101 protein-coding genes and 3 pseudogenes (2 of these 104 only partly in view) are annotated in these 113,490 nt (G+C 71.7%); 74 read left to right on the forward strand and 30 right to left on the reverse strand.

The features are described 5' to 3' along the window. The 5 genes from OOJ98_RS09005 to OOJ98_RS09025 form a co-directional block, all read right to left on the reverse strand. Nucleotides 1-384, reverse strand: the 5' portion of a protein-coding gene (locus OOJ98_RS09005) for a FadR/GntR family transcriptional regulator (RefSeq protein ID WP_267054097.1). 288 nt of this gene lie to the left of the window's left edge; only the first 384 of its 672 coding nucleotides appear in the window; the start codon lies at nt 382-384; the stop codon falls past the left edge of the window. Between the two features lie 154 nt (nt 385-538). Continuing rightward, entirely contained in the window at nt 539-2,167 is a 1,629-nt protein-coding gene (locus OOJ98_RS09010) for a glycerol-3-phosphate dehydrogenase/oxidase (RefSeq protein ID WP_267054098.1), read from the reverse strand. A 5-nt stretch (nt 2,168-2,172) separates the two neighbouring features. Beyond that, nucleotides 2,173-3,699, reverse strand: coding sequence for a glycerol kinase GlpK (gene glpK, locus OOJ98_RS09015; RefSeq protein WP_267054099.1), 1,527 nt, complete (start codon nt 3,697-3,699; stop codon nt 2,173-2,175). A 41-nt stretch (nt 3,700-3,740) separates the two neighbouring features. Beyond that, complete coding sequence (locus tag OOJ98_RS09020) at nt 3,741-4,517, reverse strand: MIP/aquaporin family protein (RefSeq protein ID WP_267054100.1); 777 nt, start codon at nt 4,515-4,517, stop codon at nt 3,741-3,743. Nucleotides 4,518-4,821: 304 nt separating this feature from the next. After that, on the reverse strand, nt 4,822-5,586 hold the full coding sequence (locus OOJ98_RS09025; RefSeq protein WP_267054101.1) for an IclR family transcriptional regulator: 765 nt from the start codon (nt 5,584-5,586) through the stop codon (nt 4,822-4,824). A 290-nt stretch (nt 5,587-5,876) separates the two neighbouring features. On the opposite strand from OOJ98_RS09025, the gene metH reads away from it, so the two are divergent. The 4 genes from metH to OOJ98_RS09045 all read left to right on the forward strand — a co-directional run bounded on the left by metH (nt 5,877) and on the right by OOJ98_RS09045 (nt 13,977). Next, a complete protein-coding gene (gene metH / locus OOJ98_RS09030; RefSeq protein ID WP_267054102.1) occupies nt 5,877-9,386 on the forward strand; it encodes a methionine synthase in 3,510 nt (1,169 codons plus the stop codon). 130 nt (nt 9,387-9,516) lie between these two features. Beyond that, nucleotides 9,517-10,218 (forward strand): HAD family phosphatase, encoded by a 702-nt coding sequence (locus OOJ98_RS09035; RefSeq protein ID WP_267054103.1) that lies wholly within the window; start codon nt 9,517-9,519, stop codon nt 10,216-10,218. A 490-nt stretch (nt 10,219-10,708) separates the two neighbouring features. Then, on the forward strand, nt 10,709-12,310 hold the full coding sequence (locus tag OOJ98_RS09040; RefSeq protein ID WP_267054104.1) for an ABC transporter substrate-binding protein: 1,602 nt from the start codon (nt 10,709-10,711) through the stop codon (nt 12,308-12,310). A 77-nt stretch (nt 12,311-12,387) separates the two neighbouring features. Then, nucleotides 12,388-13,977, forward strand: a complete 1,590-nt coding sequence (locus OOJ98_RS09045) for an ABC transporter substrate-binding protein (RefSeq protein WP_267054105.1) — start codon at nt 12,388-12,390, stop codon at nt 13,975-13,977. A gap of 544 nt (nt 13,978-14,521) precedes the next feature. Here the strand turns inward: OOJ98_RS09045 and OOJ98_RS09050 are convergent. Both OOJ98_RS09050 and OOJ98_RS09055 read right to left on the reverse strand, forming a co-directional pair. Then, nucleotides 14,522-15,193 carry a response regulator transcription factor gene (locus tag OOJ98_RS09050; protein WP_267054106.1) on the reverse strand — a complete coding sequence of 224 codons (672 nt, stop codon included), beginning with the start codon at nt 15,191-15,193 and terminating at the stop codon, nt 14,522-14,524. Nucleotides 15,194-15,332: 139 nt separating this feature from the next. Next, nucleotides 15,333-16,190, reverse strand: coding sequence for a RecB family exonuclease (locus OOJ98_RS09055; protein WP_267054107.1), 858 nt, complete (start codon nt 16,188-16,190; stop codon nt 15,333-15,335). Nucleotides 16,191-16,367: 177 nt separating this feature from the next. Between OOJ98_RS09055 and OOJ98_RS09060 the strand changes: the two genes are divergently transcribed. From OOJ98_RS09060 to OOJ98_RS09070, 3 genes are all read left to right on the forward strand, one after another. Next, nucleotides 16,368-17,624, forward strand: a complete 1,257-nt coding sequence (locus tag OOJ98_RS09060; RefSeq protein ID WP_267054108.1) for a site-2 protease family protein — start codon at nt 16,368-16,370, stop codon at nt 17,622-17,624. Nucleotides 17,625-17,682: 58 nt separating this feature from the next. Continuing rightward, nucleotides 17,683-18,570, forward strand: a complete 888-nt coding sequence (locus tag OOJ98_RS09065; RefSeq protein ID WP_053723500.1) for a tRNA (adenine-N1)-methyltransferase — start codon at nt 17,683-17,685, stop codon at nt 18,568-18,570. A gap of 188 nt (nt 18,571-18,758) precedes the next feature. Then, nucleotides 18,759-19,343, forward strand: a complete 585-nt coding sequence (locus OOJ98_RS09070; protein ID WP_267054109.1) for a hypothetical protein — start codon at nt 18,759-18,761, stop codon at nt 19,341-19,343. A gap of 51 nt (nt 19,344-19,394) precedes the next feature. Here OOJ98_RS09070 and OOJ98_RS09075 read toward each other — a convergent pair whose 3' ends face one another. Further along, on the reverse strand, nt 19,395-19,673 hold the full coding sequence (locus OOJ98_RS09075) for a ferredoxin (protein ID WP_267054110.1): 279 nt from the start codon (nt 19,671-19,673) through the stop codon (nt 19,395-19,397). Between the two features lie 240 nt (nt 19,674-19,913). Between OOJ98_RS09075 and arc the strand changes: the two genes are divergently transcribed. The 6 genes and pseudogenes from arc (at nt 19,914) to prcA (ending at nt 25,672) form a co-directional block, all read left to right on the forward strand. Next, on the forward strand, nt 19,914-21,680 hold the full coding sequence (gene arc, locus OOJ98_RS09080; RefSeq protein ID WP_267054111.1) for a proteasome ATPase: 1,767 nt from the start codon (nt 19,914-19,916) through the stop codon (nt 21,678-21,680). Between the two features lie 234 nt (nt 21,681-21,914). Continuing rightward, on the forward strand, nt 21,915-23,426 hold the full coding sequence (dop, locus tag OOJ98_RS09085) for a depupylase/deamidase Dop (protein WP_267054112.1): 1,512 nt from the start codon (nt 21,915-21,917) through the stop codon (nt 23,424-23,426). A gap of 121 nt (nt 23,427-23,547) precedes the next feature. Then, on the forward strand, nt 23,548-23,766 hold the full coding sequence (locus OOJ98_RS09090; protein WP_016325855.1) for a ubiquitin-like protein Pup: 219 nt from the start codon (nt 23,548-23,550) through the stop codon (nt 23,764-23,766). Between the two features lie 103 nt (nt 23,767-23,869). Further along, nucleotides 23,870-24,061, forward strand: a pseudogene (locus OOJ98_RS09095) (endonuclease domain-containing protein); the annotation flags it as partial. After that, nucleotides 24,013-24,858 (forward strand): proteasome subunit beta, encoded by an 846-nt coding sequence (gene prcB, locus OOJ98_RS09100; RefSeq protein WP_267054113.1) that lies wholly within the window; start codon nt 24,013-24,015, stop codon nt 24,856-24,858. The pseudogene OOJ98_RS09095 and the gene prcB, both read left to right, overlap by 49 nt. Nucleotides 24,859-24,913: 55 nt before the next feature. After that, a complete protein-coding gene (prcA, locus tag OOJ98_RS09105) occupies nt 24,914-25,672 on the forward strand; it encodes a proteasome subunit alpha (RefSeq protein WP_267054114.1) in 759 nt (252 codons plus the stop codon). A gap of 51 nt (nt 25,673-25,723) precedes the next feature. Here the strand turns inward: prcA and OOJ98_RS09110 are convergent, their stop codons facing one another. Beyond that, entirely contained in the window at nt 25,724-26,746 is a 1,023-nt protein-coding gene (locus tag OOJ98_RS09110; protein ID WP_267055571.1) for a LacI family DNA-binding transcriptional regulator, read from the reverse strand. A 190-nt stretch (nt 26,747-26,936) separates the two neighbouring features. Between OOJ98_RS09110 and OOJ98_RS09115 the strand changes: the two genes are divergently transcribed. From OOJ98_RS09115 to OOJ98_RS09175, 13 genes are all read left to right on the forward strand, one after another. Continuing rightward, a complete protein-coding gene (locus tag OOJ98_RS09115) occupies nt 26,937-28,196 on the forward strand; it encodes an MFS transporter (RefSeq protein WP_267054115.1) in 1,260 nt (419 codons plus the stop codon). A gap of 9 nt (nt 28,197-28,205) precedes the next feature. Then, entirely contained in the window at nt 28,206-29,567 is a 1,362-nt protein-coding gene (gene pafA / locus OOJ98_RS09120) for a Pup--protein ligase (protein ID WP_267054116.1), read from the forward strand. 138 nt (nt 29,568-29,705) lie between these two features. Then, the gene (locus OOJ98_RS09125) at nt 29,706-30,719 is read left to right on the forward strand and encodes an FKBP-type peptidyl-prolyl cis-trans isomerase (RefSeq protein ID WP_267054117.1); all 1,014 of its coding nucleotides are present in this window, start codon (nt 29,706-29,708) and stop codon (nt 30,717-30,719) included. 40 nt (nt 30,720-30,759) lie between these two features. Next, nucleotides 30,760-31,131, forward strand: a complete 372-nt coding sequence (locus OOJ98_RS09130) for an FKBP-type peptidyl-prolyl cis-trans isomerase (RefSeq protein WP_267054118.1) — start codon at nt 30,760-30,762, stop codon at nt 31,129-31,131. A gap of 146 nt (nt 31,132-31,277) precedes the next feature. Further along, nucleotides 31,278-32,228: a YafY family protein gene (locus OOJ98_RS09135; RefSeq protein WP_267054119.1), complete on the forward strand. Its 951-nt coding sequence runs from the start codon at nt 31,278-31,280 to the stop codon at nt 32,226-32,228. 16 nt (nt 32,229-32,244) lie between these two features. Further along, a complete protein-coding gene (locus OOJ98_RS09140) occupies nt 32,245-33,219 on the forward strand; it encodes a YafY family protein (RefSeq protein ID WP_267054120.1) in 975 nt (324 codons plus the stop codon). 14 nt (nt 33,220-33,233) lie between these two features. Further along, nucleotides 33,234-33,488 carry a hypothetical protein gene (locus OOJ98_RS09145; RefSeq protein WP_267054121.1) on the forward strand — a complete coding sequence of 85 codons (255 nt, stop codon included), beginning with the start codon at nt 33,234-33,236 and terminating at the stop codon, nt 33,486-33,488. Nucleotides 33,489-33,507: 19 nt separating this feature from the next. Beyond that, complete coding sequence (locus OOJ98_RS09150) at nt 33,508-33,705, forward strand: hypothetical protein (protein ID WP_267054122.1); 198 nt, start codon at nt 33,508-33,510, stop codon at nt 33,703-33,705. 208 nt (nt 33,706-33,913) lie between these two features. Next, the gene (gene tatA, locus OOJ98_RS09155) at nt 33,914-34,192 is read left to right on the forward strand and encodes a Sec-independent protein translocase subunit TatA (protein ID WP_267054123.1); all 279 of its coding nucleotides are present in this window, start codon (nt 33,914-33,916) and stop codon (nt 34,190-34,192) included. Between the two features lie 73 nt (nt 34,193-34,265). Next, nucleotides 34,266-35,222, forward strand: a complete 957-nt coding sequence (gene tatC, locus OOJ98_RS09160; protein WP_267054124.1) for a twin-arginine translocase subunit TatC — start codon at nt 34,266-34,268, stop codon at nt 35,220-35,222. A gap of 38 nt (nt 35,223-35,260) precedes the next feature. Further along, nucleotides 35,261-36,193 (forward strand): diacylglycerol kinase, encoded by a 933-nt coding sequence (locus tag OOJ98_RS09165; protein ID WP_267054125.1) that lies wholly within the window; start codon nt 35,261-35,263, stop codon nt 36,191-36,193. 45 nt (nt 36,194-36,238) lie between these two features. After that, nucleotides 36,239-39,067: an RNA helicase gene (locus OOJ98_RS09170; RefSeq protein ID WP_267054126.1), complete on the forward strand. Its 2,829-nt coding sequence runs from the start codon at nt 36,239-36,241 to the stop codon at nt 39,065-39,067. Between the two features lie 159 nt (nt 39,068-39,226). Next, on the forward strand, nt 39,227-39,856 hold the full coding sequence (locus OOJ98_RS09175; protein WP_267054127.1) for a TetR/AcrR family transcriptional regulator: 630 nt from the start codon (nt 39,227-39,229) through the stop codon (nt 39,854-39,856). A 59-nt stretch (nt 39,857-39,915) separates the two neighbouring features. Here OOJ98_RS09175 and OOJ98_RS09180 read toward each other — a convergent pair whose 3' ends face one another. The 3 genes from OOJ98_RS09180 to OOJ98_RS09190 all read right to left on the reverse strand — a co-directional run bounded on the left by OOJ98_RS09180 (nt 39,916) and on the right by OOJ98_RS09190 (nt 42,889). Continuing rightward, nucleotides 39,916-40,767 carry an aldo/keto reductase gene (locus tag OOJ98_RS09180; protein ID WP_267054128.1) on the reverse strand — a complete coding sequence of 284 codons (852 nt, stop codon included), beginning with the start codon at nt 40,765-40,767 and terminating at the stop codon, nt 39,916-39,918. A 318-nt stretch (nt 40,768-41,085) separates the two neighbouring features. Beyond that, complete coding sequence (locus OOJ98_RS09185; protein WP_267054129.1) at nt 41,086-41,931, reverse strand: siderophore-interacting protein; 846 nt, start codon at nt 41,929-41,931, stop codon at nt 41,086-41,088. Between the two features lie 49 nt (nt 41,932-41,980). Further along, nucleotides 41,981-42,889 carry a 5'-3' exonuclease gene (locus OOJ98_RS09190; RefSeq protein ID WP_267055572.1) on the reverse strand — a complete coding sequence of 303 codons (909 nt, stop codon included), beginning with the start codon at nt 42,887-42,889 and terminating at the stop codon, nt 41,981-41,983. Between the two features lie 234 nt (nt 42,890-43,123). Here OOJ98_RS09190 and OOJ98_RS09195 point away from each other — a divergent pair, with 234 nt between their 5' ends. The 4 genes from OOJ98_RS09195 (at nt 43,124) to OOJ98_RS09210 (ending at nt 47,512) form a co-directional block, all read left to right on the forward strand. After that, nucleotides 43,124-44,230 (forward strand): glycine betaine/L-proline ABC transporter ATP-binding protein, encoded by a 1,107-nt coding sequence (locus tag OOJ98_RS09195; RefSeq protein ID WP_267055573.1) that lies wholly within the window; start codon nt 43,124-43,126, stop codon nt 44,228-44,230. Further along, a complete protein-coding gene (locus tag OOJ98_RS09200; RefSeq protein ID WP_267054130.1) occupies nt 44,223-46,025 on the forward strand; it encodes an ABC transporter permease/substrate binding protein in 1,803 nt (600 codons plus the stop codon). The genes OOJ98_RS09195 and OOJ98_RS09200 overlap by 8 nt, the downstream gene beginning before the upstream one ends. Before the next feature lie 219 nt (nt 46,026-46,244). Then, nucleotides 46,245-46,799, forward strand: coding sequence for a helix-turn-helix domain-containing protein (locus OOJ98_RS09205; protein ID WP_267054131.1), 555 nt, complete (start codon nt 46,245-46,247; stop codon nt 46,797-46,799). Then, complete coding sequence (locus OOJ98_RS09210) at nt 46,799-47,512, forward strand: helical backbone metal receptor (protein ID WP_267054132.1); 714 nt, start codon at nt 46,799-46,801, stop codon at nt 47,510-47,512. The genes OOJ98_RS09205 and OOJ98_RS09210 overlap by 1 nt, the downstream gene beginning before the upstream one ends. Nucleotides 47,513-47,533: 21 nt before the next feature. Here the strand turns inward: OOJ98_RS09210 and OOJ98_RS09215 are convergent, their stop codons facing one another. Then, nucleotides 47,534-48,649: a TDT family transporter gene (locus OOJ98_RS09215; protein WP_267054133.1), complete on the reverse strand. Its 1,116-nt coding sequence runs from the start codon at nt 48,647-48,649 to the stop codon at nt 47,534-47,536. 70 nt (nt 48,650-48,719) lie between these two features. Between OOJ98_RS09215 and OOJ98_RS09220 the strand changes: the two genes are divergently transcribed. After that, nucleotides 48,720-49,664 (forward strand): LysR family transcriptional regulator, encoded by a 945-nt coding sequence (locus OOJ98_RS09220; protein WP_267054134.1) that lies wholly within the window; start codon nt 48,720-48,722, stop codon nt 49,662-49,664. Between the two features lie 876 nt (nt 49,665-50,540). Here OOJ98_RS09220 and OOJ98_RS09225 read toward each other — a convergent pair. From OOJ98_RS09225 to OOJ98_RS09235, 3 genes and pseudogenes are all read right to left on the reverse strand, one after another. Then, a pseudogene (locus tag OOJ98_RS09225) lies at nt 50,541-51,218 on the reverse strand (gamma-glutamyl-gamma-aminobutyrate hydrolase family protein); the annotation flags it as partial. A gap of 37 nt (nt 51,219-51,255) precedes the next feature. Continuing rightward, nucleotides 51,256-52,707, reverse strand: coding sequence for an ethanolamine permease (eat, locus tag OOJ98_RS09230; protein ID WP_267054135.1), 1,452 nt, complete (start codon nt 52,705-52,707; stop codon nt 51,256-51,258). Nucleotides 52,708-52,866: 159 nt separating this feature from the next. Continuing rightward, nucleotides 52,867-53,607 carry a FadR/GntR family transcriptional regulator gene (locus tag OOJ98_RS09235; RefSeq protein ID WP_267055574.1) on the reverse strand — a complete coding sequence of 247 codons (741 nt, stop codon included), beginning with the start codon at nt 53,605-53,607 and terminating at the stop codon, nt 52,867-52,869. Nucleotides 53,608-53,696: 89 nt separating this feature from the next. On the opposite strand from OOJ98_RS09235, the gene OOJ98_RS09240 reads away from it, so the two are divergent. The 5 genes from OOJ98_RS09240 to OOJ98_RS09260 all read left to right on the forward strand — a co-directional run bounded on the left by OOJ98_RS09240 (nt 53,697) and on the right by OOJ98_RS09260 (nt 59,578). Beyond that, nucleotides 53,697-55,061, forward strand: coding sequence for a glutamine synthetase family protein (locus OOJ98_RS09240; RefSeq protein WP_267054136.1), 1,365 nt, complete (start codon nt 53,697-53,699; stop codon nt 55,059-55,061). A gap of 8 nt (nt 55,062-55,069) precedes the next feature. Then, nucleotides 55,070-56,440 (forward strand): aldehyde dehydrogenase, encoded by a 1,371-nt coding sequence (locus tag OOJ98_RS09245; RefSeq protein ID WP_267054137.1) that lies wholly within the window; start codon nt 55,070-55,072, stop codon nt 56,438-56,440. 6 nt (nt 56,441-56,446) lie between these two features. Next, entirely contained in the window at nt 56,447-57,229 is a 783-nt protein-coding gene (locus OOJ98_RS09250; protein ID WP_267054138.1) for a 3-oxoacyl-ACP reductase, read from the forward strand. A 125-nt stretch (nt 57,230-57,354) separates the two neighbouring features. Next, nucleotides 57,355-58,632 carry a haloacid dehalogenase-like hydrolase gene (locus OOJ98_RS09255; RefSeq protein ID WP_267055575.1) on the forward strand — a complete coding sequence of 426 codons (1,278 nt, stop codon included), beginning with the start codon at nt 57,355-57,357 and terminating at the stop codon, nt 58,630-58,632. 22 nt (nt 58,633-58,654) lie between these two features. Continuing rightward, on the forward strand, nt 58,655-59,578 hold the full coding sequence (locus OOJ98_RS09260; RefSeq protein ID WP_267054139.1) for a DUF2510 domain-containing protein: 924 nt from the start codon (nt 58,655-58,657) through the stop codon (nt 59,576-59,578). Nucleotides 59,579-59,593: 15 nt separating this feature from the next. On the opposite strand, the gene OOJ98_RS09265 is transcribed toward OOJ98_RS09260, so the two are convergent. Then, complete coding sequence (locus OOJ98_RS09265) at nt 59,594-60,796, reverse strand: amino acid deaminase/aldolase (protein WP_267054140.1); 1,203 nt, start codon at nt 60,794-60,796, stop codon at nt 59,594-59,596. Nucleotides 60,797-60,980: 184 nt separating this feature from the next. Here OOJ98_RS09265 and OOJ98_RS09270 point away from each other — a divergent pair, with 184 nt between their 5' ends. From OOJ98_RS09270 to OOJ98_RS09280, 3 genes are read left to right on the forward strand one after another with little or no spacing between them, the layout of a single operon-like run. Beyond that, a complete protein-coding gene (locus OOJ98_RS09270) occupies nt 60,981-62,117 on the forward strand; it encodes a hypothetical protein (RefSeq protein ID WP_267054141.1) in 1,137 nt (378 codons plus the stop codon). Further along, on the forward strand, nt 62,114-63,331 hold the full coding sequence (gene mycP / locus OOJ98_RS09275) for a type VII secretion-associated serine protease mycosin (protein ID WP_267054142.1): 1,218 nt from the start codon (nt 62,114-62,116) through the stop codon (nt 63,329-63,331). The genes OOJ98_RS09270 and mycP overlap by 4 nt, the downstream gene beginning before the upstream one ends. Before the next feature lie 54 nt (nt 63,332-63,385). Next, entirely contained in the window at nt 63,386-64,114 is a 729-nt protein-coding gene (locus OOJ98_RS09280; RefSeq protein WP_267054143.1) for an SseB family protein, read from the forward strand. A 41-nt stretch (nt 64,115-64,155) separates the two neighbouring features. Here the strand turns inward: OOJ98_RS09280 and OOJ98_RS09285 are convergent, their stop codons facing one another. Further along, nucleotides 64,156-64,515: a DUF1844 domain-containing protein gene (locus OOJ98_RS09285; protein ID WP_267054144.1), complete on the reverse strand. Its 360-nt coding sequence runs from the start codon at nt 64,513-64,515 to the stop codon at nt 64,156-64,158. Between the two features lie 387 nt (nt 64,516-64,902). Here OOJ98_RS09285 and infC point away from each other — a divergent pair, with 387 nt between their 5' ends. From infC to OOJ98_RS09335, 10 genes are all read left to right on the forward strand, one after another. Then, nucleotides 64,903-65,571, forward strand: a complete 669-nt coding sequence (infC, locus tag OOJ98_RS09290) for a translation initiation factor IF-3 (RefSeq protein WP_267055576.1) — start codon at nt 64,903-64,905, stop codon at nt 65,569-65,571. Between the two features lie 104 nt (nt 65,572-65,675). Continuing rightward, entirely contained in the window at nt 65,676-65,870 is a 195-nt protein-coding gene (gene rpmI, locus OOJ98_RS09295) for a 50S ribosomal protein L35 (RefSeq protein ID WP_053723558.1), read from the forward strand. Between the two features lie 104 nt (nt 65,871-65,974). Beyond that, nucleotides 65,975-66,358, forward strand: coding sequence for a 50S ribosomal protein L20 (gene rplT / locus OOJ98_RS09300; protein ID WP_003970214.1), 384 nt, complete (start codon nt 65,975-65,977; stop codon nt 66,356-66,358). A gap of 201 nt (nt 66,359-66,559) precedes the next feature. After that, nucleotides 66,560-67,414 (forward strand): RNA methyltransferase, encoded by an 855-nt coding sequence (locus OOJ98_RS09305; RefSeq protein ID WP_267054145.1) that lies wholly within the window; start codon nt 66,560-66,562, stop codon nt 67,412-67,414. A 66-nt stretch (nt 67,415-67,480) separates the two neighbouring features. Next, nucleotides 67,481-68,593, forward strand: coding sequence for an ATP-binding protein (locus tag OOJ98_RS09310; RefSeq protein WP_267054146.1), 1,113 nt, complete (start codon nt 67,481-67,483; stop codon nt 68,591-68,593). Nucleotides 68,594-68,765: 172 nt separating this feature from the next. After that, the gene (gene pheS / locus OOJ98_RS09315) at nt 68,766-69,887 is read left to right on the forward strand and encodes a phenylalanine--tRNA ligase subunit alpha (protein WP_267054147.1); all 1,122 of its coding nucleotides are present in this window, start codon (nt 68,766-68,768) and stop codon (nt 69,885-69,887) included. Beyond that, nucleotides 69,887-72,415: a phenylalanine--tRNA ligase subunit beta gene (pheT, locus tag OOJ98_RS09320; RefSeq protein ID WP_267054148.1), complete on the forward strand. Its 2,529-nt coding sequence runs from the start codon at nt 69,887-69,889 to the stop codon at nt 72,413-72,415. The genes pheS and pheT overlap by 1 nt, the downstream gene beginning before the upstream one ends. Before the next feature lie 216 nt (nt 72,416-72,631). Further along, on the forward strand, nt 72,632-73,705 hold the full coding sequence (locus tag OOJ98_RS09325; protein WP_267054149.1) for a PP2C family protein-serine/threonine phosphatase: 1,074 nt from the start codon (nt 72,632-72,634) through the stop codon (nt 73,703-73,705). Nucleotides 73,706-73,951: 246 nt separating this feature from the next. Next, nucleotides 73,952-75,292: a transcriptional regulator gene (locus tag OOJ98_RS09330; protein ID WP_267054150.1), complete on the forward strand. Its 1,341-nt coding sequence runs from the start codon at nt 73,952-73,954 to the stop codon at nt 75,290-75,292. 51 nt (nt 75,293-75,343) lie between these two features. Next, a complete protein-coding gene (locus OOJ98_RS09335; protein WP_267054151.1) occupies nt 75,344-75,880 on the forward strand; it encodes an NUDIX domain-containing protein in 537 nt (178 codons plus the stop codon). Nucleotides 75,881-75,901: 21 nt separating this feature from the next. Here the strand turns inward: OOJ98_RS09335 and OOJ98_RS09340 are convergent, their stop codons facing one another. Beyond that, nucleotides 75,902-76,159, reverse strand: a complete 258-nt coding sequence (locus OOJ98_RS09340) for a hypothetical protein (RefSeq protein ID WP_267054152.1) — start codon at nt 76,157-76,159, stop codon at nt 75,902-75,904. Between the two features lie 191 nt (nt 76,160-76,350). Beyond that, nucleotides 76,351-77,211 (reverse strand): 3-hydroxybutyryl-CoA dehydrogenase, encoded by an 861-nt coding sequence (locus tag OOJ98_RS09345; RefSeq protein ID WP_267054153.1) that lies wholly within the window; start codon nt 77,209-77,211, stop codon nt 76,351-76,353. 139 nt (nt 77,212-77,350) lie between these two features. On the opposite strand from OOJ98_RS09345, the gene OOJ98_RS09350 reads away from it, so the two are divergent. Next, nucleotides 77,351-78,676: a glycoside hydrolase family 10 protein gene (locus tag OOJ98_RS09350; protein ID WP_267054154.1), complete on the forward strand. Its 1,326-nt coding sequence runs from the start codon at nt 77,351-77,353 to the stop codon at nt 78,674-78,676. 16 nt (nt 78,677-78,692) lie between these two features. On the opposite strand, the gene OOJ98_RS09355 is transcribed toward OOJ98_RS09350, so the two are convergent. Both OOJ98_RS09355 and OOJ98_RS09360 read right to left on the reverse strand, forming a co-directional pair. Next, nucleotides 78,693-79,421: a TetR/AcrR family transcriptional regulator gene (locus OOJ98_RS09355; protein ID WP_267054155.1), complete on the reverse strand. Its 729-nt coding sequence runs from the start codon at nt 79,419-79,421 to the stop codon at nt 78,693-78,695. An 81-nt stretch (nt 79,422-79,502) separates the two neighbouring features. Continuing rightward, the gene (locus tag OOJ98_RS09360) at nt 79,503-80,426 is read right to left on the reverse strand and encodes a DMT family transporter (RefSeq protein ID WP_267054156.1); all 924 of its coding nucleotides are present in this window, start codon (nt 80,424-80,426) and stop codon (nt 79,503-79,505) included. Here OOJ98_RS09360 and OOJ98_RS09365 point away from each other — a divergent pair. Together OOJ98_RS09365 and OOJ98_RS09370 are read left to right on the forward strand one after the other, a co-directional pair. After that, nucleotides 80,425-81,861: a PLP-dependent aminotransferase family protein gene (locus OOJ98_RS09365; protein ID WP_267054157.1), complete on the forward strand. Its 1,437-nt coding sequence runs from the start codon at nt 80,425-80,427 to the stop codon at nt 81,859-81,861. The two genes, OOJ98_RS09360 and OOJ98_RS09365, sit on opposite strands and share 2 nt — an antisense overlap. 145 nt (nt 81,862-82,006) lie before the next feature. Further along, nucleotides 82,007-82,438 carry a GNAT family N-acetyltransferase gene (locus OOJ98_RS09370; RefSeq protein ID WP_267054158.1) on the forward strand — a complete coding sequence of 144 codons (432 nt, stop codon included), beginning with the start codon at nt 82,007-82,009 and terminating at the stop codon, nt 82,436-82,438. A 69-nt stretch (nt 82,439-82,507) separates the two neighbouring features. On the opposite strand, the gene OOJ98_RS09375 is transcribed toward OOJ98_RS09370, so the two are convergent. Further along, the gene (locus tag OOJ98_RS09375; protein WP_267054159.1) at nt 82,508-83,002 is read right to left on the reverse strand and encodes an Rrf2 family transcriptional regulator; all 495 of its coding nucleotides are present in this window, start codon (nt 83,000-83,002) and stop codon (nt 82,508-82,510) included. A 116-nt stretch (nt 83,003-83,118) separates the two neighbouring features. On the opposite strand from OOJ98_RS09375, the gene OOJ98_RS09380 reads away from it, so the two are divergent. Then, the gene (locus tag OOJ98_RS09380; RefSeq protein ID WP_267054160.1) at nt 83,119-83,862 is read left to right on the forward strand and encodes an SDR family oxidoreductase; all 744 of its coding nucleotides are present in this window, start codon (nt 83,119-83,121) and stop codon (nt 83,860-83,862) included. A 424-nt stretch (nt 83,863-84,286) separates the two neighbouring features. Here OOJ98_RS09380 and OOJ98_RS09385 read toward each other — a convergent pair whose 3' ends face one another. After that, nucleotides 84,287-84,574, reverse strand: a complete 288-nt coding sequence (locus OOJ98_RS09385) for a hypothetical protein (RefSeq protein ID WP_267054161.1) — start codon at nt 84,572-84,574, stop codon at nt 84,287-84,289. A gap of 128 nt (nt 84,575-84,702) precedes the next feature. On the opposite strand from OOJ98_RS09385, the gene OOJ98_RS09390 reads away from it, so the two are divergent. After that, complete coding sequence (locus OOJ98_RS09390) at nt 84,703-85,818, forward strand: serine hydrolase (protein ID WP_267054162.1); 1,116 nt, start codon at nt 84,703-84,705, stop codon at nt 85,816-85,818. Beyond that, a complete protein-coding gene (locus OOJ98_RS09395; RefSeq protein ID WP_267054163.1) occupies nt 85,815-86,591 on the forward strand; it encodes a MerR family transcriptional regulator in 777 nt (258 codons plus the stop codon). The genes OOJ98_RS09390 and OOJ98_RS09395 overlap by 4 nt, the downstream gene beginning before the upstream one ends. Before the next feature lie 40 nt (nt 86,592-86,631). Here the strand turns inward: OOJ98_RS09395 and OOJ98_RS09400 are convergent, their stop codons facing one another. Further along, nucleotides 86,632-87,417, reverse strand: a complete 786-nt coding sequence (locus OOJ98_RS09400) for a helix-turn-helix domain-containing protein (protein ID WP_267054164.1) — start codon at nt 87,415-87,417, stop codon at nt 86,632-86,634. A gap of 63 nt (nt 87,418-87,480) precedes the next feature. Between OOJ98_RS09400 and OOJ98_RS09405 the strand changes: the two genes are divergently transcribed. Continuing rightward, nucleotides 87,481-88,287: an SDR family oxidoreductase gene (locus OOJ98_RS09405; protein WP_267054165.1), complete on the forward strand. Its 807-nt coding sequence runs from the start codon at nt 87,481-87,483 to the stop codon at nt 88,285-88,287. A 63-nt stretch (nt 88,288-88,350) separates the two neighbouring features. Here OOJ98_RS09405 and OOJ98_RS09410 read toward each other — a convergent pair whose 3' ends face one another. After that, nucleotides 88,351-88,923: a pYEATS domain-containing protein gene (locus OOJ98_RS09410; RefSeq protein ID WP_267054166.1), complete on the reverse strand. Its 573-nt coding sequence runs from the start codon at nt 88,921-88,923 to the stop codon at nt 88,351-88,353. 214 nt (nt 88,924-89,137) lie between these two features. Here OOJ98_RS09410 and argC point away from each other — a divergent pair, with 214 nt between their 5' ends. Genes argC through OOJ98_RS09435 form a run of 5 tightly spaced genes read left to right on the forward strand, consistent with a single transcriptional unit; the run spans nt 89,138 to nt 93,983 of the window. Beyond that, nucleotides 89,138-90,169, forward strand: a complete 1,032-nt coding sequence (argC, locus tag OOJ98_RS09415; protein ID WP_267054167.1) for an N-acetyl-gamma-glutamyl-phosphate reductase — start codon at nt 89,138-89,140, stop codon at nt 90,167-90,169. After that, nucleotides 90,166-91,323 (forward strand): bifunctional glutamate N-acetyltransferase/amino-acid acetyltransferase ArgJ, encoded by a 1,158-nt coding sequence (gene argJ / locus OOJ98_RS09420; protein ID WP_267054168.1) that lies wholly within the window; start codon nt 90,166-90,168, stop codon nt 91,321-91,323. Before argC ends, argJ begins: the two co-directional genes overlap by 4 nt. Further along, complete coding sequence (gene argB / locus OOJ98_RS09425) at nt 91,320-92,240, forward strand: acetylglutamate kinase (RefSeq protein ID WP_267054169.1); 921 nt, start codon at nt 91,320-91,322, stop codon at nt 92,238-92,240. Before argJ ends, argB begins: the two co-directional genes overlap by 4 nt. Nucleotides 92,241-92,275: 35 nt before the next feature. Further along, the gene (locus tag OOJ98_RS09430; protein ID WP_267055577.1) at nt 92,276-93,433 is read left to right on the forward strand and encodes an acetylornithine transaminase; all 1,158 of its coding nucleotides are present in this window, start codon (nt 92,276-92,278) and stop codon (nt 93,431-93,433) included. Nucleotides 93,434-93,440: 7 nt separating this feature from the next. Next, nucleotides 93,441-93,983 carry an arginine repressor gene (locus OOJ98_RS09435; RefSeq protein WP_267054170.1) on the forward strand — a complete coding sequence of 181 codons (543 nt, stop codon included), beginning with the start codon at nt 93,441-93,443 and terminating at the stop codon, nt 93,981-93,983. Nucleotides 93,984-94,030: 47 nt separating this feature from the next. Here the strand turns inward: OOJ98_RS09435 and OOJ98_RS09440 are convergent, their stop codons facing one another. Beyond that, a complete protein-coding gene (locus tag OOJ98_RS09440; protein ID WP_267054171.1) occupies nt 94,031-94,735 on the reverse strand; it encodes a L,D-transpeptidase in 705 nt (234 codons plus the stop codon). 276 nt (nt 94,736-95,011) lie between these two features. Here OOJ98_RS09440 and argH point away from each other — a divergent pair, with 276 nt between their 5' ends. From argH to OOJ98_RS09455, 3 genes are all read left to right on the forward strand, one after another. Next, nucleotides 95,012-96,439, forward strand: a complete 1,428-nt coding sequence (gene argH, locus OOJ98_RS09445; RefSeq protein ID WP_267054172.1) for an argininosuccinate lyase — start codon at nt 95,012-95,014, stop codon at nt 96,437-96,439. A gap of 68 nt (nt 96,440-96,507) precedes the next feature. Then, nucleotides 96,508-97,059, forward strand: a complete 552-nt coding sequence (locus OOJ98_RS09450) for a TetR/AcrR family transcriptional regulator (RefSeq protein ID WP_267054173.1) — start codon at nt 96,508-96,510, stop codon at nt 97,057-97,059. A 38-nt stretch (nt 97,060-97,097) separates the two neighbouring features. Further along, entirely contained in the window at nt 97,098-98,591 is a 1,494-nt protein-coding gene (locus tag OOJ98_RS09455; RefSeq protein WP_267055578.1) for an MFS transporter, read from the forward strand. A 426-nt stretch (nt 98,592-99,017) separates the two neighbouring features. Here OOJ98_RS09455 and OOJ98_RS09460 read toward each other — a convergent pair. Beyond that, nucleotides 99,018-99,772, reverse strand: a pseudogene (locus tag OOJ98_RS09460) (lysophospholipid acyltransferase family protein). Between the two features lie 150 nt (nt 99,773-99,922). Here OOJ98_RS09460 and OOJ98_RS09465 point away from each other — a divergent pair. The 3 genes from OOJ98_RS09465 to OOJ98_RS09475 all read left to right on the forward strand — a co-directional run bounded on the left by OOJ98_RS09465 (nt 99,923) and on the right by OOJ98_RS09475 (nt 102,231). Next, entirely contained in the window at nt 99,923-101,098 is a 1,176-nt protein-coding gene (locus OOJ98_RS09465; RefSeq protein ID WP_267054175.1) for a glycerophosphodiester phosphodiesterase, read from the forward strand. Nucleotides 101,099-101,187: 89 nt separating this feature from the next. Further along, complete coding sequence (locus tag OOJ98_RS09470; RefSeq protein WP_267055579.1) at nt 101,188-101,691, forward strand: sigma-70 family RNA polymerase sigma factor; 504 nt, start codon at nt 101,188-101,190, stop codon at nt 101,689-101,691. Between the two features lie 36 nt (nt 101,692-101,727). After that, entirely contained in the window at nt 101,728-102,231 is a 504-nt protein-coding gene (locus OOJ98_RS09475; protein ID WP_267055580.1) for a GNAT family N-acetyltransferase, read from the forward strand. Between the two features lie 6 nt (nt 102,232-102,237). Here the strand turns inward: OOJ98_RS09475 and OOJ98_RS09480 are convergent, their stop codons facing one another. Together OOJ98_RS09480 and OOJ98_RS09485 are read right to left on the reverse strand one after the other, a co-directional pair. After that, nucleotides 102,238-102,654 carry a hypothetical protein gene (locus OOJ98_RS09480; protein WP_267054176.1) on the reverse strand — a complete coding sequence of 139 codons (417 nt, stop codon included), beginning with the start codon at nt 102,652-102,654 and terminating at the stop codon, nt 102,238-102,240. Nucleotides 102,655-102,656: 2 nt separating this feature from the next. Continuing rightward, the gene (locus tag OOJ98_RS09485) at nt 102,657-103,016 is read right to left on the reverse strand and encodes a hypothetical protein (protein WP_267054177.1); all 360 of its coding nucleotides are present in this window, start codon (nt 103,014-103,016) and stop codon (nt 102,657-102,659) included. Between the two features lie 548 nt (nt 103,017-103,564). Here OOJ98_RS09485 and OOJ98_RS09490 point away from each other — a divergent pair. From OOJ98_RS09490 to cobA, 7 genes are all read left to right on the forward strand, one after another. After that, the gene (locus OOJ98_RS09490) at nt 103,565-104,620 is read left to right on the forward strand and encodes a methionine ABC transporter ATP-binding protein (RefSeq protein ID WP_267054178.1); all 1,056 of its coding nucleotides are present in this window, start codon (nt 103,565-103,567) and stop codon (nt 104,618-104,620) included. Continuing rightward, entirely contained in the window at nt 104,617-105,285 is a 669-nt protein-coding gene (locus OOJ98_RS09495) for a methionine ABC transporter permease (RefSeq protein WP_267054179.1), read from the forward strand. The genes OOJ98_RS09490 and OOJ98_RS09495 overlap by 4 nt, the downstream gene beginning before the upstream one ends. A gap of 71 nt (nt 105,286-105,356) precedes the next feature. Next, entirely contained in the window at nt 105,357-106,205 is an 849-nt protein-coding gene (locus OOJ98_RS09500; RefSeq protein WP_267054180.1) for a MetQ/NlpA family ABC transporter substrate-binding protein, read from the forward strand. 194 nt (nt 106,206-106,399) lie between these two features. Further along, on the forward strand, nt 106,400-107,056 hold the full coding sequence (locus OOJ98_RS09505; protein WP_267054181.1) for a GNAT family N-acetyltransferase: 657 nt from the start codon (nt 106,400-106,402) through the stop codon (nt 107,054-107,056). Nucleotides 107,057-107,176: 120 nt separating this feature from the next. After that, nucleotides 107,177-108,391, forward strand: a complete 1,215-nt coding sequence (cbiE, locus tag OOJ98_RS09510) for a precorrin-6y C5,15-methyltransferase (decarboxylating) subunit CbiE (RefSeq protein ID WP_267054182.1) — start codon at nt 107,177-107,179, stop codon at nt 108,389-108,391. 340 nt (nt 108,392-108,731) lie between these two features. Then, the gene (gene cobT / locus OOJ98_RS09515; RefSeq protein WP_267054183.1) at nt 108,732-112,274 is read left to right on the forward strand and encodes a nicotinate-nucleotide--dimethylbenzimidazole phosphoribosyltransferase; all 3,543 of its coding nucleotides are present in this window, start codon (nt 108,732-108,734) and stop codon (nt 112,272-112,274) included. A gap of 170 nt (nt 112,275-112,444) precedes the next feature. After that, nucleotides 112,445-113,490, forward strand: partial view of a uroporphyrinogen-III C-methyltransferase gene (cobA, locus tag OOJ98_RS09520; protein WP_267054184.1) — the 5' portion only. Its footprint extends 175 nt past the window's final position; the window shows 1,046 of its 1,221 coding nt (coding positions 1-1,046); its start codon is at nt 112,445-112,447; the stop codon falls past the right edge of the window.

Consider the following 113,490-nt stretch of genomic DNA (forward strand, 5'->3'; position numbering starts at 1 on the left):
TGTCAGCCCCTCCAACCCCGAGGCCAGGGCGTCGAGTTGGGGCCCGGTGATGCGGGCCGCCGCCATCGCCGTGGCGGCCGGCTCCAGGACGCGGCGTACCGCGAGGAACTCCAGGGCCGTGTCGTCGCGGTGGATGTCGACGACGAAGCTCATCGCCTCCAGGAGGAGCTGGGGGTCGAGGCTGGTGACGTACGTGCCGTCGCCCTGGCGGACGTCGAGGACGCGGATCAGGGACAGCGCGCGGACCGCCTCCCGCAACGAGTTGCGGGACAGGCCGAGCTCCGCGGCGAGTTCGCTCTCCTTGGGAAGCCGGTCGCCCGGACGCAGCGCACCGGAGAGGATCATTTCCTTGATCTTCTCGATGGCCTCGTCGGTGACAGCCATGGGCGACCTCCGTGCAAGGGGATGTATCGGCCCCATTGTGCGCGTTCCGTGCCGCCCGGACGTGCGCGTTGCGCGGGCCCGGTCATGCGGCGGGGGCGGCCCCCGGTGTACGGGAACCGCCCCTGCCCCTGCCGCGCTCAGTTCTGACGGATCGTCAGTCCTTCGCCTTCAGCAGGTCGTCGACCTTGCCGCGGATCTCGTCCGTGGCCAGACCCCGGATCGTCAGGGTCGTACGGCGGCGCAGCACGTCGTCGGCGGTCTCGGCCCACTCGTGGTCCCGGGCGTAGGCGACCTGGGCCCAGATCTCCGGGGCGTCCGGGTGGATGCGCTCGGCGAGCGACGCGTCCTCGTTGGCCAGGCGCGCGATGTCGAAGGAGAGCGAGCCGTAGTGCGTGGCCAGGTGCTTGGCGGTGTCGACCGCCATCTGGGCGCCGGGCGCCTGGCCGTCCACCATCAGACGGTGGGCGACGGCGCGCGGGTTGGCGATGCCGGGCAGCGGCATCTTGCCGGGGAGCTCGGAGATGGGCTCGAAGTCGTTGCCGAGCGGGTGGCCGGGCAGCTGCTCCAGCTTCTTCATCACCGTACGGCCGATGTGGCGGAAGGTCGTCCACTTGCCGCCGGCCACCGACAGCATGCCGCCGCGGCCCTCGGTGACGACCGTCTCGCGCTTGGCCTTCGAGGTGTCGCCGGGACCACCGGGCAGCACCCGCAGACCGGCGAAGGAGTACGTGATCAGATCGCGGGACAGCTGCTGGTCGCGGATGGAGAACGCGGCCTCGTCCAGGATCTGCGCGGTGTCCGCCTCGGTGACGCGGACGTCCGCCGGGTCGCCCTCGAACTCCTCGTCGGTGGTGCCGAGCAGGAGCATGTCCTCCCACGGCAGCGCGAACGTGATGCGGTACTTGTCGATGGGGGTCGCCAGCGCGGCCTTCCAGGGGGCGGTGCGCTTGAGGACCAGGTGCGCGCCCTTCGACAGACGTATGGAGGGCGCCGAGGCCGGGTCCTCCATCTTGCGCAGGTGGTCGACCCAGGGGCCGGTCGCGTTGAGGACGAGCCGCGCGTCGACGCCGAACTCCTCGCCGTCCATGCGGTCCTTGAGGTCGGCGCCGGTGACCCGGCCCTTGGTGAAGCGCAGTCCGGTGACCTCGGCGTGGTTGAGCACGACCGCGCCGGCCTCGACGGCGGCGCGCACCGTCATCAGGGCCATGCGCGCGTCGTTCATCTGGTCGTCGCCGTACACGGCGACGGCCTTCAGGTTGTCCGTCCGCAGCTCGGGCACGTCGGCCGCGGCCTTCGTGGGGGAGAGCAGGTGGCCGACGCCGTCGCCGAAGGCGGAGAGCGCCGAGTAGGCGAAGACACCGGCACCCAGCTTGGCGGCGCCGTGCGGGCCGCCCTTGTAGACGGGGAGGTAGAAGGTGAGCGGGTTGGCGAGGTGCGGGGCCACCTGACGGGACACCGCACGCCGCTCGAAGTGGTTCTCCGCGACCAGCTTCACCGCGCCGGTCTGCAGGTAGCGCAGACCGCCGTGGAGGAGCTTGGAGGAGGCGGAGGAGGTGGCGCCGGCGAAGTCGCCGGCGTCCACCAGGGCCACCCGCAGACCGGACTGCGCGGCGTGCCAGGCGGTGGAGATGCCCAGGATGCCGCCGCCGATGACCAGGAGGTCGTACGTCGCCTTGGACAACTGCTCCCGGGTCTCGGCGCGGCTCACGGCCTTGAAGGAAGACACGGTGGAGCCGGGGGCCGGGTGCGTCCCTACGGCAGGGACGCTCTGCAGGGTGGTCATGTCGATTACTCCTCGTCCTCGATCCAGCCCATGGTCCGCTCGACGGCCTTGAGCCAGTTCTTGTACTCGCTGTCACGCTGGTCGGCGTCCATGCGAGGGGTCCATTCCGCCGCCCGGCGCCAGTTGGCGCGCAGCGCGTCGGTGTCCGGCCAGAAGCCGACGGCGAGGCCGGCGGCGTAGGCGGCGCCGAGGCAGGTCGTCTCGGCGACCATGGGGCGCACGACCGGCGCGTCCAGGAAGTCCGAGAGGGTCTGCATCAGCAAGTTGTTGGAGGTCATGCCGCCGTCGACCTTGAGCGCGGTCAGCTCGACGCCCGAGTCCTTCGTCATGGCGTCGCTGATCTCGCGGGTCTGCCAGGCGGTGGCCTCAAGGACGGCGCGCGCGATGTGCGCCTTGGTGACGTACCGGGTGAGGCCGGCGATCACACCGCGGGCGTCGGGGCGCCAGTACGGGGCGAACAGGCCGGAGAAGGCCGGCACGAAGTAGGCGCCGCCGTTGTCCTCGACCGAGGACGCGAGCGTCTCGATCTCGGCCGCGGTCTTGATCATGCCCATCTGGTCGCGCATCCACTGGACCAGTGAGCCCGTGACGGCGATGGAGCCTTCGAGGGCGTAGACCGGCTTCTGGTCGCCGATCTGGTAGCCCACGGTGGTGAGCAGGCCGTTGTAGGAGTTGACGGGCTTGTCACCGGTGTTCATCAGCATGAAGGTGCCGGTGCCGTAGGTGGACTTGGCCTCGCCCTCCGAGAAACAGGTCTGGCCGAACAGGGCCGCCTGCTGGTCGCCGAGCGCGGACGCGACGGGGATGCCGTCCAGGACGCCGCCCTTGGCGTGCCCGTAGACCTCGGCGGAGGAGCGGATCTCGGGCAGCACGGCCGCCGGGATGTCCATGGACTGCAGGATCTTGTCGTCCCACGCCATGTCGTGCAGGTTCATCAGGAGGGTGCGCGAGGCGTTGGTGACGTCGGTGACGTGGACGCCGCCCTCGGTGCCGCCGGTCAGGTTCCAGATGACCCAGGAGTCCATGGTGCCGAAGAGGATGTCGCCGCGCTCGGCGCGCTCGCGCAGCCCCTCGACGTTGTCGAGCAGCCAGCGCACCTTCGGGCCCGCGAAGTAGGAGGCGAGCGGAAGGCCGGTCTGGCGGCGGAAGCGGTCCTGGCCGACGTTGCGGCCGAGCTCGCGGCAGAGCGCGTCGGTGCGGGTGTCCTGCCAGACGAGCGCGTTGTGCACGGGCTCGCCGGTGTTCTTGTCCCACATCAGCGTGGTCTCACGCTGGTTGGTGATGCCGATCGCCTTGACGTCGGCGGCGGTGATGCCCGCCTTCCCGACGGCCCCGGCCACGACCTCCTGGACGTTGGCCCAGATCTCGTTGGCGTCGTGCTCGACCCAGCCCGGCTTCGGGAAGATCTGCTCGTGTTCCTTCTGCTCGACCGAGACGATCCGGCCGTCCTTGTCGAAGACGATGCAGCGGCTGGAGGTGGTGCCCTGGTCGATGGCGGCGATGAAGGGGCCGGTGGAGTGGATCTCGCTCATGGGTGCTCCTGGAAGTCCGAAGGGGTTCTCGACGAGTCTCGTCAGGCGAAGGCGATGTTGTAGATACCGCCGGCGATGGCGCCGCCGATCAGCGGTCCGACGACCGGGATCCACGCGTAGCTCCAGTCCGAGCCGCCCTTGTTGGGCAGCGGGAGCAGGGAGTGCACGATGCGCGGGCCGAGGTCGCGGACCGGGTTGATGGCGTAGCCCGTCGGGCCACCGATCGAGAGGCCGATGCCGACCACGACGAGCGCGGTGATCAGGACACCGATGACGCCGAGACCCTTGCCGTCGCCGTTCAGGCCCTGGGTCAGGATGGCCAGGACCAGCACGATGGTGGCGATGACTTCCGTGACCACATTCTGGACCACGTTGCGGATCTCGGGGCCGGTGGAGAAGACGCCGAGCACCGGTCCGGCCTCGCTCTCGCGGGCCTCGACGGCCTTGCCGTCACCGACGATCTCGGGGTCGGTCAGATGGGCGTGGAACTGGCCGTAGTAGGCCAGCCACACCAGCACCGCGCCGATCATGGCGCCGAGGATCTGTCCGCCGAGGTACACGGGGACGTCGCTCCACTTGGTGCCGCCCTCGATCGCGAGACCGAGGGTCACCGCGGGGTTGAGGTGGGCGCCCGAGAGCGGGGCCGAGATGTAGGCGCCGGTCAGTACCGCGAAGCCCCACCCGAAGGTGATCGCGAGCCAGCCGGCGTTACGGGCCTTCGAACGCTTCAGTGTGACGGCGGCGCACACGCCACCGCCCAGCAGGATGAGCACGGCGGTACCGATGGTCTCGCCGATGAAGATGTCGTGGCTGGACACCCGCGACTCCTTTGTCCTTCGTCCAGGGGGAATCCCCAACAGGCGCAACACCGGGTCTCTCCGGTGCTCCGCGCCCTCATGGCTGAGGGCTGCCGGCCCATGGCGTTGTCACACTCTAACTCGTATTGCCGGTAGGTGTTCGACAATGCCGACCGTTGAACGGCAGTTTTGCCCTCGGGTTAACTGCGCGTCAAGAGTTCTGTGACGGGAATCCCTGATCGTTACCAGGTGGTACGAACCGCCAAACATGGCCCCGGCCGCAAGGCCAAGATCATGCGGTGCTATGGACCCCCGGGAGAGCTGGCTAGAAGCGCCCGGCGCCCAGGTCCCGCGAGACCGCGCGGGCGCAGTCCCGTACCGCCGCCACCAGCTCGGGGCGCACCTCGCCGTCCTTGCAGACCCGCTCCACGGCGCCCGTGACGCCCACCGCGCCGACCGGCATCCTGCGCCGGTCGTGGATGGGAGCCGCGACCGACGCCACGCCGTCCCAGGTCTCCTCGACGTCCGCGCCCCAGCCGCGGGCGCGGGTCACGTCGAGCAGGCCCTCGAACGCCTCCGCCCCGGTCACCGTGTGCGGCGTGAACCCCTCCCGCGGGTTGTCCACGGCCTCGCCGTGCGCCACCGGGTCGTACGCGGAGAGCACCTTGCCCAGCGCCGTCGAGTGCAGCGGCTGCATGGCGCCCACTTCGAGCACCTGGCGGCTGTCGTCGGGCCGGAAGACGTGGTGCATGATCAGCACGCCCTGCTGGTGGAGCACCCCCACGTACACGCTCTCGCCGCTGGAGCGCGCCAGGTCGTCGGTCCACACCAGGGCGCGGGCCCGTAGCTCGTGGACGTCGAGGTAGCTGTTGCCCAGGCGCAGCAGCTCCGCGCCCAGCTGGTAGCGGCCGGACGCCGGGTCCTGCTCCACGAAGCCCTCCGCCTGCAGGGTGCGCAGGATGCCGTGCGCGGTGCCCTTCGCCAGGCCGAGCGTGGACGCCACCTCGGACAGGCCGAGCCGACGCTCGCCCCCCGCGAGCAGCCGCAGCATGGCGGCCGCCCGTTCGAGCGACTGGATGTTGCGCGCCATCGCGCTCCCTCCCTTTCGGGCACTGCCGAGCCGTCTGTCGCCGCTGACACGGCCGGCTCTGAAATCAACTAGTTCGACAATGCTGAACAGTATCGGCCGTTGTCGACCCCCTGTCACCGTGACCACTGCCCCGCGTGACCCTTCCGGACACCGCTCGGCGGGGCCGCGCCGGGCGTCCGCCCGCTGATACACCCGCGCGCCGCCCGGGGCCGCCCGGTTACGCTGGCGGCGTGCGCCCTCCCACCGGACGGCGCAAAGCCGACAGCCGTCGCACTCCAGGGAGAACATCCATGGCCTCGTTGCCGACCCCTTCCGCTGACAGCCGGACCCGTATCGACGCCCTCCGTGAGGCACTCGCCACCCGGGTGGTGGTGGCCGACGGCGCGATGGGAACCATGCTGCAGGCGCAGGATCCCACCCTGGAGGACTTCCAGGACCTCGAAGGATGCAACGAGGTCCTCAACGTCACCCGGCCCGACATCGTGCGCTCGGTGCACGAGGCGTACTTCGCGGTCGGTGTGGACTGCGTGGAGACCAACACCTTCGGCGCCAACCACACCGCGATGAGCGAGTACGACATCCCCGAGCGGGTCTTCGAACTGTCGGAGTCCGGCGCGCGGATCGCCCGCGAGGTCGCCGACGAGTTCACCGCCTCCAGCGGACAGCAGCGCTGGGTCCTCGGCTCCATCGGCCCCGGCACCAAGCTGCCGACGCTCGGCCACATCGACTACGCCACGCTGCGCGACGGCTTCCAGGCCAACGCCGAGGGCCTCATCGCGGGCGGCGCCGACGCCCTGATCGTCGAGACCACCCAGGACCTCCTCCAGACCAAGTCCGCGATCCTCGGCGCCCGCCGCGCCATGGCGGCGGCCGGCGCCGACCTGCCCCTGGTGGTCTCGCTCGCCTTCGAGACGACCGGCACCATGCTGCTGGGCTCCGAGATCGGCGCCGCGCTGACCGCGCTCGAACCGCTCGGTGTCGACATGATCGGTCTGAACTGCTCGACGGGGCCCGCCGAGATGAGCGAGCACCTGCGCTATCTGACCCGGCACTCCCGCATCCCGCTGCTGTGCATGCCGAACGCGGGCCTGCCCGTCCTGACCAAGGACGGCGCCCACTTCCCGCTCGGCCCCGAGGGCCTCGCGGACGCCCAGGAGAACTTCGTACGCGACTACGGGCTCTCCCTGGTGGGCGGCTGCTGCGGTACGACGCCCGAGCACCTGCGCCAGGTCGTGGAGCGGGTGCGCGGCACCGCGCCCGGCCAGCGCTCGCCCCGCCCCGAGCCCGGCGCCGCCTCGCTCTACCAGACCGTGCCGTTCCGCCAGGACACCGCGTACATGGCGATCGGCGAGCGGACCAACGCCAACGGGTCGAAGAAGTTCCGCGAGGCCATGCTGGAGGGCCGCTGGGACGACTGTGTGGAGATGGCGCGCGACCAGATCCGCGAGGGCGCCCACATGCTCGACCTGTGCGTGGACTACGTCGGCCGGGACGGCGTGGCCGACATGGCCGAGCTTGCGGGCCGCTTCGCGACCGCCTCCACCCTGCCCATCGTCCTGGACTCCACCGAACTCCCGGTGCTCCGGGCCGGGTTGGAGAAGCTGGGCGGCCGCGCGGTCATCAACTCCGTCAACTACGAGGACGGCGACGGGCCCGAGTCGCGCTTCGTGAAGGTCACCCAGCTGGCCGCCGAGCACGGGGCGGCGCTGATCGCGCTCACCATCGACGAGGAGGGCCAGGCCCGCACCGTCGAGACCAAGGTCGCCATCGCCGAGCGCCTCATCGCGGACCTGACCGGCAACTGGGGGGTGCACGAGGCGGACATCCTCATCGACACCCTCACCTTCACCATCTGCACCGGCCAGGAGGAGTCCCGCAAGGACGGCGTCGCCACCATCGAGGCGATCCGCGAACTCAAGCGCCGCCACCCGGACGTCCAGACCACGCTCGGCCTGTCCAACATCTCCTTCGGCCTCAACCCGGCCGCCCGTGTCGTCCTCAACTCCGTCTTCCTCGACGAGTGCGTCAAGGCCGGCCTTGACTCGGCGATCGTGCACGCCTCCAAGATCCTCCCGATCGCGCGCCTGGAGGAGGAGCAGGTCAAGGTCGCCCTCGACCTGATCTACGACCGGCGCGCCGAGGGCTACGACCCCCTCCAGCGGCTCATGGAGCTGTTCGAGGGCGTCAACATGAAGTCGATGAAGGCGGGCAAGGCCGAGGAACTCCTCGCGCTGCCCCTGGACGAGCGGCTCCAGCGCCGCATCGTCGACGGCGAGAAGAACGGCCTGGAGGCCGACCTCGACGAGGCCCTCCAGTCCACCCCCGCCCTGGACATCGTGAACAACACCCTGCTCGCCGGCATGAAGGTGGTCGGCGAACTGTTCGGCTCCGGCCAGATGCAGCTGCCGTTCGTGCTCCAGTCCGCCGAGGTCATGAAGACGGCGGTGGCCCACCTGGAGCCGCACATGGAGAAGTCCGACGCGGACGGCAAGGGCACGATCGTGCTCGCCACCGTGCGCGGCGACGTCCACGACATCGGCAAGAACCTCGTCGACATCATCCTGTCCAACAACGGCTACAACGTCGTCAACCTGGGCATCAAGCAGCCGGTCTCCGCGATCCTGGAAGCCGCCGAGGAGCACCGCGCCGACGTCATCGGCATGTCGGGCCTCCTGGTCAAGTCCACCGTGATCATGAAGGAGAACCTGGAGGAGCTGAACCAGCGCAAGCTGGCGGCCGAATACCCGGTCATCCTCGGCGGCGCGGCCCTGACCCGGGCCTACGTCGAGCAGGACCTGCACGAGATCTACGAGGGCGAGGTCCGCTACGCCCGCGACGCCTTCGAGGGCCTGCGCCTCATGGACGCCCTGATCGGCGTCAAGCGGGGCGTGCCCGGCGCCGTCCTGCCCGAGCTGAAGCAGCGCCGCGTCCCCAAGCGGGACACTCCGGTCGCCGAGGCCGAGGAGCCGGAGGGCTCGGTGCGCTCGGACGTCGCCACCGACAACCCGGTGCCGACGCCGCCGTTCTGGGGAACGCGCGTCGTCAAGGGCATCCCGCTCAAGGAGTACGCGTCCTGGCTCGACGAGGGCGCCCTGTTCAAGGGCCAGTGGGGCCTGAAGGAGGCCCGCAAGGGCGGGCCCACCTACGAGGAGCTGGTGGAGACCGAGGGCCGCCCGCACCTGCGCGGCTGGCTCGACAAGCTGCACACCGAGGGCCTCCTGGAGGCGGCCGTCGTGCACGGCTACTTCCCCTGCGTCTCCAAGGGCGACGACCTGATCCTGCTCAACGATGACGGCAGCGAGCGCACCCGCTTCACCTTCCCGCGCCAGCGCCGCGGCCGGCGGCTCTGCCTGGCGGACTTCTTCCGCCCGGAGGAGTCCGGCGAGGTGGACGTGGTCGGCCTCCAGGTCGTCACCGTCGGCTCCCGGATCGGCGAGGAGACCGCCAAGCTCTTCGAGGCCAACGCCTACCGCGACTACCTCGAACTGCACGGCCTGTCCGTGCAGTTGGCGGAGGCGCTCGCCGAGTACTGGCACGCCCGGGTCCGCTCCGAACTCGGCTTCGCCGGCGAGGACCCGTCCGAGGTGGAGGACATGTTCGCCCTGAAGTACCGCGGCGCGCGCTTCTCGCTCGGCTACGGCGCCTGCCCCGACCTGGAGGACCGCGCCAAAATCGCCGAGCTGCTCGAACCGGAGCGGATCGGCGTCCACCTGTCCGAGGAGTTCCAGCTCCACCCGGAGCAGTCCACCGACGCCATCGTCATCCACCACCCCGAAGCCAAGTACTTCAACGCCCGATGACCAGGCGCCCCGGTTAATTCAGCGCACGTTCAGCGGACCGGACGTACACTGGTCGGCCCAGTAAAAAGGCCGGTCGCTTTTCCCCGCTGGGGAGAGCGACCGGCCTTTGTGTCCCCCAGGAGGTGTGCCGATGACCAGTACGGTCCCCACAGCCATGACCCGGACGGCCGAGGGCTCCGCCCTTCAGGCCGTCCTGCTCGACATGGACGGCACGCTCGTCGACACGGAGGGGTTCTGGTGGGACGCCGAGCGCGAGGCCTTCGCCGCGCTCGGCCACGTCCTCGACGAGGCGTGGCGTGACGTGGTGGTCGGCGGGCCCATGACGCGCAGCGCCGCGTTCCTCATCGAGGCCACCGGCGCCGACATCACCGTGCCCGAGCTGACCGTGCTGCTCAACGACCACTTCGAGGCGCGGATCTCCCGGGGAGTGCCGCTGATGCCGGGCGCCGCGCGGCTGCTCGCCGAGCTCGCCGCCCACCGCATCCCCACCGCCCTGGTCTCCGCCTCGCACCGCCGCATCATCGACAGGATCGTGCACTCGCTCGGCCCCGAGCACTTCGCGCTGACCGTCGCGGGCGACGAGGTGGCCCGTACCAAGCCCTACCCCGACCCGTATCTGATCGCGGCCCGCGGGCTCGGCGCGGAGCCCTCCCGATGCGCCGTGGTGGAGGACACCGCGACCGGTGTCGCCGCGGCGGAGGCGGCGGGCTGCCGGGTCGTCGTGGTGCCGTCCGTGGCCCCCATCGAGGCCGCGGCCAACCGGGTCGTGGTCGGCTCGCTGGAAGAGGTCGACCTGGCGTTCCTGCGCACGCTGGTCACACATGTGAACTAGCCGGCCCGGCCGGACGCCCTCCCGGCCCCGGCGGACGGGAACGCCCCGCAGTCGCGCGTGTGTGGTCCGTGACGTTTTCTCGCGCGCGTCACCTGCGGTCAAAGGGCGCCACTGGTGACGTTCGTCACCCCTTGCGGGGTCGACAGCGGCCCGATCCGGGCCCCACGGGACCGTCCGGCGTGCCCTTGTGTCCCGTTTGGTCAACCCGTGTACGAAACATTCCGGCGTTCCTCGTCGGGGCCCCGGCAGGTGGGCGGACCCTTCGATTCCCTGCGCGCGAAAGCCAGTTCCAGCTTTGCGCGCGGCGCGCACTAATCTCGTCGCGAGAACTTCGCCGCACCCTTATCTGTCCCGCCGCACACCCCGCGGACGGGAGCGCAGGTCCGATCGCACAAACCCGGCCCGATCGCCCCGCCCCGAACGGGCGGACGCGGCGAGTGTCCCGTACACAGCTCCACCCCAAAGTGCCGGACAAGGGAGATCGTCCAGGATGAACCGCAAGACTTTGGTGCTGCCGGCCGTAGTGGGCCTGCTCGCCCCCGTACTCGCCGCCTGCGGCGGATCGGCGAGCGGGGGAGACGGCGGCAAGACCATCGTCGTGGGAACCACGGACCAGTTCGTGGCCACCAAGGACGCCCCCGCCCCCTTCGATCCGGCGCACGCGTACGAGACGGGCATCTGGAACGTGATGATGCAGACGACTCAGTCGCTGGTCCACGTTCCGCGCGGCGGCGGTCTGCCCGTCCCCGACGCGGCCTCCTCGTGCGGTTTCACCGACAAGGAGAACGAGAGCTACCGCTGCACCCTGCGCGACGGCCTGGAGTTCTCCGACGGCACCAAGGTGACCGCCGATGACGTGAAGTACTCCATCCAGCGCGTCATCGACATCAAGGACGACAACGGCCCCTCCGGTCTGCTCGACAACATCGACACGATGGAGACCAAGGGCGGCACCGAGATCGTCTTCCACCTGAAGACGCCCGACGCCACGTTCCCGTACAAGCTGGCGACGCCCGCGGCCGGCATCGTGCCGAAGGACAAGTACGAGCCGAAGAAGCTCCACGACGGCTTCGACATGGTCGGCTCCGGCCCGTACACGATGAAGGCCGACGTCAAGGGCGACCAGGCGGTGAAGTTCACCTTCACCAAGAACCCGAACTACAAGGGCGACGTGAAGTTCGCCAACGACAAGGTCGAGCTGCGCTCCTTCCCGTCCGCCGAGGCCATGGGCACGGCGCTCGACAAGGGCGACATCGACCTGATGGCGCGCGCCATGTCGCCCGGTCAGATCCAGCAGATGCAGGTCAGCCCGGACAAGGACGTCAACCTGGTCGAGATGCCCGGTCTTGAGATCCGCTACCTGGCCTTCAACACCGAGGACCCGGCGGTCAAGAACAAGGCCGTGCGCCAGGCGATGGCCCAGTCCATCGACCGCAGCTCCCTGGTGAGCAAGGTGTACGGGCAGTCCGCCGAGCCGCTGTACTCGCTGATCCCCACCTCGATCGCCGGGCACACCAACTCGTTCTTCAACAAGTACGGCGAGGCCAGCAAGGCCAAGGCGGCGCAGATCCTCAAGTCCGCCAACATACAGACGCCGGTCAAGCTGACGCTCAACTACACCAAGGACCACTACGGTTCGATCACCGCGGACGAGTTCAAGAACCTCTCCGCGCAGCTGAACGCGACCGGTCTGTTCAACACCACCGTGCAGGGCACCGAGTGGTCGAAGTTCCGCCCGGCGCAGAAGAAGGGCGAGTACGCGGTCTACGGCCTCGGCTGGTTCCCCGACTTCCCGGACCCGGACAACTTCATCGCACCGTTCTTCGGCAAGGACAACTTCCTCAACACGCCGTACGTCAGCAACGACATCCGCAACACGCTCATCCCCGAGTCGCGGGTGGCGGCCGACCGCAACCAGGCGTCGAAGTCGTTCGAGCAGATCCAGGACATCGTCGCCAACGACGTCCCGGTCCTCCCGCTGTGGCAGGGCAAGCAGTACGTCGCCGCCCGCACGGACATCACCGGCACCGAATGGGCCATCGACTCCTCGTCCAACCTCCGGCTCTGGGAGCTGGGCCGGGGCAAGGCCTGACGCACGACCCGGCCGCGTCCCCCCACGCGACGCGGCCGGCCACTCCCCCCGCACGCAGCACTGTGAGGCACGCGCACGTGAAGATACGCAACCGATGGCTGACGGCCCCCCTCGCGGCGGGAGTGGCCGCCGGCGCCCTCTCGGGATGCGGCACGCAGGAGGGCGGGACCCCCGCCAGTGACGGCGGGTCGATCGTCATGGGGATGTCCGACGACATCCTGGCCACCGACCCGGCCTCCGGGTACGACCCCGGTTCGTGGCTGCTGTTCAACAACGTGTTCCAGTCGCTGCTCAGCTTCCCCAAGGGCAGCGCGACGCCGCAGCCCGAGGCCGCGCAGGCGTGCAGCTTCGACAAGGGCGGCTCCACCGTCTACCGCTGCACCCTGCGCCCGGGGCTCACCTTCAGCAACGGCGACAAGCTGACCTCCGAGGACGTCAAGTACTCCTTCGAGCGCATCCTGAAGATCAAGGACGACAACGGCCCCGCGCCGATGCTCGCCACGCTCGGCAAGGTCGACACCCCGGACGCGGCGACCGTGGTCTTCCACCTCAAGGTCCCGGACGCGACCTTCCCCAGCAAGATCGCCTCCGGTGCCGGCTCGATCGTCGACCACAAGGAGTACCCGGCCGACCGGCTCCGCACCGACGGCAAGGCGGTCGGCTCCGGCGTCTACAAGCTGGACTCCTTCGGTGAGAAGCAGGCCGTCTTCTCGGCCAACTCCTCCTACAAGGGCACCGTCGCGGCGAAGAACTCCGGCCTGACCCTGAAGCTCTTCCACGGCGACCAGAAGGCGCTGGCCGCCGCGTTCGACAACGGCGACGTCGACGTCGCCTACCGAGGGCTCACCGCCAAGGACACCGCCGCGCTCCAGGCGTCGTCGACCTCGGGCAAGAAGGGCATCGACGTCGTCGAGGGCACCAGCGCCGAGGTGCAGGACCTGGTCTTCAACATGAAGGACCCGGTCGCGGGCAAGCTCGGCGTGCGCAAGGCGATCGCCTGCCTCGTCGACCGCGAGGCCCTGGTGCGCGACGTCTACTCGTCCACCGCGAGCCCGCTGTACTCGGTCGTCCCGAGCGGCATCACCGCCCACAACACCGCGTTCTTCGACACGTACGGGGGCAGCCCCCAGCCCGACAGGGCGAAGGCGGCGCTGCACTCGGCGGGCATCAGCGGCAAGGTGAAGCTGACGCTGTGGTCGACGCCCAGCCGCTACGGACCCTCCACCGACGAGGAGTTGAGGACCATCGCGGCCCAGCTCAACGCGAGCGGGCTGTTCGACGCGGAGGTCAAGTCGGTCGAGTTCAAGCAGTACGAGAAGGACATCGAGGCCGGGAAGTACGGCGTCTACGTCAAGGGCTGGGTGCCCGACTATCCGGACCCGGACAACTTCACCCTGCCGTTCTTCGGCAAGGGCAACGTGCTGTCCAACAACTACACGAACAAGCAGATCACCGACGAGATCCTCCCGGAGACCGCGGCCACCGCGGACCGGGGCGCCACGGAGACCGACTTCGGCCGCCTCCAGGACATCGTGGCGGACGACGTCCCCGTCCTGCCCCTGTGGCAGGGCAAGCAGTACGCGGTGGCCCGCACGGGAATCACCGGCCTGGAATGGACCCTGGACCCGTCGACGGTCTTCCGCTTCTGGGAAATCAAAAAGGGCTGACCTGCCCCATCAGGGCCGCGAAGAACGACGCGAGCAACCACGCACGACGGTCAGCCGAGGGCGGGGTCGGGGAGGCCCTCCCTCGTTCGTCCTCCCGGGCATGGGCTTGGTCAGGGGCGCGGGGAACGGCGCGAGCAACCATGCGCGACGGTGAGGCGAGGGCGGGGTCTTGTCGGGGCCGCCGGGGGAGGCCCTCGTTCGCCCTCCTGGGCATGGGCTTGGTCAGGGGCGCGGGGAACGGCGCGAGCAACCATGCGCGACGGTGAGGCGAGGGCGGGGTCTTGTCGGGGCCGCCGGGGGAGGCCCTCGTTCGCCCTCCTGGGCATGGGCTTGGTCAGGGGCGCGGGGAACGGCGCGAGCAACCATGCGCGACGGTCAGCCGAGGGCGGGGTCTTGTCGGGGGCGCGGGGAACTGCGCGAGCAGCCCAGAACGACCGGCACGCACCATGGCCCCCGATGCCCTCCATGCCCCCATCAGCCCCTCCGGCGCTTGAGGAGCGGGGCCCGGGGGCGGAGCCCCGGTGGTCAAGGGAGCCACCCAGCCCTACTGAGCACCCGGCCGCACCAGCCCACTCTCATACGCATAGACCGCCGCCTGCACCCGATCCCGCAGCCCCAACTTCGTCAGCACATGCCCCACATGCGTCTTGACGGTCGTCTCGCTCACGAACAGGTCCGCCGCGATCTCCGCGTTGGAAAGCCCCCGCGCCACCAGCTTCAGCACCTCGACCTCACGGTCGGTCAGCGTGTGCAGCGTGTCCGGCACCGGGTCCTCGCCCGACGGCAGGTGATCGGCGTACTTGTCGAGCAGCCGCCGCGTGATCGACGGCGCCAGCATCGCCTCGCCGGCCGCGACCACCCGGATCGCCTGCACCAGCTCCGTGGCGGGCGCGTCCTTCAGGAGGAAGCCGCTGGCCCCCGCCTTGAGCGCCTCCACCACGTACTCGTCGAGATCGAACGTGGTCAGGACGAGCACCTTCGCCGGCCCGTCCTTGCCGGGCCCGCTGATCTGCCGGGTGGCCTCCACCCCGTCCATCCGCGGCATCCGGATGTCCATGAGGACCACATCGGGCTGGAGCGCCCGCACCTGATCGAGGGCCTGCAGACCGTCACCGGCCTCGCCGACCACCGCGATGTCCTGCTCGGCCTCCAGGATCATGCGGAAGCCGGTGCGCAGCAGCGGCTGGTCGTCGACCAGTAGGACGCGGATCGCCACGGGTACTCCTCATCAGATTGCTGGACCCGGCCCATTCTGCCCTGCTCACCCCGGGCCGGTCCGTCCGGGCACGGTGCCGGCGGCGCATGCCCCGGGGCACCCGGGGAAGCGGACCGGCGACGCCCGGAAGCGGCTGGACTCAGCCTGCCGAATCGGTGACCGCGACGATGGACAGCGGGTATACCGGGGGAGTCCCGCCGAATTCGGGGCAGACCGCCTGGTGGTCGCACCAGCCGCACAGCTTGGTCGGCCGCGGCCGCCAGTCGCCCGTCTCCGTCGCGAGGCGGATCGCCTCCCACAGCGCGAGCAGCTTCCGCTCCACCTGCACCAGATCCGCCTCGACCGGGTCGTACGTCAGCACGTCACCGCTGCCGAGGTAGACCAGCTGGAGCCGGCGCGGCACCACCTGCTTCAGGCGCCACACCACCAGGGCGTAGAACTTCATCTGGAAGAGCGCGCCCTCCGCGTACTGCGGGCGGGGCGCCTTGCCCGTCTTGTAGTCGACGATCCGCACCTCGCCGGTGGGCGCCACGTCGACCCGGTCGATGACCCCGCGCAGGCGCAGCCCCGAGTCCAGCTCCGTCTCGACGAAGAACTCCCGCTCCACCGGCTCGAGGCGGGTGGGGTCCTCCAGTGAGAACCAGCGCTCGACGAGCCGCTCGGCCTCGCCCAGCCACTTCGCGAGCCGCTCGCCCTCGGTGTCCTCGGCGAACAACTCGGTCAGCTCGGGCTTCGCCTCCAGCAGCCGGTCCCACTGCCCGGGGATCATCGACTTGGCGCGCGGCGCGGTGCGCTCGGCCGCGGGATCGTCGAAGAGCCGCTCCAGGACCGCGTGCACCAGGGTGCCCCGGGTGGCGGCCTCGCTCGGCTTCTCCGGCAGCCGGTCGATCACCCGGAACCGGTACAGCAGCGGGCACTGCATGAAATCGTTCGCCCGCGACGGCGACAGCGATGTGGGCTGCTGGGCCGCCGCGGCCCCACCCGTGCTCGTACTCATGACTCAGACCCTACGACCCGCCACTGACAGCGAGCGGAATACCATCGACGACAGGTGCCCTCACCCTGCATGATCGTGGTATCGCACCATGCGGCGAACACGCGGCGGACGAAGAGAGTCCGGCCGGTGCCCCGGGGCACATTCCCAGGGCAGACATCGTACCGACGAAGGGAACCCGTGGAAGACAGCGGCGAAAGCGGCAAGCGCGGACGGCCGCGGTCCGGCGCGGAGGACGGCAAACCCGGCACGGGCTCCAACAAGGGCAAGCAGCCGCGCCCCGGCCCCGGCGGCGGTCTCCTGATGGGCCGTCCCTTCGGCGTGCCCGTCTATGTCGCCCCCAGCTGGTTCCTGGTCGCCGCCCTCATCACCTGGGTCTTCGGCGGCCAGCTCGACCGCGTCCTGCCCGAACTGGGCGCGGCCCGCTACCTCGTCTCCCTCTTCTTCGCCGTGGCGTTCTACGCGTCGGTCCTGGTCCACGAGCTCGCCCACACCGTCGCCGCGCTCCGCTTCAGGCTGCCGGTGCGCCGCATCCAGCTCCAGTTCTTCGGCGGCGTCTCCGAGATCGAGAAGGAGACCGAGACACCCGGCCGCGAATTCGTCCTCGCCTTCGTCGGCCCGCTGCTCTCGCTCGTCCTGTCCGGCCTCTTCTACCTCGGCATGAAGGCCGTCGAACCCGGCACCGTCCCCGGCGTGCTCCTCGCCGGACTGATGGTCTCCAACCTCATCGTCGCCGGCTTCAACCTCCTGCCCGGTCTGCCCCTCGACGGCGGCCGGATGCTCCGCGCCGTCGTCTGGAAGATCACCGGCAGGCCCATGAGCGGCACCGTCGCCGCCGCCTGGGTCGGCCGCGCCCTCGCCGTCACCGTCCTCATCGGCCTGCCGCTGCTCACCCAGACCGGAGCGCTCGGCAATTCGCCCGACCAGGTCAGCGGCATGGACACCGTCACCGACGCGCTGCTCGCCGCCATCCTCGCCGCGATCATCTGGACCGGCGCCGGCAACAGCCTGCGCATGGCCCGGCTGCGCGAACACCTGCCGGAGCTGCGCGCCCGCACCCTGACCCGCCGCGCGGTCCCCGTCGAATCCACCACGCCGCTCTCCGAGGCGCTGCGCCGCGCCAACGAATCGGGCGCCCGCGCCCTGGTCGTCGTCGACGGACACGGCGACCCCACCGGCCTGGTCCGCGAGGCCGCCATCGTCGGCGTGCCCGAGCACCGCCGCCCCTGGGTCGCCGTCAGCGGCCTCGCCCAGGAGCTCACCGACGGCATGCGCGTCCCCGCCGAGCTCGCGGGGGAGCCGCTGCTCGACCTGCTCCGGGCCACGCCCGCCACCGAGTACCTCGTGATCGAGGAGACCGGCGAGATCTACGGAGTGCTCTCCGCGGCCGACGTCGAGAAGGCCTTCGTGGCCGCCATGGCGCGGCCCGGCTCCTGACCCCCGGGCCGCCGCGGACGTGGCGTTCGAGACCTGGAACGGCCGGTACTCTGGTCGTATGTCCGAACCGACCGGTGCCGCCCGCCGTCGCGGGCCCTTCAAGGTCGGGGACCAGGTCCAGCTCACCGACCCCAAGGGACGCCACTACACGTTCACGCTCGAAGCCGGGAAGAATTTCCACACCCACAAGGGTTCCTTCCCGCACGACGAGCTGATCGGTGCTCCCGAGGGCAGTGTTGTCCGTACCACGGGAAACGTCGCCTACCTCGCGCTGCGCCCCCTGCTCCCCGACTTCGTCCTGTCCATGCCCCGCGGTGCCGCCGTGGTCTACCCCAAGGACGCGGGGCAGATCCTGGCCTTCGCCGACATCTTCGCCGGCGCCCGCGTCGTCGAGGCCGGGGTCGGCTCCGGCTCCCTCAGCGCCTTCCTGCTGCGCGCCATCGGCGACCACGGCATGCTGCACTCCTACGAGCGCCGCGAGGACTTCGCCGAGATCGCCACGCAGAACGTGGAGCGCTACTTCGGCGGCCCGCACCCCGCCTGGCAGCTCACCGTGGGCGACCTCCAGGACAACCTGTCGGACACCGACGTCGACCGTGTGATCCTCGACATGCTCGCCCCCTGGGAGTGCCTGGACGCCGTCTCCAAGGCGCTCGTGCCCGGCGGCATCCTGTGCTGCTACGTGGCGACCACCACCCAGCTGTCGCGCACCGTCGAGTCCATCCGCGAGATCGGCTGCTTCGCCGAGCCCCAGCCGTGGGAATCGATGATCCGCAACTGGCACGTCGAGGGCCTGGCCGTCCGCCCGGACCACCGGATGATCGGCCACACCGGCTTCCTCGTCACCGCCCGCCGCCTCGCGGACGGTGTGGAGCCGCCCATGCGCCGCCGCCGCCCCGCCAAGGGCGCCTACGGCGACGACTACGAGGGCCCCAACAAGGACTGACCCAGTTCTGAGGCTGGGCCTCGTACAACGAACCGGCGCCGCCGCCGAGTTCCCGGACCGACACGGGAACTCGGCGGCGGCGCCTTCGCGTTGAGCCTGTAGCCCTGGTATTCCGCCCACATGTGACGTGTGGCACGATGCTGGCCACCCCCCACCGCCCGCACCGCCCTCCACAGGAGACCTCCCGCGTGCAGAATGCCGCCGTCCCTGAGCTCGCGCACACCCACGCCCGCCCCGTGCACTGGGTCGCCACCGCCACCGCGATGGCCGCCGTGGTCGCCCTCGCCGGGTTTCTGACGCCGGATCCGGCCAAGGCGTCCCAGACGTCCGGCGGGCACGGCGCCCCGCTCACCACCGTGGCCGCCCCCGCCCCCGACCCCGCGAGCGTCACCTTCCCGCTCGACTGCGGGAACCTCGGCACCGTGGTGGAGAAGAAGGCCTCGGGCGACCTCGACGGCGACGGCGTCCCGGAAACCGTCGCGATCGTGCACTGCAACGCCGGCGGCGGCACCCCGCCCAGCGGGGTCTACGTCCTGACCCGGCCGGCTGTGAAGGGAGCCCCGCCGCGCGTGGTGGCGACCCTGGTGAACCCCGAGGACAGGCAGAGCGTCACCGACTTCGCGGTGCGTGACGGCGCGGTCGCGGCGACGCTGCTCGGCTACTCGTCGGACGACGTGCCGCGCTACGCGCCGGACGTGCGCCAAGAGGTCAAATGGCGCTGGCGAGCGGGGAAGTTCGTCCGCTCCACCGGCGCCGAGGCCATCGGCGCCTGAACCCGGGCGGGCCCGGAAGCCCGGCCCGCCCGGCGTCCGCGCGCCCCGCGCCTACTCGGCGTCGGGCCCGTACACCTCGACGCTGTCCGAAACCCGGCGCACGTGGATGCAGTCGCCGGGGCACTCCTTCGCGGAGTCCACGACGTCCTGGAGCAGCGGCAGCGGCACCGGCGTCGTGGCCTTCGGCGTCTGCAGCAACTCGTCGTCGGAGCTCTTCACATACGCAAGCCCGTCGATGTCCAGCTCGAAGACCTCGGGGGCGTACTGGACACAGATGCCGTCGCCGGTGCACAGGTCCTGGTCGATCCAGACTTCGAGAGCCTCGTTCATGTGCCTGCCGTTCCTGCGCGAATGAATCAATCGATGCCAGCCCTGACGGGTGTTGACTCCATCGACGATAACAACCGCCGGCTTTCCGATGTTGATGGGTGGGTATTCCCCTGACGTGAGGGAGAGCGCAAGGGTGAAGATCAGACACACCTCAGAGTCTTTGTGATCTAGGGGTTTCAATCACCACCAGCCCAGGTAGGGTCAGGAAGCGTCCAGCTCCCCTTGGAGGAGGTGAGGACCGTGGCAGCCCACGACGACGACAACAACCGCGGCATCCGGCCCGCGCGGGGGTCTGAGGACCCAGCCGGCCAGGTTGCCTATCTAGAGCAGGAAATCGCCGTCCTGCGACGCAAGCTCGCCGACTCGCCGCGTCATACGAGGATTCTCGAAGAGCGGATCGTCGAGCTGCAGACCAGTCTGGCGGGCGTGTCCGCACAGAACGAGCGGCTCGCCAACACCCTCCGTGAGGCCCGCGACCAGATCGTGGCCCTCAAGGAGGAGGTCGACCGGCTCGCGCAGCCGCCGGCCGGCTTCGGAGTCTTCCTGCAGTCCAACGAGGACGGCACCGTCGACATCTTCACCGGGGGCCGCAAGCTCCGGGTGAACGTCAGCCCCAGCGTCGAACCCGACGAACTGAGGCGCGGCCAGGAAGTCATGCTCAACGAAGCGCTCAACGTGGTCGAGGCCATGGAGTTCGAGCGCGCCGGGGACATCGTCACCCTCAAGGAGATCCTTGAGGACGGCGAGCGCGCCCTGGTGGTCGGGCACACCGACGAGGAACGGGTGGTGAGGCTCGCCGAGCCGCTCCTGGACATCACCATCCGCCCCGGCGATGCGCTCCTGCTGGAACCCAGGTCCGGCTACGTCTACGAAGTGGTCCCCAAGAGCGAGGTCGAGGAGCTCGTCCTCGAAGAGGTTCCGGACGTCGACTACGACAAGATCGGCGGCCTGGGCAACCAGATCGAGCTGATCCGCGACGCGGTCGAACTTCCCTACCTCTACCCGGACCTCTTCAAGGAGCACGAACTGCGGCCGCCGAAGGGCATCCTGCTCTACGGTCCGCCGGGATGCGGCAAGACACTGATCGCGAAGGCGGTCGCCAACTCCCTTGCCAAGAAGGTCGCCGAGGTGACCGGCCAGCCCGCGGGGAAGAGCTACTTCCTCAACATCAAGGGCCCCGAGCTCCTCAACAAGTACGTCGGTGAGACCGAGCGGCACATCCGCCTGGTCTTCCAGCGAGCCAGGGAGAAGGCGAGCGAGGGCACCCCCGTCATCGTCTTCTTCGACGAGATGGAATCCCTCTTCCGCACCCGCGGATCCGGTGTCAGTTCGGACGTGGAGAACACCATCGTCCCGCAGCTGCTCGCCGAGATCGACGGCGTGGAAGGCCTGGAGAACGTCATCGTCATCGGTGCCTCCAACCGCGAGGACATGATCGACCCCGCGATCCTGCGGCCCGGCCGGCTCGATGTGAAGATCAAGATCGAGCGTCCGGACGCGGAGGCGGCGAAGGACATCTTCGCCAAGTACCTCAGGTCCTCGCTGCCCCTGCACGCCGACGACCTCGCCGAACACGGCGGGGACTCGGACGGCACCACCCACGCGATGATCCAGTCCGTGGTGGAGCAGATGTACGCGGAGTCCGAGGAGAACCGCTTCCTGGAAGTCACGTACGCCAACGGCGACAAGGAAGTCCTGTACTTCAAGGACTTCAACTCCGGCGCCATGATCCAGAACATCGTGGACCGGGCCAAGAAGATGGCCATCAAGGCCTTCCTCGACCAGAACCAGAAGGGTATTCGGATCTCCCACCTCCTCCAGGCCTGTGTGGACGAGTTCAAGGAGAACGAGGACCTGCCGAACACCACCAACCCGGACGACTGGGCCAGGATTTCCGGAAAGAAGGGCGAACGGATCGTATTCATCCGCACGCTCGTCACCGGAAAGCAGGGCGCGGACACCGGGCGTTCCATCGACACGGTGGCCAACACCGGTCAATACCTGTAAAAGGCAGGCCGGCTGCGGGTGCCCGGGGCGGGCACCCGCAGCCGACTGTTTTTCAGGCCACGAACAGCGCACGAGCAATGACGCAATTGATCTCCCCACCAGCGCAAAGGCGTTCTAGGCTCTTCGGTACCGCCTAGTCGCGCAGTGCGGGGACGGGCACCGCACACGCACCGGAGAACCAGCGGTACTTGAGCGCCGCTCCCGCGGGGAGCGCCGCCGGGCAAGGAGGGCCGCATGACCGTACGGCGAGTAATGGGCATCGAGACGGAGTACGGGATCTCCGTCCCCGGCCATCCCAACGCCAATGCCATGCTCACCTCGTCCCAGATCGTCAACGCCTACGCGGCGGCGATGCACCGGGCGCGCCGCGCCCGCTGGGACTTCGAGGAGGAGAACCCGCTGCGGGACGCCCGAGGCTTCGACCTCACCCGCGAGGCCGCCGATTCGAGCCAGCTCACCGACGAGGACATCGGCCTCGCCAACGTCATCCTCACCAACGGGGCACGGCTCTACGTCGACCACGCGCACCCCGAGTACAGCTCGCCGGAGGTCACCAATCCCCGGGACGCCGTGCTGTGGGACAAGGCCGGCGAACGCATCATGGCCGAGGCCGCCGAGCGCGCCGCCCAGCTCCCGGGCGCCCAGCCGATCCACCTGTACAAGAACAACACCGACAACAAGGGCGCCTCGTACGGCACGCACGAGAACTACCTGATGAAGCGGGAGACCGCCTTCTCGGACATCGTGCGCCACCTGACGCCCTTCTTCGTCTCGCGCCAGGTCATCACCGGCGCCGGCCGGGTCGGCATCGGTCAGGACGGCCACGAGCACGGCTTCCAGATCAGCCAGCGCGCCGACTACTTCGAGGTCGAGGTCGGCCTGGAGACCACCCTCAAGCGGCCCATCATCAACACGCGGGACGAACCGCACGCCGACGCGGAGAAGTACCGCCGCCTGCACGTGATCATCGGCGACGCCAACCTCTCGGAGATCTCGACCTACCTCAAGCTGGGCACCACCTCTCTGGTCCTGTCCATGATCGAGGAAGGGTTCATCAACGTCGACCTGGCCGTTGACCAGCCGGTCCGCACCCTCCACCAGGTCTCGCACGACCCCGGTCTGCGACAGCTCGTCACGCTGCGCAGCGGCCGCACCCTGACGGCGGTCCAGCTCCAGATGGAGTACTTCGAGCTGGCCCGCAAGTACGTCGACGAGCGGTACGGGGCCGATGCCGACGAGCAGACCAAGGACGTCCTGGTCCGCTGGGAGGACGTGCTGAACCGGCTGGAGAACGACCCGATGAGCCTGTCGGGCGAGCTCGACTGGATCGCCAAGCGCGAGCTGATGGAGGGCTACCGGCGCCGCGACGGCCTGGAGTGGGACGCTGCGCGGCTGCACCTCGTGGACCTCCAGTACGCCGACGTACGGCCCGAGAAGGGCCTGTACAACCGTCTGGTGGCCCGCGGGAAGATGAAGCGCCTCCTGGACGACCGGGGTGTGCTGCGGGCTCAGACGGAGCCCCCGGAGGACACCAGGGCCTACTTCCGCGGCCGCTGCCTGGAGCAGTACGCGGACGACGTCGCGGCGGCCTCCTGGGACTCGGTCATCTTCGACCTGCCGGGCCGGGACTCGCTCCAGCGGGTGCCAACCCTGGAGCCCCTACGCGGAACGCGTAATCACGTCAAGGCGCTGCTCGACCGGTGCCGGACGGCCGAAGATCTGGTGCGGGTGCTCTCGGGCGGCTGAAAGCCCGCGGGTGTGGGAAACACAGTGGTAGGCCCCACGCGTTCCACGGAAGTGCGGGGCCGATGTCGGACCCGGCTTGTAGGGTCTGATCAAGGACATCGAACCGAGCGGGGTGAGGTAGATGGCGACCAAGGACACCGGCGGCGGCCAGCAGAAGGCGACGCGCTCCACCGAGGAGGTCGAGGAGCAGGCGCAGGACGCGCAGGCTTCGGAGGACCTCAAGGAGCGACAGGAAAAGCTCTCCGACGACGTGGACTCCGTACTGGACGAAATCGATGACGTCCTCGAGGAGAACGCCGAGGACTTCGTGCGGTCTTTTGTTCAAAAAGGCGGCCAATAGCGGATATGTCCGCTTCGCGGATGCCGGTCATGCGCGGCCGGGTACGGGGCCGCGCATTCCCGGCACGCACACCGCGGAAGGCCTTCGCGCATTCGCTCCTTCTGCTCCCGTCATTCATGTGGATCACCGCCCGTGGACGGGTAGGGTCCGGGGCACACGCTGCTTCAACTGCAATTCGGCCATCGGCAAGTTGGGAGACGATCCCGACACCGTCCGTCGCGCTGCCGTCTACTTGGAAGGAAACTCGTGGAAGCCAACACTCGTGGCACCGGGCGTCTACCAGCTGCCTTCCTGACGCCCGGCTCCTCCTCATTCATGGACTTCCTCTCCGACCACTCGCCGGAGATGCTGCCCGGAAAGCGCGTCATGCCTCCTGTGCAGGGCCACATCGAGGCGCCGCACGGCACGACCATCGTCGCGGCCGGCTTCCCCGGCGGTGTCGTCCTGGCCGGTGACCGGCGGGCCACGATGGGCAACATGATCGCCCAGCGCGACATCGAGAAGGTGTTCCCGGCCGACGAGTACTCGGCGGTCGGCATCGCGGGCACCGCGGGCCTCGCCGTGGAGATGGTCAAGCTCTTCCAGCTGGAGCTCGAACACTTCGAGAAGGTCGAGGGCACCACGCTCTCCCTGGAGGGCAAGGCCAACCGGCTCTCCACGATGATCCGCGGCAACCTCGGCATGGCCATGCAGGGCCTCGCCGTGGTCCCGCTCTTCGCGGGGTACGACCTCGACCGCGAGAAGGGCCGCATCTTCTCCTACGACGTGACCGGCGGCCGCTCCGAGGAGCACGGCTTCGCCGCCACCGGATCCGGCTCGATCTTCGCGCGGGGCTCCATGAAGAAGCTCTACCGCGAGGACCTGACGGAGCACGAGACGACCACTCTGGTCATCCAGGCGCTCTACGACGCCGCCGACGACGACTCGGCGACGGGTGGCCCGGACATGGCGCGCCGGATCTTCCCGATCGTCACGGTCATCACCGAGGACGGCTTCCGCAGGCTCACCGACGCGGAGTCCTCCGAGCTGGCCGGCTCCGTCCTGGCACGGCGGCTGGAGCAGCCCGACGGCCCCCGGGCCTCCCTCCTCTGAGGCCCGCGCAGGCCCCGAGATGACTCAGCCACTGACAGAAAGGGACGGTTAGCCGGTGTCGACCCCGTTCTATGTCTCACCCCAGCAGGCCATGGCCGACCGTGCGGAGTACGCCCGCAAGGGCATCGCCCGCGGTCGCAGCCTGGTTGTGATCCAGTACGCCGACGGCATCGTGTTCGTCGGCGAGAACCCGTCCCGCGCCCTGCACAAGTTCAGCGAGATCTACGACCGGATCGGCTTCGCGGCGGCCGGCAAGTACAACGAGTACGAGAACCTCCGCATCGGTGGCGTCCGCTACGCGGATCTGCGCGGATACACCTACGACCGCGACGATGTGACGGCCCGTGGGCTCGCCAACGTCTACGCGCAGACGCTGGGCACCATCTTCTCCAGCGTCGGCGAGAAGCCGTACGAGGTGGAGCTGGTCGTCGCGGAGGTCGGCAGCACCCCCGAAGAGGACCAGATCTACCGGCTGCCGCACGACGGCTCGATCGTGGACGAGCACGGCTCGGTCGCGGTCGGCGGCAACTCCGAACAGATCAGCACCTTCCTCGACCAGCGCCATCAGGACGGCATGTCGCTCGCCGAGGCGCTGATGCTGGCGGTCCAGGCCCTGTCGAACCAGACCAACGGCACCGACCGGGAGATCCCCGCGGAGCGCCTCGAAGTCGCGGTCCTCGACCGGACGCGGCCCCAGCAGCGCAAGTTCAAGCGCATCGTGGGCCGTCAGCTCTCCCGTCTGCTCCAGGCCGACGTGGCTAAGACGGAGCCCACGGAGGCCCCTTCGGACCTGGAGGAGACGGAGGACGAGTAGTCCGCCGCCTTCTCCCGCACCCCGGCTCCACCCACGCGCCCCGGTTCCGCCTCAGGCGGGCCGGGGCGCCGCCGTCGAGCCCCGTACGGCGAGGGAGACGGGCAGGTCTCCGGTCTCGGGCTCGCGGCCTTCCAGGACGGCGAGCAGCGCCGCCATGCCGCGCGCTCCGACCTGCTCGGCGGGGAGGGTGAGGGTGGTCAGCTCCGGTTCGAGGGCGGTGGCGAGGGTCAGACCGTCGAAGCCGGTGACGGACACGTCGTCGGGGATCCGCAGGCCGAGCCGGTGGGCCGCCTTGCAGGCGCCCGCGGCGAGCACGTCGTCGTCGCAGACGAGTGCGGTGGGGCGGGGGCGGGGGGAGCGCAGGGCCTCTTCGGCGGCCCGTCGGCCGCCGTCCACGCCGAGTTCCGCGCGGTGCGTGTCCAGCTGGGCGCCGGGCACGCGGGCGAGGGTCTCGGCAAGGGCGCGGGCACGCACGACGAAGGTCCAGGAGTCCACGTCGGCGGCGACGTGCGCGAACCGGCGGTGTCCGAGCCCGAGCAGATGCTCCGTCAGGCGCCGTACTCCGTCGGCGATGTCGAGGTTCACATGAGCGGCGGGGCCGGGTTCGGCGGGATCGCTGTCGAGCATCACCAGCGGCAGGTCGCTGCCGCGGATGGAGGCGAGCGCGCCGGCCGCCATGGAGGAGGCGATGACCCCGTCCAGCGCGGTGCGGGCGGAGTCGAAGGGGTCGCGGGCGGGGCCGATGCCCTCGGGGGAGGGGTAGAGCACCACGCCGAAGCCGTGCTGGGCGGCGACCTTCGCGGCGCCCGCGTACACCTGGGCGAAGAACTCGCTGGTCATGGCGGGCACCACGAGGAGCGCCGTGCGGGTGCGGCCGAGCCGGAGGCTGCGGGCGGCGAGGTTGGGGCGGTAGCCCAGCTCGTGCGCGGCCTGCCGGACGAGGCCCGCGGTGCGCTCGGAGACCCGGCCGCGCCACTTGTCGCCCAGGACGAGCGAGACGGTGGCCTGCGACACCCCGGCCGCGCCCGCCACGTCCCTGCTGGTGGGGCGGGACCCGGCAGGACGGCCCGCCATCGCGGCGCGGGCGGCACGCACCCCCGCGCGGGCCGCCACAGGGGCGGGCTCCCGCGGTTCGGGGGCGGCTGCTTCCGGCCTTGTCACGGGTCCTCCAGAACGGCTGGTCGGCGTGCGCGGGGTGGACCCGCCCATGCGCCACATGGTACGTATGACCTCGGACGTTATACGTAACACTTAAGGAGTGGCCATGGCGGCGGGATACGCGGAGATCCTTCGGACCCGGCATGCCGCACGGCTGCTCACGGGCACCCTCACCGGCCGGCTGCCCAATGCGACCGCCTCCATCGCGATCGTCTTCTTCGTACGGGCCGAAGGCGGCAGCTACTCCCTGGCGGGCGCCCTGACCGCCGTGTACGGCGTGGCCACCGCCGTAGGCCAGCCCCTGCTCGGGCGCGCCGTCGACCTGTACGGACAGCCGCGCGTGATGCTCCCCGCCTCCGCGGCGGCGGCCCTCGGCATGGTCCTGCTCGCGGTCGTCGGCATCGAGCCGGTGGCCCTCGCGTACGCGGCCGTCCTCGTGGCCGGCGTCACCACGCCGCCCCTGGAGGGCGGGCTGCGCGCGCTGTGGCCCAGCGTCCTCAAGCGCGAGGACCAGGTGCACACGGCGTACGCCATGGACGCGATAGCCCAGGAGGTGATGTTCACCGTCGGCCCGCTGCTCATCACCGTCTGCATCGCGCTCTGGTCGCCCGCGACCGCCCTGGTGCTGATCAACGCGCTCGGCGTCGTCGGCGCGCTCAGCGTCGTCCTGTCCGAACCGTCGCGGAGCTGGCGCTCGGCGCCGCGCGAGGCGCACTGGCTGGGCGCACTGCGCTCCCCGGGGCTGCTCGCCCTGCTCGGCGCGTTCTTCTTCGTGGGCCTCGCGCTCGGCGCCATCATCGTGGCCGCGTCCGCCTACGCGGACGACCACGGAAGCGACACCGTCTACGGCTGGCTGATGGCGGCCAACGGGCTCGGCGCCCTCCTCGGCGGCCTCGCCTACGGCTCCCGGCAGTGGAGCGGCGCCCCGGAGAAGCGGCTCCGGATCCTGGTCGCCCTGCTCGCCGTCGGCTACCTCCCGCTGGCGCTGGTCCCCGGGGTGCCCCTGATGGCCGCCCTCACCGTCGTCTCCGGCGTCTTCCTCGCGCCCTCCATCGCCTGCGCGTTCATCGTCGTCGACCGCCACGCCCCGCGCGGCACGGTCACCGAGGCGTTCTCCTGGCTGGTGACGGCGTTCGGCGTCGGCACCGCGATCGGCACGGCTGCGGCGGGCCCGGCGGTCGAACTCGGCGGGACGGGAGCGGGTTTCGCGGTCGCCGGATGCGGCGGAGCAGCGGCTCTGGTGGTGTTGCTCGCGACCCAGAAGGTCCTGGCGGCTCCGGTGTTTCGGCGTGATGTCGCCGGGGTTGACGAAAATGATCGAAACCGTGCCGTCGAACCCGGTTTCAGCTCAGGCCATCAGGCGTAATGTTCACTCATGGACCGCCGCATTTTCGGGCTGGAGAACGAGTACGGCGTCACGTGCACGTTCAGGGGACAGCGCCGACTGTCTCCTGACGAAGTGGCGCGCTACCTCTTCCGCCGTGTTGTGTCATGGGGCCGCAGTAGCAACGTCTTTCTGCGGAACGGCGCCCGCCTCTACCTCGACGTGGGATCGCATCCGGAATACGCAACTCCCGAATGCGACAACGTGACCGAACTGGTCACGCACGACAAAGCCGGTGAGCGCATTCTCGAAGGCCTGCTCGTCGACGCCGAACGCCGCCTGCACGAGGAGGGAATCGCGGGCGACGTCTATCTCTTCAAGAACAACACCGACTCGGCGGGAAACTCCTACGGCTGCCACGAGAACTATCTGGTGGCCCGGCACGGGGAGTTCTCGCGGCTCGCGGACATCCTCATCCCGTTCCTCGTCACGCGCCAGCTGATCTGCGGCGCCGGCAAGGTGCTCCAGACCCCGCGCGGCGCGGTCTACTGCGTCAGCCAGCGCGCCGAGCACATCTGGGAGGGCGTCAGCTCCGCCACCACCCGCTCGCGTCCGATCATCAACACCCGGGACGAGCCGCACGCCGACGCCGAGCGCTACCGGCGCCTGCACGTCATCGTCGGCGACTCCAACATGTCGGAGACGACGATGCTGCTCAAGGTCGGCGCCACCGACCTGGTGCTGCGCATGATCGAGGCCGGTACCGTCATGCGCGACCTCACCCTGGAGAACCCGATCCGGGCCATCCGCGAGGTCTCCCACGACATCACCGGTCAGCGCAAGGTGCGGCTGGCCAGCGGGCGCGAGGCGTCCGCCCTCGAAGTGCAGCGCGAGTACTACGAGAAGGCCGTGGACTTCGTGGAGCACCGCGGCATCCGCACCGGCACCGTCGCCCAGGTCCTCGAACTGTGGGGCCGCACCCTGGACGCGATCGAGGCCGAGGACCTCGACCGGATCGGCACCGAGATCGACTGGGTCATGAAGTACCAGCTCATCGAGCGGTACCGGGCGAAGAACAACATGACCATGTCGCACCCGAGGGTCGCGCAGATAGACCTCGCCTACCACGACATCCACCGTCGGCGCGGTCTGTACTACCTCCTGGAGCGCAAGGGCCAGGCGGCGCGGATCTGCAACGACCTGAAGATCTTCGAGGGCAAGTCGGTGCCCCCGCAGACCACTCGGGCCCGGCTGCGCGGCGACTTCATCCGCCGCGCCCAGGAGCAGCGCCGTGACTTCACCGTCGACTGGGTGCATCTGAAGCTCAACGACCAGGCGCAGCGCACCGTGTTGTGCAAGGACCCGTTCCGGTCGGTGGACGACCGGGTGGAGAAGCTGATCGCCGGTATGTGAGGGCACATCAGCACCGGTGATCCGGGGGCCCCGCGCGCTGTGGCGCACGGGGCCCCCGGGCATGCCGGACCCTTGTGGTGGCCGACGAGGGCCGTAGAGTGGCCGCTCCGACCGTTCCAGCTACCCCCGAGGACCACTGTGCGACGCCGACTTGCTGCCGCGCTCATCGTGCCGGCCTTGATGCTCACCGCGGCCTGCGGAGGAGGTGACGACGCAGCGAAGAAGAAGGACGCGTCCGCTTCCCCCTCCGCGCAGCCGTCGCAGCCCGCCGCCGCCCCCAAGCCGGTGTCCGACGCATCGCCGATGCCCACCGTCGCGGGTGACGCGGAGAAGAAGCCCACGATCACCATCCCCAAGGGCGACCCGAGCGGGAAGTTCGTCGTCAAGACGCTGACCCCGGGCACCGGCGCGGAGGTCAAGAAGGACGACCTCGCGGTGACCAAGTACACCGGGAAGATCTGGAAGAGCGGCAAGGACCTCGCCGGCTCGTACGACAAGGGCGGCGTGCCCCAGGTCATCCCGGCCGGCTCGCAGACGTACATCCCCGCGTTCAGCGAGGCGGTGCTCGGGCAGAAGGTCGGCGCCCGCGTCCTGGTCGTCGCCCCGCCGTCCGCCGCGTTCGGCGCGGCCGGCAAGCAGGAGCTCGGCGTGAGCGGCACCGACACCCTGGTCTTCGTCCTCGACGTCGACAGCGTGATGCCGAAGAAGGTCGACGGCACCCAGGCGTCCATCCCCTCGGACCTGCCGCAGATCAAGGCGGACAAGGAAGAGGCCGCCACGATCTCCGTCCCGAAGAACGACCCGCCGAAGACCCTCGTCGACAAGGTCCTCATCGAGGGCAAGGGCCCCGAGGTCAAGAGCGGCCAGACCGTCTACATGCAGTACAGCGGCGCCACCTGGAAGCCCAACGAGGGCCAGGCACAGGCGAAGCTGTTCGACTCGTCGTGGAAGACCGGTGCGCCGTTCTCGACCACGATCGGTCAGGGCCAGGTCATCGAGGGCTGGGACAAGGGCCTCGTCGGCAAGAAGGTCGGCAGCCGTGTGCTGCTCGTCATTCCGCCGGAGCAGGGCTACAAGGACAAGGCCCAGGGCGCGGACATCCCCGCCAACTCGACCCTGGTCTTCGTCGTGGACATCCTCGGAGCAATGTAAGACTGTTCCGGTTGCCCATAGCGATCAGTAGGAGCATTACGTGAGCATCGACAAGCCCGAGGTCGACTTCCCCGGTGGCGAGCCGCCGAAGGACCTGGAGATCAAGGACATCTGGGAGGGCGACGGCGCCGTCGCCAAGGAGGGCGACGCCGTCAAGGTCCACTACGTGGGCGTGGCGTTCTCCACCGGCGAGGAGTTCGACGCCTCCTGGAACCGCGGCACCCCGCTGCAGTTCCAGCTCGGTGCCGGCCAGGTCATCTCCGGCTGGGACCAGGGCATCCAGGGCATGAAGGTCGGCGGCCGTCGCCGGCTGACCATCCCGGCCCACCTCGCCTACGGCGACCGCGGCGCCGGCGGTGCCATTGCCCCGGGCGAGACGCTGATCTTCGTCTGCGACCTGGTCTCCGTCTGAGGGACACACGATCGGTCCTGAGCGATCGGACCTGATCGGAGCGAGGGTCCATGCCTGCGGGCATGGACCCTCGGCTTTTGTCCGGACAGCCCGGAGCGGTACGGTCAACGGTCGTAGCGCACAATGAGAGAGGGCGTAGGGCATCGATGGCGATTGCCAAGGCCGAGCGGCTGATGAACCTGGCGCTGTGTCTGCTCGGGACACGGCGGGCACTCAGCAAGCGGGAGCTGCGCGAGTCCATCGAGGCCTATCTGGAGGCCGGTTCCGACGACTCCTTCAACCGGATGTTCGAGCGGGACAAGGACGATCTGCGGGAACTCGGCCTGGTGATCGAGACCGTCGAGAACCTCGACGGCGAGACCGGCTACCTCGCCCGCCGCGACAGCAACCGCCTCCCGCCGGTCCAGCTCGACGCCGAGGAGGCCGCGGCCCTCGGGCTCGCCGCCCGCGTCTGGCAGCAGGCCCGGCTCGCGGGAGCGGCCAGCGGCGCACTCCAGAAGCTGCGCGCCGCCGGCATGCCGGAGGCCGACAATCCGTACGAGCACAGCACGATCGAGCCGCGCATCCCGGTCCACGAGACCGCCTTCGAACCGCTGATGCTGGCCTGCCGCGACCGCCGTACGGTCGTCTTCGACTACCGCAAGGTCACCGCCGTACGCCCCGAGGAGCGCCACGTCGAGCCCTGGGGCCTGGAGTGCTGGCGGGGCCACTGGTACCTGGCGGGCTGGGACCGTGACCGGGGCGCCGAGCGGGTCTTCCGGCTCAGCCGCATCTCGGGCCGCGTCCGCTCCCGTGCCGGCGCCTTCACCGCGCCGGTGCCCGACGTGGTCACCGTGCGCGAGACCGTCGAGACCTGGGCGGGCGAGACCGCGACCCGCTCGGCGCGGATCCGGCTGCGCGCCGGGGCCGGCTACCCGCTGCGCTCCCGGGCCACCTCGGCGCGGGAACTCGGTGACGGCTGGGACGAGTTGGAGATTCCGTACGGGCACGGGCTCGACGCCCACCTCGTGGAGTTCGGCCCCGACGTGGTCGTGCTGGAACCCGCCGATCTGCGGGCCGACGTGATGGAACGGCTGCGCGCCGTGGCCAAGGGCTGAGGGGGACCGTACGACCATGGCTGCCAATGCCATCGACCAGACGCGGCGGATGCTGTCGCTGGTGACCTATCTGCGCGAGCGCCCCGGCGCCCATGTCGCGGACGTCGCCCGCGCCTTCGGGATCACCGAGGACGAGCTCATCTCCGACCTCGACGTGCTGCCCATGTGCGGCACCAGTTTCCGCGGCGGCGACCTCCTGGACATCGACACCGACGGCGACCGCATCTGGTGGCACAACCCGGACGACGTCGCGGCGCCGCTGAGGCTCGCCGCCGACGAGGCGACCGCGCTGCTCGTCGCCGCCCGCGCCGTCTCCACCCTGCCGGGCCTGCGCGAGGGCGACCGGCAGGCGCTGCTGCGCGCCACCGCCAAGCTGGAGGCCGCGGCCGGTGAGGCCGCCGGCGCCAGCTCCCGGCTCTCGGTCACCTTCGAATCCGAGGGCGGTGTCTTCGCCGAGGTGGACCGGGCGATCTCCGAGCGCCGCCGCCTGTGGGTGAAGTACTACTCGCCCGCGCGCGACGAGCTCACCGAGCGCGAGGTCGACCCGATCCGGCTCTTCGCCGTCGGCCACACCTACATGGAGGCGTGGTGCCGCCTCTCCGAGGCGCGGCGCACCTTCCGCCTCGACCGGGTCGCCGAGATCCGCCTGCTCGACGAGGTGTCCGCGCCGCCCGAGCTGGAGCTGCGCGACCTGTCGGAGGGCCTGGTCCAGCCGTCGGCGGAGGACCCCGAGGTCGTCGTCGAGGTCGGTCCCGGCGGGCGCTGGGTGGCCGAGTACTACCCGCACGACAGCGCCGAGGAGCTGCCCGACGGGGGCTTGCGGATCTCGCTGCGCACGCCCGATCCCGCCTCGCTCCGCCGGCTCGCGCTGCGGCTCGGCCAGGACGGCCGGATCGTCACGCCGCACGACCTCGCCGACAGCGCGCGGCGCGCGGCCACCGAGGCGCTCGCGGGATACGAGGACCAGCCCACGCCCGACCACCGGAGCTGAGGAGAGTGCGGAACATGTCGGTATTGCCCGGTATTTCCCGTCCCGTGATCCCGGTGCTCTTCAAGGCGGCCTGCCCGGAGTGCCGAGCGCGTTTCGAGCTCGGCGCCCCCGCCTTCCGCCTCGCGATCGGCGCGAGCCGCCGCACCACCTTCTACTCCTTCACCTGCCCCGAGTGCGGCTCGGCCGTGCGCAAGCCGGCCGGGGAGCGCATCATCGAGCTCCTCACCGGCGGCGGGGTCCGCACCCTCCGGCTCCACTCCACCGTCTAGACCTCCGGGATCCGCATCCATGTTCTGGCCGATGACCGCCATCGCCCTCGGGTTCCTCGGGATCGCCGTCCTCGGGGTCCTCGCCGTCAAGGTGTTCGTCGAGGCGCAGCGGCTCGGCCGCCAGGTGGCCGACACCACAGAGCGGATCAACCGCGCCGCCGAAGACCTGGAGCGGGCCGCCGTGGACCTCGCGGGCGCGGGGGAAACGCTGGGATGAACAGTGCGCCCCGATGTCGCCCGTTTCGGGACGGTACGCTGCACAAAGCGGTCCAGCTGACGAGGCGCGGTCCGCAAACGGGAGTGCGCACGGGGATTGCCCAGCGTTCACCCTTGCGCGTTACGATCGCTGCACGTAAGGCGTCCGGACACCGGTCCGGCGTCCACGCACCCCCAACCCCGCAGCCTCGGTGAGAAGGTAAACGCTTATGTTCGGAAGGCTCGGCGCCCCCGAGATCATTCTCATCCTCATCGTCGTCGTCCTGCTGTTCGGCGCGAAGAAGCTCCCGGACATGGCGCGGTCGCTCGGCAAGTCGGCCCGCATCCTCAAGAGTGAGGCCAAGGCCATGAAGTCCGACGGTCAGGCCCCGGCCGACCCGCCCACCCCGGGCGAGCAGCCGCCGGCCCAGCGCACCATCCAGTCGGCGCCCGGCGACGTGAGCAGCGCTCGCCCGGTGGCCGAGCCGACGGACACCACCAAGCGCTGACACCGGGCCCCAGCAGGCGCTGATCACCACCGGTGTGAACAGAGCGACCTGCCGCACGAGATGAGGACGTGGGTTGCTCAAGTCTGCCCGCAATCAACAGAGGGACCCCGAGGGGCGGATGCCGCTCTCGGACCACCTTCGTGAGCTGCGCAACCGGCTCGCGAAGGCGGTTCTGGCCATCCTGGTCTGCGCGATCGTGGCGGCGTTCTACTACAAGGACATCGCCGAACTGATCACCAAGCCGATCAAGGAGGCCGTGGACTGCACGGTGCCGTTCACCGAGCTCACCGCGAAGGACGGTGCGAAGGTCTGCGGCAACATCACGATGTCCGGCCTCATGGGGCCGTTCACGCTGATGATCAAGGTGTCCCTGGTGACGGGTGTCGTCGCGGCCAGCCCGGTCTGGCTCTACCAGCTGTGGGCGTTCGTCGCGCCCGGTCTGCACAAGCACGAGAAGCGGTACTCGCTGAGCTTCGTCGCGGCGGGCTTCCCGCTCTTCGTGGCAGGCGGCTGGTTCTCGTACCACGTGCTGCCGGCCGCGGCCGAGGTGCTCCTTGGCTTCACGCCCGCGGGCGTGGCCAACCTCCTGCCGCTGAACGAGCTCATCGACCTCGTCACCCGCATGATCATCGTCTTCGGCCTCTCCTTCGAGCTGCCGCTGTTCCTCGTCATGCTCAACTTCAGCGGCATTCTCACCGGCCGCCGGATGCTGGGCTGGTGGCGCGGAATGATCATGGGCGTCACGGTCTTCGCGGCGTTCGCCACGCCGACCGTCGACCCGGTCTCGATGCTCTCGCTCGCCGCCCCGATCGTCGCCCTGTACTTCGTCGCCGTCGGCATCTCGATGGTGAACGACAAGCGACGCAAGGAGCGCGCCGAGTCCGGGCCCGCCGACGACGAGGCGTCCGACCTCGACCTCACCCCCGAGGCCGTCGGCGCCATCGAGCCGGTGACCTCGCCCCCCGCACTGCCCGAGCAGTCCGACGGCGGACGCGGGAGCAAGCTCTCCGGCTACGACGACGTCACCTGACCCTTGACGTGATCGCCGGAGCTTGTAAGGTCCGGCGGGTGACCAGCGAGATCACCCTCTTCGTCAATCCCACCGCGGGACGCGGCCGGGGCGCGCACGCCGCGCAACCGGCCGCTTCGGCGTTGCGGGCCGCGGGATTCTCGGTGCGCACCGTCCTCGGCGAGGACGCGGGCGACGCGCTGCGCCGGGCCCGCCGCGCCGTCGAGGGAGGCACCGGGGCGCTCGTCACCGTCGGCGGCGACGGCATGGTCAACCTGGCCCTCCAGGCCGTCGCCGGCACCACCACCCCGCTCGGCGTGATCGCCGCCGGCACCGGCAACGACTTCGCGCGCGCCCTCGGCCTGCCCGTACGCGACCCGGCGAAGGCCGGCGAAGTGGCCGCGAGGGCCCTCGCGGACGGGCGGGCCGCGGAGATCGACCTGGGCCGGACCGGCGACCGGTGGTTCGCCACCGTCCTCGCCTCCGGCTTCGACTCCAAGGTCAACGACCGCGGCAACCGCATGCGCCTGCCCGGCGGCCGTTTCAAGTACGACCTCGCGATGATCGCCGAACTGGCCGCGTTCAGGCCCGTCCCGTACAAGGTCACCCTCGACGACGGCGAGACCCGCGAGATCGAGGCGACCCTCATCGCGGTCGGGAACTCCACCTCCTACGGAGGCGGCATGCGCATCTGCGCCGACGCCGACCTCACCGACGGGCTCTTCGACGTCACGGTCGTCGGGGACTGCTCACGCACGACCCTCCTCAAGGTCTTCCCGCGCGTCTACAAGGGCACCCACCTCGACCATCCCGTGGTCCGTTCCTACCGCGCCGCCTCGATCACGCTCGCGGCCCCCGGCATCACGGGCTACGCCGACGGCGAGCCGCTCGGCCCGCTCCCGATCACCGCGGAGTGTGTACGCGCCGCGGTACGGGTATTGGCTCCGGTACCGGCGCCCGGCCGGAAGGCCGCGGCACCAGGCCTCCAATAAAGATCGCGACCTCTGTCAGAGGCGGCGGGTAGGCTCGAAGACAAGATGACAGAGGACCTCTCACCAGCCGAAGCGTACGCAGCTGCCCGGCTCCGCGCCGCCGAGCAGGCCACCGCGCTCGCACCCTTCCGTGACCTGTACGACTTCGATCTGGACCCCTTCCAGATCGAGGCCTGCCAGGCCCTCGAAGCCGGAAAGGGCGTGCTCGTCGCGGCCCCCACCGGCTCGGGCAAGACCATCGTCGGCGAGTTCGCCGTGCACCTGGCCCTGGGGCAGGGCCGCAAATGCTTCTACACGACGCCCATCAAGGCGCTGTCCAACCAGAAGTACGCCGACCTGGCGCGCCGTTACGGCGCCGACAAGGTCGGCCTGCTCACCGGCGACAACAGCGTCAACGCGGACGCGCCCGTGGTCGTCATGACCACCGAGGTGCTCCGCAACATGCTGTACGCGGGCTCCCAGGCGCTGAGGGGCCTCGGCTATGTGGTGATGGACGAGGTGCACTACCTCTCCGACCGCTTCCGCGGCGCCGTTTGGGAAGAGGTGATCATCCACCTCCCGGACTCCGTCACCCTGGTCTCCCTGTCGGCGACGGTCTCCAACGCGGAGGAGTTCGGCGACTGGCTCGACACCGTCCGCGGCGACACCGAAGTGATCGTCTCCGAGCACCGGCCCGTGCCGCTGTGGCAGCACGTCATGGCCGGGCGCCGGATGTACGACCTCTTCGAGGAGGAGTCCGACCACGGCGGCCGGGGCACCGCACGGCGCGAGGTCAACCCCGACCTGCTGCGCATGGCGCGCCTGGAGAACCAGAAGACGTACAACCCGCGCGACCGGCGCCGCGGCAAGATGGTGCGCGAGGCCGACCGCGAGCGGGAGCGCCGCTCGCGCTCCCGGATCTGGACACCGGGCCGCCCCGAAGTCATCGAACGGCTCGACGCCGAAGGCCTGTTGCCGGCCATCACCTTCATCTTCAGCCGCGCCGCCTGCCAGGCCGCGGTCCAGCAGTGCATGTACGCGGGGCTGCGGCTCAACGACGAGGAGGGCCGCCAGAAGGTCCGCGAGATCGTCGAGGAGCGCACCGCCTCCATCCCCGGCGAGGACCTGCACGTCCTCGGCTACTACGAGTGGCTCGAAGGCCTGGAGCGCGGCATCGCCGCCCACCACGCCGGCATGCTGCCAACCTTCAAGGAGGTCGTCGAGGAGCTGTTCGTACGCGGCCTGGTCAAGGCCGTGTTCGCCACCGAGACCCTCGCCCTCGGCATCAACATGCCCGCCCGGTCGGTGGTGTTGGAGAAGCTCGTCAAGTGGAACGGCGAACAGCACGCCGACATCACCCCCGGCGAGTACACCCAGCTGACCGGCCGCGCCGGGCGCCGGGGCATCGACGTCGAGGGCCACGCGGTGGTCCTGTGGCAGCGCGGCATGGACCCGGACGCGCTGGCGGGCCTGGCCGGCACGCGCACGTATCCGCTGCGCTCCAGCTTCAAGCCCTCGTACAACATGGCCGTCAACCTGGTCCAGCAGTTCGGCCGGCACCGCTCGCGCGAGCTCCTGGAGACCTCCTTCGCGCAGTTCCAGGCCGACAAGTCCGTCGTGGGCATCTCGCGCCAGGTCCAGCGCAACGAGGAGGGCCTCGACGGCTACCGGGAGGGCATGCGCTGCCACTTGGGCGACTTCGAGGAGTACGCGCGCCTGCGGCGCGACCTCAAGGACCGGGAGACCGACCTCGCCAAGCACGGCGCCGCCCAGCGCCGGGCGGCCGCCGCGGCCTCCCTGGAGAAGCTCAAGCCGGGCGACATCATCCACGTGCCGACCGGCAAGTTCGCGGGCCTCGCCCTGGTCCTCGACCCGGGAATCCCCGCGGGCCGCACCAACGGGCACCGCGGCTTCGAGCAGCACGACGGGCCCCGCCCGCTGGTGCTGACCGCGGAGCGGCAGGTCAAGCGGCTCGCCTCGATGGACTTCCCGGTTCCGGTGGAGGCCCTGGAGCGGATGCGGGTCCCGAAGTCGTTCAACGCGCGCTCGCCGCAGTCCCGCCGGGACCTGGCGTCCGCGCTGCGCACCAAGGCCGGGCACATCGTCCCCGAGCGGCACCGCAAGGCCCGCTCCGAGGCAGCCGACGACCGCGAGATCACCCGGCTGCGCGCCGCCCTGCGCGCCCACCCCTGCCACGGGTGCGACGAGCGCGAGGACCACGCCCGCTGGGCCGAGCGCTACTACCGCCTCCAGCGCGACACCCAGCAGCTGGAGCGGCGCATCGAGGGGCGTACCAACACCATCGCGCGCACCTTCGACCGGATCGTGGCGCTGCTCACCGAGCTCGACTACCTGCGCGACGACGAGGTCACCGAGCACGGCAGGCGCCTCGCCCGGCTCTACGGCGAGCTCGACCTGCTGGCCAGCGAATGCCTGCGCGCCCGCGTCTGGGAGGGCCTGAGCCCGGCCGAACTGGCCGCCTGCGTATCGGCGTTGGTATACGAGGCGCGTCAGTCCGACGACGCGGTCGCGCCCAAGACACCGTCCGGCCCCGCCAAGGCCGCGCTCGGCGAGATGGTACGGATCTGGGGCCGGCTCGACGCCCTGGAAGAGGACCACAAGATCAACCAGGCGGAGGGCGTGGGCCAGCGCGAGCCCGACTTCGGCTTCGCGTGGGCGGCCTACCAGTGGGCCTCCGACAAGGGCCTCGACGAAGTGCTCCGCGAGGCCGACATGCCGGCCGGTGACTTCGTGCGCTGGTGCAAGCAGGTCATCGACGTCCTCGGCCAGATCGCGGCCGCCGCTCCGCGCGAGAACAGCACGGTGTCCAAGAACGCCCGCAAGGCGGTCGACGCCCTGCTGCGCGGCGTCGTCGCCTACAGCTCGGTCGGCTGACGGCCCGGCGGTACGCGCGCCTCGCGTACCGCCGGTCCTCGCGCCCACGGCCCCCGCCGCCCGTCGACGGGGGCCGCCGCCTGTCCGTGCAGCCGTGCCCGCTCGTGCGCGAAATCGCGCCACCCGGCGCGTTTCGGCCCGTGTGCGACGATCGTTCGCATGAGCTCCACTACGGGACGAAGGGTCGGACGGCCGCGCGCGGTCCAGCGGCCGGACAGCGGTCTTGCCGCGCGCGACGAACTGCTCGGCGCGGCAGCCGAGTTGTTCACGCTGCACGGTTACGCCGCGACCACGACCCGTGCGGTGGCGGACCGGGCGGGGCTGCGCCAGGCCACGATGTACCACTACTTCGCGGGCAAGGAGGACCTCCTCGCCGAGCTGCTCGAATCGACGGTCACCCCCTCCCTCGACCTGGCGCGGCGGCTCCTCGACGACGCCACACGCAGCGCCGAGGACCGGCTGCGCGCGCTGTGCCGCTTCGACGTGGAGCTGCTGTGCGGCGGGCCCCACAACCTCGGGGCGCTGTATCTGCTCCCCGAGGTGCGGGCCGAACGCTTCGCGGTGTTCCACCGCAACCGCGCCGAACTGAAAGCGGCGTACGCGGAGCTGCTCGCGGGGACACGGTCCTGCGCAGGCCTCGACGCGGACGAGGTGGCGCTCCGTACGGATCTGGTCTTCGGCCTGATCGAGGGCGTCATCCTGATCCACCGCTCGGCGCCCGCCCGCCCGGTGCCGGCCTTCGCCGCGGCCACCGCGGACGCGGCGCTGCGCATCGCGGGCGCCGCCTGAGGGCCGGGCCCGGACGGCCCGCCCGTCGACTCCCGTGTCCTGCGGGCCGGTTCGGGGCCTCAGTCCTCCAGGCGGTGCGTGCCCAGCCGGGTGACCATCTCGGGATCGCGATGGTCGAAGAACAGGGACGCGCCCGTGTCGAGGGTGGCGATCCGGGCCATCTGCTCATCGGTGAGCCGGAAGTCGAACACGTCGAAGTTCTCGGCCATGCGCTCGGCGCGCACCGACTTGGGGATGGCGATGACACCGCGCTGGGTCAGCCAGCGCAGCACGACCTGGGCGACGGACTTGCCGTGCGCCGTGCCGATCTCGGCGAGCAGCGGCTGGCCGAACAGGTCGTTCCTGCCCTCGGCGAAGCCGCCCCAGGACTGGATCCGCACCCCGTGCTGCTCCATGAGTTCCTGGTAGTCGGCGCGCTGGAAGAACGGATGGGTCTCGATCTGGTTGACCTGGGGCGTGATCTCGTTGTTGTTGATCAGGTCGATCAGCCGGTCGGGGTAGAAGTTGGCGACGCCGATCGCCTTCGCGGTGCCCTCGCGGTGCAGCGCCTCCATGGCCCGCCACTGGCCGTAGACGTCGCCGAAGGGCTGGTGGATCAGGTACAGGTCGAGGTGGTCGAGGCCCAGCTTGTTCAGGGACGTCTCGAACGCGCGCCTGGTGTTCTCCTCGGCGGGGGCGTCCTGCACCCACAGCTTGGTCGTGACGAACAGGTCCCCGCGCGGAACCCCGCTCGACGTGATGGCTCGGCCGACGGCCTCCTCGTTGCCGTAGGCGGCGGCCGTGTCCAGCAGGCGGTAGCCGGTAGCCAGCGCCTCGGAGACGGCGCGCTCGGTGTCCTCGGCGGGGATCTGGTAGACGCCGAAGCCGAGGAGCGGCATCTCGACGCCGTTGTTGAGAGTGACGGTCTCCATGAGCGGTGTCCTTCACTGTGCGGGTGGGTGGGGCGGGGGAGAGGGCAGGTCAGGCACGGCCGAGGGCTCCGAGCGCGCCGTCGGCCACGACGGGTCGCCCCCCGGGTGTCGTCATGTCACTACGGGATGCTCGGCTGCCATGACTTCAGTGTCACCCGCACCCGGCCGGGCCGCGGCGCGGGAGAGCCGCCGCACGGAGGCGCCTGGAGCCCGGGATTCCTCATCCGCGCGCCCGGACGCACGAGACCCCCGGCGGGCAGCGGCCGGGGGTCTTCGCGCGTCTCGCCCTTCAGGGGCCGTGGTTCGGTCGTACGTGCCTCAGGCCGCCGGGGTCTCCTGCTCGCGCTCCACCTGCTCGTTCCACTCGCGCTTGGCCGCGCGCCAGGCGTCGTCGTCCTGGCCGAGGCGCCAGTAGCCCGAGATCGAGAGCCGCTCGCGCGGCACGTGGTGCGCGACGCGCAGCAGGGCACGCAGCTCCTTCACGAAGCCCGCCTCGCCGTGCACGAAGGCGTGCACATCGCCGGCCGGGAACTCCAGGCCCTTCACGGCGTCCACCAGCGTGGAGCCCACCGGGGCCTCGCCCCGGTGCAGCCACGTCACCGCGGTGCCGTCCGGGGTGCTGATCTTCTGCTCCTCCTCGGGGCCGCTCACCTCGACGAAGGCGCGCACCACGGCGCCCGCGGGCATGCGCTCCAAGGCCGCCGCGATCGCGGGCAGCGCGCTCTCGTCGCCGGCGAGCAGGTGCCAGTCCGCCGCGGGGTCCGGCGCGTATCCGCCGCCGGGGCCGAGGAAGCGCACCGTCTCACCGGGCTCGACGCGGGCCGCCCAGGGGCCCGCGAGGCCCTCGTCGCCGTGGACCACGAAGTCGACGGACAGCTCGCGGAGCTCCGCGTCCCAGCCGCGCACCGTGTAGGCGCGGGTGCTGGGCCACTGCTCGCGCGGGAACTCGGCGCGGATGCGCTCCATGTCGAAGGGCTCGGGGTAGCTCACGCCCGGCGCCGGGAACAGCAGCTTGATGTAGTGGTCGGTGTGCTCGCCGGCGGTGAAACCGGCGAGCGACTCCCCGCCGAGCACGACCCGCACCATGTGCGGGGTGAGCCGCTCGGTGCGCACCACCTGGGCCTCGTTGATCTTCGGTGTCTTGCGAGACGGCCGGTCTGCCACAGTGCGCTCCCCTGATTCACCATTAGTTAGGTTTACCTAACCTAGCACCTCAGGCGCGAAGAGTGGAGAGCAGCCTGCCCGTCGCCCCCGCGAGCCCCCACTGCGCCACCAGCTCCTCCAGCGTCGCCGGATCGAGCGGCTCCGTGGGTACCACCGGGTCGAACGCCGGAAGCGCCACGTCCATCGCGACCCGCACCACCTTCGGCGCGACGTCCAGATAGTCGGCCGCCTCCAGGATCCCCCGGCGCTTGGCGGGGGTCAGCTTGGAGAAACGGTCGGCGGCGGCCGCCCGGACCCCCACCAGATCGCCGTACTCGTTGATCAGCTGGGCCGCCGTCTTCTCGCCGATGCCCTTCACGCCGGGCAGCCCGTCGCTGGTGTCTCCGCGCAGCGCCGCGAAGTCCGCGTACTGGTCGGGGCGCACCCCGTACTTCGTGCGGATCATCTCGTCGTCCACCAGGTCGCAGTCGCCCACGCCCTTGCGCGGGTAGAGGACCCGCACCCCCCGCTCGTCGTCGACCAGCTGGAACAGGTCGCGGTCGCCGGTCACGATGTCGACCGGGCCCGGCGCCAGGCCGGACAGGGTGCCGATCACATCGTCCGCCTCGTACCCCGCTACGCCGACGCGGGCGATGCCCAGCGCGTCCAGCATGGCGTCGATCACCGGGACCTGCGGGGCGAGGGTGTCCGGCGTCTCCTCCTCGTCGGGCTGCCCCGCCGGGGTCTCCTCGGCCACCCGGTGCGCCTTGTAGGAGGGGATCAGGTCGACCCGCCACTGCGGCCGCCAGTCCGCGTCCATGCACGCCACCAGATCGTCCGGCCGGTGGTCGTGGACCAGGCGGGAGATGAAGTCGAGCAGGCCGCGCACGGCGTTGACCGGCGTGCCGTCCGGGGCCCTGACCGTGTCGGGGACCCCGAAGTAGGCCCGGTAGTAGAGGGACGAGGTGTCGAGGAGCATCAGGCGTCGCGTCACACCCCCGATGATGCCGCACACCACTGACAGTGACCGCGCCCACCGCGACGGGACACCGGGGTTCGCCCCGCGCACGTGAACAAGTGAACTGGATCACTGTTGCGTTTGCCCGGGAACCGCCTGGGAAGGCGCGTCGCCGGAGCGGACCCAGGTATGGATTTCAACCATTTCTCGGGCTGCGGACCGAATCCGCGCCGCTCCACGGCCCGCCCGCGGGGGATGCGGGCCGTTCTCAGTTCAACCCGTGAGGTGTATGTGTCCAGGCTGCAAGCCGAGCAGCTCTACAAGGTGTTCGGCAGACGACCCGAGGAAGCCGTCAGCAAGCTCGAAAGCGGCGCCGACCGCGACGAGCTGCGGGCCGACGGGACGACCGCGGCGGTGATCGACGCCTCGTTCACGGTGGAACCCGGTCAGATCTTCGTGGTCATGGGCCTCTCCGGCTCCGGCAAGTCGACCCTGCTGCGCATGCTCAACGGGCTCCTCGAGCCCACGTCGGGCCGCGTCCTGTTCGACGGGCAGGACCTGACCGGTCTCTCCGCCCGTGACCTGCGGACGGTCCGCTCCAGCAAGATCAGCATGGTGTTCCAGCACTTCGCGTTGTTCCCGCACCGCAGCGTCCTGGAGAACGCCGCGTACGGCCTCGAAGTCCAGGGCGTACCCCGTGCCGAGCGCGAGAAGCGGGCCGCCGAGGCCCTGGAACTCGCCGGGCTCGGCGGCTGGGGCGACTCCTGGCCCGACGAGCTCTCCGGCGGCATGCAGCAGCGTGTGGGCCTGGCCCGCGCCCTGGCCACCGACGCCGACCTGCTCCTCATGGACGAGTCGTTCAGCGCGCTCGACCCGCTGATCCGGCGCGACATGCAGGACCAGCTGCTCGAACTGCAGAAGCGCCTCAAGAAGACGATCGTCTTCATCACGCACGACCTCAACGAGGCCATGCGGCTCGGCGACAACATCGCCGTGATGCGCGACGGACGCATAGTCCAGCTCGGCACCGCCGAGGACATCCTGCTCACCCCGGCCAACGACTACGTGGCCTCCTTCATCCAGGACGTCGACCGCTCCCGCGTGCTCACCGCGCTCTCCGTGATGACCGCCCCGCACCGGCCCGACGTCGGCACCTGCGACTGCGAGACGGTGCTGGCCGACACCCCGGTCGCCGACGTGTGCGCGGTGGCCGCGCGGGTCCCGCACCCGGTCGCCGTCAAGGACGCCGAAGGCGCCGTGCTCGGCGTCGTACCGCAGGAGCGGCTCATCGCCTTCCTCGGTGACGACAAGCAGGGCCCCGTGGCCTGCTCCTCGATGAAGGATGTGGCCGCCCATGCCTAGGCTCCACCTCGGCGACTGGGTCGACAGCGCCGTCAACTTCCTCCAGGCCCACCTGTCCTGGCTGTTCGATGCCATCACCCATGTCGTCAACGGCATGTACAACGGCATCAACACCGTCCTCGACGCCCCCCAGCCCCTGCTCTTCGCCGGCATCCTCGCCGTCGTCGCCTGGTGGCTGCGCGGGCTCTCCGCCGGCGTCCTGACCTTCGCCGGGTTCGCGCTGATCGACTCGATCCAGCTGTGGGACGACACCATGTCGACCCTGTCGCTGGTGCTCGTCGCCGCGATCGTGACGCTGGTCGTGGCGATCCCGCTCGGCATCTGGGCCTCGCGCTCCACCACGGTCAGCGCCGTGATGCGGCCGGTCCTGGACTTCATGCAGACCATGCCGGCCATGGTCTACCTGATCCCCGGCATCATCTTCTTCGGCGTCGGCGTCGTCCCGGGCATCATCGCCACCATCGTCTTCTCGCTGCCGCCCGGCGTGCGCATGACCGAACTCGGCATCCGCCAGGTCGACGGTGAACTCGTCGAGGCGGCCGAGGCGTTCGGCACCACCCCGCGCAACACGCTGATGCGGGTCCAGCTGCCGCTCGCACTGCCGACGATCATGGCCGGCATCAACCAGGTCATCATGCTCAGCCTCTCCATGGTCGTCATCGCCGGCATGGCGGGCGGCGGCGGCCTCGGCGGCGCCGTCTACCGCGCCATCGGCAACGTCGACATCGGGCTCGGCTTCGAGGCCGGCATCTCCATCGTCGTCCTCGCCATGTACCTGGACCGCATGACCGGCGCGCTCAGCCGCCAGGTCTCCCCGCTCGGCCGTCGCGCGCTCGCCAAGGCGAAGGCCGCCACCGGTGGGCTGAAGATCTGGAACTACCGGCCGCAGCCCGTCGTCGCGATCGTCGGCGTGGTGATCCTCGCGCTCGTCGCCGGCGGCATGAACATGTTCGGCTCCTCCGGCGAGACCACCGCCTCCGGCGCCAAGAACGTCGGCAAGGGCAAGAAGATCTCGCTCGGCTACATCCCCTGGGACGAGGGCGTGGCCTCCACCTTCCTGTGGAAGGAGCTCCTGGAGCGCCGCGGCTTCACCGTGGACGCCCGCCAGTACGAGGCCGGCGCGCTCTACACCGGCATGGCCGGCGGCCAGATCGACTTCGAGACCGACTCCTGGCTGCCCACCACGCACGCCCAGTACTGGGCGAAGTACAAGGACAAGCTGGAGGACATGGGCTCCTGGTACGGCCCGACCTCCCTGGAGCTCTCCGTGCCGTCCTACGTCAAGGACGTCAACACCCTCGACGACCTCAAGGGCAAGGGCTCCGAGTTCCAGAACCGCATCGTCGGCATCGAACCGAGCGCCGGCGAGACCGGGATCCTGAAGGACAAGATCCTCAAGGAGTACGGCCTGGACGGCGAGTACAAGGTCGTCGACGGCTCCACGCCCGGCATGCTCGCCGAGCTGAAGCGGGCGTACGCCAAGAAGGAGCCCATCGTGGTTCCGCTCTGGTCGCCGCACTGGGCGTACAACACGTACGACCTGAAGAAGCTCAAGGACACCAAGGGTGCCTGGGGCAAGGGCGACGACGTGCACACCCTGGCCCGCAAGGGCTTCGGCGCCGACAACGCCCAGGTCGGTAAGTGGCTGAAGAACTTCCACATGGACGAGAAGCAGCTCACGAGCCTGGAGGCGAAGATCCAGTCGACGGGCAAGGGCAAGGAGCAGGACGCCGTGCGCGCCTGGCTGAAGGAGAACCCGGGCCTCGCCGACAAGTGGACCCCGGTCGCTTCCTAGCGGACCCCCCACCCGCCGGGCGGACCCCGCCCCACCTCCCTTTCCGCAGCCGCGGCCGGTCCTCCGGCCGCGGCTGCGGAACGTCGCGATCCGGTCCGTTCGCGTACACAACCGCCTGCGATCTCGGCGGGACGGTCCCCTCCGGGCCCGAAGCTGCGTAGGGTGACCTGCACAGCCGGTGCGGACGCGGACCGAGGGAACGGGGAGGGAGCCCGGGAGATGGACGACAAGGAAACTCTTCGGGTGGGGGTGGCGGTGCGGCGCCTGCGCCGCAGCCTCGGCCTCACTCTCGCCGTGGTCGCCGAGCGCAGCGGCCTGTCGGTGCCCTTCCTCAGCCAGGTCGAGAACGAGCGCGCCCGCCCCAGCGCCCGCTCCCTCCAGCGCGTGGCGGACGCCCTGAACACCACGGTCGGCGAGCTGTACGACGCCGCCGACTGCACCCGGACCGTCGACGTCGTACGGGCCGAACCCGACGGGGACGCCCAGGGCGTACGGTCCCTGCTGCGCGGCCACCACCAGCTGCACGCCATGGAGTTCACCGGCGACCAGGACACCGGGCGCGAATTCCAGCACCGCAACGACGAGTTGATGTACGTGGCCGACGGCGCCGCCGAGGTCGAGGCCGAGGGCCGCGCCTACCGCCTGGAGCGCGGCGACACGCTCTGCCTGTCCGGCGGGGTGCGCCACCGCTGGCGCGCGGCGCTCCCCGGCACCCGCATCCTGGTCGTGGCGGTCGCCGACCACATCGAGGCCATCGAGGAGACCCGCCACTGATGCGGGTGGTCTCGCTCGTGCCGTCCCTGACGGAGGCGGTCGAGGTCAGCGCGCCCGGCCTCCTGGTGGGCGTGACCGGCTGGTGCACCCACCCCGCGCACCTCGACGCCGAGCGGATCGGCGGCACCAAGAACCCCGATGTCGCTCGCGTCGTGGCCCTCGCCCCCGACCTGGTGATCGCGAACGAGGAGGAGAACCGGCCCGAGGACCTGGCCGCGCTCGCCGCCGCCGGGCTCGATGTCCTGGTCACCGAGGTCCGCACCGTGGCAGGGGCCTTCACCGAGCTGGAGCGCGTCCTGGTCGCGGGTTGCGGTCTGGCGCGGCCCGCCTGGCTGGACACCGCCGAAGAGGTCTGGGCCGGGGTGCGTCCGGGCCCCGAACGCCGGGCCGTCGTGCCGATCTGGCGCAAGCCCTGGATGGTGCTCGGGCGCGACACCTTCGCGGGCGACCTGCTCGCCCGTCTCGGCGTGCGCAACGTCTACGCGGGCCACACCGAGCGCTACCCGCGCATCGCGATCGACGAACTGAACGAGGCCGGCGCCGACCTGGTCGTGCTCCCCGACGAGCCCTACCGCTTCACGCCCGAGGACGGCCCCGAGGCCTTCCCCGCGCTGCCCGCAGCGCTCGTCGACGGCCGTCAACTCACCTGGTACGGGCCGTCGTTGGCCGAAGCGCCGGCCGTACTCGGCGCGGCGCTCGGCATCGACGTCTGAGGGACCCGCCCCTCGGCGGGGCTACTTCTTCACGGGCGCCGCGAGGAGCTTCCCGTTCACCAGGCCCCGCACGGTGTGGAACCCGGCCACCAGCCACGCGGCGACGAGCAGGGCGTACAGGGTGACGGCCAGCCAGTCGAAGGCGTGCAGGCCGGTGTGGCGGGCGAGGCCCTCGGCGCCGGTGACGCAGGTGCCGACGGGGAAGGTGAAGGCCCACCAGGTCATCGCGAAGCCCATGCCGCGCCGGGCGGCGCGCACCGCCATCGCCACCGCGAGCGCCAGCCACATCAGGGCGAAGCCCATCACCGGCACCCCGTACAGGACGGCGAACGCGGCCATGCCGTGTGCGTACGTGGCCTCGATCGAGCCGCCGGCCACATCGGCCAGCTTGTTCACGGCGGTGGTCGACTGGCCGAGCGGACCGAGCACCAGGAACAGGGTCGGGGTGAGGAACAGGGGCAGCGCGCCCCGGTGGATCAGGCGGGAGAAGACCACCGGCAGGATGACCAGCGTGGCCAGCAGGCTCATCCCGAACATCGCGTACGAGCCGAGCAGCATCGCCTCGCGGGCCTGGCCGGCGGGCAGATGGGGGACGAGCAGCGGGCCGAGCGTCGCCGACACCATGGGCGCGACCACGGGCAGCAGCCAGACGGGGGAGGCGCTGCCGGGTGCCACGTCGTGCCGCACGACCATCAGATAGGGCACGGCCACGGCCGCCACCACGCCGATCACGGTGCCGAGCGCGTACAGCACCCACGCCAGCGGTACGGCCGCGCTCTCGCCGATCAGATCGGCGCCCACGGAGAGCGAGCCGATGCCGACGGCCAGGAAGGCCATCGAGAGGCAGCCGTAGAAGGGCGCGACGGCCGGATCGAGGAGGTGTGCGCGGGCCTGGTCGCGGTGGTGCAGCCAGTGCCCGGCGCGGGCCACCAGGAGGACGACGAGCAGGCCGAGCGAGAGCGCCCAGATCACCGGGAGGCCGGGGATGTGGAAGGGCAGGCCCGCACCCGCGTTCGCGATGATCGCGGTGCCCATGATCGCGGCGTACCAGTTCGGGCCGAGGTGACGCAGGGCGGGGCGGCGCCGGGCGGTGGCGAGGGGTCGGGTGCGGGGGCGCGGTTGCGCGAGGGTGGCCATGTGTCCAGCTTCCGCCGGGCTCTGCGGCCCCGCCACGCCCGTCGCGGCTATGAGCCCATAAGCTGGGTTTATGAGCACGAACGGTTCCGGGGAGACCAGCCCGCTGGCCCATCGCGTGCCCGACCTGGGCGCGATGGAGCTGCTGCTCGCCGTCGCCCGGCACGGCAGCCTCGGGCGCGCGGCCCGCGACCTCGGCATCACCCAGCCCGCCGCGAGCAGCCGCGTCCGCTCGATGGAACGGCTGCTCGGCGTCGCGCTGGTCGACCGCTCCCCGCGCGGCTCCCGGCTCACCGCCGAGGGCGTCCTGGTGACGGACTGGGCCAGGCGGGTGGTGGAGGCGGCCGAGGCGTTCGACGCGGGTGCGCAGGCGCTGCGCGGGCGCCGGGACTCCCGGCTGAGGGTCGCGGCGAGCATGACGATCGCCGAGTACCTGCTGCCGGGCTGGCTGATCGCGCTGCGCGCCGAGCGGCCCGGCACCGCGGTGTCGCTCAGCGCGGGCAACTCGGCGGTGGTGGCCGAGCGGCTGCTCGCGGACGAGGCCGACCTCGGTTTCGTCGAGGGCCTCGGCACGCCCCCGGGCCTCGACTCCGCGGTCATCGGCCACGACCGGCTGGTGGTGGTCGCCGCGCCCTCGCACCCCTGGGCCCGCAGGCACCGTCCGCTGCCGCCCGCCGAGCTCGCCGCGACCCCGCTGATCCTGCGCGAGCCCGGGTCGGGGACGCGGCAGGTCCTCGACGCGGCGCTCGCCGCGCACGGGGGGCTCGCCGAGCCCCTCATCGAGCTGTCCTCCACGACGGCGGTGAAGGCGTCCGTGGTCAGCGGGGCGGGGCCTTCGGTCCTCAGCGAGCTGGCGCTGGGGGAGGAGCTGGCGGCGCGCCGTCTTGTACGGGTCCCTGTCGAGGGGGTTCGTCTGCGGCGCGACCTCCGCGCGGTATGGCGCCGGGGCCCCCTCCCGGCGGGCCCCGCCCGCGCCCTCCTCTCCCTCACCCGAGCGACTGGCTCCGCCGCGGGCTGAGGATGCGCATGCTGCCCGGCACCCGTGCCGCCAGGGGCGCGGGGAACTGCGCGGGACGCGGGCACGGTCCGCAGGCGTAGGCGGGGTTGCCTGGGGCTCCGCCCCAGACCCGGTTCGGGCCTGAACGGCGCTCGTCCTCAAACGCCGGACGGGCTGGGGGTGTGCATGCTGCCCGGCGTGGCGTAGCTAGGGGCGCGGGGAACTGCGCGAGAAGCGGGCACGGTCCGCAGGCGTAGGCGGGGTTGCCTGGGGCTCCGCCCCAGACCCCGGTTCGGGCCTGAACGGCCCTCGTCCTCAATCGCCGGACGGGCTGAGGGGGCCAGCATGGGCCGGGGTCGAGCAGCCGGAGGGGCTGAGGATGTGCATGCTGTCCGGCACCCGTGCCGCCAGGGGCGCGGGGAACTGCGCGGGACGCGGGCACGGTCCGCAGGCGTAGGCGGGGTTGCTTGGGGCTCCGCCCCAGACCCCGGTTCGGGCCTGAACGGCGCTCGTCCTCAATCGCCGGACGGGCTGAGGTGGCCGGCATGGGCCAGGGTCGAGCAGCCGGACGGGCTGAGGGTGTGCATGCTGCCCGGCACCCGTGCCGCCAGGGGCGCGGGGAACTGCGCGAGAAGCGAGCACGGTCCGCACCCGATGGCGGGGTTGCCTGGGGCTGCGCCCCAGACCCCGTTCGCGCCTGAACGGCCCTCGTCCTCAAACGCCGGACGGGCTGAGGGGGCCCGTGTCGACCGGCGCCGAGCAGCCGGCCGGGGTGGCGTCGGGCTCGGCCGTGTGAACGGACTGTGCGGGGGCGGCCGGGACCGGGCGAACGGGCGGGGTGGCGTTCGGCGGGGCCGGGTAGTCGGGCGGGGTGAGGCCGGACGGGGTCGAGCGGGGGGATGCTGCTCGGATCAGGGCCTCGGCCACTCGGAGGTCCGTGCCCATCTCGGGGTGCCACTGAACCCCCAACACCCAGGCGGAGCCGGGAAGTTCGGCCGCCTCCACCGTGCCGTCCTGCGCGTACGCCGAAACGACCAGACCCTCCGCGAGCCGGTCCACGCACTGGTGGTGGTAGGTCGGCACGGCTGTCGCCTCGGGGACGAGCGAGGCGTACAGCGTGCCCGGTACCGGCTCCACCGTGTGCTCGCCGAACACACCGCGTCCCCCGGTGTGCCCCTCCAGGTGCTGCACCAGCGTCCCGCCGAGCGCGACGTTGAGGAGCTGCAGCCCCCGGCAGATGCCGAGCAGCGGGGTGCCCGAAGCCAGTGCCGCCTCGATCAGGGCCAGCTCCCAGGCGTCCCGTTCGCGGGCGGGCGGCCCGGTGCGCGGCGACGGCTCGGCCCCGTACCTGACCGGGTCGACATCCGCCCCGCCCGCGACGATCAGGCCGTCCAGGCGCGCCACCACCTCCGCCGCGGCCCCCGGCCCGTCGTCCGGCGGCAGCATCGCGGCCAGCCCGCCGGCCGCCCGGACCAGCCGGGGGTATCCGGCCGGCAACAGGGCGGCGGGCAGCTCCCACACGCCCCACCGGGCGGGCTCCAGATACGTACTGATGCCGATGAGCGGCTTGGGCACGGCGGCGGTCTCCATTCCAGGAAGCGGCGGGCGAGGGTCAGTCCCGGGCGAGTTCGGCCTCGGCGGCGGCCAGGGCGGCGAACTCCTCCTCGGGCGCGCCCGCGACCAGACGGTGGCGACTGTAGAAGGCGAAATAGGCCAGCGCGACCGCATAGACCCCCAGCGCGATGAACGCCGCGTCCTTGTCCACCAGGAACGTCGCCACGAGGGCGAACAGCGCGAGCACGAAGGCGACCGAGGAGGTCACCACTCCGCCCGGTGTGCGGTACGGCCGCTCCAGGCCCGGCTCGCGGCGCCGGAGCACCAGATGCGAGAGCGCCATCAAAGCGTACGAGATCGTGGCGCCGAACACCGCGACGTTCAGCATCCGGCCGCCGTTGCCGCTCCACGCGGCCAGCGCGAACCCGAGCGCGCCGGGGATCAGCAGGCCGAGGTAGGGCGACTTGCGACGGCTGGTGAGGGAGAGGAAACGAGGCAGGTAGCCGGCCCTCGACAGGGCGAAGAGCTGGCGCGAACCGGCGAAGATCAGCGAGAAGAACGACGCCACCAGGCCCGCGAGCCCCGCGTAGTTGACGAACCGGCTGAGCGCGGTCGGCCCGCCGTCGCCCTGGAGCGCGACCACCAGCGGGTTGCCGGCGTCCTTGATGGCGGCCGAGCCGTGCGCCCCGGTCGCGGCGAAGAACGTCACCACGGCGAGCAGCACCAGGATGGAGAGCGAGATGGCGAGCGCGCGCGGCATGGACCGCACCGGGTCCTTCGCCTCCTCCGCCGCGAGCGGCACCCCCTCCACGCCGAGGAAGAACCACATGCCGAAGGGGAACGCGGCCCAGATGCCGAGCACCCCGAACGGCAGCCAGGAGTTGGAGCCGAGCGCGGACGCGTCCACCGGGATGTCGTTGAGGCGGGCCGCGTCGAAGTCGGTGAACGCGCCGACGGCGAAGACCAGCAGGGCCGCCACGGCGATCGCGGTGACCACCAGGCTGAAGCGCAGCGCCTCGCCCACGCCCCACAGATGGATCCCGATGAAGACCACGAAGCAGGCGAGGTAGACGGGCCAGCCGGAGGTCAGCCCGAACAGGCCGAGGGATTCGACGTAGTCACCGATGAAGAGCGAGATCGCGGCGGGCGCCAGGATGTACTCGATGAGGATCGCGGTGCCGGTCAGGAACCCGCCCCAGGTGCCGAGCGCCCGGCGCGCGAAGCCGTAACCGCCGCCCGCGGTGGGCAGGATGGCGGAGAGTTCGGCGAGCGAGAAGACGAGACAGGCGTACATGATGCCCATCAGGACGGTGGCCGCGGCGAGCCCTCCGAATCCGCCCTTGGACAGGCCGATGTTCCAGCCGGAGAAGTCGCCCGACACCACGTAGGCGACGCCGAGGCCGGTGAGCAGCAGCCAGCCGGCGCTGCCGCGCCGCAGGGTGCGCCGGTGCAGGTAGTCGTCCTCGGCGGAGGCGGGTGGTGCGGTACGCAGGTCGGTGCCCTCGGCCATGAGCCGCTCCAGATGATCGTCAGGGGAGATCAGGTCAATGGTTCGGCTGCATACCTTTGTCGCAGGGAAGGAGATGCGCAAGGGGTGTACGTAAAACCGCGGTTACGGCATGCGTGCGGGAGCCCGGCGGTGAACGGGCCCGCCCGGGGCTCGGGCTCCTCAGGTCAGGAAGCCGCGCAGCAGCGCCGCCGTCCCCCCGCAGTGCTCCCGCATCACCTCGCGCGCCCCGTCGGCGTCGCCGTCGAGCACCGCCTCGACCAGCGCGGTGTGCTGGTGCTGGGAGTGCTCCAGGTTGCGGACCAGGAGCGGGATGCAGTCCAGGAGGTCGTTCACGGTGGCCCGCACCGCCGCGTACTGGGCGGTGAGGCTGGGCGATCCGGACAGCTCGGAGAGGGTGAGGTGGAGCAGGGTGTCCTGGCGGCGGTAGTCGGAGAGTTCGGCGTCATGGGTCGCGGCGAGTGCGGCCCGCAGCCGCTCGGCGCCCTCCTCGCTCAGGCCGTGCGCCGCGCACAGCCCGGCCGCACCGACCTCCAGGACCTCGCGGAAGCGCAGGGCGTCCTCGACGTCGACCGACGCGATACGCCGGCGCAGCTCGTCCTCGCCGCCCTCGGCCGGTCTGGGCAGTACGAACGTGCCGCCGTACCTGCCGCGTCTGCTCTCCACCAGGCCCTGGTCCTGGAGGACCTTGAGCACCTCGCGCAGGGTGACCCGGCTGATCCCCATCCGCTCGGCCAGCTCCCGCTCCGACGGCAGGCGTTCACCCGGCGGCACCAGGCCGAGGCGCAACAGCTGGAGAACCTGCTCCAGTGCTTCCTCGAAGCCGTTCCCGGCCCGTACGGTCCGCAGGACGGGGACGAGCGTGTCCGGCGTCCGGCCCTCCGCGTGGTCCGCCGCATCGATCTTCTTCGCCACGTCGTGGATTCCTCTTCCCAATCAATGGTCTTACCCCATACCTTATGGCTCTCGGCTGACCCAAGGAGGAGCTTCCCGTGGCAGACCGCACACCCCCGCTCTCGATCGAGGAGCTGCGAGACCTCGTCGCGAGCGGTGAGATCGACACTGTCGTCCTCGCCTTCCCCGATATGCAAGGGCGGCTGCAGGGCAAGCGCTTCGCGGCCGGCTTCTTCCTCGACGAGGTCCTGGCCCACGGCACCGAGGGCTGCAACTACCTGCTGGCCGTCGACACCGAGATGAACACGGTCGACGGTTACGCGATGTCGTCCTGGGAGCGCGGCTACGGCGACTTCGCCATGCACGCCGACCCGGCGACCCTGCGCCGCGTGCCGTGGAACGAGGGCACCGCGATGCTCATCGCCGACCTCGGCTGGAACGACGGCTCGCCCGTCGTCGCCGCGCCCCGCCAGATCCTGCGCCGCCAGCTGGAACGCCTCGCGGAGCTCGGCTACACCGCGCAGGTCGGCACCGAACTCGAATTCATCGTCTTCAAGGACAGCTACGAGCAGGCCTGGGACGCCGGCTACCAGGGCCTCACCCCGGCCAACCAGTACAACATCGACTACTCCGTCCTCGGCACCGGCCGCATCGAGCCGCTCCTTCGCCGCATCCGCAACGAGATGCAGGCCGCGGGCCTGACCGTCGAGTCGGCCAAGGGGGAGTGCAACCCCGGCCAGCACGAGATCGTCTTCCGCTACGACGAGGCCCTGGTCACCTGCGACCAGCACGCCATCTACAAGACGGGCGCCAAGGAGATCGCGGCCCAGGAGGGCGTCTCGCTCACCTTCATGGCCAAGTACGACCAGCGCGAGGGCAACTCCTGTCACATCCACCTCTCGCTCACCGATGAGAACGGCGCCAACGTGATGGCGGGCGACGGGTCCGACCCCATGTCGCCCGTGATGCGCCACTTCCTCGCCGGACAGCTCGCCGCGCTCCGCGACTTCTCCCTGCTGTACGCGCCGAACATCAACTCCTACAAGCGCTTCCAGCCCGGCTCCTTCGCGCCCACCGCCGTCGCCTGGGGCCACGACAACCGCACCTGCGCGCTGCGGGTCGTCGGCCACGGCGCCGGAACCCGCTTCGAGAACCGCCTCCCGGGCGGCGACGTCAACCCGCACCTCGCCGTCGCCGGACTCGTCGCGGCCGGACTGTACGGCATCGAGAACAAGCTGGAGCTGCCCGAGGCCTGCACCGGCAACGCCTACACCGGCGACTACGCCCACGTCCCCACCACCCTGCGCGAAGCCGCCGAGCTGTGGGAGAAGAGCCCCATCGCCAAGGCCGCGTTCGGGGACGAGGTCGTCGCCCACTACCGCAACATGGCGCGGGTCGAACTCGACGCGTTCGACGCCGCGGTGACCGACTGGGAGCTCCGCCGCTCCTTCGAACGCCTGTGAGGAACGAGTTGCCCACCGCATACGAGCTTCAGGTGCTCAACCCGGCCACCGAGGACGTGATCGCCGTCGTCGCCGGCGCCACCGCCGCCGACGTGGACGCGGCGGTCGCACGGGCCGCGGCCGCCCAGCGGAAGTGGGCCGCCGCGGCCCCCGCCGACCGCGCCCGCCTGCTGCGCCGCTTCGCGGCCGTGGTCGATGAGCACATCGAGGAACTGGCCCAGCTGGAGGTCGACGAAGCCGGACACACCATCGGCAACGCCCGCTGGGAAGCCGGCAACGTCCGCGATCTGCTCGACTACGCGGCCGGGGGAGTGGAACGCCTGAATGGCCGTCAGATCCCGGTCGCGGGCGGCCTCGACATCACCCTGCTCGAACCGCTCGGCGTCATCGGCGTCATCGCGCCCTGGAACTTCCCGATGCCTATCGCCGCCTGGGGCACCGCCCCCGCGCTCGCGGCCGGCAACGCGGTCGTCCTCAAGCCCGCCGAGACGACCCCGCTCACCGCCCTGCGCCTGGCCGGCCTCGCCCTGGAGGCCGGGCTGCCCGAGGGCCTGTTCCAGGTGCTGCCCGGCGCGGGCGCGATCGCCGGGGACGCACTGGTCGAGCACCCCGGCGTCGCGAAGATCGTCTTCACCGGCTCGACCCGCGTCGGCAAGCAGATCATGGCCAAGTGCGCCGACCGCGTGAAGCGGGTCACCCTCGAACTCGGCGGCAAGAGCCCCAACATCGTCTTCGCCGACGCCGACATCGAGGCGGCGGCCGCGGCCACGCCCATGTCCTTCCTCGACAACGCGGGCCAGGACTGCTGCGCCCGCACCCGCATCCTGGTCCAGCGCACCGCGTACGACCGCTTCATGGAACTGCTCGGCCCCGCCGTCGAACAGATCGTGGTCGGCGACCCGGCCGACGAGAAGACGCAGATGGGCCCGCTGATCTCGCGGGTCCAGCTGGACCGCGTCAGGTCGTACGTCGCCGACGACGCCCCCGGGCTGCGCGGCAGTGCGCCGAGCGGCCCCGGCTTCTGGTTCCCGCCGACCGTCCTGACCGGCCTCGAACCGGACGCGCCCGCCGCCGTCGAGGAGGTCTTCGGCCCGGTCGCCGTCGTCCTGCCCTTCGACGACGAGGACGACGCGGTACGGCTCGCCAACGCCACGGAGTACGGCCTGTCCGGCTCCCTCTGGACCCGTGACATCGGCCGCGCCCTGCGCGTCTCGCGCGCCGTCGCGGCCGGCAACCTGTCCGTCAACTCCCATTCCAGCGTGCGCCATTCGACGCCGTTCGGCGGCTACAAGCAGTCCGGCCTCGGCCGTGAACTCGGCCCCGACGCCCTCACCGCTTTCACCGAGACCAAGAACGTCTTCATCAGCACGGAGGCCTGAGCACACATGACCGACGACATCATTTGCCGCCGCCTGGTCGGCCGCACCGCCGTCATCACCGGAGCCGGCAGCGGCATCGGCCTCGCCACCGCACGGCGTCTGGCCGCCGAGGGCGCGAACGTGGTGTGCGGCGACATCGACGAGGGCGCGGGAAAGGCCGCCGCCGAAGCCGTCGGCGGCACCTTCGTCCAGGTCGACGTCACCGACCAGGAGCAGGTCGAGGCGCTCTTCAAGACGGCCTTCGACACCTACGGCAGCGTCGACATCGCGTTCAACAACGCCGGCATCTCGCCGCCCGACGACGACTCCATCCTCACCACCGGGCTCGACGCCTGGCGCCGCGTCCAGGAGGTCAACCTCACCTCCGTGTACCTCTGCTGCAAGGCCGCCCTGCCCTACATGCAGCGCCAGGGCCGCGGCTCCATCATCAACACCGCCTCCTTCGTGGCCCTCATGGGCGCCGCGACCTCGCAGATCTCGTACACCGCGTCCAAGGGCGGCGTGCTCGCCATGTCCCGCGAGCTGGGTGTGCAGTTCGCCCGCGAAGGCATCCGCGTCAACGCGCTCTGCCCCGGCCCGGTCAACACCCCGCTGCTCCAGGAGCTGTTCGCCAAGGACCCCGAGCGCGCCGCACGCCGCCTGGTGCACATCCCGGCCGGCCGGTTCGCCGAGGCGGACGAGATCGCCGCCGCCGTCGCCTTCCTCGCCAGCGACGACTCCTCCTTCATCAACGCCACCGACTTCCTGGTCGACGGCGGCATCGCGGGGGCGTACGTCACTCCCCTCTAAACCCGCCAACCCCCGCTGTTCACCCGGGGGACACGCACCCGGCAGCCGGGCGTCGCACGACGCCCGGCTGCGCTGTCTACCGTCCATGACGATCATCTCGACGACAGGAGTCCTCCAGCGTGTCCATGTCCCTTGCCGCCCGCCGGCTTCCCGTCCTCGCCGCGGCGCTCTCCATAGCCGCCGCCGGCCTCGTCGCCGCACAGCCCGCCGAGGCGCACCCGGCCCGCTGCCCCCAACTGACCGTCTCCCAGGGCTGGTTCGGCGACAACAAGGACCGGATCCAGGATCTGATCGACAGCTACGGCAGCTGCGGAGCGGGCACGGGCCACGGCAAGAAGCCGGTCGCCGTCTTCGACTGGGACAACACCGTCGTCAAGAACGACGTGGGCGACGCCACCATGTACTGGCTGCTGCGCCACTCCAAGATCCAGCGCCCGGTGCGCGGCGACTGGCACACCACCAGCCGCTACCTCACCGACACCGCGGCCGCCTCGCTCGCCACCGCCTGCCCGGCCGGCCGCTCCGCGACCCTGCCGACCGCCACCGACACCCGCTGCGCCGACGAGATCCTCGCGGTCTACGGCGAGGGCACCACGGGCAAGGGCGCCCCCGCCTTCGCCGGGTACGACCGGCGCACCATGGAGCCCTCGTACGCCTGGCTCGCCCAGCTCCTGCACGGCTGGACCACCGGCCAGGTCAAGGCCTTCGCGAGCGCGGCCCGCACCGAGAACCTCACGGCGCCCGCCGACGCCGTGCAGACGGTGGGCAGCAACACCAAGGCCACCGCCTGGGTGCGCTACTACGACCAGCAGCGCGATCTGATCCGTACGCTCCAGAAGGCCGGCTTCGACGTCTGGATCACCTCCGCGTCGCCCGAGCCGGTCGTCGACGTCTGGGCACGCGGCGCGGGCGTCGACCCCGGCCACGCCATCGGCATCCGCTCCACCACCGAGCACGGCCGGATCACCTCGCACCTCAAGGGCTGCGGCTCGGCCGAGGACGGCGCCGACTCGGTGATCACCTACATCGACGGCAAGCGCTGCTGGATCAACCAGGAGATCTTCGGGGTGCGGGGCGCCGCCGCCGAGAAGGTGCAGCCCGCCAAGAAGCGCCCGGTGTTCGCGGCCGGCGACTCCGACACCGACGTCTCCTTCCTGCGGGACGCCACCGGCCTGCGGCTCGTCCTGAACCGCAACAAGAACGAGCTGATGTGCCGGGCGTACGACGACAGCGACGGCCGCTGGATCGTGAACCCGATGTTCATCGAGCCCAAGGGGCGGAAGACGGCTCCCTACCCGTGTGCCACCACCGGCTACACCGGGCACGACGGCACCCCGGCGCCCGTGCGCCGCGCCGACGGCTCGGTCGTGCCCGACCAGTGGGACTCGGTGTACGGCGGCTGAACGCGCGTCCTAGGGTGTGCGCATGACCATGACGACCCCGCCCGGCTGGTACCCGGACCCGGGCGCGCCCGGCACCGAGCGCTGGTGGGACGGCGCGGCCTGGACCGCCCACACCAGGGCGCAGGCCGCGCCGGCCTTCGGGCCGCCGGGGCCCGTCGCCGTGGTGGTCGCGCCGCCCGCCGCGCGGCGCGGCCGGACGGCGCTCATCGGTGCTGTGGCCGTGGTCGTGGTGGCCGCGGCCGTCGGCGGGGCCGTCCTGCTCGGCGGGGGCGACGACGCGCCGCACCCCACGAGCGCGAGCGGGAGTGCCACGGCGCCGGTGACCGTCAAGTCGCCGTCCAGTAAGCCGAGTTCATCGCCCGTCGGTGCGGCGAACACCCTCGTCGACCAGCTCAACGGCATCACCCTGCCCATCCCGAGCGGCTGGGAGAAGACCGACGACCCGGTCACCGGACTCGTCACGATGGCGACCAAGGACACCTACAACTGCCCCGGCGACTCCGGGTTCTGCCCGTACGGCCGGGTCACCACGTCGACGGCCACCATGACCGACCTCACGACGCCCGAGGCCGTCGCCAAGAGCGACATCACCGACGCCGCCAACGACGCCTACGACCACGACGTGGTCGGCTCCCGCCCCTACAACGGGATCACCGCGCACCACGAGGTGAAGTCCGGCGCCGTGGTGGTCGACGGACGCACCGGCTACCTGGTGCGCTGGCAGGTCACGACCGGGGCCGGGCCCGGCGGATACGTCGAGTCCCTGGCCTTCCCCTCGACCGTGGGCAGCCAGGCCATGGTCATCGCGCGATTCGCCTTCGACGCCGGTGCGGACGGCCCCGCGCTCGCCCTCATGGACACCATCACCCGGGGCATCGCCCCCATCGGCGGCGCGGGCGGGCAGAACGGCGGAGCCGGCACCAGCCTGGCCCCGCCGTCGCTCTGAGCCCGGGGCCCCGGGCTAGAGGAACGTGCGGCCCTCGCCCCGGTACGTCGGCACGGTCGCCGTCACCCGGTCACCCTCGACCAGCCGCAACGCGTCGAACCGCTCGCACAGTTCGCCCGCCTTCGCATGCCGGAACCACACCTTGTCGCCGATCAGGAGATCGTCCGCGGGGGAGCCGAGCAGCGGCGTCTGCACCTCGCCCGCGCCCTCCTGCGGGTCGTAGCGCAGCCCCTCCGGCAGGTACGGCACCGGAAGGCGGTCCGCGCCGGGCGCGCCCGACGCCGGGTAGCCGCCGCCGAGCACGGTCACCACACCGACACCCGGGCGGCGCACCACCGGCTGGGCGAAGAGCGCCGCCGGACGCCCGCTGAACGACGTGTAGTTGTCGAAGAGCCGCGGCACATAGAGCCCCGAGCCCGCCGCGATCTCGGTCACCGCCGCCTCGGCCGCCGTGTGCTGCACACTGCCCGTGCCGCCGCCGTTGACGAACTCCAGGTCCGGCGCGACCGCCCGCACCGCGCGCACCACGTCCGCCCGGCGCGCCGCGAGCTCCCTGCGGGCCGCCGCCTGCATCAGACGGATGGCCCGCGAACGCAGCGGGCTGCCCGCCACGGCGTCGCCGACCCCGGCGACATGGCCCTCGTACGCCATCAGGCCGACGAGCCGGAACCCGGGGCGCCGGGCCACCGAGCGGGCCAGCTCCGCGAGTTGGTCCGCGCCGCGCAGCGGGGAGCGGCGGGCGCCGACCCGGACCCGGCCGCCGAACAGCTGGAGCGAGGTGTCCAGCTCCAGACAGACCCGCACCTCCTGTCCTCGGCCCTCGCGGGCCCGGTCCACCAGGTCGAGCTGCGCCGGGTCGTCGATCATCACGGTGACGGCCGCGGCCAGCTTGGGGTCTCCGGTCAGCTCGGTGAAGGCGGCCCGGTCCGCGGACGGGTAGGCGAGCAGGACGTCCTCGAACCCGGCCCGCGCCAGCCACACCGACTCGGCCAGCGTGAACGACATGAGACCCGCGAAGCCCGGCCGGGCGAGCACCCGCTCGAGGAGGGCCCGGCATCGCACCGACTTGCTGGCGACGCGGACCGGTTTGCCGGCCGCCCGGCGGACCAGGTCGTCCGCGTTGGCGTCGAACGCCTCCAGATCGACGATCGCCACGGGCGCATCGAGGTGAGCGGTCGCCCGGTCGTACCGGGCGCGGTCAGCGGCGCGGGGAGTCATGGCGGAAGCCTGCCAGAACCGGTTACCACAAGGTAGGGGTCGGCCGGTGCGGATGCCGCGCGACCTGGACCGCCGCACCCGCCGACCCCCGGACCGGTCTGCACCCGCACAGGATCAGCCCGTAGAGTGACGCCCGAGCACCAGAGGGCGGGACCGAACGGCAAGAGGGGCACGAGGGGGGCGGATGACCACCGACGCACGGCCCCCGCACCGCACCCCCCAACTGCCGCCGCCCGCACCCGAACCCGAGCCGGCGGAGCCCGCGCCGGGCGACCCCGCGCCGCAGGCCCCGACGGTGCCCGCGCCCGCACGGGCCGCCGACCGGCTGCGCTCCGCGCTCGACCTGATCGACCCGGGCCCGGTCCTGCCGGACACCCCGAAGATCCCGGACCTCCCGTACGCCCCGTACGTACCGGGGGTCGAGGACACCCCGAACACCCCGATACCGCCCGGGGCTTCGGTGCCGCCCCCTCCCGCGATACCCCCGCAGCCGGCCGCGCCGCCGCGCCCGCTGCTCCCCCCGGAACCCCTCTCCGACGAGCCGGGCCCGCTGCGGCCGGTGCCCCCGCGGCGCCCCGGGCGCATGGCGGCGGCCGCGATCTGCGTGGTCCTCGGCATCGGGCTCATCGGCGGAGCGGCCGCAGGTACCTGGCTTGACGACGGCTCCGACGGGCCCGCCGCCCACACCAACTACACCGCCGCCCGCGACCTGTGGCACAGCGTGCCCGTCGACACCCTCTTCCCCCGCACCATCCGCGGCACCGGCGCGGGCCCCGGTGGCGCCGACCGCCAGTGGACCCGCATCGGCGTCGCCCCGGACGGCGACTGCGCGGGCACGCTCGACCCCCTGCTCCTCAAGGTCGCCGCACCCGTCGGCTGCGTCCGCATGCTGCGCGCCACCTACACCGACGCGACGGCCAGCAGCGTGACCACCGTGGGCCTGGTCTTCACCCGCGCCGACCCCGCCGCCATGACCGCCCTGGCGAACCGGTTCACCACCGAGAAGCTCGGCGAACGCACCGATCTGCTGCCCCGGCCGTACGCCGTCAAGAACAGCCCGGCAGCCGCGTTCGGCGACAAGCAGCGCGCCAGCTGGACGGTACGGGTCCTCACCGACGCGCCCGTCCTGGTCACCGCCGTCTCCGGCTTCGCCGACGGCCGCACGGTGGCCACGCCGCAATCCGCCGAGCAGGCCACGGCGGACGGCGCGAACGGGCCCGTGGCCGAGGCGGGTCTGGGCCACGACGCCAAGGGCATCGCCGACACCGTGGAACGCGGCCTGCGCAAGAAGGTCGCCGCAGGTCCGGAGCGCACACCATGAGTGAACCAACGACCGGACGCTCCGTGCCGACGGCCCCCCGGCTGCGCCGCGCCGGCGCTCTCGGGGTGGCCGCCGCGGTCAGTCTGCTGCTCTGTGCCGGCCCGGCCCGCGCCGACGGCATACGGGACCGGCAGTGGGAGCTGACCGCCATGCACACCCAGCAGGCGTGGCGCACGTCCAAGGGCAAGGGCATCACCGTCGCGGTCCTGGACACCGGTGTGGACGGCAGCCACCCCGACCTCGCCGGACAGGTCCTGCCCGGCAACGACCTCATCGGTTTCGGGGCCGGCCAGGGCAGCCGCGACTGGGCCCGGCACGGCACCGCCATGGCCGGGATCATCGCGGGCCACGGCCACGGCGCGGGAGACCGGTCCGGCGTCCTCGGCATCGCACCCGAAGCCAGGATCCTGCCGGTCCGGGTCATCCTGGAATCGAGCGACCCGGCCCGCAAGCAGGCCCGCGAGACCAAGGGCGGCGCGCTGGCCCAGGGCATTCTCTGGGCCGCCGACAACGGCGCCGACGTCATCAACCTCTCGCTCGGCGACGACAGCGTGTCCGCACACCCCGAGCCCGCCGAGGACGCCGCGATCCAGTACGCGCTGAGCAAGGGCGCCGTCGTCGTGGCCTCCGCGGGCAACGGCGGCGACCAGGGCGACCACATCTCCTACCCGGCGGCCTACCCGGGCGTCATCGCGGTGGCCGCCGTCGACAGGTACGGCACCCACGCCTCGTTCTCCACCCGGCACTGGTACGCCACCGTCAGCGCGCCCGGCGTGGACGTCGTCATAGCGGACCCGGACCGCAAGTACTACGAGGGCTGGGGCACCAGCGCCGCCTCCGCGTTCGTCTCCGGCGCCGTCGCCCTGGTTCGCGCCGCGGACCCCGGGCTCACCCCCGCGCAGATCAAGAAGCTCCTGGAGGACACCGCCCGCGACGCCCCCGACGGGGGCCGCGACGACGCCCGCGGCTACGGGATGATCGACCCGGCCGCCGCCCTGAGCGCCGCGGCCAAACTGAAGCCGGCCGGGCTGCGGCCCGAGTCCGCCGCGTCCGGCACGACGTACTTCGGCGGCGGACCGGACGCCCCGGCCGCCGCCGACGACCCGTCGCGTCGGCTGGCCCCGCTCGCCGCGGGCGGCGGCGTCCTGCTGCTCGTCGCCGGCGTGGCGCTGTGGCGCTCGACGCGGGTCAGGACGCCGCGCGCGTGGCTGTGAGCCCGGCGCACAGGCCGTGACGGGACGGGCGCCCGGCCCGGTTAGGCTCGTGGCGTGGCGCTCAAGAACATTCCGGATTCCGGCTTCTCCGACGACGACGGCACTGCCGCCCCCGAACTGACCGAGGCCCTCGCCGCCTGGGCGAAGGACCGCTCGGCCGAGCCGCGGGTGCTCGCCGCGCTGCGCACGGCACGGCTGCTCGTGCCCGTCGTCGCGATGCTCGGCGAGAGCGAGACCGACGAGAACGGTCTGCGGCGCGAGAAGACCAGCGACATGGCGGTCCCCACCCTGAAGGCGGGCGGACGCACGGCGCTCCCCGCGTTCACCTCCATCGAGGCGCTGGCCCTGTGGGACCCGGCCGCCCGGCCGGTCGCGGTGCCGCTGCACCAGGCGCTCGCGGCGGCCGTGCACGAGAAGGCGGACACCGTGGTCATCGATCTCGCGGGACCGGTGGCGTACGAACTCAAGGGCGCGGCGCTGCTCGCCCTCGCGGAGGGGCGCGCCGGCACGGACCCGCTCCAGGACCCGGCGGTGCTGGGAGCGGTACGCGCGGCGGTGGCCGCGGTGCCCGCCGTGCTCCGCGCCCACCTCGGCCCCGGCAGCGCGGACGGCACGCTCGCCCTGGTCCTCTCCGACGGCGCGGAACCCGCGGCGGCCGGCCGAGCGGTCGCCGAGCTGCTCGCCGCCGACGAGACGCTGCGGGCCCGGCTCGTGCACGGCCTCGACCTGGCGCTGCTGCCGTCCGGGTCCCCACAGCCGAACGAGCCGCTCTTCACCCGGTGAGGGTGCGGAGCGGCCCGTTCGGGACCGTGCGGGGGAGCGGCTCAGCCGAAGACGGCGCCCGTGTACTTCTCGCCCGGACCCTGGCCCGGCGCGTCCGGCACGACCGACGCCTCGCGGAACGCCAGCTGGAGCGACTTGAGGCCGTCGCGCAGCGGGGCGGCGTGGAAGGACGAGATCTCGGTGGCCCCGGCGTCGAGCAGCCCGGCCAGGGCGTGCACCAGCTTGCGGGCCTCGTCGAGGTCCTTGTACTGGTCGCCCTCCTCGGTCAGGCCGAGCTTCACGGCGGCGGCGCTCATCAGGTTCACGGCGACCGTCACGATGACCTCGACGGCCGGAACCTCCGCGATGTCGCGGGCCATGGTGTCGAAGTCGGCGGTGTCTTGGGGGGGCGTCTCACTCATGCCCACACGATATGCGGTGTGCGGAGCCCCCTCCGCCCGCGCCTCCTCACGCGTGCTCGATTGGCCCCCGTGTCGGGTTGCTGCTAACCTTGTGTAACGACCGGCCAGGCACGTGTGCCCGGCCCACAAGTGGAGGCTCCGATCTCCCACCCGACCACCCTCACGGGAGGCGGGTCATCCGGTCAGGTGGCCCCCATCGTTCCGTACGGACGATGGAGCCGCCCGATGTGCGCCCCGCGGTGGACCCGCGGCGTGTGTTCCGGTTTTCTTGGAGCCCCGCCTGTGTCCGTCCGGGGCATTTTTTGTGCCTCGCGGCGGTTGGTCACGTCACTAGAGACATACGCGGCTGTCTGCCAGACAGTCGTGTGGTGCTACTGAGGAGGATCCATCAGCGCCGAGCCCCGCATCAACGACCGGATTCGCGTTCCCGAGGTCCGACTTGTCGGCCCCAGCGGCGAGCAGGTCGGAATTGTTCCGCTTGCCAAGGCCCTGGAGCTCGCCCAGGAGTATGACCTCGACCTGGTCGAGGTCGCGGCGACCGCCCGTCCGCCCGTGTGCAAGCTCATGGACTACGGGAAGTTCAAGTACGAGTCGGCCATGAAGGCCCGTGAGGCGCGCAAGAACCAGGCGCACACGGTCATCAAGGAGATGAAGCTCCGGCCGAAGATCGACCCGCACGACTATGACACCAAGAAGGGTCACGTCGTTCGGTTCCTCAAGCAGGGCGACAAGGTCAAGATCACGATCATGTTCCGTGGTCGTGAGCAGTCCAGGCCGGAACTCGGCTACCGACTGCTCCAGCGCCTCGCTTCGGACGTGGAGGACCTCGGCTTCGTCGAGTCCAGCCCGAAGCAGGACGGCCGAAACATGATCATGGTTCTCGGTCCGCACAAGAAGAAGACCGAGGCGATGGCCGAAGCCCGCGAGGCCCAGGCGGCCCGCAAGGCGGAACGCCAGGGTCTGTCGGCCCAGGCCGACGAGTCCGTCGAGGACGAGTCGACCGCCGAGGCGCCCGCCGCCGAGGCAGTGGCCGAGGAACACCCCGCCGAGGCCTGATTCCGGGACAGCCCGTTCCGGAAATCAAACCGACACACATGACGCTCCCGAGCGCCGGTCCCCGGACCGGCTGGGAGCGCCACTGACGAGGAGATAACGGCGCTATGCCGAAGAACAAGTCGCACAGCGGTGCCAGCAAGCGCTTCAAGATCACCGGCTCCGGCAAGGTGCTCCGTGAGCGTGCCGGCAAGCGCCACCTGCTCGAGCACAAGTCGTCCAAGAAGACCCGCTCGCTGACGGGCACGGTCGTTCTGGCTCCGGCCGACGCCAAGAAGGTCAAGAAGCTTCTCGGCAAGTGACGTTCCTCCGCCTCCGTTCACCGGAGGCGGAACGTCGAGACCGGGACCTATTCGATTTCGGGTCGTGTGAGTCCAACCACGGCCCCGCTACAAGGAGTTAACAAGTGGCACGCGTCAAGCGGGCAGTCAACGCCCACAAGAAGCGCCGGGCAATCCTCGAGGCGGCCTCCGGCTACCGCGGTCAGCGTTCGCGCCTGTACCGCAAGGCCAAGGAGCAGGTCACCCACTCGCTGGTCTACAACTACAACGACCGCAAGAAGCGCAAGGGCGACTTCCGTCAGCTGTGGATCCAGCGCATCAACGCCGCTGCCCGCCAGAACGGCATGACGTACAACCGCCTCATCCAGGGTCTGAAGGCCGCCAACATCGAGGTGGACCGCAAGATCCTGGCCGAGCTCGCGGTCAACGACGCCAACGCGTTCGCCGCGCTCGTCGAGGTGGCCCAGAAGGCGCTTCCGAGCGACGTCAACGCCCCGAAGGCCGCGTAAGCGCCCGACGGTTTGTTGAGCAGGACCGGACCCGCAGGCCGATGGCCTGCGGGTCCGTGCGTTCCGGCCCGTTCCCGGGGCCCGCTTTCGTCCGCGCGCTGTGCGTGGCCGGCCGCGCCCGCGCGGCGGAGCCGCACATCGGCACAGCACCGCGCCCCTGGCGGGGCTGCCCACGCCCCCTCGTAGAGAGACCGCGAGTACATGTCCAGCCCCGAGCTGATCTCCTCCCGCTCCCCCCGGGTCGCCGCCGCGAAGCGGCTCGCCCGGCGCAACTTCCGGGGCAAGGAACGCCGGTTCATCGCCGAGGGACCGCAGGCGGTGCGCGAGGCCGTCGAGCACCGCAGCGACGGCGCGCCCACCCTGATCGAGCTCTTCACGACCGTCGACGCCGCCGAGCGCTACGCCGACATCGTGAGCGCCGCCCTGGACGCGGGGGCCCGCGTCCACTACGCGGACGACGAGGTGCTCGCCGAGGTCTCCCAGACCGTCACCCCGCAGGGCCTGGTCGGCGTCTGCCGCTTCCTGGACTCGCCGTTCGAGGAGATCCTCGCCGCCAAGCCCCGGCTGGTCGCCGTGCTCGCGCACGTACGCGACCCCGGGAACGCCGGCACCGTACTGCGCTGCGCGGACGCCGCGGGCGCCGACGCGGTCGTCCTCACCGACGCCTCCGTCGACCTGTACAACCCCAAGTCCGTGCGCGCGTCGGTCGGTTCGCTCTTCCACCTGCCGGTCGCGGTCGGCGTCCCCGTCGAACAGGCCGTCCAGGGTCTTCGGGACGCGGGCGTACGCATCCTGGCCGCCGACGGCGCCGGCGAGGACGACCTCGACGCCGAGCTGGACGCCGGGACCATGGGCGGCCCCACCGCGTGGATCTTCGGCAACGAGGCCTGGGGTCTGCCCGAGGAGACCCGGGCGCTCGCGGACGCCGTGGTGCGCGTCCCCATCCACGGCAGGGCCGAAAGCCTCAACCTCGCGACCGCCGCCGCCGTGTGCCTCTACGCGTCGGCTCGTGCGCAGCGTGCTGCCACAGGGTGCCGCTCCGTCACCTCCTACTAGTAGGGTGGCGGGCCCGGGGGCCCACTCAGCGCTTCGGAGAGGTGGGATAGGGGGATGGCTGTCGGCATGAGCAGCATCGGCAACAGCACCGCGCTGTGTCCGTCCGGCCGTCCTGACGTCCTCGGCTTCGACCCCGACGACCTGCCCGACGGGATCGTCGTCGCGGACGACAAGGGACGGGTGGTCTGCTTCAACGCCGCCGCCGTCAGGATCACCGCGGTCGCGAAGCACGAGGCACTGGGTTTCCCGCTCGAACGGGCGCTGCCCCTGGAAGACCTCAAGGGCCGCCGCTGGTGGCAGCTGACCGACCCCTACGGCGGCCTCGCCATCCGGGTCGGCCAGCCCGAACGCAATCTGCTGCTGCCCGGCGGCCGTGAAGTGCTGGTCTCCGCGCGTTACGTACGCGAACGCCCGACCGGGCCCGTGCGCCGGGTCGTGGTCAGTCTGCGCTCCACCGAGGCCCGGCGGCGTACCGAACGCTCGCACGCCGAGCTCATCGCCACCGTCGCCCACGAGCTGCGCTCCCCGCTGACCTCCGTGAAGGGGTTCACCGCGACCCTGCTCGCCAAGTGGGAGCGGTTCACCGACGACCAGAAGCGGCTCATGCTGGAGACCGTCGACGCCGACGCCAACCGCGTCACCCGGCTCATCGCCGAACTCCTCGACATCTCCCGCATCGACTCGGGCCGGCTCGAAGTGCGCCGCCAGCCGGTCGACGTGCCGGCCGCCGTCGGCCGCCACCTCCAGGCCCACGTCGCCTCGGGCCAGGCTCCCGACCGCTTCCTGGTCCGCGTGCAGCACCCGCTGCCCGACCTGTGGGCCGACCCCGACAAGATCGACCAGGTGCTCGGCAACCTCCTGGAAAACGCGGTGCGCCACGGCGAGGGAACCGTCACCATTGAGGTGGCACCGGCACCGGTCCGCATCGACGAGCACGACGAGAAGGGAACGGCCGTCACCGTGAGCGACGAAGGCCCCGGCATTCCCGAGGAGTCGATGGGCCGCGTCTTCACCCGCTTCTGGCGGGGGAGCAAGCGCGGCGGGACCGGGCTCGGCCTGTACATCGTCAAGGGCATCGTCGAGGCGCACGGCGGCACCATCACGGTCGGCCGCGGCCCCGGCGGCGGCGCCCAGTTCCGATTTATCCTGCCCGTCGGCGCTCCCGCGTATCTCCAGTAGAACGCTTCGGGCCGCCCACGGGCGCATGCGTATTCCTTCACCCCGTTAGACTCGACCTTTGGCGCGTTTGTGTCCGCGCGCCATCGCGGTATCGCTGTCGCGGTCGCGGGGACCCCCGGCCTGGGGGCACCTCCCAGCGTGAGCTGGGGGACAATCGGAAGCACGGGAAGAAATGTCGGCACCCAATAAGTCGTACGACCCTGTTGAGGTCGAGGCGCTGAAACCGGAAGAGATCGAGCGCATGCGGGACGAGGCGCTCGCCGCCTTCGCCGCCGCGGGCGACCTCGACGCGCTCGCCCAGGCGAAGACCGCGCACACCGGCGGCACCTCGCCCCTCTCGCTCGCCAACCGTGAGATCGGCGCGCTGCCGCCGCAGGCCAAGGCCGCGGCGGGCAAGCTCGTGGGCATGGCCCGCGGCGCCGTGAACAAGGCCCTGGCCGCGCGCCAGGCCGAGCTGGAGGACGAGCGGGACGCCCGGGTCCTGGTCGAGGAGGCGGTGGATGTCACGCTGCCCCACGACCGTGTACCGGCCGGCGCCCGCCACCCGCTGACCACGCTCTCGGAGCGCATCGAGGACGTCTTCGTGGCCATGGGCTACGAGGTCGCCGAGGGCCCCGAGGCCGAGGCCGAGTGGTTCACCTTCGACGCGCTCAACATCGGCCCGGACCACCCGGCCCGCACCGAGCACGACACGTTCTTCGTGCAGGGGCCCGAGGCGGCCGCCAACTCCGGCATCGTCCTGCGCACCCACACCTCGCCCGTGCAGATCCGCTCCATGCTCGACCGCGAGCCGCCGGTGTACGTGATCTGCCCCGGTCGCGTGTACCGCACCGACGAGCTGGACGCCACGCACAGCCCGGTCTTCCGCCAGGTCGAGCTGCTCGCCGTGGACGAGGGCCTCACCATGGCCGACCTCAAGGGCACCCTCGACCACATGGTCGAGGCGCTCTTCGGCGAGGACATCAAGACGCGCCTGCGGCCGAACTTCTTCCCGTTCACCGAGCCGTCCGCCGAGATGGACATGGTCTGCTACGTGTGCCGCGGCGAGTCCGTCGGCAACCCGGACCGGCCCTGCCGCACCTGCTCGTCCGAGGGCTGGATCGAGCTCGGCGGCTGCGGCATGGTCAACCCGAAGGTGCTGACCGCCTGCGGTGTGGACGCCGAGAAGTACAGCGGGTTCGCCTTCGGCTTCGGCATCGAGCGGATGCTGATGTTCCGTCACAACGTGGAAGACATGCGAGACATGGTCGAGGGTGACGTCCGGTTCACCCGGCCGTTCGGGATGGAGATCTGATGCGGGTCCCGCTTTCCTGGCTGCGGGAGTACGTCGATCTCCCCGCCACCGAGACCGGCCGCGACGTGCAGGCCAAGCTGGTCGACTGCGGCCTCGAGGTCGAGACCGTCGAACAGCTCGGCGGCGGGCTCAAGGGCCCGCTCGTCGTCGGCAAGGTGCTCACCATCGAGGAGCTGGAGGGCTTCAAGAAGCCCATCCGCTTCTGCACTGTCGACGTCGGCCGTGCCAACGGCACCGGTGAGCCCCAGGAGATCGTCTGCGGCGCCCGCAACTTCGCGGTCGGCGACAAGGTCGTCGTGGTGCTGCCCGGCGCGGTGCTGCCCGGCGACTTCGCGATCGCCGCGCGCAAGACGTACGGCCGGACCTCGCACGGCATGATCTGCTCCGGCGACGAGCTCGGGATGGGCCCGGACACCACCGGCGGCATCATCGTGCTGCCCCCGGAGCACGAGGTCGGCACCGACGCGATCGCGCTGCTCGAACTCGTCGACGAGGTGCTCGACATCGCGGTGACCGCCAACCGCGGCGACTGCCTGTCGATGCGCGGTGTCGCCCGTGAGACCGCCATCGCCTACGGCCTGCCGCTGCGCGACCCGGCCCTGCTCGACGTGCCCGCGCCCAACTCCTACGGCTACCAGGTCAAGGTCGCCGACCCGATCGGCTGCGACCGCTTCACCGCGCGCACCGTGACCGGCCTCGACCCCGAGGCCCGCTCCCCGATCTGGCTGCAGCGCAGGCTGCAGAAGGCCGGGATGCGTCCGATCTCGCTCGCCGTCGACATCACCAACTACGTGATGATCGAGCTCGGCCAGCCGCTGCACGCCTACGACCGCACCCTGGTCGACGGCCCCATCGGCGTGCGCCGCGCCGAGGCCGGTGAGCTCCTCACCACCCTCGACGGCACCAAGCGCAAGCTCGACGCCGCCGACCTCGTCATCACCGACAACCGGGGCCCCATCGGCCTCGCGGGTGTGATGGGCGGAGCCAACACCGAGATCGCCGACTCCGTCACGGACCCCGAGACCGGCGAGGTCAAGGGCACCACCGAGGTCGTCATCGAGGCCGCCCACTTCGACCCGGTCGCCATCGCCCGCACCGCGCGCCGCCACAAGCTGTCCTCGGAGGCGTCCAAGCGCTTCGAGCGCGGCGTCGACCCGCAGGCCGCGGCGGCCGCCGCCCAGCGCACCGTCGACCTCCTCGTGCTGCTCGCGGGCGGCACCGCCGAGGCCGGCGTCACCGAGATCGTCTCGCCGTCCGCGCCGCGCAGCATCTCGATGCGCGCCGACCACCCGGACCGCGTCGCGGGCATCGAGTACGGCCGCGAGACCGTGGTGCGCCGCCTCCAGGAGGTCGGCTGCGACGCGTACGGGCAGGACGAGCTCGTCGTGACCGTGCCGTCCTGGCGCCCCGACCTCACCGAGCCGAACGACCTGGCCGAAGAGGTCATCCGCCTGGAGGGCTACGCCAACCTGCCCTCCACGCTGCCGAAGCCGCCCGCCGGGCGGGGTCTGACGGAGCGTCAGCGACTGCACCGCAGGGTCGGCCGCGCGCTCGCCGGCGCCGGGTTCACCGAGGCGCCGAGCTACCCGTTCGTCGCCGAGTCGGTCTTCGACCAGCTGGGCCTCGACGCGGACGACGCCAACCGCGCCGTCGTGAAGCTCGTCAACCCGCTCAGCGACGAGGAGCCGGCGCTGCGCACCACGCTCCTGCCGGGCCTCCTCGCCACGCTGCGCCGCAACGCCGGACGCGGCAGCCACGACCTGGCGCTCTTCGAGACGGGCCTGGTCTTCCACCCGTCGCCGACCCCGGGCGTCGCCGCCCGGCTGCCCGTCGACCGCCGTCCCACCGACGAGGAGATCGCCGCCCTCGACGCCGTGCTGCCCGTGCAGCCGCGCCACGTGGGCGCCGTCCTCGCCGGTGCGCGCGAGCAGGCCGGCTGGTGGGGCAGGGGCCGCCCGGCCGACTGGGCCGACGCCGTCGAGGCGGCGCGCACCGTCGCCGCCGAGGCGGGGCTCGAACTCGCCGTGGACCAGGGCCAGTACGGCCCCTGGCACCCGGGCCGCTGCGCCGAGCTGTACGTGTTCCCCGAGGGCGTCAAGACCCTCGTCGGGCACGCCGGCGAGCTGCACCCGCGCGTCGTCAAGGCGTTCGGTCTGCCCGCCCGCAGCTGCGCGATGGAGCTCGACCTCGACGTCCTGGAGCGGGCCGCCGAAGGTGTCGTGCAGGCCCCGTCGATCTCCACCTTCCCGGTGGCCACCCAGGACGTCGCGCTCGTCGTCGACGCCCGGGTACCGGCCGCCGCGGTGGAGAACGCGCTGCGCGCCGGCGCCGGTGAACTCCTGGAGTCCATCCGGCTGTTCGACGTCTACAGCGGCGAGCAGACCGGCGAGGGCAAGAAGTCCCTCGCCTACGCGCTGCGCTTCCGCGCCGCCGACCGCACGCTGACCGTCGAGGAGGCCTCGGCCGCCCGTGACGCGGCGGTGGCCCACGCGGCCGAGGCCACGGGCGCGGTGCTGCGCGGCGCCTAGCCCGCGGCGGAACGCAACGAGAGGGGCACACCGGGACTCCCGGTGTGCCCCTCTCGCCGTTCCCGGCCTCTCTCACTCGTTCGGGTGAGAACTCCGTTCGACCCGCGCACGGCGGCCCCCGCGATCGCAAGAATCGACCCGGCCGTGCGAGTCGGCGGGGCTCGGCCCCGCGGCCCGGTGCACCACAGCGCGCAGAGGCCGAGGGGGGCCGACGGCATGATCCGTACACCGGGATGGACCACGCGCCACACCGGCGCCCCGCGCGCCGGCCGGGCCACGGCCGTGCGCCTGGTGCTGCCGTCCTGCTGGCTGACGCTCGTCGTCGTCTGGCAGCTGGTGCGGCCCCCGGACGGCGGGAGCGGCGCGGCGCCGCGCATCGCCACCTGCCTCGCCTACCTGACCGCCGTGGTGTGGCTGGTCGTCGGCGTGCGGAGCGCGGCCGAGCGGGAGGTGCGGCGGATCGGGCACATCGCCGAGGCCGCCCAGCGCGTGCTCCTGAGGCCGCCGCCCGCGCGGCTCGACGGGATCGCCCTCGCGGCCGGACAGCTCTCCATGAGCCGGGGGGCGTCGGTCGGCGGCGACCTGTACGAGGCGATGGCCACCCCGTACGGCGTGCGCATCGTGATGGGGGACGTACGCGGCCACGGCCTCCCCGCGATCGGCGCGGTCGCGGCGCTCCTCGGCAGCTTCCGCGAGGCCGCCCACGACGAGCCCCAACTCGCGCGCGTGCTGCGGAGGTTGGACCGCGCGCTCGCCCGGCATCTGCGGGAGCGCTGCCGCGCCGAGCATCCGGCGTGCGGCGGCGGTGAACCGGAGAGCCCGCTCGCCGAGGAGTTCGTCACCGTCCTGCTCCTGGAGATCCGCGCCGACGGCGACGTGTACGCCCTCAACTGCGGCCATCCCTGGCCCTATCGGCTCGGCCCCGGCGCCGGACAGCTCGCCCCCGGCGACCCGCTGCCCCCGCTCGGTCCCTTCCCGCTCCCGGCCGACCTCGCGCCCCTGCACTGCGTCCGGCTGCGGCCGGGCGAGGCGCTCTGCCTCCACACCGACGGCGCCGAGGACGCGCGGGACGCCGCCGGGCGCTTCTTCGCGTTCGGCGAGGCGCTCGCCGAGGCGGCCCGCACCGCGCCGGTCTCGCCCGCGGCCGTGGTGGCCCGGGTGCAGCGCGCGCTGCTCGACCACACCCGGGGGCGGCTCTCGGACGACGTGGCGCTCCTCGTGCTGCGCAACGACCGGGTCCGGGTGCCGCCGCAACCGGTCGGCAGCGGCGCGGCCGGTGTTCGCCGCTGAGCTGGGGCGCCGCCGCCCTGCCGGGAGTGCCGGGCAGCGCGGACAGGGCGGACGGCGCCGTGAGGGCCACCGCACTTTCGAGGGGGAGCCGGCGGCCCGGTCGCCTCGGGGAGAGGCGGTACAGAGTCAACCGAATCCGGGCGCTCCTGGACAGAGAGCGCGGCGCATAAATGCGGGTACTCGCTTCACACCCCGTGTGAAGCGGGCTCCTCTACGCTGATGTCACCGAGCCGTTGGAGGGGCCCCATGCAGCCCAATACCCTGCTCGACGCGCTGGTGGACGAGGCGGGGATCTCGCACGCCGGGCTCGCGGCCCGGGTCAACCAGGCCGGGCGGGCCCGAGGCGTCACCCTCAGATACGAACACACCGCCGTGGCGCGGTGGTTGAAGGGTCAGCGGCCACGCGGCCAGGTGCCCGATCTGATCTGCGAGGTGCTCGCGGGCCGGCTGCGGCGCCGGGTCACCCTCGACGACGTCGGCCTCGGCGTGCCGGGCGAGCCGGCCCCGGTGCACGGTTCGCCGCTCGCCGGGTTCGTCGAGCGGGCCACCGCCCTGTGGCGCTCGGACGAACAGCAGCGCACCCACATACTCGACGCCCCGGCCGTCACCGGCACCCCGGCCGTCATGCCCGTCTGGGAGTGGGAGAACCCGCCCGAGGACACCGATGTCTCGCGCAACGGCCAGACGGCGGTGGGGGAGTCCGACATCGAGATGCTCCGCTCGGCGCGCGAGCACTACGAGCTGATGTACCGCAAGGCGGGCGGCATCGCGACCCGCTCCCGCATCGTCGGCTTCCTCAACGCGGAGACGGCGCCGCTGCTGCGCGGCGGCTACACGGATGCGACGGGACGCCAACTCCACCGCGCCACCGGCGGGTTGGTGGCCATCGCGGGCATCTGTGCCTACGACTCCAACGCGCAGGGGCTCGCCCAGCGCTACTTCCACCAGGCGCTGCGGCTCGCGAAGGCCAGCGGGGACCGGGGACTCGGCGCCTATGTCATCGCGCTCCTCGTCAACCAGTCGCTCTTCATGCGGGACTACCGCCAGTCGGTCGCCTTCGCGGAGGCGGCGCTCCGCGCGGCGGGCGGCCGGCTCAGCCCCGCCCTCGCATCCGATCTGCACGCGATGCAGGCCAAGGCGTATGCGCATCTCGGCGACGGCCAGAGCGCGTTGTCCTCGATCAGGAGCGCCGAGTCGGCGGCCGGGCGGATCCGGCCGGGCCAGGAGCCGGCCGAGACCGGCTACGTACAGCCGGGCCTGGTCAACGTCCAGGTGGCGGAGGCCCTGCTCAGCCTCGGCGATCTGACGGCCGCCCGTGAACAGGCCGCGCTCGCGGCCGACGAGCCCTGCCACGACAGGGGCAGGGTGCACCGCCTTGCGATGCTCGCGCAGATCGAGCTGCGGCAGGGCGACGCCGACCGGGCCGTGGCCACCGCGGTCGAAATGGCGGAGCGGGCCCGGGGGATGGAGTCGCAGCGATTGCGTGACCGGCTGCGCGTGGTGCGCGAGCACCTGGTCGAGAGCGGTTGCGCCGGCGCATCCGAAGCCGCCGAGCTGATCGACGGGGCACTTCGCGTTCCCCTGTGACCGTCAGCCTGCTGCGATATTGCCATCTACTTGTCGGAAGGTGGCAGAAACGTGCAGTGGACGAACCTGAACGAACAAACTGTGTACGAGAATCGCTGGTTCCGGGTCAACCTCGCGGATGTGGCGCTGCCGGACGGGCGGCACCTGGACCACTTCCTGATCAGGCTGCGGCCGGTCGCCGTGGCAACCGTCGTCAACACCGCCAACGAGGTGCTGCTGCTCTGGCGGCACCGCTTCATCACCGACAGCTGGGGCTGGGAACTGGCGGCCGGTGTCGTCGAGGACGGCGAGGACATCGAGGCCGCCGCGGCCCGCGAGATGGAGGAGGAGACCGGCTGGCGGCCCGGCCCGCTCAAGCCCCTGCTCACCGTCGAGCCGGCCAACGGGCTCATCGACGCCCGGCACCATCTGTTCTGGTCCGAGTCGGCCGAGTACATCGGCCACCCCCAGGACGACTTCGAGTCGTCACGACGCGAGTGGGTCCCCCTCAAGCTGGTGCCCGACATGGTCGCCCGGGGGGAGGTCCCGGCCGCCAACATGGCGGCCGGACTCCTGCTCCTGCACCATCTGCGCCTGGGTGACGGCTGACCCTGCCGGCGGGGACCGGCCCTAGTGACCGAGTGCCTGCCACACGGCGAGCGACAGCGCGCCGAGCGCGGTCAGCACGGTGAGGGCGGGGAGCGGCCACCGCAGGTGTTCGAGGGCCGCCACCCGTCCCACCGCCTCGGTCACTTCACGCTCGGTCTGCTCGCCCCGCAGGGCGAGCAGCGCGAGCTGCCCGTCCATGCGGGCCATGCCGACGTCCAGGCTGCGGCGTAACTCCGCCAGTTCGTCGACGGTGATCGGATGTCCCGGGTCGGTGGACACGGCTGACTCCTTAGTCCTGTTCGGACGTGCCATTGAGGTTGTTGGCCCAGAGTCAACTCGCCGCGCACCAGGGGCGGGAGCGTGTGCGATGGGCATATGCGGGCTCGCCGCGCACACCCGGTGTGCGCGGCACGAGCCCGGCCCACGCCTTTCCGACGTACGCCCGCGTATACAGACGTACGCCGTTTTAATCAGGCGTACGAGTAGAAACCGGACCCGGTCTTGCGGCCCAGACGTCCCGCGTCGACCATGCGCTGGAGCAGCGGGGGAGCGGCGTACAGGGGCTGCTTGAACTCGTCGTACATGCTGTCGGCGACCGAGGCGACCGTGTCCAGACCGATGAGGTCGGAGAGCTTCAGCGGGCCCATCGGGTGGGCGCAGCCCAGCTCCATGCCGTTGTCGATGTCCTCACGGCTCGCGATGCCCGACTCGAACATCCGGATCGCCGAGAGCAGATACGGGATGAGCAGCGCGTTGACCACGAAGCCCGAGCGGTCCTGGGCGCGGATGGCGTGCTTGCCGAGCACCTTCTCGACCAGCACCTGGGCGCGGCTGATGGTGCCCTCGGAGGTGGTGAGGGCCGGAATCAGCTCGACCAGCTTCTGCACCGGCGCAGGGTTGAAGAAGTGGATGCCGATGACCTGGTCGGGCCGCGAGGTGGCGACCGCGAGCTTCACCAGCGGGATCGACGAGGTGTTGGAGGCCAAGATCGCGTCCGGGCGGGTCACCACCTGGTCGAGGATCTGGAAGATCTCCGTCTTGACCTGCTCGTTCTCCACGACGGCCTCGATCACGAGATCGCGGTCCGCGAACTCGCCGAGGTCGGTGGTGAAGCTCAGGCGGGCGAGCGTCGCGTCGCGCTCCTCCTCGGTGATCTTGCCGCGCTCGGCGGCCTTCGAGAGGGAGTTGTGCAGCCGGGTGCGGCCGATCTCCAGGGCCTCGCCGGTGGTCTCCGCGACCATGACGTCCAGACCGCTGCGGGCGCACACCTCGGCGATGCCCGCGCCCATCTGGCCACAGCCCACAATTCCGACGCGTTCGATGTCGGTCACATCGTGCCTTTCGCTCTACTGCAGTCCCCGGCAGGTCCCCCGTGTGATTCCGGCGCCCGCCTCCGGCCCCTGACGTTACTCCGAACGCGCGCGTGCCCGTGGGGGCGGGGCGGGCACGCCGTCCGGTACACCTGGGCGCATGGCACCTGAGCGAGGGGCGAACGTGGGACGAATCACTCGGCGGGGCTTCGTCGCGGCCACCGCCGGAGCGCTGAGCGGGCTGATCACGGCGGGTGGCGCGGGCGCGGCCGACCGGGGGTACGCCGGGGCCGGTGCCCCGCACGGAACGCTGCACCGGGCAGTGCGCGCCATGGCGGACACCGCGCCGTCCCCGGCCGGCGGGCGCGCGTTCCGCGGGGTGTGGCTGGCCACCGTCGTCAACCGGGACTGGCCCTCACGACCGGGCCTGAGCGCGACGGACCAGCGCGCCGAGCTCCTCGCCCATCTGGACAAGGCGGTCGAGCGGCGGCTGAACGCCGTGGTGTTCCAGGTCCGGCCGACCGCCGACGCGCTCTGGGACTCGCCGTACGAGCCGTGGTCCCAGTGGCTCACGGGGGTGCAGGGCAAGGACCCCGGCTGGGATCCGCTGGGCACCGCGGTCGATGAGGCGCACCGCCGGGGGCTCGCCCTGCACGCCTGGTTCAACCCGTACCGCGTCGCGAACCACATCGACCCCACGCGCCTGGTGGCGACCCACCCGGCCCGGGTGCACCCCGGCTGGGTCGTCCCGTACGGCGGGAAGCTCTACTACAACCCGGGCCTGCCCGAGGTCCGCCGGTTCGTCGAGGACGCCATGCTGGACGCGGTGGCCCGCTACGACGTCGACGGCGTCCACTGGGACGACTACTTCTACCCGTATCCGGTGGCGGGCGTGAGCTTCGACGACGACGAGGCGTACGCCCGGTACGGCGCCGGGTTCGCGGACCGCGCCGACTGGCGGCGCCACAACATCGACCTCCTGGTGCGCGAGACGGCCGCCCGGATCAAGGCGGTCAAGCCCCACGTACGGTTCGGCGTCAGCCCGTTCGGGGTGTGGCGCAACGACGCGAACGATCCGCTGGGCTCGGCGACGACGGCGGGCGCCCAGACCTACGACGACCTGTACGCCGACACGCGCCGCTGGGTGCGCGAGGCGCTGATCGACTACATCTGCCCGCAGCTGTACTGGAACATCGGCCTCGCCGCCGCCGACTACGCGGTCCTCGTGCCGTGGTGGGACGAGGTCGCCCGGGGCACCGGCGTCGACCTGTACATCGGCGAGGCCCTCTACAAGGCCGGCGACCCGGCGCAGCCCGCGGCCTGGCAGGACCCGGCGGAGCTGTCGCGCCATCTGACCCTGGCGAAGCGGTACCCCTCCGTGCGGGGCCACTGCTTCTTCGCCGCGAAGGAGGTCACCGAGGACCGGGCGGGGGCGATGGCCCGCGTCGTCGCCGACCACTACGCGACCCGGGCCGCCCTGGTCTGACCCGCCGCTCTCCGCGTCAGGCGCGTCCGGCGCCGAGGTTGTCGACGATCAGGCCGAGGGCGAAGTCGAAGCGGTCGTGCCCCGAGCCCGAGGTCAGGTCGGCCGCGTGCTGCGTGATCATGGGGAACCGGTCGGCCGGCAGCGCCTCGAACCGGCCGATCAGCTCGTCCCGGCTGAGCACCCACGCGTGGTCCTCGTGCTTCTGCCGCCGCGCGAGCAGCGAGCGCTCCAGGGCGTACGCGCCGACGTACAGCGAGAGGCTGTCGATGGCCCACGCCGCGGTCCGCGGCTCCACTCCGCCGGCCAGCGCGATCGCGAGCATCCCCTCGTTCACGCGCAGCGTTTCGAGGTTGGTCGGCACCATCGCGAGCGCGGCCCGCGAGACACCCGGGTAGGCGAGGTACTGGTCGCGCAGCTGGGCGCAGACGTCGCGGATCTGGTCGCGCCAGAGCGCGGGATCGGGCTCGGGCAGCACGATCCGGGAGCAGAGCCGCCCGATGATCAGGTCGTCGATGTCGTCCTTGTTGACGATGTGCGCGTACAGGGAGGACGGCCCGGTGCCCAGGACGTGCGTGATCCTGCGGACGGTGAGCGCGTCGTACCCCTCGGTGGCGACGACATGCAGGGCGGCGTCCGTGATCCGCTCCAGCGTGATCGGCTCCTTGCGGGGGCGCGTCGGAGGGGTGTCGGCGGGCTGCTGCGCGTGGCGGGCGGCTCGGGCCCGCCGTGGCTGGTCGGACGGCATGGGTCCAGCGTAACGTGACCTGAACTTAGTTCGTCCGGGCCGTACGTGCCGACGCCGCTCCCTTCTGCGGCAGTTGACACGTCAGGTCCGGGCCCGCTGGGTCACCACGATGCACACCAGGACACCCACCGCGGCGAGCGGGGCCGCCGGGGTCAGGTGCTCGCCGAGCAGGAGCACCGACCAGAGGAGCGTCAGGAGCGGCTGCGCCAGCTGGAGCTGGCTCGCCTTGGCGACACCGATGGCGGCCATGCCCCGGTACCAGAGGTACAGGCCGAGGAAGGTGGAGGCGGAGGCCACCCACAACAGCCCGACGACGCCGTGGACGGTGAGGTGCCAGGGTTCGAGGGTCAGGCCGAGGGCCGCGCCGGTCAGGGCGAGCGGGACACAGAGCACCAGGGCCCAGCCGACGACGTGCCATCCCGGCATCAGGGCGGAGAGCCGTCCGCCCTCGGTGTATCCGGCCGCGCACAGGACCAGCGCCGCGAACAGATAGAGGTCCGCCCGCGACAGCGCTCCGCCGCTCTGCTCCACGGTGAAGACGACCACCACCGCGGCCCCTGCCAGCGCGGCGGCCCAGAAGGCGCGTGAGGGCCGCCGCCGGGTGCGGAGCGCCGCGAAGGCGGCCGTGGTCAGCGGAAGCAGACCCACCACGACGGCCGCGTGCGAGGTCGTCGCGGTCCCGAGCGCCAGCGTGGTCAGGACCGGGAAGCCGATCATCACGCCCAGGACGACCACGGCGAACCCGCCCCAGTGCGACCGGTCGGGGAGGGGCACCCGGCCCCGCCCCAAAAAGACCCCGGCGATCAGGGCGGCGATCAGCAGCCGCAGCGACACCATCGACCAGGGGCCGAAGCTTTCGAGGCCCCAGGCGGTGCTGGGAAAGGTCAGGGAGAAGAAGAGCACGCCGAGCCCGGCGAGAGCCGTGCCACGCGGAGGCACCGGCCTGCGGTCGTTTCCGTCCACCGCTATCGATACAAGAGGAGTAGCGCTATCCTGTGCTGTCATGCACGAGCGTAGCAGTGTGGCTGAACTGGCGGAATCCCTCCGGGGCGAACTCGACCGCTACTCGGTGGGCGGAAAACTCCCCTCCAGCCGGGCCCTGGTCGAGCGCTACCGGGTCTCCCCGGTGACGGTCTCCCGTGCGCTCGCCCAGCTCGTCGCCGAGGGCCTGGTCGTCACCCGGCCCGGCGCGGGCGCCTACCGGGCCGAGCCGCGCGCCCTCACCGGCCGCACCGGCGACACCTCCTGGCAGGAGGTCGCGCTCAGCGCCGACGGCGCCACCGACCCGGCGCCGCGCGCGGTCGACGCCGCCGGCGTCCTGACGGCGCTCGCGATCCCGGCCGCGGGCGTCATCGACCTCAGCGGTGGCTACCTCGACGCCGGGCTCCAGCCCGAGCGGGCGATGGCCGCGGCCCTCGGGCGGGCGGGCCGCCGCCCCGGGGTGTGGAGCCGCCCGCCCGTCGAGGGGCTGCCCGAACTGCGCGCCTGGTTCGCCCGCGAGATCGGCCCCGCGGTCACCGCGGCCGACGTGCTGATCACCTCGGGCGGGCAGGCCGCCCTGACCACCGCCCTGCGCGCGCTCGCCGCGCCCGGCGCGCCCGTCCTCGTCGAATCGCCCACCTACCCCGGCACGCTGGCCGTGGCCCGCGCCGCGGGGCTGCGACCCGTCCCCGTCCCGGTCGACGCGGAGGGAGTACGCCCCGACCTGCTCGCCCGCGCCTTCCGGGCCACCGGTGCGCGGGTCTTCTTCTGCCAGCCCCTCTTCCAGAACCCGACCGGCGCGCTCCTCCCGCCGGAACGCGGTCGCGAAGTGGTGCGCATCGCGCACTCCTTCGGCGCGTTCGTCATCGAGGACGACTTCGCCCGCAGGCTCGGCCACGTGGACGCCGGGCCGCTGCCCGCACCGCTCGCGGCCGATGACCCCGACGGCGTCGTCGTCCACGTCTCCTCGCTCACCAAGGCGACCTCACCGAGCCTGCGCGTCGGGGCGCTCGCCGCCCGCGGACCCGTACGGGAACGCCTGCGGGCGATCCAGGCCGTCGACTCCTTCTTCGTGCCGCGCCCCTTGCAGGAGACCGCCATCGAGCTCGTCGGCTCCCCGGCCTGGGGGCGTCATCTGCGTACCGTCTCGGCCGAGTTGACCGCCCGGCGCGAGAGCCTGGCCGCCGGCATCCTGCACCACCTGCCCGAACTCGCCCTGCCCCACATCCCGTCCGGCGGCTACCACCTCTGGCTCCGGCTGCCCGACGGCACGGCCGAGTCCGCCGTCGTCGCCGCGGCGCTGCAGGCCGGCGTCGCGGTCTCGCCGGGCCGCCCCTACTTCGGCGCCGAACCGCCGGCCGGCCATCTGCGCCTCAGTTTCGCTGGAGTGACGGGCCGCGCGGAGATCACCGAAGCGGTGCGCAGGCTGCGCACGGCCCTGGACGCCATGCGGAGTTGACCGTGCGCGGAGGTGTCCCCGTGCGGAGTCGCCCGTGCGCGGGGGGAGCCGACCCGGAGCGGGCACCCGTCACTTCGGCAAGCGGCCCGCCGGGAAAGTGGGACCCGCCACTGACAGGCCGCCCGCGGTTTGCGAGGCTCCTGTCATGAGCGAAGTGATCTTCCGCGAGTACGCGATCTCGGCCGACCCCGCCCGCCTCGACCCCGCGCGGGTCCACCACTGGCTCTCCACCGACGCGTACTGGGCGCTCGGCCGCACCCGCGAGAAGCAGGACGCGGCGATCGCGGGGTCCCTCAACTTCGGTGCCTACGAGGCGAGTTCGGGCGAGCAGGTCGGTTACGCCCGCATCGTCACCGACCACGCGACGTTCGCCTGGCTGTGCGATGTGTACGTCGATCCGGCGGTACGCGGCAAGGGTCTCGGCACCGCCCTGGTGGCGGCGGTGCGCGACCACCTGGCCCCGGCCGGCCTGCGCAGGATCCTGCTGGCCACCGCCGACGCCCACGGCGTCTACGAGAAACTGGGCTTCCGCACCCTGGAGGAGCCGGGGCGCTACATGGCGCTCGGCCTGCAGTAGAACGCTCCGGAGGGCGCCGCCGCGCCGGGCGTGTTCCGTGCGACCGGGACCGGAGTGCGGCGGTGGTTCTCAGCGCGGGGACTGCCCCGGGGCCTCGGTGAGCCAGGCGCCGATGCCCGGCAGCGCGTCGGGGCCGCTGTCGCTCTCTACCGAGCCGACGAGGTCGGCGATGGTGACGGCGGCCAGCGACGCCCTCCACGCGGCCTCCGCCGCGCCCATCGCCCGCGCGATGGGGCACCGCTTCACGCACTGCTCCGGGGGCGTCGCGAATGGCCCCCGCTGCCGGATCTCGGTGCACACGAACGCCGGGGCCGCCCCGTCGACCGCCTTCACCACATCGAGCAGGGTGATGGCCCCGGGCGCCTTGGCGAGCACATAACCGCCGGTCTTGCCCTGGACGGAGTGCACCAGGCCCGCCCGGGAAAGCGCCTGCAACTGCTTCGCCATATAGCTGGGCGACACATCGTGCAGTTCGGCGAGGCGGGCCGCAGGCACAGGGGCCCCGGCCGCCGTCAGGACCACACAGCAGTGCAGCGCCCACTCGACGCCCCCGGACAGTTTCATGCCGCCTCCAGTTGACTCGGACAGAGACTATCCGAGTATTATCTCGGACATCGGGTATCCAAGTTTACGTACGGGGGCATGTCCAGACCGTCGTGAAGCGTGAAGGAAGGCTCACCATGAAGATCACCGTCATCGGCACCGGGCTCATCGGTTCCCAGCTCGCCACCCGGCTCGAAGCCCTGGGCCACGACGTGACCAGCGCGTCCCTGTCGTCCGGCGTCAACCTGCTCACCGGCGAGGGCCTCGACGCGGCGCTCGCCGGCGCCCACGCCGTGGTCAACGTGACCAACTCGCCGACCTTCGACGAGCAGTCCCTCGACTTCTTCCGCACCACCGTGGGAAACCTGCTCCGCGCGGGTGAGCAGGCGGGCGTCCGCCACCAGGTGGCGCTGTCCATCGTCGGCGCAGACCTCGTTCCCCAGCTGGACTACTACCGCGCCAAGGTGCTCCAGGAGGAGCTGCTGCGCGGCGGACCCACCCCGTACTCGATCGTCCGCGCCACGCAGTTCTTCGAGTTCATGGAGCCGACCATGAGCTGGACGTCGGACGACACCGAGGTGCGGCTGCCGGCCACCCCCATCCAGCCCATCGCCAGCGCCGACGTCGTCAACGCCCTCGCCGAGGTCGCGGCGGGAGACCCGCTCAACGGCACCCTGGACGTCGCGGGCCCCGACACGTTCACGCTCGACGCGCTCGGCCGGCTGACCCTGGCCGCCCGGGGCGACCGGCGCCCCGTGGTCACCGACGACGGGGCCGGCCTCTTCGCCGCGGTCCACGGCGACGCCCTGACCGCGGGCCCCGACGCCCACCTGGCACCCACGCGGTACGAGGCATGGCTGACCGGAACGCTCAACGCCTGAGCGGGCCGGGGGAGTTGGGGCCGTACGCTCAGGCCGGGTCGGGCGCGAATCCGGGTGCCCCAGAGGGGCGCGGGGAACTGCGCGGGACGCGGGCACGGTCCGCAGGCGCAGGCGGGGTGTCCTGGGGCTCCGCCCCAGACCCCGTTCGCGCCCGAAAGGCGCTCGTCCTCAATCGCCGGACGGGCTGGGGATGCCCATGCCGCCCGGCATCGAGTAGTTCAGGGGCGCGGGGAACTGCGCGGGACGGGGGCACGGTCCGCAGATGGCGGCCGGGGTTGCCGGGGCTCCGCCCCGGACCCCGTTCGCGCCTGAAGGGCGCTCGTCCTCAAACGCCGGACGGGCTGAGGCGGCGCACACGGCCCGGGGCCGCAAAGGCTGACGGGCCCTCAGTAAGGCACCCCGCCAAGGGCAGCCTCGCCCAGGCTCAGCCAAGGCCCCGGTGCGCGGACCACAACGCCGCCGCCCGATCCCCCGCCCCCGCCACCAGCGCCGCCAGCTCCGCGCGGTCGGGCACCGGGAACGACACGTACGCGCCCCGCCCCCCGGCCACCGGCCGCCCGTACGCCTTGACGGCGAGGTGCCCGTCCGGCAGGAGCCGGACATTGAGCGTGCTCAGCTGGAACTCCTCGCCACGACGCGTGTCCGTCCACCGCAGTTCCTGCGGAATGGTGACGTTGATCGCCAGCGCACTCACGTCCAGATCGCTTCCCATGAAGGCGATGCTCCCACGCCTGCCGCGCCGCCCGTGGCCCGGATCACAGTTGAGGTTGACCTTGGGGCAGGGCGGAAGCTCATCGCGAGGCCCGCCACTACCGGGCCCGCCCCGAGAAGGAGCCCACCATGACGCTCGTCCCCGTCCCCGGCCGGAACGACCAGCGGGGGCGCCCCGAACTCCGCTCCGCGCTCCAGGAGTTGACCGAGGCCGGCTTCCTCGGGATCCAGCTCCGCGTCAACGACGACCACGGCGAGTGGGTCGGCAGCGCCGGTCTGAGCAGCCGCGGCGGCACCACCGCACCGCTGACCGACGGCCACTTCCGTATCGGCAGCACCACCAAGTGCTTCGTCGCGACCGTGGCGCTCCTCCTGGTGGCCGAGGGCAGGCTCGGCCTCGACGCGCCCGCCGTCGACCACCTCCCCGGCCTCGGCCCCGGCCTCGACCGACGCATCACCGTGCGCATGCTGTTGCAGCACACCACCGGCATCTTCAACCACACCGGCGAGCTGTACGACGACGGCACGATCGTGCTCGGCGTCCCCTGGCAGGGCAAGGAGTGGGTGGAGAACCGGTTCACGACCTACCTCCCCGAAGACCTGGTCCGGCTGTCGCTCTCCAAGCCGGCCCGGTTCGCGCCGGGAACGGGCTGGAGCTACGCCAACACCAACTACGTACTGGCCCGGATGGTGATCGAGCGCGTCACGGGGCGTACGTTCGCCGAGGAGCTGCGGCGGCTGGTCCTGGCGCCGCTGGGGATGACCTCGACCGTGGCGCCCGGCGCCTCGCCCGAACTTCCCGAGCCGCACAACCGCGGCTACTACCGGTACGAGGACGCCGGACAGGAGCGCGTCGTCGACGTGACCCGTCAGAACCCGTCCTGGGTCGGAGCCGGCGGCGACATGATCTCGACCACCCAGGACCTGCACACCTTCGTCTCCGCACTGATGGGCGGCAGGCTCCTGCCGTCCGGGCTGCTGGCCGAGATGCGGGCGCCGGAGGCGACGGCCGGCTACGGCCTGGGGATCTTCGCGCAGGAGACGCCGGGCGGCGGCACCGTCTTCCACCACAACGGCGCCACCATGGGCTCGGCCGCCCTGATGTACGGCTCACCCGACGGCACGACGACCCTGACCGCCGGGCTGACCTGGGTGGACGACGCCGGTCTCGCGATAGCCCCGGCCTTCCGGGCCGCCCAGGAGCGTTTCGTCGCCGAGGTGTTCTCCGGCAGGCTGGGCCGATGAGCAATGGGGTCACGATCGGGCAGGCTGCGTCGTTCGTCGGTGTCACGGTGAAGACGGTGCGGCACTATCACAAGCTCGGCCTGGTGGGGGAGCCCGAGCGCGACAGCTCCGGCTACCGGCGGTACGGTTCGGCGGAGTTGCTGCACCTGGTGCAGGTGCGGACACTGGCCGCGGCGGGTGTGCCGCTGGCCGGGATCGGGCCGCTGCTCGACGCGGACGCCGCGGGGTTCGCCACCGTACTCGCCGATGTGGAGGCTCAACTGGCCGATCGGATCGAAGAGTTGACGGCCCGGCGTGACACCTTGCGCCGGCTCGCCGACGGCGATCGTGCGCTGCTTCCCGACCGTGCCTGCGCGATCCTGGAACGGATGCGCGGTCTCGGCTTCGCCCCCGACTACGTGGCCGCGCAGCGCGAGGCCCTGGTGCTGGCCAAAGCCCTGGTGCCCGACGGGTTCGACGGGTTCCTGGCCCAGCTGGAGCGCGGCCTGGACGACCCGGAGCACGTCGAGCTGACGCGGCGGGGCCACGAGGCGGAGGCCTGGGACCCGGACGACCCGAGGATCGAGGAGCTCGCGGACGCCATGGCCGCGCGGCACCTCGCCAACCCGGCGCTGCGCGGAGACCCGGAAGGCCAGCGGGAGTGGGCGAAGGCCTCGGCCCAGTACCAGCTGATCAACAGCCACCGCGAGGACCAGGCGCCGGTCGCCGCCCGCCTGACCGCTCTGACCGAGGCGAAGCTGCGCGCGGCGGGCATCCCGATGCCGCAACGCTGAGCCGGCCCGGACTCGTCTGCCGGGGCAGACGCCCGGCGTGTCACACAAGGCGCGCCAGGGCCGCTTCGGACGGGCTCCCGTCCGGTGCCTGGTACACGATGATCACCTGCTGCTCGGCGCCGCCGACGGTGAGTGCCTGCCTTCGCAGGGCGAGGCTGCCGACGACCGGGTGCGCGAAGCGCTTGAGTTCGTCCCGGGCGGGCCGGGTCTCGTGCCGCGCCCACAGACGGCGGAACTCCTCGTCCCCCTCCAGCTCGGCGACGAGGCGGACGGTCCGGGGGTCGTGCGGGTCGGCCTCGGCGCGCAGGGCCGCCGCGGTCTGCGCGGCGACCTCCGTCCAGTCCGGGAAGAGCCGGCGGGACGCCGGGTCGAGGAACACCGACCGGACCAGGTTGCTGCCGGGTTCGTACAGGGAAGCGAGCGCGCGGGCCCGCTTGTTCGCCGCCAGTACGTCGAAGCACCGGTCGCGTACGTACGCGGGACGGTCCTGCCACGCGTCGAGCAGCCGGTGGATGTCCGCGGAGACGCCGGTCCGCGACGGCGGCACGGGCGCGGGGCCGGCGAGGGCGTGGAGGTGGGCGGAGGTGTCGGCGTCCAGCTTCAGCGCCCGCGCCAGGGAGCTCAGGACCTGGGGCGAGGGGTGGCGGTCGACGCCCTGTTCGAGCCGGACCAGGTACGGCTCGCTGATTCCGGCGAGCCGGGCCAGCTCCTCCCGGCGCAGTCCCGCCACCCGGCGTCGTCCGCCGGCGGGCACCGACACGTCCCCCGGCGCGACCCGTCCGCGCCAGGCCTTGAGGAAATCTCCCAGAAGGTTGTCGGCCGCCATGGCGCGAGGGTAACCCTGTGGGGGTGCTGGCTGTCGAGGTGCGCACCGCGCAGGCTCGATGCCATGAAGACCTGGTTCATCACCGGCGCGTCCCGCGGCTTCGGCTGTATCTGGGCCGAAGCCGCACTCGAACGTGGCGACCGCGTCGCCGCCACCACACGTGACCTCGAGACCCTGCGGCCCCTCGTGGAAGCCCACGGGGACGCCGTACTCCCGCTCCGCCTCGACGTGACCGACCGCGCCGCCGTCACTGCCGCGGTGCAGCGGGCCGCCGAGACCTTCGGCCGCCTCGACGTGGTCGTCAACAACGCGGGCTACGGCCTGTTCGGCATGGTGGAGGAGACCACCGAGGAACAGGCCCGCGCCCAGCTCGACACCAACCTGTTCGGCCCGCTGTGGGTGACGCAGGCGGCTCTGCCGTACCTGCGGGCCCAGGGCAGCGGTCACATCCTGCAGGTCTCCAGCCTGGGTGGTCTCGCCGCCTTCCCCACGCTAGGGCTCTACAACGCCTCCAAGTGGGCCCTGGAAGGGATGAGCGAGGCCCTGGCCCAGGAGGTCGCCCCGCTCGGGATCAACGTGACCCTGGTCGAGCCCGGCCCCTACGGCACCGACTGGTCGGGCGCCTCCGCGGTGCACACCGAGCCGCTTCCCGCGTACGAACCCGTCCGCGCCGCGCGCCGAGCCGGTGCGTCCGCCCGTACCCCTCAGGACCCGCGAGCCACCGCCGCCGTCGTCCTCGAACTCGTCGACACCGCCGCACCACCCCTGCGGCTCTTCCTTGGCACCTACCCCCATCCCGTCGTCGAGGCGGCCTACCGAAAGCGCCTCGACACGTGGAACGACTGGCGGCACCTCGCATCCCGGGCGTGACCGCCCGGTGTGACCGAGCGTTTCAGGGGGCGGGTCGAGCGTGGGCCGGGCAGGCTCAGCCGGTCAGAAGTTCAAGTACCGCTCCAGTCGGATCGGCTCGGTGCGGTCGTTCACGTAGACATCGGCAGTCAGGCTGAACGTTCCCCACGCTGCCGTGGTCATCTCGAATCCGGTCGAGCGATCCGTCACGGTGCGATCGGGATCCCGGAACGTGGGGTGCAGGTGGTAGATGACCTTGGTGACCCGGTCGAGGTCGGAGTCGGTATCGCCCTCGAGCGCGATCCGGACCCGGAAGTACCGGTATCCGTCCCGGTCGACCGAGTTGTCGCGGTGCGCGGTGTGCACCAGGTGAACCCTGGGAGCGGCCTCGGTCGGGGCCCCGGTCAGTGCGGCCAGCGGCGGCGGCACTTCGAGAACGGGCTGCGCGCCGGGCTGTGGCTCGGCCCCGGTCGGAATCTGCGGGGACGACGGCCCGAGCCTGATTCCTGACGCCCCTGCCTCGAAGGAGTCGCCGCGCTCGACTCGACTGTTGACGGTGGTGATGAGCCGTCTCAGGCCGTGGCGGAAGGTGAACGCGAGCGTGAGCAGGGCGATCGGCCAGACCAAATCCTGAAGTAACGGTATCCAGTCCTTCATCTTCCCCCCAGATATCCCGGTCCGACCGTTTCGGTCCTCAGCGAAGTCCGCCCCCCGGTCGCGGAGAGCCGTCAGTCACTCTTTCCCTGTCCAGGGGGCCGTAGTCGTCATGGGCGTCCCCGGCCCTGCGGGCACGCTGCCTCCGCCGACGCCTCACTCTTTGCATAAAACTGCATAGCTGCGTATAGTCATGCCATCACCGAGGAGGAATTCGATGGCGGCGGTACGTGCGGCAGTGGCAGGGGCCAGTGGGTATGCGGGCGGGGAGCTGCTCCGTCTGCTGCTCGGGCACCCCGGGGTCGAGATCGGGGCGCTGACCGCGAACTCCAACGCCGGGCAGCCGCTCGGGGCGCTCCAGCCGCATCTCGTGCCGCTGGCCGGGCGCACGCTGGAGCCGACCACCGCCGAGGTGCTCGCCGGGCACGACGTCGTGTTCCTCGCCCTGCCGCACGGACAGTCCGCCGCGGTCGCCGAGCAGCTCGGCGACGATGTCCTCGTCGTCGACATGGGGGCCGACTTCCGGCTCCGTGACGCCGGTGACTGGGAGACGTTCTACGGCTCGGCGCACGCCGGCTCCTGGCCCTACGGGCTGCCCGAACTGCCGGGCGCACGGGCCGCGTTGAGCGGTACCCGGCGGATCGCGGTGCCGGGCTGCTACCCGACCGCCGTCTCCCTCGCGCTCTTCCCCGCCTACCAGGCCGGGCTCGTCGAGAACGAGGCCGTCGTCGTCGCCGCCACCGGCACCTCCGGCGCGGGCAAGGCGCTCAAGCCGCACCTCCTCGGCAGCGAGGTCATGGGCTCGATGTCCCCGTACGGCGTGGGCGGCGGCCACCGGCACACCCCCGAGATGATCCAGAACCTGAGCGCCGTGGCCGACGGAGACGTCACCGTCTCCTTCACGCCCACCCTCGCCCCCATGTCCCGCGGCATCCTCGCCACCTGCTCCGCCAAGGCGCGGCCCGGCGTCGGCGCCGAGAGCGTGCGGGCCGCGTACGAGAAGGCCTTCGCGGACGAGCCCTTCGTGCACCTGCTCCCCGAGGGGCAGTGGCCCGCCACCGCCTCCGTGTACGGGTCCAACGCCGCGCACGTACAGGTGGCGTACGACGCGGGCGCGGGGCGCGTCATCGCGATCAGCGCCATCGACAACCTCACCAAGGGCACCGCCGGCGGCGCGGTGCAGAGCATGAACATCGCCCTCGGACTCGACGAGTCGACGGGCCTTTCCACGATGGGAGTTGCGCCGTGAGCGTGACCGCAGCGCAAGGATTCACGGCGGCGGGCATCGCCGCCGGAATCAAGCAGAACGGCAACCCGGACCTGGCCCTCGTGGTCAACACCGGACCCCGCCGAGCGGCCGCCGGCGTCTTCACCTCCAACCGCGTCAAGGCCGCCCCGGTCCTCTGGTCCGAGCAGGTGCTCAAGGGTGGCGAGGTGAGCGCCGTCATCCTCAACTCCGGCGGCGCCAACGCCTGTACGGGACCGAAGGGCTTCCAGGACACTCACGCCACCGCCGAGAAGGTCGCCGAGGTGCTCGCGGGGCACAGCGCGGGCGAGGTGGCCGTGGCCTCCACCGGGCTCATCGGCGTGCTGCTCCCGATGGACAAGCTGCTGCCCGGCATCGAGCGGGCCGCGGCCGAACTCTCCCCGCACGGCGGCGAGAAGGCCGCCATCGCCATCAAGACCACCGACAGCGTGCACAAGACGAGCGTCGCCACCCGGGGCGGCTGGACCGTGGGCGGCATGGCCAAGGGTGCCGGCATGCTCGCACCCGGGCTCGCCACCATGCTCGTCGTGCTCACCACCGACGCCGACCTGGACGCGGCCACCCTCGACAGGGCGCTGCGCGACGCGACGCGCCAGACCTTCGACCGGGTCGACTCCGACGGCTGCATGTCCACCAACGACACCGTGCTGCTCCTCGCCTCCGGCGCCTCCCACATCGTTCCGGAGTACACGGAGTTCGCCGAGGCCGTACGGGCCGTCTGCGACGACCTCGCGCGCCAGCTCATCGGCGACGCCGAGGGCGCGTCCAAGGACATCCGCATCGAGGTGATCAACGCCGCGAGCGAGGACGACGCCGTGGAGGTCGGGCGGTCCATCGCCCGCAACAACCTCCTCAAGTGCGCCATCCACGGCGAGGACCCCAACTGGGGCCGGGTGCTCTCCGCGATCGGCACCACGAAGGCCGCCTTCGACCCGGACACCCTCAACGTCGCCATCAACGGCGTGTGGGTCTGCAAGAACGGCTCCTTCGGCGAGGACCGCGACCTGGTCGACATGCGCTTCCGCGAGGTCAGGATCACCGCCGACCTCGCCGCCGGCACCGGCGAGCCCGTCGTCATCTGGGCCAACGACCTCACCGCCGACTACGTCCACGAGAACAGCGCGTACAGCTCATGAGCACTCGCAAACACACGGCGCTGCCCAAGGCGCAGATCCTCATCGAGGCGCTGCCCTGGCTGACCCGGCACCACGGCAAGACCGTCGTCATCAAGTTCGGCGGCAACGCCATGGTCGACGAGGACCTGAAGGCCGCCTTCGCGCAGGACGTGGTGTTCCTGCGCCAGTCCGGCCTCAAGCCCGTCGTCGTGCACGGCGGCGGACCGCAGATCAGCGCGCAACTCGACAAGCACGGGCTGGTCAGCGAGTTCAAGGCGGGCCTCAGGGTCACCACGCCCGAGGCGATGGACGTGGTGCGCATGGTGCTCGCCGGGCAGGTGCAGCGCGAACTCGTCGGGCTGCTCAACCAGCACGGCCCGCTCGCCGTCGGCATGACCGGCGAGGACGCCCACACCATCACCGCCACCCAGCACCGCCCCGAGATCGACGGCGAGCTCGTCGACATCGGGCGGGTCGGGCAGATCACCGCGATCGACCCGGGCGCGATCCAGGCGCTCCTCGACGACGGCCGGATCCCGGTCATCTCCTCGATCGCCCGCTCCCAGGACGACGGACATGTCTACAACGTCAATGCTGATACGGCGGCTGCGGCACTTGCGGCTGCGCTGGGCGCCGAGACCCTGATGGTCCTGACCGATGTCGAGGGCCTCTACGAGGACTGGCCCAACAGTGACGACGTGATCAGCAAACTGACCGCCGCCCAGTTGGAGAAGCTGCTGCCCGAACTCTCCAGCGGCATGGTGCCCAAGATGGAGGGCTGCCTGTTCGCCGTGCGCAACGGGGTCAACACCGCGCGCGTGATCGACGGACGGGTGCCGCACTCGATCCTGCTGGAGATCTTCACCGACGAGGGCATCGGCACGATGGTCGTGCCGGACGGACCGCACGTACGCGACGGACAAGGGGGAGCGCGGTGAGCAACCAGGAACTCGCACAGCGCTGGCAGCACGCCATGACGGACAACTACGGCACGCCGAAACTCGCGCTCGTGCGCGGCGCCGGCGCGACGGTCTGGGACGCGGACGGCGTCGAGTACACCGACTTCGTGGGCGGCATCGCGGTCAACGCGCTCGGCCACGCCCACCCGGCCGTCGTGCAGGCCGTGACGCAGCAGATCGCCTCGCTCGGCCATGTGTCGAACCTGTTCATCGCGGAGCCGCCGGTGGCGCTCGCCGAACGGCTGCTCCAGCTCTTCGGCCGGCCCGGCAGTGTTTACTTCAGCAACTCCGGTGCCGAGGCCAACGAGGCCGCGTTCAAGATCGGCCGGCTGACCGGGCGCACCCACATGGTCGCCACCGACGGCGGCTTCCACGGCCGGACCATGGGCGCGCTCGCGCTCACCGGACAGCCGGGCAAGCAGGAGCCGTTCCGGCCGCTGCCCGGTGACGTCACGCACGTACCGTTCGGAGACGTCGAGGCGCTGCGAGCCGCCGTCACCGAGGAGACCGCCTTCGTCATCATCGAGCCCATCCAGGGCGAGATCGGCGTGGCCGTCCCCCCGGCCGGCTATCTGAAGGCGGCCCGGGAGATCACCCGCGCCACCGGAACGCTCCTCGTCCTCGACGAGATCCAGACCGGCGTCGGACGGACCGGCACCTGGTTCGAGCACCAGCAGCACGAAGGCGTCGAGCCGGACATCGTCACCCTCGCCAAGGGGCTCGGCGGCGGCCTGCCGATCGGCGCGACCGTCGCGTTCGGCGCGACGGCCGACCTCCTCAAGCCCGGCATGCACGGCACCACCTTCGGCGGCAACCCGATCGCCTGCGCCGCCGGACTCGCCGTGCTCGACACGCTCGCCGCCGACGGAGCGCTCGACCAGGTCAAGCGGACCGGCGAGAAACTGCGGGACGGAATCGAGGCCCTGGGGCACCCGTTGGTCTCCCATGTCCGTGGTGCGGGGCTGCTGCTGGGTATCGTGCTCAACGAGCCCCTCGCACCTCGGGTGCAGCAGGCGGCTCAGGGTGCCGGCTTCCTGGTCAACGCGCCCGCGCCCGACGTCATCCGGCTCATGCCGCCGCTCGTCATCGGTGACGCGGAAGTGGATGCGTTCCTCAGGGCGCTGCCCGGCATCCTCGAAGCAGCAGGCGGGGACGGACGATCCGGAGAATGAGACGACGATGACCGACGAGGCGCAGGACTTCGAGCCGGGCGGCCCCGCCGTACCGCAGACCCGCACCGCCCGCCACCGCCGGATCGTGGACATCCTCAACCGGCAGCCGGTGCGGTCCCAGAGCCAGCTCGCCAAGCTGCTCGCGGACGACGGGCTGAGCGTCACCCAGGCGACGCTCTCGCGCGACCTCGACGAGCTGGGCGCGGTGAAGATCCGTAACACCGGCGGCGAGCTGATCTACGCGGTGCCCAGTGAGGGCGGGTTCCGCACGCCGAAGGCGCCGCTCGGCGAGTCGGCGAAGGAGGAGCGGATGCGCCGGCTCTCCGCCGAGCTGCTCATCTCCGCCGAGGCCTCCGCCAACCTGGTGGTGCTGCGCACCCCGCCCGGCGCCGCCCAGTTCCTCGCCTCGGCCATCGACCAGGCCGAACTGCACGACATCCTCGGCACGATCGCGGGCGACGACACGCTGATGCTGATCAGCCGCGACCCCTCGGGCGGCCAGGCTCTCGCCGACCACCTGCTGCGCCTGGCCCAGAGCGACCACCGCTGACGGGAGTCGGGGACGCGCTCCCCGACTCCCGCCCGGGACAGCCGAGTTCAGTAGCGCGTGATCGCGGTCGGGCCGGTGTCCGTGCCGATCGCGATGTGCGGGCGGCGCGCGAAGACCGCCCACGCCAGCACCCGGTCCATCGCCTCGGCGGACACCGACACACAGCCGGCGGTCGCGCCGCGCCCGTTGACGTGCAGGAAGATCCCGGCGCCCCGGCCGCGCACCGGGTGCTGGTAGTTGAAGCCGATGACCAGGGCTCGGGCGTACTGGCTCGCGTACGCCGTCAGATGCTCCGACTCGGCCGCCCGGCAGTCCTTGGGCAGGACCTCCACCCAGCGGTTGTAGGCCCGGGACTCGTTGTCCTGGCACCACCAGGACCGGTCGGTGGCGCGCCGGTAGGGATAGCGGGTGCCGGGCGGCGCGGCCGCCACCCCGAAGGCGTACGGAAGCGCGTACAGGCCGGTGGGCGTGGTGTTGGTGCCCTGGACCCGCGTGTCGCCCTCGGTCAGGCCCTTCGCGCCGAACCTGGCGGGGGCCGAACCCGCCGCCACCCAGCGCCCGTCGCGCAGGTCCCACCAGGTCAGCCGGCCCGTGGTCGAGCCGAGGCCGGCCGCCTGCGCGGTCAGGAGCTGGCTGCCCCCGCCGGTGCGGGCCATCCGCTCGGGCAGCGGCGCGGAGGGGCCGGCCGCGGCGGGGCCGGGCGCGGCGAGCGGAAGGAGCAGGGAGGCGAGGAGCAGTGCAGCGAGGCGCATGCTCCGGACCGTAAGCGCCGCCACCGTGCCGAGCCCCCCGAAGCGCTACGGATTGCTCCGTAAGCGGGACGCCTCCCCGCGATGCGCCATCGGGCTGCCCGGGTGCGTCCCGGATCGGGCGCGTTGACAAAACAATGCGGAACTCTGCATAGTTATACCAACGTCGAGTTCGCCACGGGGCGCGACTTCAGGTGAGCGTGACTCGTTGCACGACCGTCTCCCCGCTCCTCCGCGGCGGGGAGACGGTGGCACATCCACTTCTGAGGAGCTTGAGCTGTGAGCAGCAACAACGGTGACGTCCGGCTCTGGGGCGCCCGGTTCGCCGACGGTCCCGCCGAGGCGCTGGCCAAGCTGTCCGCCTCGGTCCACTTCGACTGGCGGCTCGCCCCGTACGACATCGCGGGCTCCCGCGCCCACGCCCGCGTGCTCCACGCGGCCGGTCTGCTCACCGCCGACGAGCTCCAGCGGATGCTCGCGGGCCTGGACCAGCTGGCGGCCGATGTCGCCGACGGCACCTTCGTCGGCACCATCGCCGACGAGGACTGCCACACCGCCCTGGAGCGCGGCCTCCTGGAGCGCCTCGGCCCCGACCTCGGCGGCAAGCTCCGCGCCGGCCGGTCCCGCAACGACCAGGTCGCCACGCTCTTCCGGATGTACCTGCGCGACCACGCCCGGATCATCGGCGGCCTCATCGCCGAACTCCAGGACGCCCTGGTCGGCCTCGCCGAGGCGCACCCGGACGTCGCCATGCCCGGCCGTACGCACCTCCAGCACGCCCAGCCGGTGCTCTTCGCCCACCACGTGCTCGCCCACGTCCAGTCCCTCTCCCGGGACGCGGAACGCCTGCGGCAGTGGGACGAGCGGACCGCCGTCTCGCCCTACGGGTCCGGCGCGCTCGCCGGCTCCTCGCTCGGGCTCGACCCGGAGGCGGTCGCCGCGGACCTCGGCTTCGAGCACGGCTCGGTCGGCAACTCCATCGACGGCACGGCCTCGCGGGACTTCGTCGCCGAGTTCGCGTTCATCACCGCGATGATCGGCGTGAACCTGTCGCGGATCGCGGAGGAGATCATCATCTGGAACACGAAGGAGTTCTCCTTCGTGACCCTGCACGACGCCTTCTCGACCGGCTCGTCGATCATGCCGCAGAAGAAGAACCCGGACATCGCCGAGCTGGCGCGCGGCAAGTCGGGCCGGCTCATCGGCAACCTCACCGGCCTGATGGCGACCCTGAAGGCGCTGCCGCTCGCGTACAACCGGGACCTCCAGGAGGACAAGGAGCCGGTCTTCGACTCCTGCGACCAGCTGGAGGTGCTGCTGCCCGCCTTCACCGGGATGATGGCCACGCTCACCGTCAACCGTGAGCGGATGGAGGAGCTGGCCCCGGCGGGCTTCTCGCTCGCCACCGACATCGCCGAGTGGCTGGTCAAGCAGGGCGTGCCGTTCCGGGTGGCGCACGAGGTGGCGGGGGAGTGCGTGAAGGAGTGCGAGGCGCACGGCATCGAGCTCGACCAGCTCACCGACGAGCAGTTCGCGAAGATCTCCGAGCATCTGACCCCCGAGGTCCGCACGGTCCTCAACGTCAAGGGCGCGCTCGCCTCCCGCAGCGGGCGCGGCGGTACGGCCCCCTCGGCCGTCGCCGTCCAACTCGGCGAGATCAAGGCCGACTTGACGGTGCAGCACGCTTGGGCCGACGCGAAGAAGTAGCACCAGCCGCGGGATGGCCACCCAGCCCTGGTGAGACATCTCTGTCTCATCAGGGCTAGGCTTGTCTCATGACCGTGGACCGAGACCAGGTACTCCGCACCGCCGCCGCCCTCCTCACCCGCAAAGCGACCGCCACCATGGACGAGGTCGCCCGCGCCGCCGGAATCGGCCGGGCCACCCTGCACCGGCACTTCGCCGGGCGCGAGGCCCTCGTCAGAGCGCTGGAGGAACTCGGCATCCGCGAGCTGGAGGGCGCGCTCGACGCCGCCCGTCTGGAGGAGGGCGCCGCCTCGGACGCGCTGCGCCGCCTGGTCGCCGAGGTCGAGCCCGTCGCCGGCCTCCTCGCCTTCCTCGTCACCGAGAACCAGCTCTTCGAGGGCGAGCAGCAGAACGAGGGCTGGGCCCGCATCGACGCCCGCGTCTCGGCGCTCTTCCGGCGCGGACAGGAGCAGGGCGAGTTCCGGATCGACCTCACCCCCGCCTGGCTCACCGAGGCCCTGTACGGGCTGATCGGTGCCGGCGCCTGGGCCGTGCAGGACGGCCGGGTCGCCACCAAGGACTTCCAGTACATGATCGCCGAGTTGCTGCTCGGCGGTGTACGGCGGAGCGTGGAGAAGTGACCGCCACCCAGCACCGGACGCCCCAGGCCGTCGGCCCGATGGGCCGCTGGCTCGCGCTCGCGGTACTCGTCCTCGCCGTCCTGCTCGTCGCGGTCGACGCGACCGTGCTCGGCCTCGCCACGCCCTTCCTGAGCGAAGACCTCAAGCCGTCCGGCACCCAGCTGCTCTGGATCGGCGACGTCTACTCGTTCGTCATCGCCGGACTCCTCGTCTCCATGGGCAGCCTCGGCGACCGCATCGGCCGCAAGAAACTGCTGCTCTCCGGTGCCGTGGCCTTCGGCGCGGTGTCCGTGCTCAACGCGTACGCGTCGAGCCCCGAGATGATGATCGTGGCTCGGGCGCTGCTCGGCGTCGCGGGCGCCACCCTCATGCCGTCGACGCTCGCCCTGATCCGCAACATCTTCCACGACCCGAGGGAGCGCAGCCTCGCCATCGGCATCTGGGGCGCCGCGGCCTCCGCCGGTACGGCGGTCGGGCCGGTCGTCGGCGGATTCCTCCTGGAGAACTTCTGGTGGGGGTCGGTCTTCCTCATCAACCTGCCCGTCATGGCCGTCCTCGTCCTCGTCGGCATCAAGCTGCTGCCCGAGTCGCGCGACCCCGACCCGGGGCCCTGGGACCTCATCAGCGTGGGGCTCTCCCTGGTCGGCGTCGTCGCCGTCGTATACGCGGTGAAGGAGGCCGCGGTCAACGGGTTCCGCTGGGACATCGCGCTCGCGGCCGTGGTGGGTGTCGGCGCGCTGGTCTGGTTCGTACGGCGCCAGCGCACGCTCGCCTCGCCGCTCCTGGACATCCGGCTCTTCCACCACCGGGGGTTCTCCGGGGCCGTACTCGCCGATCTGCTGACCATTCTCGGCCTGTCCGGCCTGGTCTTCTTCCTCTCCCAGTTCCTCCAACTGGTGCAGCAGCGCTCGCCGTTGGAGGCGGGGCTGATCGAACTGCCCGCGGCGGTGGGAGCGGTGGGCACCGGGCTCGCGGCGGGCACGATCGCCCGGCGGACCTCGGTGCGCGGCGCGGTCGCGGGCGGACTGGCGGCGGTCGGGCTCGCGCTGGCGGCGTGTGTGGTGCTCGGCGCGGAGACCGAAGTCGTCTCGCTCTGTGCCGCGCTGTTCGTGGGCGGCCTCGGCGCGGGGCTCGCCTTCACGGTGACGGCCGACGTCATCCTCTCCAGCGTGCCCAAGGAGCAGGCCGGGGCGGCGTCGGCGGTCTCGGAGACGGCGTACGAACTGGGCGCGGCCCTCGGCATCGCGCTGCTCGGCTCCGTGGTGACCGGGATCTACCGGGGCTTTCAGGTGCCGGCCGGGGTCCCGGCGGACATCGCGGCCGAGGCGCACGATTCGCTGGGCGGGGCGGTGGAGGCGGCGGGGGGCCTGCCCGCGGAGCAGGCGCAGGCGATGCTCGCGGCTGCGCGGGACGCGTTCACGTCCGGGTTCCAGGCGGCGGCGGGGGTGGGTGCGGTGGTCCTCTTCGCCACGGCGACGGCGGCGTGGTTCCTGCTCCGGGGCCAGCACCTGCCCGACTCCGTCGAACACTGACCCTGCCGGGTGCCGGGTGCCGTCCGGCTGTGAGTGCCGGTGACCGCTGGGGGCCGGTTGGTCGGGTGCGGGTCGGTTGTGGCTGGTCGCGCAGTTCCCCGCGCCGAGCCCCTGGCGGGTGAGGGCCGCCGGGTCTTGTTCGGCTTGTGAGTGCCGGTGGGCCTGCGTTCCGCTGAGGGGCGCGGGGAACTGCGCGATCGGCCCGTTGCGGTCTGCGGGCGGCGTGATGGGCGGGGCCCGGGGGCCGGTTGTTCGGCTGCGGGTGCGTTGTGGCTGGTCGCGCAGTTCCCCGCGCCCCTGGCGGGGTTGTGGCTGGCTGCGTGGGGGAGGGCCGCCGGACCCTGTTCGGCTGGTGAGCGCCGGTGGGCCTGCATTCCGCTGGGGGGGGCGCGGGGAACTGCGCGACCGGCTCCCGGCGCGGCGGGGCTAGGCCGCCTTGGCCTTGGTGGCGTACATGTCCACGTACTCCTGGCCCGACAGCCGCATGACCTCCGCCATCACGGAATCCGTCACGGCCCGCAGCACGTACCGGTCCCGGTCCATCCCCTCGTACCGCGAGAACTCCATCGGCTCGCCGAACCGCACCGTCACCTTGCCGGGGCGCGGCATCCCCGCACCGCCCGGCTGCAGCTTGTCCGTGCCGACCATCGCGAAGGGGACGACGGGCGCGCCCGTCATCAGGGTCAGCCGTGCGACGCCCGTGCGGCCGCGGTACAGGCGGCCGTCGGGGGAGCGGGTGCCCTCCGGGTAGATGCCGAACATCTGGCCGTTCTCCAGGATGCGACGGCCGGTCATCAGCGCCGCCACCCCGCCGTTCGCGCCGTCCCGGTCGACCGGGACCATGCCGACGCCGGTGAAGAACCAGGCCATGAGCCGGCCCTTGAGCCCCTTGCCCGTGACGTACTCGTCCTTGCCGATGAAGGACACCTGCCGGTCGCACACGATGGGCAGCACGATCGAGTCGATGAAGGTCACGTGGTTGCCGGCGAGGATGACTGGACCGGTGCCCGGGATGTTCTCGGCGCCTTCCACCTGTGGGCGGAACATCAGGCGCATGATCGGTCCGAGCACTGCCTTGATGAGCGCGAAGCGGGACAACGGGCCCTCCGGGGTCGTCTGGGTGGATGTCGGAAGTCTGTGCAGGTGAGGACGATACTCGCGGCACACGGCTGATCGCACATCGGGTTCATGAAGTGGATACGCGTTATTGACACTTGTTTGCGCCAGGTTCGGCCCTCCTTGGCCCCCGTGTACCCCTGAAGCATCCCGCTCTTCAGCTCCGTCCGCCTACGCTCGTGCGATGCGACAGCCGGGACGACTGAGGAGTGTTCATGACTGCAGGTGAGCGGATGAGCCACGGGCGGCGCACCGTGCTGGGAGCGGCGGGCGCGGCCGTGCTCGGCACGGCGGCCACGGGCCTCGCGGGCGCGCCGGCTTCGGCCGCACCGGCCTCGGCCGCGCAGAACCGGGGCGGCGGCCCGGCCGGCTACCGCGACCTGCCGGTGCCGTACGTCATCGGGCACCGCGGCACCGCCGGATACCGGCCCGAGCACACCCTCGGTTCCTACCAGCACGCCCTCGACCTCGGCGCCACCGTCATCGAGCAGGACGTCGTGCCCACCAAGGACGGGCATCTGGTGTGCCGGCACGAGAACGACATCTCGGCCACCACCGACGTCTCCGCGCACCCCGAGTTCGCGTCCCGCAAGACCACCAAGAGCATCGACGGGACCGCCGTCACCGGATGGTTCACCGAGGACTTCACGCTCGCCGAGCTGAAGACGCTGCGCGCCAAGGAGCGCATCCCGGGCAACCGGCAGCACAACACGCTCTACGACGGCCGCTGGCCGGTGCCCACCTTCGAGGAGGTGCTGCGCTGGGCCCAGGAGCAGGGTCGCCGCCTAGGCCGCCGCATCTGGCTGCACACCGAGACCAAGCACCCCACCTACTTCCGCGGCATCGGGCTGCCCCTGGAGGAGCGCGTCGCCTCGCTGCTGCGCCGCTACGGGCGCCACCGCGCCGACTCCCCGCAGTTCCTCCAGTCCTTCGAGCCCAGCAGCATCCAGCGCCTGACGAAGCTGGTCGGCACCCCCTCGGTGGTGCTGCTCTCCAACGCCGGCACCAGGCCCTGGGACTTCGTCGTCAGCGGTGACCCGCGCACCGTGGACGACCTCGTCACGCCGGCCGGCCTGAAGTGGATCGCCTCGTACGCCCAGGGCATCGGCCCCACCCTCGACCTGATCATCCCCAAGGACGCCGACGGAAGGCTGACCCGGCCGACCACCCTCGTGCGGGACGCGCACGCGCGCGGGCTGATCCTGCACCCGTACACGATGCGCGACGAGAACACCTTCCTGCCGGCCGAGTACCGGCGCGGCACCGACCCCAACGCCTACGGCGACGCGTTCGGCGCCTTCCGGACGTACTTCGCGACCGGCATCGACGCGGTGTTCTCCGACAACGCCGACACCGCGCTGCTCGCCGCCGCCGACTTCCGGGGGCGCTGAGAGGCACCCCGTAGCCGAGAGGCACCCCGTACGAGTGACAAGTGCCCTCCGTGGAAACCGCGTTCCGCGGCGGGCGCGTCCCGCCCGGCATGGATCTCGTCGCAGAACTCAGCCCGCTGCTCGCCGCCGAGGCCGCCGCGGAGGCCTCCGGCACCGGAATCGACGCCGCCGACCTCGAACAGGCCGTCTGGCTCAGGCTGTTGGAGCAGCGGCCCGGCGACCTGCGGACCCCGGCGCGCTGGGTGCGCACCGCCGTGCGGGCCGAGGCGCGCCGGGCCCGGTGGCTGCGGCGCCAGGAGAGCCCGTACGCGGGCGAGCGTGCGGCCGACCCGGATCCCGGGCCCGAACTCGCCGCCATCAGCGCCGAGCGGCGCCGGGTGCTGCGCGCGGCGATCGGCCGCACCCCGGGCAACTGCCCCCGCCTCCTGACCGCCCTGCTCTCGCCCGCCGACCCCACCTACCGGGAAATCGCAGGGGAGTTGGATATCTCACAGGGCAGCCTGGGGCCGATGCGTTCCCGTTGCCTGGGATGCCTGCGCAGAATGCTGGCGGCGGAGGTTGCCGCTCCTGAACGAGGGGGAAAGGAGCGGTAGACAATCGGGGACCAGTTGAGCGAGAGGCATGCACACATGGGCATGAGCGTGACCATCTCTGCGGCCGGCGTACAGGATGCCGAGCAGATAATGAAGCTGCAGTACCTGTGCTACCAGAGCGAGGCCGAGCTCTACGGCGACTACGCGATCGAGCCCCTGACCCAGACCCTGGACGACCTGTCGGGCGAACTCTCCACCGGATACGCCCTGGTGGCCCGGCTCGGCGACGAGATCATCGCGTCGGTGCGGGGCCGGGTGGACAGCTCCGGCACCGGACACATCGGCAAGCTCATCGTGCACCCGCGGATGCAGGGGCACGGGCTCGGCGGCCGGCTCCTGGACGCCATGGAGGCCCACTGCGCGGCGCGGCTCGCCGCCAAGCGCTTCCAGCTCTTCACCGGCCACCGCAGCGAGTCGAACCTGCGGCTGTACCGCAGGCACGGGTACGCGACCGTCGCCACCGAGCCGGTGAGCGCGCGCCTTTCCGTCATCACCCTCGAAAAGGACGCGGCGGCCCGGAATTTCGTGGCCAGCGCGTGAGGGCCGCTAGCGCTTGTTGCGCCTGAGCCACAGCATGCCGAGGACGGGCAGGATCACCGGGATGAACAGGTAGCCCATGCCGTAGTCCGACCACACCGTGGCGTCGGGGAACGCCGAGGCGTCCGCAAGGGTCCAGGTTCCGACGACGAGGACGAAGAGGAGCTCCGCCGCGCAGCACACGAACGCTGCCCGGCGGGCCTTCTCGCCGCCGCGCACCAGCGAGTACGTGATGAACCCGTAGACGCACGCCGCGATCGCGGACAGGACGTACGCGAGCGGGGCCTTGCCGAAGTCCAGGATCGTCTGGACGATCGAGCGGGACGCCGCGGCCACGGTGAACACGCCGTAGAACCAGACGAGCACCCGGCCGGGCCCGGAGCCGATCTTCTCGGCGGGCGTGGTGTCAGTGGCGGACTCGGTCACGGTCAGCCTCCCCAGATGTCGTAGAGACGCACTTCGAGCACGGCGAGCACCACGGCGCCCGCCGACACCGTCACCGAGCCCCACTTGGTCCGCTCGGACAGCGAGAGGAACCCCGCCGCCGGGACGGCCGCGAAGGCTCCGGCCAGATACGCGATGAAGATGGCGACGCCCTGGTCGGGCCGCTCGCCGCGGCCGAGCTGGACGAGCCCGACGACCAGCTGGGCCAGCGCGAGGACGGCGACCACGGCCATGCCGATGAAGTGCCAGTCCTTGGTGGCCTGGTCCCGGTATGCGGCATATCCGCACCAGGCGGCTAGGGCGAGCGCGGCGGCGGTGACCGCGACCGTCAGGGCATCGAGCATGGGGTCGAGGGTATTACGGGCCGAAAGGCCCGATGCGCTCGCCCCCACCCGGGCAGGCGGACCGTGGCCTTGACCACAAAGGGGCGGCCCGGCGGGCCGGCCGGGGACACAGCGGTGAAGCCCTGTCAGCCGTGTCGCCGCAGGCCACGGCGGGGGAGTGGGGGCCGCGACGACGGAATGACTCCGTCCGTATGGCGGTCCAGGAGCGTCCGGTATGCGGACATCCCTGATTCGTTCCTGACCGGTTCTGCTTTACTTGCGACATGACCACGACGAGCAGCCGCACCCTTGCGACCGAGGCGATGATGACGCCCGGTGCTCGTTGTATGTGTCGAATGTGCGCCTTCTGAGGGCCCCCGCCTGAGCCTCGCGCCCCGAAGCGAGACCACGACGGCCGCGCCCGGTTCCGTACCACCTCCTACGGATCCGGCCTGCCCCGCGCACACGCGCCCCCCGGTATCCACCGACGGGGCCGAGCCGCGCCCCGAACACGTTTGCCCCGTGCCCGGCATACCCCGCGCCGCGCACTCGACAGTGACGGAAATCCTGTGATCACCACAACGGGCCTGACCAAGGTCTACCAGTCGCGCGGACGAGATATCACCGCGCTCGACGGCGTCGACCTGCACGTCCGCGAGGGCGAGGTGTACGGCGTCATCGGCCAGAGCGGCGCCGGCAAGTCCTCTCTCATCCGCTGCGTCAACCTCCTTGAGCGCCCCACCTCCGGCACGGTGAGCGTCGACGGCGTCGACCTCACCGCCCTCGCGGGGCGCGGCCGGCGCGCGGGCAAGGACCTGCGCCGGGCCCGCACCCGCATCGGCATGGTCTTCCAGCACTTCAACCTGCTGTCCTCGCGCACCGTGCAGGACAACATCGAGCTGCCCCTGGAGATCCTCGGCGTCTCCGGCGCCGAGCGCTCCCGCAAGGCCCTCGACCTGCTCGACCTCGTCGGCCTCACCGACAAGGCGAAGGCCTACCCCGCACAGCTCTCCGGCGGCCAGAAGCAGCGCGTCGGCATCGCCCGCGCCCTGGCCGGCGACCCCAAGGTGCTGCTCTCCGACGAGGCGACCAGCGCCCTCGACCCCGAGACCACCCGCTCCATCCTCCAGCTCCTGCGCGACCTCAACCAGCAGCTCGGCCTCACCGTCCTGCTCATCACCCACGAGATGGACGTCGTCAAGACGGTCTGCGACTCGGCCGCCCTGATGCGCCGGGGCCGCATCGTCGAGTCGGGCACGGTGAACGACCTGCTCGCCACCCCCGGCTCCGAACTCGCCGCCGAACTCTTCCCGGTCACCGGCGGGGCCACCAGCCCCGAGCACACCGTCATCGACGTCACCTTCCACGGAGACGCCGCCACCCAGCCGGTCATCTCCCAGCTGTCGCGGACGTACAACATCGACATCTCGATCCTCGGCGCCGCGATGGACACCGTCGCGGGCAAGCAGATCGGCCGGATGCGGATCGAACTGCCGGGCCGCTACGAGGAGAACGTCGTCCCCGTCGGCTTCCTGCGCGAGCAGGGCCTCCAGGTGGACGTCGTGGACGACAGCGCCGCGCACGACGGCCAGGCGCCCACCCCGGTGAAGGAAGGTGCCAAGTGAGCTGGTCCGAGATGCAGCCGCTGCTGTCGCAGGGCACGTACGACAGCCTCTACATGGTCCTGTGGGCCACCCTCGTGACCATCGGGCTCGGGCTGCCGCTCGGCGTGCTGCTCGTCCTCACCGACACGGGCGGACTGCTTCAGAACCGCCCGGTGAACAAGGTCGTCGGCGTGATCGTGAACGTCGGCCGCTCGCTGCCGTTCATCATCCTGCTGATCGCCCTCATCCCGTTCACCACCTGGGCCGTCGGCACCTTCATCGGTCCGAGCGCCATGATCGTGCCGCTCTCCATCGGCGCCATCCCGTTCTTCGCGCGCCTCGTGGAGACCGCCGTGCGCGAGGTCGACCACGGGCTCGTCGAAGCCGTCCAGTCCATGGGCGGCGGCATCCCCACCCTCGTGTGGAAGGTGCTGCTCCCGCAGGCGCTCCCCTCGCTGGTCTCCGCGACCACCACCACCGTGATCACCCTCGTCGGCTACTCCGCGCTCGCCGGCGCGGTCGGCGGCGGCGGCCTCGGCTCGGTCGCCATCACCTACGGCTACCAGCGTTTCGAGACCACCTTCATGCTCATCACGGTCGCCGTCCTGATCGTGATCGTCACCGTGGTCCAGCTGCTCGGCGACGGCGCCGTACGCCTGCTCGCCCGCCGCGGCCGGACCTCCTGAACCACCGCGACCCACCGAGCCCGCACTCCTTGTCCGGGCGTACACCGCACCACCAGAAAGAGGCACTTTTCGTGCGTAAGAACACCAAGATCACCGCTGCCGCCGTCGTCACCGCCGCGCTCGCCGTCGGCCTCACCGCCTGCGGCTCGTCCTCGGACCCGAAGGCGGGCGGCAAGCCGGACGAGTCCAAGGCGCTCGTCGTCGCCGCGTCCCCGACGCCGCACGCCGACATCCTCAAGTTCGTCAAGGACAACCTGGCGGCCAAGGCCGGACTCAAGCTGGAAGTCAAGGAGTTCACGGACTACGTCCTGCCCAACACCGCCACCGAGCAGGGCCAGGTCGACGCCAACTTCTTCCAGCACAAGCCCTACCTGGACGACTTCAACAAGAAGAACGGCACCCACATCGTGCCCGTCGTCGACGTGGAGCTGGAGCCGCTCGGCCTCTACTCGCACAAGGTCAAGTCGCTCAAGGACATCACCTCCGGGCAGACCGTCGCCGTCCCCAACGACACCACCAACGAGGGCCGCGCGCTCCAACTCCTCGCCGCCAACGGCCTGATCACCCTGAAGGACGGCGCCGGCTCCGGGGCCAAGCTCTCCGACATCAAGGACAGCAAGGGCCTGAAGTTCAAGGAGCTGGAGGCCGCCACGCTGCCCCGCGCGCTCAACGACGTGGACGCCGCCGTCATCAACGGCAACTACGCCATCGAGGCGAACCTCAAGCCCGCCAAGGACGCCCTCGCCCTGGAGAAGGCCGACGGCAACCCCTACGCCAACTTCCTCGCCGTCAAGCAGGGCAACGAGAACGACCCGCGCGTCCAGAAGCTCGCCAAGCTCCTGAACTCCGACGAGGTCAAGAAGTTCATCACCGACAAGTACGCGGGCTCCGTCGTCCCGGCCTTCGGCCCCGCCAAGTAGGCGTCAACCGCCCCTGCCCGTACGGCAGGACGAAGGTCCCGGACACCCCGCCAGGTGTCCGGGACCTTCGTCGCTACGGCCACCCGGCCATGCGCGCTGGCGGCCCGATGCTGCATGCTGTGTCTTTACGGTCCTCACAGGTTGACGGGCAACGCGGCCCCCGGGCCGGCGCGGTCCCCAAGGCGGTCCACGGCATGGAGCGGCACATGACTACCCACCTTCCGGTCTTCCCGGACATCTCCATCAGCACGGACCGCCTCGTGCTGCGCCCCTTCGAGGATGCCGACACCCCCGCCCTCATCGAGATGATGAACGACGAGCAGGTGGTCGCCTGGACCGCGGTGCCGCACCCCTACACCGCACGCGACGCCGACGACTGGGTCCGCCACATCGCCCCGCGCGAGCGCACCGAGGGCCGAGGAATCGTTCTGGCGGTCACCGAGTTCCTCACCCAGCGCCTCGTCGGCATCGTCCACCTCCAGAACACCAACTGGCGCACCCTGGCCACGGAGGTCGGCTACGTCGTGGCGCCCTGGGCCCGCGGCGAGGGATACGCCACCGAGGCCGTGCTCGCCGCCGCCCAGTGGCTCTTCCGCGACCAGCGGTTCGAGCGCCTCGAACTGCGCACCGCAGCCGACAACACCGCGTCCCAGCAGGTGGCGCAGAAGATCGGCTGCATCAGCGAGGGCGTGCTGCGCAACGCCTGGATAGCGCGTACGCAGACGGAGGACGGCGGCTGGACGGACATCCGCACCGACCTCATCGTGTGGAGCCTGCTCCCCGAGGACCTCGACGGCGTCGCCGAACAGCTCGCCGACGCCGGGTACGCCTCCTACACCGACTGGAACTGACCCCCCGGCCGGCGCCCGGAAGGAAATTCCGGAGCTACCCTCAAGTCCGTACCCGGCGCACCCACGTGCCCGGCACCCGTCCGCCGCCCCGCCCTGCCACACCACTGGAGTCTGACGAAGATGGCCGACCGCGTCACGGTGATCGGCTGGGACGGCTCGCCCCTCACCCCCGCGGCCACCTCCGCGCTCTCCGCGGCCACCCTGGTGGCCGGCGCCGCCCACCACCTCGCGCTCCCCGAGGTGCCGGCCGGCGCCGAGCGCATCCGGCTCGGCAGCGTGAGCCTGGCCGCCCGGCGCATCGCCGGGCACCGCGGCAGCGCGGTCGTCCTCGCCGACGGCGACCCCGGGTTCTTCGGCGTCGTCCGCACGCTCAGGGACCCCGAGCACGGCCTCGAAGTCGAAGTGGTGCCCGCCGTCTCCGCCCTCGCAGGCGCCTTCGCCAGGGCCGGAATGCCCTGGGACGACGCCCAGCTCGTCGTGGCCCACCCCCGCACCCTGCGCCGCGCCGTCAACGTCTGCCGCGCCCACCCGAAGGTCGGCGTCCTCACCTCGCCGGGCGCCGGGCCCGCCGAACTCGCGCTGCTCCTCGAAGGGGTCCACCGCACCTTCGTCATCTGCGAGGAGCTCGGCAGCGACCGCGAGCAGGTCACCGTCCTCACCTCCGAGAGCGCCGCCGACCACGCCTGGCGCGACCCCAACGTTGTCATCGTCCTCGGCGGCGGCCCGTCCGGCGAGGGCGAGGGCTGGCTCGCCGGACCCGCCCCCGGCTACCCCTCGGCGCCGCGCGGCTGGGCGCTGCCCGCCCGCGAGTACGGCGCCGGGCTCGGCTCCGGCGAATCCGCCGAACTGCGCGCCGCCCAACTCGCCAGGCTCGGACCGCGGGTCGGCGACCTCGTCTGGGACATCGGCTGCGGCAGCGGCGCGCTCTCCGTGGAGGCGGCCCGGTTCGGCGCCGCGGTGATCGCCGTCGACACCCGCGCCGAGGCCTGCTCCCGCGCCGAGTCCACCGCGCGCCGCTTCGGCGTGCAGCTCCAAGTGGTCCGCGGCAAGGCCCCGCACATCCTGGAGTCGCTGCCCGAACCCGATGTCGTACGCATCGGGGGCGGCGGCGCGGCGGTCGTCGAGGCGTGCGCCGATCGCAGGCCGGAGCGCATCGTGACGCACGCGTCCACCCGGGACGAGGCGGAGGCCGTGGGAGCCGTTCTGAGCGCCGGCGGATACGACGTCGAGTGCGCGCTCCTCCAATCGGTCGACCTCGACACGAGCGCCTGGTCGGAGCGCGAACGCTCGGTCGCCTTCCTGCTTTCCGGAAGGCGGAAAGAAAGATCCCTGTGACTCCTCCGGCGCGTCGTGGAGGGTAGGCTGGCCGATCGTTGTACCGCACCCGGCCGTTCGCAGCTCCGCTCGCCAAGGACCGGACGAGGGAACCGCTTTGGGACCCGTCGGCGGTACGGCACAACCGGGGGACGCGCAACGTGGCGCAGCCCACACGGTCCGTGGCCGAGACTGACCGCCGCGGCGGCGAAGGCCCGCGACAATGCATGGTGTCGTTGACGCCCGCGGGCCGTTCGCGATCGCGCGGCGCACGCATGGAGCGACGGGTGCCGCACGCGCCGAGCGCGGGTGGCCCCGGGCCGCAGGCCGAAGGAGCACTACAGATGGGCGAGGGGTACGCATGACTGACACCGGCCAGGTCCCGGGCGAGGGACTGCCGGAGAACGCAGGCATGGTGGAACAGCCGGGCGTCCCCGCTCCCGGTGCCTACACCTTCCTCGATCCCGCAGACAGCTCGGTCAACCCCGCGGACGACGACGACCTGCTCCTGATGCCGGGCGCCCAGGGCGCCTGGATCGACCCGCAGTCGGCGCCCGCCCCCGTCGCCGCCCCGCCGGCACCCGGCCCGGCCGCGGAGCCCGGCGCGCACGAGACCGGCGGCCGTGACACCGGCTCCGTCGACCTCGGCGGCGCCCGCACCGCGCAGGCCCCCGCGAGCGCCGCCCCGCCGGCCCGCCGCCCGCTCCACCTCGGCCCGCAGGTGCCGGACGCCTCCGCGGGTGTCGTACGGTCCCTCGCCGACCGGGGCCCGGCCGGCGCCCCCGTGAACCCGATGCCCACGCGCACCCAGGGTCCGCCCACGGCAGGTCCCGAATACCTGGACATCCCGCGCGAGGAAGCCGCGGCGCAGCCCGCTGCACCTCAGCTCGCGGAGATGCAGCCCGGGAGTGGCATGGCATGGACGCCTCAGCAGCGTTCCGCGCCCCACACGTCACTCCACATGCCGGTGGCCCCTGCAGAAACGGTCGTCCCCGAGGACTTCGCGGTGCACGCGGCCGCCCAGGGCGTCCCGCCCCACGCCGTCGAGCAGCAGGCCCCGCAGATGGCCCAGCCCGGCGCGCGTCCGGTGCTCCTCGTGGACCAGCTCGTCGCCCAGCAGGCGGTACGGCAGGACGCCCCGCAGGCGCCGCAGCAGGGTGGACAGCCGCAGCACGCGGGCCAGTTCGTGCCCGTCGAGGGTTCGGTCCCGACCGGCCCCCACCTCGCGCCCGCCCCGGCGCAGGCCGGCCCCGTACAGGAAGCGCCCGTACAGGAAGCGCCCGCGCAGGGAGTGCAGGACGTACCGCAGCCGGCGCCCGAGCCCGTCGTGGCCGCACAGCCGGAGCCGGTGGCGCCCGCCGGGCCCGTGGGCCCGAGCGCTGCCGAGCCGATGGCGCCGCAGGAGCCCGTGTCCGAGCCGCCCGCCGTGACCGAGGTGCCCGCCGAGCCCGCCGTGGCCGGGTTCCCCGCCGAGCCCGTCGCCGCCGAGGCGCAGGTCGCCGGGCCGGCGCAGGCCGCGCAGGTGCCCGCCGAAGCGCTCGCCGCCGAGCCCGTGGTGCCCGAGCAGGCCGTGGCCGAGGCCGCGCCCGAACAGGTCGTACCCGAGCAGGCCGTACCCGAGGCCCTGACGCCGGACCCGGCCGTCACCGAGCTCGTCGCCGCCGAGCCCCTCCCCGTCGAGCCCGTCGTCGCCGCAGAGGTGTTCGCCGCGCCGCAGCCCGTGGCCGTCGAGCCCGTCCAGGCCGCCGTGGCCGAGCCCGAGTCCGTCGCGGTCGCCCCGGACCAGGCGCCGACCCATGTCGCCGTCCCGGTGCAGCAGGCCGTGCAGCAGGCCCCGGCCGAGGAGCAGCCGGCCCGGCCCGGCACGGCGGAGCCCCTCGCCGAGGCGCCGGCCGCCGTGCCCGAGCAGATCCAGGCGCCCGAGCCCGTCCTCGTACCGCAGCAGGACCAGGCGGTCACGGCCGGAGCCCCGGCGGCCGACCCCGTGCCGGCCCCCGAGGCCCCCGAAGCGGTCGTCGCGCCGCAGCCGGCCCCGGCCGAAGCGGCCGTGCCCGCCGCCGGACCGGAGGCGCCCCGGGAGCCGGAGGCCGCCGACAGCGCGCGGGTCGCCGCGCCCGCGGAGGGCGAGGAGGCCGAGGAACTCACGGACGCCGTCGACCTCCCCGAGCAGGCGCCCGCCGCCCCCGGGTACGACGACGCCGAGCGCGAGGCCGTGCTGCGCGTCATGCGCGAGCGCCGCGACATCCGCAACGGCTTCCGGTCCGACCCCATCCCGCACGAGGTGCTGCTGCGCGTCCTGGAGGCGGCCCACACCGCGCCCTCCGTCGGACACTCGCAGCCGTGGGACTTCGTGGTGATCCGGTCCGCGGAGACCCGCCGCACCATGCACGAACTGGCCCAGCGCCAGCGCGAGGCGTACGCGAAGTCGCTGCCCAAGGGCCGAGCCAAGCAGTTCAAGGAACTGAAGATCGAGGCCATCCTCGAAACGCCCGTCAACATCGTGGTCACCGCAGACCCGACGCGCGGCGGCCGGCACACCCTCGGCCGCTACACGCAGCCGCAGATGGCCCCGTACTCCTCCGCCCTCGCGGTCGAGAACCTGTGGCTCGCCGCCCGCGCCGAAGGCCTCGGTGTCGGCTGGGTCTCCTTCTTCGACGAGCGCGAGATGGTCCGCGCGCTCGGCCTGCCCGAGCACCTCGAAGTCGTCGCCTACCTCTGCGTCGGCTACGTCGACGAGTTCCCCGACGAGCCCGAGCTGATGCAGGCCGGCTGGTCCAAGCGCCGTCCGCTGTCCTGGGTCGTCCACGAGGAGACGTACGGCCGCCGTGCCCTGCCCGGCGAGGACCCGCACGACCTGCTCCAGGAGACCGTCTCGGGCATCCGCCCCCTCGACGCCAAGGCGCTCGGCGAGGCCTGGGAGCGGCAGAAGCGGATGACCAAGCCCGCGGGCGCGCTCGGCATGCTGGAGATCATCTCCGCTCAGCTGTCCGGGCTCTCCCGCAAGTGTCCGCCGCCGATCCCGGAGCCGGCCGCCGTCGCGATCTTCGCCGGCGACCACGGCGTGCACGCCCAGGGCGTCACCCCTTGGCCCCAGGAAGTCACCGGCCAGATGGTCGCCAACTTCCTCGGCGGCGGCGCGGTCTGCAACGCCTTCGCCAACCAGGTCGGCGCCGAGGTCTGCGTCATCGACGTGGGCGTCGCCTCCGAACTCCCGGCCACGCCCGGCCTGTTGCCCCGCAAGGTGCGGGCCGGGACCGCCGACATGACGACCGGGCCCGCGATGACCCGCGAGGAAGCCGTCGCCGCCATCGAGGTCGGCATCGAGACCGCGCGCGACCTGGTGGCCGCCGGCAACAAGGCGCTCCTCACCGGCGAGATGGGCATCGCCAACACCACCGTGTCGGCCGCCCTCATCTCCCTCTACACGGGCGTCGACCCGGTCGAGGTCACCGGCCGCGGCACCGGCATCAACGACGAGACGCACGCCCGCAAGGTCGACGTCGTACGCCGCGCCCTCGACCTGCACCAGCCGGACCCCGCCGACCCGATCGGCGTCCTCGCCGCGATCGGCGGCCTGGAACACGCGGCCCTGGTCGGCTTCCTGCTCGGCGGCGCGTCGCTGCGTACGCCGGTGATCCTCGACGGCGTCAGCACCGGAGCCGCCGCCCTGGTCGCCCGCGCGATCGCCCCCGAGGTGCTCTCCGCGTGCATCGCGGGACACCGCAGCGCCGAACCCGGCCACGTGGCGGCCCTCAACAAGCTGGGCCTGCGCCCCCTGGTCGACCTCGACCTGCGGCTCGGCGAGGGCACCGGCGCGCTGCTCGCCCTGCCGGTGGTGCAGAGCGCGGCCCGCGCGATGCACGAGGTCGCCACGTTCGACTCGGCGGGCGTCACCGAGAAGTAGCCCGACGGCACGAGCGGGGGCCGGGGTCGCGCTGACCCCGGCCCCCGCCCATGCCGCCGCACGCACCCGCCCCTTAGGCTGTCGGCGGGAGCGCGTACCCCTCCCACCAGCCGCTTCACCGCCGCAGCGGCCCATCGCACCGCAAGCCCGCCCGAGGAGCACCCGCCACCATGGTCGAACACCCCGCGTACCCGGTAGGCCTCCGCCTCACCGGCCGCCGCGTCGTCGTCGTCGGCGGCGGCCAGGTGGCCCAGCGCCGACTGCCGGCCCTCATCGCCGCAGGGGCCGACGTCACGCTGATCTCCCCGAGCGCCACCCCTTCGGTCGAGGCGATGGCCGACACGGGCGAGATCCGCTGGGAGCGCCGCCGCTTCCAGGACGGCGACCTCGCCGACACCTGGTACGCCCTGGTCGCCACCGCCGACACCGAGGCCAACGAGCGGATCTCCGCCGAGGCCGAGCGCTCCCGCGTCTGGTGCGTACGCTCCGACGACGCGAGCGCCGCCACCGCGTGGACCCCGGCCACCGGCCGCTCCGAGGGCGTGACCGTCGCCGTCCTCACCACCGACACCCCCGACCCGCGCCGCTCGGCCGCGATCCGCGACGCGGTCGTCGAGGGGCTGCGCGACGGCACCCTCGTCGCCCCGCAGCAGCGCACCCGCACCCCGGGCGTCGCCCTGGTCGGCGGCGGCCCCGGCGACCCCGATCTGATCACCGTGCGCGGCCGCAGGCTGCTCGCCGAGGCGGACGTGGTCATCGCCGACCGGCTCGGCCCGCGCGACCTGCTCGACGAACTCCCGCCGCACGTCGAGGTCATCGACGCCGCGAAGATCCCGTACGGCCGCTTCATGGCCCAGGAGGCCATCAACAACGCGCTGATCGAGCACGCGAAGGCCGGCAAGGCCGTCGTGCGGCTCAAGGGCGGCGACCCCTACGTCTTCGGGCGCGGCATGGAGGAGCTCCAGGCGCTCGCCGAGGCCGGCATCGCCTGCACGGTGGTGCCCGGCATCTCCAGCTCCATCTCGGTGCCGGGCGCGGCCGGCATCCCGGTCACGCACCGGGGCGTGGCGCACGAGTTCACGGTGGTCAGCGGCCATGTGGCCCCGGACGACCCGCGCTCGCTCGTCGACTGGAAGTCGCTGGCCCAGCTGCGCGGCACCCTGGTGATCCTCATGGGCGTCGACAAGATCGGCGCGATCGCGCAGGCGCTCATGGC

The organism is Streptomyces sp. NBC_00083, from assembly GCF_026343295.1.
Lineage (GTDB): Bacteria > Actinomycetota > Actinomycetes > Streptomycetales > Streptomycetaceae > Streptomyces.

Bases quoted from the DNA above. Each gene is read 5' to 3' on its own strand.
- OOJ98_RS09210 (WP_267054132.1), top strand. From the start codon at position 46,799: ATGCGGGTGGTCTCGCTCGTGCCGTCCCTGACGGAGGCGGTCGAGGTC.
- pheS (WP_267054147.1), top strand. From the start codon at position 68,766: ATGTCGGCACCCAATAAGTCGTACGACCCTGTTGAGGTCGAGGCGCTG.
- OOJ98_RS09175 (WP_267054127.1), top strand. From the start codon at position 39,227: ATGAGCTCCACTACGGGACGAAGGGTCGGACGGCCGCGCGCGGTCCAG.
- OOJ98_RS09380 (WP_267054160.1), top strand. From the start codon at position 83,119: ATGAAGATCACCGTCATCGGCACCGGGCTCATCGGTTCCCAGCTCGCC.
- OOJ98_RS09025 (WP_267054101.1), bottom strand. From the start codon at position 5,586: ATGGCGCGCAACATCCAGTCGCTCGAACGGGCGGCCGCCATGCTGCGG.
- OOJ98_RS09270 (WP_267054141.1), top strand. From the start codon at position 60,981: ATGACCACCGACGCACGGCCCCCGCACCGCACCCCCCAACTGCCGCCG.
- OOJ98_RS09200 (WP_267054130.1), top strand. From the start codon at position 44,223: ATGCCTAGGCTCCACCTCGGCGACTGGGTCGACAGCGCCGTCAACTTC.
- OOJ98_RS09310 (WP_267054146.1), top strand. From the start codon at position 67,481: ATGAGCAGCATCGGCAACAGCACCGCGCTGTGTCCGTCCGGCCGTCCT.
- OOJ98_RS09370 (WP_267054158.1), top strand. From the start codon at position 82,007: ATGAGCGAAGTGATCTTCCGCGAGTACGCGATCTCGGCCGACCCCGCC.
- OOJ98_RS09505 (WP_267054181.1), top strand. From the start codon at position 106,400: ATGGAGCGGCACATGACTACCCACCTTCCGGTCTTCCCGGACATCTCC.
- OOJ98_RS09330 (WP_267054150.1), top strand. From the start codon at position 73,952: ATGCAGCCCAATACCCTGCTCGACGCGCTGGTGGACGAGGCGGGGATC.
- OOJ98_RS09470 (WP_267055579.1), top strand. From the start codon at position 101,188: ATGGATCTCGTCGCAGAACTCAGCCCGCTGCTCGCCGCCGAGGCCGCC.
- OOJ98_RS09465 (WP_267054175.1), top strand. From the start codon at position 99,923: ATGACTGCAGGTGAGCGGATGAGCCACGGGCGGCGCACCGTGCTGGGA.
- OOJ98_RS09065 (WP_053723500.1), top strand. From the start codon at position 17,683: ATGTCCGAACCGACCGGTGCCGCCCGCCGTCGCGGGCCCTTCAAGGTC.
- OOJ98_RS09385 (WP_267054161.1), bottom strand. From the start codon at position 84,574: ATGGGAAGCGATCTGGACGTGAGTGCGCTGGCGATCAACGTCACCATT.
- OOJ98_RS09250 (WP_267054138.1), top strand. From the start codon at position 56,447: ATGACCGACGACATCATTTGCCGCCGCCTGGTCGGCCGCACCGCCGTC.
- dop (WP_267054112.1), top strand. From the start codon at position 21,915: ATGACCGTACGGCGAGTAATGGGCATCGAGACGGAGTACGGGATCTCC.
- eat (WP_267054135.1), bottom strand. From the start codon at position 52,707: ATGGCCGAGGGCACCGACCTGCGTACCGCACCACCCGCCTCCGCCGAG.
- rpmI (WP_053723558.1), top strand. From the start codon at position 65,676: ATGCCGAAGAACAAGTCGCACAGCGGTGCCAGCAAGCGCTTCAAGATC.
- OOJ98_RS09440 (WP_267054171.1), bottom strand. From the start codon at position 94,735: ATGCGCCTCGCTGCACTGCTCCTCGCCTCCCTGCTCCTTCCGCTCGCC.
- OOJ98_RS09285 (WP_267054144.1), bottom strand. From the start codon at position 64,515: ATGAGTGAGACGCCCCCCCAAGACACCGCCGACTTCGACACCATGGCC.
- OOJ98_RS09410 (WP_267054166.1), bottom strand. From the start codon at position 88,923: ATGAAGGACTGGATACCGTTACTTCAGGATTTGGTCTGGCCGATCGCC.
- OOJ98_RS09220 (WP_267054134.1), top strand. From the start codon at position 48,720: ATGAGCACGAACGGTTCCGGGGAGACCAGCCCGCTGGCCCATCGCGTG.
- tatA (WP_267054123.1), top strand. From the start codon at position 33,914: ATGTTCGGAAGGCTCGGCGCCCCCGAGATCATTCTCATCCTCATCGTC.
- OOJ98_RS09215 (WP_267054133.1), bottom strand. From the start codon at position 48,649: ATGGCCACCCTCGCGCAACCGCGCCCCCGCACCCGACCCCTCGCCACC.
- OOJ98_RS09485 (WP_267054177.1), bottom strand. From the start codon at position 103,016: ATGCTCGATGCCCTGACGGTCGCGGTCACCGCCGCCGCGCTCGCCCTA.
- OOJ98_RS09360 (WP_267054156.1), bottom strand. From the start codon at position 80,426: ATGACAGCACAGGATAGCGCTACTCCTCTTGTATCGATAGCGGTGGAC.
- OOJ98_RS09010 (WP_267054098.1), bottom strand. From the start codon at position 2,167: ATGACCACCCTGCAGAGCGTCCCTGCCGTAGGGACGCACCCGGCCCCC.
- OOJ98_RS09170 (WP_267054126.1), top strand. From the start codon at position 36,239: ATGACAGAGGACCTCTCACCAGCCGAAGCGTACGCAGCTGCCCGGCTC.
- OOJ98_RS09255 (WP_267055575.1), top strand. From the start codon at position 57,355: ATGTCCCTTGCCGCCCGCCGGCTTCCCGTCCTCGCCGCGGCGCTCTCC.
- OOJ98_RS09400 (WP_267054164.1), bottom strand. From the start codon at position 87,417: ATGGCGGCCGACAACCTTCTGGGAGATTTCCTCAAGGCCTGGCGCGGA.
- OOJ98_RS09475 (WP_267055580.1), top strand. From the start codon at position 101,728: ATGGGCATGAGCGTGACCATCTCTGCGGCCGGCGTACAGGATGCCGAG.
- OOJ98_RS09325 (WP_267054149.1), top strand. From the start codon at position 72,632: ATGATCCGTACACCGGGATGGACCACGCGCCACACCGGCGCCCCGCGC.
- OOJ98_RS09350 (WP_267054154.1), top strand. From the start codon at position 77,351: ATGGCACCTGAGCGAGGGGCGAACGTGGGACGAATCACTCGGCGGGGC.
- OOJ98_RS09145 (WP_267054121.1), top strand. From the start codon at position 33,234: ATGTCGGTATTGCCCGGTATTTCCCGTCCCGTGATCCCGGTGCTCTTC.
- OOJ98_RS09395 (WP_267054163.1), top strand. From the start codon at position 85,815: ATGAGCAATGGGGTCACGATCGGGCAGGCTGCGTCGTTCGTCGGTGTC.
- OOJ98_RS09140 (WP_267054120.1), top strand. From the start codon at position 32,245: ATGGCTGCCAATGCCATCGACCAGACGCGGCGGATGCTGTCGCTGGTG.
- OOJ98_RS09365 (WP_267054157.1), top strand. From the start codon at position 80,425: ATGCACGAGCGTAGCAGTGTGGCTGAACTGGCGGAATCCCTCCGGGGC.
- OOJ98_RS09450 (WP_267054173.1), top strand. From the start codon at position 96,508: ATGACCGTGGACCGAGACCAGGTACTCCGCACCGCCGCCGCCCTCCTC.
- argC (WP_267054167.1), top strand. From the start codon at position 89,138: ATGGCGGCGGTACGTGCGGCAGTGGCAGGGGCCAGTGGGTATGCGGGC.
- OOJ98_RS09435 (WP_267054170.1), top strand. From the start codon at position 93,441: ATGACCGACGAGGCGCAGGACTTCGAGCCGGGCGGCCCCGCCGTACCG.
- OOJ98_RS09110 (WP_267055571.1), bottom strand. From the start codon at position 26,746: ATGGCGGGCCGTCCTGCCGGGTCCCGCCCCACCAGCAGGGACGTGGCG.
- OOJ98_RS09190 (WP_267055572.1), bottom strand. From the start codon at position 42,889: ATGCTCCTCGACACCTCGTCCCTCTACTACCGGGCCTACTTCGGGGTC.
- metH (WP_267054102.1), top strand. From the start codon at position 5,877: ATGGCCTCGTTGCCGACCCCTTCCGCTGACAGCCGGACCCGTATCGAC.
- OOJ98_RS09040 (WP_267054104.1), top strand. From the start codon at position 10,709: ATGAACCGCAAGACTTTGGTGCTGCCGGCCGTAGTGGGCCTGCTCGCC.
- OOJ98_RS09455 (WP_267055578.1), top strand. From the start codon at position 97,098: ATGGGCCGCTGGCTCGCGCTCGCGGTACTCGTCCTCGCCGTCCTGCTC.
- OOJ98_RS09090 (WP_016325855.1), top strand. From the start codon at position 23,548: ATGGCGACCAAGGACACCGGCGGCGGCCAGCAGAAGGCGACGCGCTCC.
- OOJ98_RS09375 (WP_267054159.1), bottom strand. From the start codon at position 83,002: ATGAAACTGTCCGGGGGCGTCGAGTGGGCGCTGCACTGCTGTGTGGTC.
- OOJ98_RS09430 (WP_267055577.1), top strand. From the start codon at position 92,276: ATGACGGACAACTACGGCACGCCGAAACTCGCGCTCGTGCGCGGCGCC.
- OOJ98_RS09205 (WP_267054131.1), top strand. From the start codon at position 46,245: ATGGACGACAAGGAAACTCTTCGGGTGGGGGTGGCGGTGCGGCGCCTG.
- OOJ98_RS09405 (WP_267054165.1), top strand. From the start codon at position 87,481: ATGAAGACCTGGTTCATCACCGGCGCGTCCCGCGGCTTCGGCTGTATC.
- cbiE (WP_267054182.1), top strand. From the start codon at position 107,177: ATGGCCGACCGCGTCACGGTGATCGGCTGGGACGGCTCGCCCCTCACC.
- pheT (WP_267054148.1), top strand. From the start codon at position 69,887: ATGCGGGTCCCGCTTTCCTGGCTGCGGGAGTACGTCGATCTCCCCGCC.
- OOJ98_RS09195 (WP_267055573.1), top strand. From the start codon at position 43,124: ATGCGGGCCGTTCTCAGTTCAACCCGTGAGGTGTATGTGTCCAGGCTG.
- OOJ98_RS09265 (WP_267054140.1), bottom strand. From the start codon at position 60,796: ATGACTCCCCGCGCCGCTGACCGCGCCCGGTACGACCGGGCGACCGCT.
- OOJ98_RS09180 (WP_267054128.1), bottom strand. From the start codon at position 40,767: ATGGAGACCGTCACTCTCAACAACGGCGTCGAGATGCCGCTCCTCGGC.
- glpK (WP_267054099.1), bottom strand. From the start codon at position 3,699: ATGAGCGAGATCCACTCCACCGGCCCCTTCATCGCCGCCATCGACCAG.
- OOJ98_RS09055 (WP_267054107.1), bottom strand. From the start codon at position 16,190: ATGAGTACGAGCACGGGTGGGGCCGCGGCGGCCCAGCAGCCCACATCG.
- cobT (WP_267054183.1), top strand. From the start codon at position 108,732: ATGACTGACACCGGCCAGGTCCCGGGCGAGGGACTGCCGGAGAACGCA.
- OOJ98_RS09035 (WP_267054103.1), top strand. From the start codon at position 9,517: ATGACCAGTACGGTCCCCACAGCCATGACCCGGACGGCCGAGGGCTCC.
- OOJ98_RS09305 (WP_267054145.1), top strand. From the start codon at position 66,560: ATGTCCAGCCCCGAGCTGATCTCCTCCCGCTCCCCCCGGGTCGCCGCC.
- OOJ98_RS09135 (WP_267054119.1), top strand. From the start codon at position 31,278: ATGGCGATTGCCAAGGCCGAGCGGCTGATGAACCTGGCGCTGTGTCTG.
- OOJ98_RS09075 (WP_267054110.1), bottom strand. From the start codon at position 19,673: ATGAACGAGGCTCTCGAAGTCTGGATCGACCAGGACCTGTGCACCGGC.
- OOJ98_RS09355 (WP_267054155.1), bottom strand. From the start codon at position 79,421: ATGCCGTCCGACCAGCCACGGCGGGCCCGAGCCGCCCGCCACGCGCAG.
- argB (WP_267054169.1), top strand. From the start codon at position 91,320: ATGAGCACTCGCAAACACACGGCGCTGCCCAAGGCGCAGATCCTCATC.
- OOJ98_RS09150 (WP_267054122.1), top strand. From the start codon at position 33,508: ATGTTCTGGCCGATGACCGCCATCGCCCTCGGGTTCCTCGGGATCGCC.
- OOJ98_RS09390 (WP_267054162.1), top strand. From the start codon at position 84,703: ATGACGCTCGTCCCCGTCCCCGGCCGGAACGACCAGCGGGGGCGCCCC.
- mycP (WP_267054142.1), top strand. From the start codon at position 62,114: ATGAGTGAACCAACGACCGGACGCTCCGTGCCGACGGCCCCCCGGCTG.
- pafA (WP_267054116.1), top strand. From the start codon at position 28,206: ATGGACCGCCGCATTTTCGGGCTGGAGAACGAGTACGGCGTCACGTGC.
- OOJ98_RS09115 (WP_267054115.1), top strand. From the start codon at position 26,937: ATGGCGGCGGGATACGCGGAGATCCTTCGGACCCGGCATGCCGCACGG.
- OOJ98_RS09260 (WP_267054139.1), top strand. From the start codon at position 58,655: ATGACCATGACGACCCCGCCCGGCTGGTACCCGGACCCGGGCGCGCCC.